Origin of the sequence: Coprococcus sp. AM14-16, assembly GCF_003434675.1 — a bacterium.
Lineage (GTDB): Bacteria > Bacillota > Clostridia > Lachnospirales > Lachnospiraceae > Coprococcus > Coprococcus aceti.
Genome location: NZ_QTLL01000002.1, coordinates 729,356 through 844,698, shown reverse-complemented (window position 1 = coordinate 844,698; position 115,343 = coordinate 729,356). Strand labels below are relative to the sequence as shown.

The following is a 115,343-nucleotide window of genomic DNA, read 5'->3' as shown; positions in this document are numbered from 1 at the left end:
CATCCCACTCTACTACCATTGCGCCCTTGATTCCCACGTCGTTCTCCTCTGCCTTCAGACAGTTGTTCTGGCATCCTGTGACACCGAACTTGAACTTGTGAGGAAGCTCCCTTGCGTAATATCTCGCATCAAGCTTCTTGGCTATGTCATAAGTGTCTATATTGCCGCTCGGACAGATCTGATTTCCCTGGCACGCTGTGACTGTTCTTACTCTTGGGCCACACACACCCGGCTTACAGCCTCCCTTTGCCAGTTCTTCCTTTACCTCTTCCACATCGTCAAGCTTAACAAATGGGATCTCAACACTCTGTCTCGATGTGAGATGTACATGTCCATCTCCGTATTTCTCGGCAACCTCTGCTATCTTCTTGAGATTCTCTGCGGTAAGATTTCCTCCCACCACCTGAAGTCTCAGAGAAAAGTTATTCTTCTGCTTCTGTCTCATGAATCCGCCCTTTTTCAGAGCCGCGTAATCTACTGCCATATGTAGTTCCTCCAAATCATTTGTGTATTAGTCGGCAAGGGCTTTCTGGAAATCTTCTATCAGATCCTCCACGTCCTCGATTCCGACACTAATACGAATCATATCATCATATACGTTGGCGTCAAGCTTCTCCTGCTCTGTGCTGTGCGCATTCAGTGTTGATTCAGGATGCACGATGAGCGTCTTTGTGTCTCCTATGTTCGACACTATCTGCGGTATTGTGAGCTTGTTCATCACCGCAAATGCCTTCTCCTTGCTGCCGACTCTGATGGTGATTATGGCACCATAACCACCGTGGAGCTGTTCATTTGCGATGTCATACCAAGGACTGGATTCAAGTCCCGGATAGTTGACCTTTACACCCTCCTGACTTTCCAGGAACTGAGCAAGGGCAAGTGCATTGTGTGAGCATCGCTCCATTCGAAGCCCCAATGTCTCCATGCCCAGCATATTGTAAAATGCCGTCTGCGGAGCTATGCAGGCTCCTGTATTTCTAAAAAGTCCGTTTCTGAGCTTTGCTATATAGGCGAACTTTCCGAACATCTTGTACTGCTGCAGAAGCGGATAACGCTCTGCGTCCCATTTGAAATTGCCGCTGTCGGTGATGACTCCGCTTATGGCATCGCTGTTGCCATTGATGTACTTGGATGTGGAATTGATGACTATATCCGCTCCAAGTGTCAGTGGTGTGACCAGATATGCAGTTGCCACTGTATTGTCTATTAGGAGCGGAAGCCTGTGTGAATGTGCCAGCTCCGAAAGTGCCTTTATATCCACCACATCCAGCTTCGGATTGCCGATTGTCTCAGCAAATATCACTCTGGTATTCTCATTTATCGCTGCTTCAACCGCTTCCTTATCCGATATCTCCACAAATGTCGTCTTGATCCCAAATGCCTCCAGATCGTGGAACAGATCTATCGTTCCACCGTAGAGTCCTGTGCTGGAGACTATCTCTCCGCCAGCTCCTACTATATTTAAGAGTGCATTTGTGAGTGCCGCCATTCCAGAAGAACACGCTACCGAACCCACTCCCTTTTCAAGATTCGTCATCCGCTCCTCAAATGCAACTATCGTCGGGTTATTGATCCTCGTATAAGAATACCCCGTCGCCTTGTTGTGGAAAAGCTTCTCATGCTGCTCCGCCGAAGGCTGATAGAATGCACTTGATTGATAGATCGGTGTAAGTGTGGCGCCTGTATTCTCATCACCAAGCTTTGCGCTGTGTAATAATGCTGTATTAAATCTCATGATCTTCTATGCCTCACTAAATAATAAATCCTATAATTCCTACGAACATGATAGGATTATAGCTCTTATACCCTACTATGTCAATAGGAATTATAAAATAAGCAATGCACATAATCGAAAAAAATGATCTGATGGGAGTTTACTCACATTCAGATCATCTTTTGAGGTTATGTATATGGCGCATGCCATTCCACGAGCCGCGTTAGCGGCGAGGGGATGGCATGGCTTATTTTAATTCGGATGGGCCTATTCTTATACGACATCTCTATCTTCTTAAACAACAGCAAATAAAAACGTATGGATCAGCCCCATTTCTCTGGCAGCTTCCCCATACGTTTTCACTCATTTCTTATTTGCAATTTTCTTATACAGCATCTTCCTCACATAGAAATAACATACTATCTGCATGGCGAGGGTTATGATCCAGGATGCCGGATATGAGATGAACAGAACCGCCAGGGATCTGTGTCTCGGGAAAATCCAGTATATCCACACGATTCTGGTTCCAACCGTTCCTATGATCGAGAGGAGCATCGGAACTCCGGAATGTCCCATCCCACGAAGCGCCCCTGGGAACAAGTCCATAAATCCGCACAGGAAATATGTGACCGTCGTATATAACAGTATCTCCATTCCGCATTTTATAACCGCATCGCTGCTCGTATATATGTGCAGCAGCTGCGGTCCAAAGAAATACGCTCCATTGCCCAGAACCATCATTGCCGCAAATGACAATATCAGGCAGTCGATCAGGACTCTCTCCATACGTTTCCATTTGCCGACACCGTAGTTCTGGCTCGTAAAACTCATGCACGCCTGCGTTACAGCATTCACCGTCACATACAGAAAGCCAAATATATTATTTGCCGCCGTGTAGCCCGCCATGGCAACCGAGCCAAATGAGTTGACTGACGACTGAAGCAGCACATTCGAAAAGTTGATGACCGTGCTCTGAATTCCTGCCGGAACTCCGACCGAAAAGATCTGCTTTACATATGCCCCCTTGATGGTAAGCTTTGAAAATCTAAGCTGATAGCTTGTCTCCGACATATACAGACAGCGGAGCACAAGCACGCAGGATATCAGCTGTGAGATAACAGTTCCGATTGCCACACCGGCAACTCCAAGCTTGAAAATGATCACAAAGCATAGGTTTAGACCTGTATTTGCAATTCCTGAAATAACCAGGAAAAGGAGCGGTCTCTTTGTATCTCCCACCGCTCTTAGTATGGCCGCGCCGTAATTGTACAGCATAAAAAACGGCATTCCCAGAAAGTAAATCCGCATATATAAAGAAGAAAGTCCGATGACGTCCCCAGGAGTATCCATAAGCTCAAGCGCCGGTTTTGCGCAAACCCACCCGACAAAGGCCATAATAATACCGCTGATCAGCGCTAACGTGATCGCGGTATGTACTGTCTCTGACATTTCTTTATCTTTTCCTGCGGCATAAAATCTTGCCGCAAGCACATTTGCCCCAAGAGATATCCCTATGAACAAATTGGTAAATACATTGATAAGTGCTGTGGTTGAACCGACCGCCGCCAGAGCCTGACTTCCACTGAATCTTCCGACAACGATGATATCCACTGCGTTGAACATCAGTTGCAAAATTCCTGACAACATAAGCGGTAACGAAAACGAGATCAGCTTGTCCATGATCGTCCCGTTGCACATATCAATTTCATATTTATTTTGTTTTACTGTAGAACTCATAATTTTCCTCAGACTCTTTCGACATAATATCATTTTCTTTATGTACATAAGGTTATACACTTTGCATGATTATGTCAACTTTTATGTCTATGTCGTTTATTTACACATAAAAAAGACAGGACTTTCTCGTCCTGCCTCTTTCACACAGCCTTTATCATTCTGCCTCGAATTTTATTCCCTCTTCCTTTGCAAATGTTTCTGCAAACGAACCGGCTTTGCCAACAATTGTCAAGGTATCTTCGCCAAAGAAGGCTACCTTATCTAGATTCTCTACCCCTGCTGGAAGATGAATCACTTCTAATGTATCCGAAAAATAAGCATCATCAAATTCTTTAAGATTGTAGCCCAGGTCTACATATTTTAAACTGTCATTGCTAAAAGGCCCGTTAATTATGGATATAACATCCTTTCCGTCTATCTGCTCCGGTATGACAACTATCGGATCACTTCCATTATATGCCTTTATGGATACACTATCACCATTATCTATATATTCAAAGTCTGACGCAGGTGTCTCTGCATGATTTCTCACATCGTCCACCGTGATCTCTGCACTGTCTGTTACGAATGCCTCACTGTTGTTATTCTCTTTACTCTCTGCAGACTTGTCTGACGAGTCCGTACCTCCACATCCCACAAGTCCCATAACAAATGCACCGCTCACGTCCATCCTCAGGACCGCGTTAGTGGCGAGGGGAGCATAACATGACAGAGGACACTCTTCGGTACAAAAGGAACGTCCCCACTAGATGTACCCACTAGATGTAGTTTCCATCGTGAACCTGAGCCGCATCGTATACAGACTCCTTGCGGATCTCGTCTGCTATCTCGTCTGCGTCAAGCTCGCCGTCAGCATTCCAGTCGCCGCTGTAGACCTCGGCGCCTTCTACCTTGATTCCTGCGATCTGCTGCTCGCTTGCGAAGAGAAGCACGATGATTCCGGCATGATGAAGATGCTTTAATACAGCATTTACATCCTCACGGATATCTGGAGCGTACAGGTATGTATGACGTCCATCGATGCTGAGCTTCTTCTCTACAGACTCAACGAAATCTCTTGTGACATTGCCTGATGCAAATGGAACTATGACAGCCTTCTGTCCCTTGATCGCTGCACGCACATTTCTGTCTATGCGTCCCTCATATAATCCGGTCTCCTCAGTGTGAACTTCCTCGACAACACCGCAGGCACTTGTCATGTCTGTTACACGGTCGATGAGTATGAGTTCTCCAAGAGTCTTATGCTTCTTGAACTCGTCTACCACGATCCTGTCGGCAAATGCGATCCTGCAGACTGCGATACCATTCTTTGCAAGAGTGTCCGCTGATTTCTGCTCACCTGTATTTACATCTATGGTGTAATCGATGTGTGTAACTGTACCAGGGATCATCTTTGTTCCGAGCTTCACAAAGAAGTTCTTGCCATTGTACAGCTCATCGTCATCCATCCAGAGGAGTGTTGCGGTGATCGAAGATGCAATCTTTGCGCCTGAATCAACTGTGAGCACACATCCTCTTGACACATCAACCTCACGGTCAAGCTGTATTGTTACAGGCTGTCCCTTCTGTGCTGACTCCACTGTGTCAAATCCCACATGGATGCTCTTGACCTTTGCAGTCTCGTTGCTTGGGAGTGTGTTGATCTCGTCTCCAACGTGGATCTCACCGTCCTCTATCTGACCCTGGAAACCTCTGAAGGTGTGGTCAGGACGGCACACTCTCTGAACAGGCATATAGAAGCCTGCCTCTGTGTTATCCTCCGCGATATCTATATCCTCAAGGTATGTGAGAAGTGCTGGTCCCTTATACCAAGGAATGTTCTCTGACTTCTTTGTCACGTTGTCACCTTCTGTAGCTGACACTGGGATGATCGTGATATTTGGCAGGCTGAGCTCGGATGACAGCTCATTTATCTGCTCAACTATCTCGTTGAAACGCTTCTCATCGTATCCGACAAGATCCATCTTATTTACTGCAAATACAAAGTATCTGATTCCCATCAGCGCGCAGATCCTTGCGTGTCTTCTGGTCTGCACCAGCACGCCCTGCTTTGCATCTATGAGGATGACTGCCAGGTCGGCAAATGATGCTCCAACCGCCATATTCCTTGTGTACTCCTCATGGCCCGGTGTATCTGCCACGATGAAGCTTCTCTTGTCCGTTGTAAAATATCTGTATGCAACGTCGATGGTGATACCCTGCTCACGCTCTGCCATCAGTCCGTCCAGAAGAAGTGAATAGTCGATGGCACCGCCACGGCTTCCTACCTTGGAATCAAGCTCCAGAGCCTTCTCCTGATCTGCATATAAAAGCTTTGAATCATATAATATATGTCCTATAAGTGTTGACTTTCCGTCATCTACACTTCCGCATGTTATAAATTTAAGTAATCCACTCATCTTAGAAGTATCCCTCCCTCTTTCTACGCTCCATGCTGCCTGCTGCCTCGTTGTCAATAACTCTGGTGGTTCTCTCTGAGGATACCGCACTGAGCGTCTCCTCGATAATCTCAGGGAGTGTGTCCGCTGTGGACTCCACGCCGCCTGTCAGCGGATAGCATCCGAGAGTTCTGAAACGAACACTCTTGTACTCTATCTTCTCACCAGGTCTGAGTTTCATTCTGTCATCATCGACCATGATGATATTTCCGTCACGATATACAACAGGTCTCTCCTTTGCAAAGTACAGTGATGGGATCTCTATGTTCTCACGCTCTATGTACTCCCATATATCAGCCTCTGTCCAGTTGGAAAGTGGGAATACTCTGACCTCCTCGCCCTTCTGGATCTTGGTGTTGAACAGCTTCCACATCTCCGGTCTCTGGTTCTTTGGATCCCAGGCATGCTGAGCATTTCTGAATGAGAGGATTCTCTCCTTCGCACGGGACTTCTCCTCGTCTCTACGTCCGCCGCCAAATGCTGCTGTGAAACCGTATTTGTCAAGAGCCTGCTTGAGCGCCTGTGTCTTCATGATATCTGTGTATGCTGAGCCGTGGTCAAATGGGTTGATGCCCTTCTTGACACCCTCCTCGTTGATGTACTCGATCATGTCCAGTCCATATTTCTTCGCTGTCTTGTCTCTGAACTCGATCATTTCCTTGAACTTCCATGTTGTATTTACATGTAAAAATGGAAATGGCGACTTCTCAGGATAGAATGCCTTGAGTGCCAGATGAAGCATTACCGAGCTGTCCTTTCCTATGGAGTAAAGCATAACAGGCTTCTCACACTCCGCAGCAACTTCGCGGATGATGTATATCGCCTCTGCCTCCAGTTCGTCAAGATGTGATAATGTACCCATATCTATACCAACCTTTCTTCTTTTATCTTTTAATATTTATTAGCTTCCTTCTTGTCTATCACTATCTGGTCTGTGGTGCCATCCATCTTTCGGATATTCCACAGAAGCAGATCTCCCTTGTTCTCCACCGACATCTGGCTTCCCATTCCGCCGATGTCAGCTCCGAGATATAATGAGATGGCGTCAAATGCACACTCCTTGATACAGGATGAGCACCCCCAGCAATCCTTAGGGTATTTCATGAATATCTGTCCATCCTCATCTCTCTTTATGAGGGAACCCGGGCAGACATTTGCACATTTGCCGCAGTTTTTGCAAAGCTCTTTATTTATCACTATGCTCATATACATCCCCCTTTCCTTGGAACATCAGCCCATTTGAAGTCGCCTCCGGCGAGGGGCTGACGCTGCATGCCATATTCCCTGCGGGAACCTGGCACAAATTAACCAGCTCTCTGTGTATCATCTTAAGTTCGCCGTCCACCATCTTTGAGTTGACAAATATCTCCCAGTCTTTACTCTTCTCCGGATAGTCCAGGTTCTCCGCAAAGCTGTGCCATCTCGTCTCCTTTCTGTCCTTCAGGTGTGCGATTACGGAGAGTGCAACTGTGAGTCTCTCCTTCACCTCATACACAAACATGAGCTCGTGCATGTCGTGGGCACTTATGTGCCATACAAGTTTCTGGAGCTGCTCTATCTTCTCCTTTGCCAGCTCAAGCTGTTTCTCGTTGAACTGGTAATGTGTGGATATTCCTCCGGCGTAGTTGTCCATGACCTTCTGCATGGCCTCCTCTATCGCCTCGTATGTGAACATCTTCTCATCGGTATCGAGGAAATGATCATATTCTTCTATCTTTCTGTCAAATGCAGCCTCCTCGTCAAGCTCAGGATCAAGGTATCCCTCGTCAAGCTGCTTTACCATGGCAATGGCTGCTATCTCTCCCTCAACCATCGCACCGGTCACATACTTCTGTGGACATCCGCCCGCCACATCTCCGGCTGCGAACAGTCCGCGTATTGTGGACTCTCTGTCGTTGTCCACCCAGTAACCGCTCGCCGTGTGGCCGCCGACTATATAAGGCTCTGTGCCCTCTATCTCCACATTCTGCTCACTCGGATTCTTGCCGGACTCAAGCCATTTGAGAGTCTGGCTCGGAGCCATGTTGAGGTATGCCCTCTTCAGTGAGTCATCCTGCTCTGGGGTGATGCCCTCGGTTCTCAGATAGCATGGACCTCTGCCTTCTATATTCTCTCTCACCGTTCCGTACACTCTCTGGGATGTGGTGAGTCCGTATTTGTTCTCGTATACCTCGCCGAGTGAGTTGACCTGCTTGGCGCCGACACCCTGGGCTATGGTTCCCGTAGGCGCTATTGTGTCCTTACATCTGAGTGCTATAAATCTCATCTCAAATGTGGTCATCTCCGCTCCGGCATTTATTCCCATTGCGTATCCCGCTCCGGTGTTGAACGGCGGGTACCACATCTTATGTCTCGAAAATCCCGGATTGTTCGGTCTGTAAAGTCCGGCCGCACCGCCCGTAGCACAGAGCACTTTTTTCGCTCTGATCTCATATGCTGTGTTATCCTCTATGGAGAATCCAAATGCTCCGAGGATCTGATTGTTTTTAACTATATAGTCCGTGATGTTGACTCTGTTCAGTATCTGACAGTTGTCAAGCTCCTCCACCGCCTTTGCAAGCAGTGGCTTCATGTTCTCGCCATTTATCTTGATATTTCTGTTGCCCCTTGCAACATACTCTCCATTCTCATCCTTGAGGATAACCAGCCCCAGCTTCTCCATCTTGTCTGTTACACGGTTCAGTCCCTGTGACATAGAAAGCAAAAGATCTTCTCTGACGATCCCGTCAGCGTCTGTCCTGCAGTAATCCACATAGTCCTCAGGCTTTCTGCCCTTCACTATGTATGCGTTGATGGCGTTCACTCCCGCCGCCAGACATCCACTTCTCTTTATATTTGCCTTCTCGGCGATGATGATGGAATAATCAGAATGCTCTCTGACAGTCAGCGCTGCATAGCAGCCCGCCGTACCACCACCGATTATCAAAATGTCCGTATGAAGTATTTTCCTGTTTGCAATACCCATATTTTCTCTCCAATCACTTTTATAATTAGATGTAGAATACATCGTTATCCTGCATTGCCTTGTTCTCCAGCAGATATGTCTGATTCTCATCAAATACATACAGCCTGTAGATGAGAACGTGGACCTGCTCACCCGGCTTTACGACATCCTTCTCCATGGATCTCTCGGCTACGATCTCCACACCGTTGACATCAACTGTGACGTCCAGATGGCTTCCGCGGAACAGCACATCCTTGACTATTCCCGATTCCGCCGCACTCTGGTACTGATCCAGCCTGCCGCTCTTGGATATCTTTACGAACTCCGGTCTGATGACCGCCCTGTCCGCTCCCGGCACCCTGTCAAAACCCTTGAGCTTCTCGTAGTCCTCCACAACAGTTGACCTTCCGATGAACTGTGCCACAAACGGTGTGGACGGCGTCTTGTATATCTCCATCGGCGATCCCATCTGCTCTATCTGTCCGTGGTTGGTGATGATGATATCATCCGCAACCTCCACAGCCTCATCCTGATCGTGAGTGACAAATATGCTCGTTATGCCAAGCTTTTCAACCATCTCCTTGAGCCAGGTTCTAAGCTCTGTTCTTACCTTTGCATCTATCGCGGCAAATGGCTCGTCCAGCAGCAACACCTGTGGATTCGGTGCCAGCGCCCTGGCAAATGCCACTCTCTGCCGTTGTCCGCCTGAGAGCTGATTCGGATATCTCTTCTCCATACCCGACAGCCCTGTAAGCTCCAGAAGCTCCATAACTCTCTTCTTGATCTCCTTCTTTGGAACCTTCATGAGTTCAAGTCCAAATGCCACATTGTCAAATACCGTCATATAACGGAACAATGCGTAATTCTGAAATACGAATCCGATTCCTCTCTTCGCAGCCGGTATATCATTTACACGCCTGCCGTCTATGTATATGTCACCGGAATTTGGATTTTCAAGTCCGGCTATCATTCGGAGAAGTGTCGTTTTTCCGCTTCCCGACGGACCCAGAAGCGCCACCAGCTTGCCCTTCTCCACACCAAAGCTGACATTGTTGGACGCCAGGAAATCTCCATATTTCTTATATATATTTTTCATCTCGACGTACATGTCGTCAGCCTCCTTTTTGTTCTCTTATTCTTCCGCACCTGATCTATCTTTCGAAACTCCTGCAAGCCATCCCATATGCAGAATATCTCACTTCGCCCTTATCGGATATCACCCTTCTCGGGTATCGCCCCCTCGCCTCCGCTCAGCGGCAGGTCGTCACGCGCATGAGAGTTATGAACTTCGTTCATAAGCGCGTTTCCTCTTCGCTCTGTACTCAAGCAGATTTCTCAGGAACAATATTATGACCGCTATGATCACCAGTATGGACGATACAGCAAATGCTGCTGTGATGGATTCCTCCGTTCCCGACATGTACAGCGCATCGATCTCTAGTGGAAGTGTAAATGTCCCGCCCCTTGTCTTGGACAGTGCATTTACCGCACCGAACTCGCCGAGTGCTCTGGCGGTACAGAGAATTATTCCGTATATGAGTCCCCATTTCATCTGGGGAAGTGTTATCCTTCTGAATATCGTGAAGCCCTTCGCCCCCATGAGCGCCGCTGCCTCCTCCTCATCCTTGCCCTGGGCGTTCAGCACCGGGATAAGCTCCCTCGACACAAATGGGAATGTCACGAATATGGTAGCAAGCACAACGCCCGGAACTGCAAATGTTATCCTGATGTTTGTCCCCAGCATATCATTGATCCATCTGATCGCCGGATACGTCCATCCGAGTCTTCCAAATGTCATGAGGTAGGCAAGACCTACGATGACAGGTGATATGGAAAACGGAATGTCTATCAATGTTGCCAGCACCTGCTTGCCTTTGAAGGAGAACTTCGTCAGCAACCATGCCGCACATATTCCGAAAAATGTGTTTACCACCACAGCTATGACTGTGGCAATAAGTGTGACTCCAAGCGCGCTTATCACGTACTCTGTCGTGATGGACTGCAGGTAGAACTTAAAGCCCTCCTTCAGCGCACTTGTTATCACCGATATAAGTGGAACCACCAGCATGAGCACTATGAAAAGCACCGTCACGGTTATCAGTATTATCTTTGTCCTGCGCTTGCCGCGCTGCAGCTTTTCCTGCTCGCTCATTTTCCGTGTCTCCTCCTTATTGAGCAGACGCATTAAAATGCGCTTCGCGCGGCGTCTGCGTGCTTCACAAGGATTCCTCCCGCTTAACGCGGGCCCCTCCTTATGAAAAGTTATAATAAATTTGTTCTTCTGGACTGTCTAAGCTGTACTATGTTGATCGCAAATAACAATACAAATGATATGACCAGCATCACCAGTGCTATCGCTGTTGCGCTGGCATAGTCTATGTAGCTGAGCTTCTGCATGATCACGTATGATATGACCTGTGTCTGCTCCTTCGCGCTGTTGCCTGATATGTAGATGACGCTTCCGTACTCTCCGATTCCTCTGGCAAATGCTAATCCGAATCCGGTCAGCAGTGCCGGTCTGAGCTCTGGAAGTATGACCATGAAGAATGTTCTTCTCGGTGTGGCTCCCAGCATGTAGGCCGCCTCCTCGTACTGGTTGTCCATCTTCTCAAGTATCGGCTGCACCGCCCTTATGACAAATGGTATCCCCACAAATACAAGGGCGATGGTAAGTCCGATCTTTGTGTATGCAACATCTATTCCAAGAGCCGCAAGCGGCTTTCCAAGGAATCCATCCTCACTGTAAAGTCTCGACAGTGTGATACCGGCAACCGCCGTTGGCAGACAGAATGGAAGCTCTATGAATCCGTCCAGTATCTTCTTGCCGGGAAAATCGTATTTGACCAGTGTCCACGCTATTATCAGGCCAAACACTGTATTGACTACCGCCGCTATGAACGAATAGCTGATGCTGGTCTTAAATGCATTCAGCACATTCTTCTTCAGAAGCAGATGCCAGAACTCACTCGGCGAAAGCTTCAGCGACGACACCAGAACCGATGCCAAAGGGATCAGAACTATCAACGACAGCATGGCAATGACTATTCCAAACGTCAGATGATATCCCGGGATAACTCTGGTCTTCTTTGCGTTATTAAGTTTATCCTTCTTGCCATTTTCCTCTGCTGCCATTTTGTCTTCCAATCCATTTTAATAATCGTAAATTTCATCAAACTTTGCTCCGTCGTCGAAGAAATCCTCATAGGCTTTGTCCCAGCCTCCGAAATCATCTATGGTCCACAGCTTGATGTCCAAATCAAACACATCCGCATACTCTGCGAGTATCTCCTCATTTGTCGGTCGGTATCCGCTCTCGGCCTCAAGCCTCTGAGCGTCATCGCTGTACAGGTACTTCAGATACTCTGTGCTGACCTCCTCTGTTCCATTGTGCTTTGCGTTGTCATCGACAACCGCCACACTCGGCTGAGCCAGTATACTCACCGACGGATTAACTATCTCGTAATCCTCCGGGTATTCCTTCAGGGTTGCTATCGCCTCATTCTCCCAGGCTATAAGCACATCACCCTTGCCATTCTCCACAAATGTGGTGGTTGAACCTCTGGCTCCTGAATCCATGACCGACACATTCTGATAAAGCTTCTTCATAAACCGCCATATATCAGCTTCATCGCTGTATGTAGTTCTGGCATAGGCAAGAGCCGCAAGGAAATTCCAGCAGGCCCCGCCGCTACTCTTCGGATCAGGTGTTATGACTTCCACATCGTCCTTCACCAGATCGTTCCAATCCTGTATGTTCTTGTCATTTCCCTTTCTAACCAGAAAGACGATTGTGGATGTGTACGGCGCCGAATCCTTGCTAAATTCGTCTATCCAGCCCTTATCTATCAGACCATTTTCCGATATGAGGTCAATGTCATGCTCAAGTGCCAGTGTGACAACATCCGCATTACAGCCCTCCACAACCGATCTCGCCTGTGAGCCGGAGCCTCCATGAGACTGGATGACCTTGATGTCCTGTCCGTACTGCTCTTTGTAATACTGTTCGAACATGTCATTGTATCGCTCATACAGCTCCCTCGTCGGGTCATACGAAACATTTGTAATTGTGGTAACATCGGCCTTCTTCCCGCCACAGCCGGCAGCACCTATCGCCAGCACCGCCACCATGGACAGAAGCAATACTCTTTTCCCAAGTCTCATATCTTTTCTCTTTCTCATAAATAGGTCAATTCATCCAATGAGCAATAATTGCTGCAACGATATTAACTTCTGCTATACAGTTTTGACATCATCCAAGGAGGGACATACGAAGTCGCCGGTCCTTAGGTGGCGCCTTAGGCGGCACCTTAGTACCGCTGCAGACTGAGTCGAGCGAAAGCGCTCCCGACTGGATATGTCAAATACTGTATACAGTTCACAACCTCTAGGCAATTATTGCGGTCTACAGGTTAAACAGTGATGTTGAGAGGTATCTCTCTCCTGTATCCGGGAAGAGAACCACGATGGTCTTGCCCTCGTACTCAGGTCTCTTTGCAAGCTCAGTTGCCGCATAGAGTGCAGCACCTGCAGATATTCCAACCAGCACACCGTCTGTCTTTGCTATTTTTCTTGATGTGTCAAATGCATCATCGTTCTGGATCCTGATGATCTCGTCCACGATGCTCAGATCCATGACGCCAGGTATAAATCCGGCGCCGATTCCCTGGATCTTGTGTGGGCCGGGTGCACCGCCTGAGAGAACCGGTGAATCAGCAGGCTCAACTGCTATCAGCTTGACATTTGGATTGTGCTCCTTGAGTCCGCTTCCTGTTCCTGTGGCTGTTCCGCCTGTTCCTACTGCTGATACAAATGCATCAACCTTTCCGTCTGTATCTCTCCAGATCTCCTCTGCCGTTGTCTTCTTGTGGATAGCAGGATTTGCCTTGTTCTCAAACTGTTGTGGGATGAATGCATTTCCATACTGCTCCTTGAGCTCATTTGCCTTGGCGATGGCTCCCTTCATTCCCTCTCTGCCAGGGGTTAACACAATCTCAGCACCGAGAGCCGACACGATCTTTCTACGCTCAACACTCATGGTGTCCGGCATGGTGAGTATCAGGTGAAGTCCCTTTGCTGCTGATACAAATGCAAGTCCGATTCCTGTATTGCCTGATGTAGGCTCGATGATGACTGTCTCCTGGTTGATGAGGCCATCCTTTATTCCCTGCTCGATCATGGCTGCTGCCACACGATCCTTAACTGAGCCAAGCGGGTTGAAATACTCAAGCTTTGCAACGATGTGTGCCTTGAGTCCAAGCTCCTTCTCATAATTTGTGAGCTCCAGAAGTGGAGTGTTTCCTATAAGTTCTGTTAACTGTGATGCTATCTTTGCCATGATTTTGTTTCCTTTCTTTTTTTACTTTTTTCAAGTCTCTATGTTCTTTCTTGATTCTTTACTATCTTTATATACTGTACATTATTTTCTATATAATTCTTAACAGGCCATCTGATAAATCTTTTCCTCTATCGCTCCTGCCAGTGCTGCATGGCCCTCCGGATTCATATGTTCCTGATCTGCCTCGCTGCTGTCCGCCACGGATGATGCCGCCAGGAATTCCACGCCAAACTCATCGGCTATCTTCCTGTACACATCTGTGAGTTTCCTTGACACCTCAACGGACTCCGGTGAGAACTCAGGATCAAATTCATCCTTCCACACCTGCTCGCCCAAATGTATCGGCGATACGAGAAGTATCCTGCTGTCCGCTGAATACTGTTTTGCCTGAATGAGCAGTCTCCGTATTCCCTTGCCTATCACATCCGGCGATGCCGAGAACACTGTCTTACAGTCATTTGTTCCAAGCATGATCACTATATTCTCCGGTTTGTGTGTCTCCAGCAGAGTAGGGAACAGCGACACGCCCTTTCTTCCCTGTCTCAGTGGATCCTCGAACACTGTTGTTCTTCCACAGAGACCTTCCTCTATGATCCTTATATCTTTATTTGCCAGCTTCTGCTGCAATATACTGGTCCATCTGATCCCCCAGGGAAATCTCTCACCATTTTCAGGATTGTATCCCCATGTATTGGAATCTCCAAAGCACAACACCTGTTGCATCTGTCCACCTCCCGTCTATTGAACCTCGTTCTGTCCAATGGATCTCATTGCCAATTCACATATATCCTATCTGATATGTAGTAATTATCTGTCAACATGTTGGAGTATACAACTTATTTCCTACTATGTCAATAGGGATTATGTGTTTTTATATACAAAAAGGCTGTCACCCGACTTAATCTATAAGTCAGGCGACAGCCTGTCCATATTTTTAAATTAACTTATTCACCTGATCACGGAGAAACGGAAGATATATACAGTGTACATGGCAACAAATGCCATATCTTTCTGTACCTTTTCATACAGTCCCCCCTATTTTAACTTACCCCCAATAGTTAATTACCCGATTTCGGATTAGTAGTCGATATATATACATCACACGCCGATCTGCTTACAGATATATAATATGTCTTGCCCGCAACACAATTATAACTCATATAAAAATCATATGTATTTGTTGTCAGATTATGCTTATTATCATCCTTTTCAACCAGCTTCTTTTTATTCTCATCATACAAATGTCCATATGGATCACTTGTTGAAATTGAATAAAAGTAGTATGTGCCCGTAGTTTTTGGAACAAATTTGTAAAATCCATTTTCTTCTGCAAAAAATGAGCTTTTATCTCCTATCTCGATCACATCCTCAGACATTTTTGCTGTGACTGAAACTGCCTTTCTGTCTACCTTTGCAGTTATCACGCCTCGCTTACCCATTCCTTTGGCCTTAAGTGTATATGATGTTCCTGGGACAAGATAAACATACCCATTTGTACCGCATTGTCTGTCATATTCATCATACCATTCTCCGATATCATCAACCGAATACTTGGCATTGTCAGGATTTACAGTAAGTTTTAATACATCTGATACAAAGTTTCTGCCAGTCTCAGACTTGTCAAATTTCTGGTTATGCAGATATGTGCTGTCATCTCCTATGGATATTACTACTTCGTATGTACCAGGGAACAGATCCATCGAATATGAACCATAATTTCTTGATGTAACACCACTCCACGCAAGATAAGGAGTTGCTTTATCATGATTGTAGAACATGATCGATACCCCGTTCAGGTTATTTCCATTTATATCCTTGACATACCCCTCAACCTTGATCGCCTTTTTAGCATTTATCTCACAGTTAACTGTGGTGCTGATCTTCGTATCGTTGTCATCCGTTATCTTTACCTTCAGGTTATATGTTCCCTCCTGATAAATTTTTCCTGTGACCCTTCCTGTTATATCAACACTCAAGCCATAGTCATCCCCGTCTATGCTATAAGTGTATTTCCCTGAACCGCCTGCGACAGATGTAGGCTTCACACTTACTGAATAATATTTATTATCCGTGCCTATCATGCCGTATTGAGGTATATAATACGCCGCGATCACCGACGAACTGCTGACATTCCATGTGATTATGTATGTAACTATATCCCCCAGCTCATCAACAGACTTAATTGTTGTTTTCGTTGTTCCTGTCTTTCTCACTGTTCCACTGAAACTGATCGCGTTACTTCCATTCGTTTTTCTTGCATATTTCACACCATCAGGGAGCTTGTCTACAGTAATTTTACATATTCCTCTTGCGCGATCCACTGTAAATTCTCTGCTGAATGACTCATTCTGTTCAAGTTCATAAGTCATATAAACCCTTCTATTTGAATGATCCTTGGAATAATATGTCTCAATACTTGACTTACCTGTGCCATACAGTCCATCTACATAGACACAGACTCTCACATAATCGCTTAATGAGCATCCTCTTCTCAGCGCTATGGTGTAGGTTTTATTGTCCTTTGTCGTCACGCCGTCCAATGGAATGGTATAGTTATATGTTCCATTCAGTACCGTGCTCGCCTTTACAACAAAACTGGAAGCCGGAAGTTTCTGACTTCCCGATAATGTAACCTGCACAGTTTGTGGGTCACTGACAGTTGCAGATGCTATGGTGTTCGCTTTCGTAACTGTGACTTTGTATGTCGCCTTCTTACCTGTGCCATCTGTAGCCTTTGCTGTTATCACTGCTGTTCCTGCAGCAACCGCATATACTTTTCCTTCAGAATTTACCATGGCTACCTTATCATTTGAAGAACTCCATGCACATTTCTTATTGGTTGCATCTGTCGGCTTTATAACTGGGCTGAGCTGCATCGTTTTGCCTACATACAGCCTTCCACTTATTTTGCTGAATTTTAATGATGTTATCGGTGCCTTTACTGTTACCTTGCAGACTGCTTTCTTTCCTGAACCGTCAGCAGCCACTGCTGTGATAGTCACTTTTCCGCCTTTTACCGCTGTGACCCTGCCTGTAGCACTTACCTTTGCGATCTTGGAATTGCTACTCTTCCAGATAACCTTCTTATTGCTGGTTGTGTTAGGTCCTACTGTCGCCTTTATCACTGCCGACCTGCCCTTCTTGATCGTCAACGCAGATTTGTTCACCTTGACTCTTGTGGCCGGCTGTCCGACTGTGACCTTCACCACCTTCTTGATCTTCGCATTTGACTTGAGAGAGATCGTGATATTTGCACTACCCTTTTTCACTGCTTTTATCTTGCCTGCAGAAGATACTGTCACGATCTTTTTATTGCTTGTTGAGAATTTCAGATTGCCTGAAGTCGTATTTGTCTTCAGTGTAAATGTTTTCCCCGCCTTGAGTGTAAGAGTATTACTTGGAAGATTCTTCACCGTGATACTCTTGACGGTTGATGTGGCCGCCGCATTTGCCGGAATGCTGACACCTGTAAATGTCAATGCAAATGCAAGGATCACCGCAATGACCGCCATAAACCTGTTCCCTTTTTTCATAAATTTCCTCCTTTTTTATGTAACATTACCTTTTAATACACCATATCATATATTATAAATTATATATTATGCTTGTCAATCTCGCACATGCTATTGAGCATTATTCATACCCACATAAAAAGACGTACGGGTATCCTCTTAATTTCCAGGATACTCTGTGGTTATATATACCATACTGCTGTTTCGTGTAACATTAATATAGTAGACTTTTCCTGCTTCACAGTTATATGACATATAGAAATCGTGGTCATTTCCTGTGCTGATATGCTCCTGCTTGTCATCATCATTAATTGTAAGCACTTCTCCATCTGCATCATAAAGATGTCCATATGGATTATTATCCGATCCAGAACTTGAATAGATATAGTATGCTGCCGTCATCTTTGGAACAAATCTATAGTATGTTCCCACTGATGCATTTATAGAGGTTCTATCACCAATCTCCTCATAGTCTGTCTTAATATCTGCTACAACATATGAAGTCTTGCGGTTTATCGTTGCGGTTATAGTTCCGGCTAAAGCAACCCCGCGACCTGTAAGTCTGTAAGTACCAGGCGCCAGATAAACGTATGCACCAGCTCCAACGCTGTTGCCATCCTCGTCATACCATGTGCCGATATTCTCTATATTATATCCGTTATTTTTTGATCTAACGGATATCTTTTTTACATCCGACGAATAATTTCTTCCCGAAATGTTTCCGGTAAACCGCTGTGAATATATGTATGTTGTGTCCGAACCCGAATATATCGCTATATCATATGTCCCAGGAACAATATCTACAGAATACGATCCATCTCTTTTTACATCAGAATAACAGTAATATGTATACTCTGTGGATTTGTCCCTATTCGTAAATATAATATATGCATTTGACAATACTTCTCCTGCCACATCCCTGATATATCCCGATACTGTAATTCCCTGTGCAACATTTATCACACAGTCTACAGTTGTGCTGACTCCGGCATTATCGGAATCCGTTATCCTGACTTTTATATTATAAGTACCAGCCTTATTGATGTAACCCTCCAATTTACCATTACTATAAATATCAAGACCATAAGTATTGCCAACTATATCATAGATATAATTTCCTGAGCCACCAGCTACAGAATTTATATCAGCAGCTACATGCACAGCCGCTCCACTTTCACCACGAGTGCGATAATACCTTGGGCTGTAATAAGCTGATATCACGGAGCTGTTGTATACACACCATGTTACGATAGTTGTCATTGTATTACCATACTCATCAACTGCTGTAATTGTCGTGACTGATGTGCCAGACTTGGTTATTTTCCCTGTGAAAGTAATACAGTTGGAACGCATTCCACCTATTGTATACCTCATTCCAGCCGGAACGTCCTTTACAGAAACCTTGAGGTAGCCACTGCCAGATAAATTAACGTCTGTATTCACATTCGCATTCTGCTCAATTGCTCTGGCTTCATAATATGTCTTATTATACTTTCCGTCAGAATAATATGTCTCCACCTTACCGGTTCCTGTTCCTGTAAGTCCACTTACGTACACACATATTCTGTCCGAAGATGAAAGCCTGTTCTCCTTGTTAAACCTGATCGTGTATTTTTTATTGTCTCCTGTAGACACACTTTCAATCGGAATGCTCTTGTTGTATATGCCGCCATTTAATGTGGTCTTTACTTTAACAGCAAAATTTGATGCTGTCAGCTTCTGTGCAGATGACAATGTAACATTTATTGTCTGCCTGTTATCCACCTGCGCCGAAGCAATCTTCACAGCATTTAGAACTGTCAGCTTATATTTTACTGTCTTTTTTGTTCCGTCTGTAGTTGTTGCTGTAATCACTGTGGTTCCAGCGCCAACAGCCACAACGAGTCCGGATGAACTTACCATAGCGACCTTATCATTCGAAGACTTCCAGGTACACTTCTTGTTTGTTGCATCTGCCGGTGCAATGACTGGGTTTAACTGTTCTGTTTTTCCCACATACATCTTACCGCTGCCCTTTTTGAACTTTATAGAAGTTACATACGCCTTGACTGATACCTTACAGCTCGCCTTCTTGCCGGAACCATCTGCAGCTACTGCTGTGATGACTGCCGAACCGCCTCCGGCTGCTGTTATCCGTCCTCTGGAATTAACCTTAGCAACCTTTATATTGCTGCTCTTCCATACGACCTTCTTATTGCTTGCCTTGCTTGTTCCAACAGAAGCCTTTACCACAGCACTTTTTCCTTTTACCAGCGTCAGCTTGCTTTTAGTAAGCTTTACACTCGTGACAGGCTGTCCTGCAGTTACCGTAATAACCTTCTTTACCTTAGGATCAGCCTTCAGCGACATTGTAATCTTAGCTGTCCCATTTTTTACATTTCCTGCTTTGATTACTCCCGCAGTTGTCACGGTTGCTATCCTTCTGTTGCTGGTTACGAATTTCAGCTCTTTCGCCGCCACATTTGTCTTAAGAGCAAATGACTTTCCCGCCTTGAGCGTAAGTGTGCCGGCTGGCAGATTGCTCACAGTGATGCTCTTTACAACCGTGTTTTTTACCGTAGCCGCCGTTGTAGCTGCCAGCGCAGTTCCCGGAACATTCACACCTGAAAATATCAGTGCAAATGCAAGAATGACCGCCACAACCTTCATGATTTTTCTGTACCCTTTCATAACACTCCTCCTGATTTAATAATAAAATCCGCTATACTTCATAAAATCAGTATAGCGGACTTTATTTTATTAATCTACAATCAAATACTATCAATGAGTTTTTCGCTGTCATCGCACATCCTGTACCCGACTCCCAGCTCGTTGATGATAAAGCTCTTCTTGCCCGGCTTCACTCCGAACTTCTTTCTTATATTCGCCATATTTACCTGAAGTCTCTTGGTGCTTCCCATGTCATTGTAGCCCCATACCTCTTTTACGATGAAACTGTATGTAAGCATCTTGCCCGGATGTCTGGACAGAAGATCGACTATGTTGTACTCAGTCTGAGTCAGCTTGATCTCCTCATCCCCTATGAACACTCGTCTGGCCTCATAGTCTATGAGCAAATCCCCAGTCTGGAATTTCCCTGTCGGCAGTTCACTGTCATGTGCTTGGTAAAGCACTGTGCGGAGTGCAGATCTGACCCTGGCAACCAGCTCCTCAGAGCCAAACGGCTTGGTCACATAATCATTTGCCCCCAGGTTGAGCGCCTCCACCTTATCCTTCTCATCAGATCTCGCCGAGAGCACTATGACCGGCGTGAAATCCGTCTTTCTTATCTCCGTGAGAAATGCTATTCCATCCTTATCTGGAAGTCCCAGATCAAGTATCACTATGTCAGGTCTGTGGGACGCATACATCATAAGACCGCTTCCGCAGGATGTGGCTATGATCGTCTGATAGCCATTTGCCTGCATTAAAGTATCCAGCAGATTATTGATATTCTGCTCATCTTCTATTATCAGGACTTTATATTTGTTATTGCTCATCCGTAACCTCCTCTATCTTCAATGTAAATCTGAATACTGCACCGCCTTCCACGGAATTGTATGCGCTTATATCTCCGCCATGTGCTTTTATGATAGTCGCACATACCGACAGACCTATTCCGGCATTCTTTCTCTGCCTGCAGTCCGCGGACACCTCATTGGAGCTGTCTCCTAAAAGACTGCCATCAAACAGGTGTTTCAACCTATCCTCCGGTATTCCATCGCCATCATCCTGGATCTCAAACACAACCCTGTCGCCATCGCATTTCACATTCAATGCCAGATTCTTCATTCCCTCCGCATGCTGTACTGCATTCTCGAGGATATTTATGATAACCTGTTCTATGAGAATGGCATCCATCGGTATGATGACCAGCTCATCGGGCAGATTGACTTCCACCTCCTGATCAGGATATCTCTTTGCAAATTTGATGAGCACAGAATCTATAAGTTCATCCAGTGCTATGGGCGTCTTTATAAGTTTGATATCACCATCCAGTCTGGTGATGGACAACAGATTCTCAACCATACGGTAAAGCCACTGGGAGTCCTGTTGTATTCCCCTGAGCATCTTCTCCCTCTGTTCATCCGTGAACTCCCTTCCGTTCTCTATGAGGGCCGAGCTCGCACCATATATAGTTGTGAGCGGAGTCCTGAAATCGTGGGATACCGCCCTGAGCAGGTTCGCTCTCATTTTCTCCATCTCACTCTCTTTCTTGAGCATTTCCTGATACTTTATCTTGCTTGTAAATCCACAGGTGATAAACGCTATGGCTATCATGATTATCGCCGATGTGATATTTTCAGGTATAAGGAAATCTATCTTGAAATACGGAAATGTAAATGCAAAATTCACTATTATCACACTGACTATAGATGCCAGTATTCCATATACATACCCGTCAGTAAACACCGATATCAAAAATACCGAAAACACCATAACGGCCGGTATCAATATGTCTGTAGTAAATGTTGTCTTTATTATCAGACACAGTCCAACCCCTATGGCTATCACAACCAGCATCAACAGCACATTTTTTATAACATCCTTACATTTACACTCCGTATTATTTATGCTTTTTTGTATATTTATTTTTTTCATATGTATCAATCCCTTTGGATTATTTTAAAGAAAGCGCCACCAGTACACCTCATGTCACAAACGACATAGATCTTACCAGCGGCGCCCGCTTTCACACATTCAAGTGAAGTATATCATGCCTATAGTTAAGATGCAGATAAAGAATATATCATAAGGAATCCACCCTTATGATATATTCTTCAACGCTTCCTCAAGGGTGTGCCATCCGAGGACCGCACACTTTACTCTGGCCGGCATATGCGCTATATCCTTAAGCGCAGACGCCTCCTCAAGCTGATCTATCTCTTCATCTGTAGCCTCTCCCTGTATCATCTTAAGAAAGAGCTGTCCAAGCTCCAGAGCCTCTTCCTTAGTCTTTCCTATGATCATTCCAAGCATTATATCTGCCGAAGCCTGCGATATGGCGCATCCGTCTCCCACAAATGATCCGTCCTCGATGACTCCGTTCTCAACCTTAAGCTTGAGCCAGATGTCATCACCGCAGTTGGGATTTACGCCCTCCAGCACAACATTTGCTGCAGGAAGATCATATTTGAATTCAGGTCTCATATTGTGCTCTGTAAGGATCTCATTATAAAAATTCCTGTTTTGAATATTATTCTGCATATCCCATTCTCCTTCTCACATTTGCGACACTCTCCACAAATGCATCAACTTCTTCATCCGTATTGTAGAACATAAAGCTCGCTCTTGTCGTATTGTACACGCCAAGGTGTACAAGCAGTGGCTGTGCGCAGTGATGTCCAGCCCTCACATCTATTCCATCCGCAGCCATGATCTCGCTGACATCATGCGGATGTACATTGTCTATGGTGAACGCCACTATTCCGGTGTGGTTCTCCGGCTTATCTGAACCGATGACATGTACGTGAGGAAGCTTTGCAAGTCCCTCCATGGCACGGGTCGTGAGCTCCAGCTCTCTCTTTTCTATATAGTCAAACCCAACCTCTTTGATGTAGCCTATAGCAGCCGCAAGTCCCGCAGCTCCTGCCGCATTGACTGTACCAGCCTCAAACTTGTGAGGCAATTCCGCATATACCGCACCATCTCTTGAAACCGAATCTATCATCTCTCCACCTGACATAAATGGAGGCATCGCGTCAAGCAGTTCCTGTCTTCCGTATAACACTCCTATTCCCATAGGTCCCATCAGCTTGTGGCCTGAAAATGCAAAGAAATCAGCGCCAAGCTCATGCACATCTATAGCCATATGCGGTGTACTCTGTGCGCCATCGACAACGACAACCGCGCCAAAGCTGTGCGCCCTGTCAGCCATCTTTCTGACCGGATTCACACATCCGAGGACATTTGACACATGTCCGACAGCAAGCAGCTTTGTGTGCTCGTTGATTCCCGCATTGATGGTCTCGTCAGTCAGCGTTCCATCCTTCTCGCAGTCGAGATATCTGAGAGTTGCACCTGTGACTCTGGCCGCCATCTGCCATGGAAGCATGTTGCTGTGGTGCTCCATGATCGTAACTGCTATCTCGTCACCAGCCTTAAGGTTATTCAGCGCGTAGCTGTATGCCACAAGGTTAAGGCTCTCTGTGGTATTCCTGGTGAAGATTATCTCCTTCTCAGAGTCAGCGTGAATGAAGTCCCTGACTACCTTTCTGGCACTCTCATACTTCTCTGTCGCCTCAAGGCTGAGCGGATAGAATCCTCTGAGTGGATTCGCATTGCTCTTCTCATAGAACTCTCTCTCAGCGTCTATGACCACCTGTGGCTTCTGCGCTGTGGCCGCATTGTCTATATAAGCTGTGTCATTGTTTCTCAACAGAGGAAAATCCTCTCTATAATTCCTGTCTGTCATATTCCATTACCTCCGCAAGCTGCTTCTCCACCAGCTTCTCTGTGTTCTCGTCCTGGATCTTGCGGTAGAGGACCTCCATCTTGCCCTTGGTCATCATGTCCTCGGCTGTCTCCATGTCTATTCCCCTTGACGCGAAGTAGAATAAAGTGTCCTCGTCAAGCTCACCGATGGTCGCTCCATGTGAGCCCTCCACGTTCTCCTCTGCACAGAGGATGAGTGGTATAGTCTTATTCACCACATCATCACCGAGCAGCAGTACATTCTCCGTCTCAGCGCCCTTCGAATCCGATGAACCTGTCTTGAAATCTATCGAACCTCTGAATATCTTCTCCGCAGCATCCTTAAGTGTTCCATCCACCTGTATGTTGCAGTTGGTCTTCTTGCCTATATGGTTAACCACAAGGTTGATATCTATGACCTGCTTCTTCTGGCCAAGGTAACCTATATCCATGTTGGTTGAAGCACGCTTACCAATGAGCTCAGTTCTCACGCCGTTGTACAGATTGCCCTTGCCGATAAATATCTGAAGCACATCTAGCTGCCCATTCTTCGCACACTCACTTCCCACGTCGTTGAGTATGGTCGTGTTCTCATCCTGCATAAATATCTGTACAAGACGTATGTGTGCGTCCTTCTCTATATTAAAACGCGTACGGAATGCCAGACTGCCGCCCTCCGCATTCTCGCCAAATGTCTCTATGACTGTCATGTCTGAACCTGCATCTGCCTGCACGTAAGCATAACCGCTGCTGCCATTTGCCCCGGTTCCATTTATCAGCACGTGCACTGTCTGACCTTTATTGGTCTCGTCCGCAACGAGTACACTTCCTGCTGCCCGCTGTGCGAAGAGTACGTCCGCATCTCTTCCTGCACCAGTCTCTATTCCATCGAAATCAGAAGCCTGCTTATCAGCTTCCTTGCCGCCATCTATCTTCACACTGCATCCCGCCATGTCCGGATTCCAGTTAAGTGCTGTGTCGTTCATGCGAAGCCAGTACCATGTCTTTGCCGGGAGCTTGTTGATCTTCATCTCGTTATTGTTCTCCATGTCACCGCACCTCCTTAACCTATGCTGCCCTTCATCTCAAGACGGATGAGGTTGTTCATCTCAAGAGCATACTCAAGCGGCAGCTCCTTCGATACATTGTCTGCAAATCCACTGACGATACATGCTCTCGCGTCTTCTTCACTCATTCCTCTGGACATCAGGTAGAACACAGCCTCGTCACTGATGCTTCCTATCTGTGCCTCATGTCCCACATTTACCTTCTTGGTTCTGATATCCATGGCCGGTATGGTGTCCGAACGTGATATCGAATCAAGCATAAGTGACTGGCAGGAAACTGCTGCCTTGGAGTTCTCAGCCTCCTTTGTCACTACAACTGATGAACGGAATGTGCTTATACCCCCATCCTTGGAGATAGACTTTGTGTTGATATATGAGCTTGTGTCAGGTGCCGCATGAACTACCTTCGCTCCTGTGTCAAGGTTCTGTCCCTTACCGGCAAATGTAACTCCGGTGAACTCCATCCTGGCGCCCTTGCCCTTGAGCACGCTCATCGGGTAAAGGTATGACACATGTGATCCAAATGAACCCGATACCCACTCGATGGTTCCACCCTCTTCAACTCGAGCTCTCTTGGTGTTCAAGTTGTACATGTTCTTGGACCAGTTCTCTATGGTTGAATATCTGAGCTTTGCGTTCTTGCCGACAAACAACTCCACACAGCCTGCGTGAAGGTTCGCCACATTGTACTTCGGTGCTGAACAGCCCTCTATAAAGTGGAGGTCTGCTCCCTCATCTACTATGATGAGTGTGTGCTCAAACTGACCCGCGCCCGCTGCATTAAGTCTGAAGTATGACTGAAGTGGGATCTCAACCTTTACTCCAGGTGGCACATATACAAATGAACCGCCTGACCACACAGCTCCGTGAAGTGCTGCAAATTTGTGATCATGAGGGGTGACAAGCTTCATGAAATGCTTCTGCACCATGTCTGCATACTCACCTGTGAGTGCACTCTCCATATCAGTGTACACAACGCCCATGTCCGCAACCTCCTGACGGACATTGTGATATACGAGCTCTGAGTCGTACTGTGCACCAACTCCCGCAAGGGATTTTCTCTCAGCCTGAGGGATTCCAAGTCTCTCAAATGTATCCTTGATATCCTCAGGAACTTCATCCCAGCTACCCTTCATCTTGGTATTTGGTCTTACGTAAGTAACTATATTGTCAATATCCAGTCCCTCGATGGATGGACCCCAGTCAGGCACCTGCATATTGTTGTATATCTGTAAAGACTCAAGTCTGAAATTCTGCATCCATGCCGGATCATGTTTCTCCTTTGAAAGCTGCTCAACTATCTCAGGTGTGAGACCAGCTTTAAGCTTATAGGCATCTTTGTCATCATACTTGAAGTCATATATATTTCTGTCTATGTCCTCTACATATGTCTTTTCCTTCATCTTTTATATCCTTTCATACTCTGCAAATCCAGACTCGTTGATTTTGTCCACAAGTGATGCGTCACCAGTCTCTATGATCTTACCCTCAACCATGACATGTGTGTAGTCAACGGTGAGCGACTCAAGGATCTTGGTGCTGTGTGTGATGATAAGCAGACTTCCCTTGCAGTTCTTCTGGTATTCCTCGATACCTGCTGATACTGTACGGACTGCATCAACGTCAAGTCCTGAATCTGTCTCGTCAAGGATTGCCAGTGATGGCTTGAGCATCAGAAGCTGAAGTATCTCTGCCTTCTTCTTCTCACCACCTGAAAATCCCACATTCAGGTCTCTCTCCGCATAAGATGGATCCATCTGAAGGATCTCCATGGTTCTCTCAAGCTCCTTCTTGAAATCCCAGAGACGGATTCTCTTGCCGGTCTTCTGCTCAAGGGCATTTCTTATAAATGAGCTGAGTGTCACACCAGGCACCTCTAGAGGATTCTGGAATGAGAGGAATATTCCTGCCTTTGCACGCTCATTGACAGCCTCTTCTGTGATGTTCTTACCATCAAACCATATCTCGCCCTCTCTGACTGTATATCTAGGATTGCCCATAAGTGCATATCCAAGGGTTGACTTTCCGGTTCCATTAGGTCCCATAAGTACATGTGTCTCACCCTTGCCGATCTCCAGGTTCACACCGTGAAGGATCTGTTTATCCTCAACATCAACATGTAAATTCTTAACTTCCAATAATTTTTTATCTGACATCAGTCTGCCTCCTTTTATACCAAGCCCGGCAATTGCTTTATCACTTCTATATCCGGCGATTCAATTGTCCCGCTTTAATTATCTTTTTGCTTGTATCAAATTACTCTGCTCATTCCACATTTCTGGCTATATCCGCCAGTGTCTTACCCTGGAAATAATCCTGTATCAACTCCGCCAGTCCCTGCCATATCGGCAAAGTGTAGCACTGTCCGGATCTGTCACAGGTCATTGCGCTATTCTTCATGCATGCCACCGGAGCAAGTCCACCTTCCGTGAGTTCAAGTATCTCCCACAGTGTATATTCCTCAGGGGCTTTTTTGAGTCTGTAGCCGCCACCATGTCCACTGGCTGCCTCTATCAGATTTGCCTTGGACAGCATGCGCATTATACTCTCCAGATACTTCTGGGACAGTTCCTCTTTCTGAACTATTTCTTTTAACGGAATGAATCTGCCGTCGTGGTTTATGGCAAGGTCTGCCATGACCCTCAGGGCATATTCTCCCTTTGAAGAAATCACCATATCTGTAAATCCTCCTTACATATGAGTGTGATCACATTCCAGCCGCAAATACACGGTCATTCCAGTCATCACCCTCATCCGCCATTTTTTTGGCGTAATAAGTCAATATCTGACTCGCAAAAATAGGATATTCCCATTTACCTACTATGTCAATAGGTTAATACACAAAAAATAATAGAAGGTATGCCAGCCTTCCATTATTTTCCATTATTTTGTCTATTTCAAGTATTTTATATGATTTATCTACACATCAGTCTACTCACGATATGTTATTATCATCCCGCCTTTTCCCATATAATAGCTGCACAGTCCGCTTGCAGGTACGACGCTCACATCCGTGTCAAGCCATTCAGCCTTGATAAGATGCCCCAGTTTCTCTGCTCCATCCTCATTCATACAGTGGCTTATGACCAGCTCTCCCCCTGCAAATCCCGTCTCACGGAGAGTGTCTATCAACTTGCCATATATCTTCTTCATACCTCTGAATTTGTGTCTGAGTTCAATTCGTCCACCAGGTGATGCTACACCTATTGCAGATATATTGAATCTATGAGCCGCATACCCCACAAACTTATTTAGCCTGCCCGCTTTTATCAGGTTGTCAAGACTCCCCAAGGCAAACATGACATTTGTGTTTCTCGCTATATTTTCTGCAGTCTTCGCTATGACATCAAACGAATCCCCATCATCCACACCGTCACTTACAGCCTGCATCAGACACCCAGGCATAGTTCCGGCACCACAAGTATTTATAACTGCAATATTCCTGCCGGGATTCTTCTCAAGCGCCATGTGTCTTGCAGCTATGGCACTGTTGTAACTTCCCGATAATGCAGCTGACAACGTAAATGCTATAACATTTTCCGCATCCCCCCACGCCTCGAGCCACGCATGGGGTGAAGGGCAGCTAGTTCTTCCGCCTGACCGGCAATTTGCAATATGTTCAAGCATCTTCTCTATATCTATACCCGGTTCGTCTATATAATCTGTGTTATCAACAGATATTACAAACGGAACCTCAGCATGATCTATATCTATATCTATTCCAGCCAGTCCATCCGGTCCATCCGGCACAAGCAGACTGCAGCCGGAATCCGAAACCAGTTTCCATCCATGATCATTTCTTTTCATCTCAACAACACCTCCATGCGCAATATGCATCACACAAGTATTATTAGATATTTTTTCTGTATTTATACATTTTAGACATTTTTTCTGGGAGCATAGATTTTACAAAAAAAGGTATGATCAAGCTGCACTCAACGCAACCTGATCATACCTTTTATTTATTATATAAATTATCAATTCTTAACCTTAACAACATCCTTCTTCCTGTACTTCTTCACCTCATACAGCTTCTCATCTGCCATAGTCATGGCATTCTGAAGGCCTTTCTTGTTATATTCTACGATCTGACAGTTTCCAAGCGATACACTCACTTTATAAGGCTTATCACAATGCTCATTAAACTTCTCAAATGAACTGTATACTTCCTCAGCAAATGCATCTGCAGCGTCAGAGTCCTTAAGGCCGAGTACAAGACAGCAATACTCGTCGCCGCCTATTCTGCCTACGATTCCATTATCGCCTACAGATTCAATCAGAATATCTCCTATAGTCTTAAGAGAGAAATCACCCTCATCATGTCCATATCTGTCATTGATAATCTTGAGACTGTTCATATCAGCGTAGAATACCGTAGCCGTCCTTTTCTGCTCCTCACATTCCTTGAGCAGCTGTAATGATCTGTCAAAGAAACCTCGTCTATTCATGATTCCTGTAAGGGGATCCTGTTTTGACAGATTGTCAAGCATAATGTTGTTTTTCTGCAGGATCGCCATACTCTCCTCAAGGCGCTTCATGATCTCCTCGTTCGTCTTGAGCAGATTGATCATCTTGACAGCAGCTGAGACCTGGTTTCCAAGAAACTCCCCATTCACCAGAACTCCTTCCGTGAGATCACACAGAAGAACTCCATAGAGTATTTCGTTGGAATACAGCGGCAAGAGTACATATATTCCAGCTCCTTCCACACCGAGGCTCTCAAAATCATAGAGATTTGATGATGACACCTTCTGGTTCACAGTGATCACACTGCTGACCTTCTCTTTAAGATCCTTAGTCTTGAGATATAACTGGTCAGGCAGTTCAAATGGCTCACCGATCAGATGTATTATTGGCTCTTTATATAAGAATATAAATGCATTCTCTATGTCCAGCCAGTCCATGGTGCCAAGGATCTCTCCATAACTCCTGTCATTGCCTCTGTCAAAACTCAGAACCTTCTGGATAAATGTCTTCATCTTGAACTGAGTCTTATTTCTCTCCTCCCACTGTTCCGAAAGCATATGGTTCATTGAGAGATATCCCTCAATGACATTCTTACTACGTTTTCTTGATCCGCCTTTTTTACAGAATGAATCTCTTCTGATAAACTCAGTAGGAAGTATCTTACTCTCAACCTGCTTGCCATCAATGAGCCTGACCATAAGATTTACAGCCTCTGAGCCAAGTTTTCCCGCGTCTGCACGCACAGTCGAGAGCGTCGGATATATCTGTGTAGCCCACTCAATATCATCGTAACCCATGACTGATATATCTCTTCCCGGCAGAATATCCCTCGCCTTAAGTTCTTCATAAAAACCAGATGCACAGGAATCATTCACACAGAACACTCCCTGCATGTCCGGATTTCTGTCCAGAATATCTCTGAAAACCTCTTTTGATTCCGATGTAAGATTGCCCTCCACATAAAGTCCCGGATCAAACTCTATTCCATGAGCCTCAAGCACCTCAATGTAGGTTCTCCTTCTCTCCTTTGCATCATAATTGGAGTCCGGACCGCCTATCATACCTATTCTTGTATAACCAAGTTCCTCAATCATGTAATTGAGTCCTTCTCTTATGCCTGCTCCATTGTCATATCTGACACAAATCTGATCCGGCTCATCTGCAGCCACTATCACACACGGCATCTGAAGATATCTTTTCATAAATTCTCTGATACGCTCCTTGGTTGCAAAGCAGCCAATACAACTCGATGCAACAATAACGCCGTCCAGATTCTCCTTTGTAACATAGGAGAACAGTGTCTGGTACTGATATTCATAATATATATCTGACGTTTCTGAGTATTCCCGGTCAAGGAACTTACCCGGAATAACAACTATATTGACATCAAGTGTCTTTGCTCTCTCTATAACCCCATGACAGAGCAGCCTCGTAAAATCATCCGTGATTCCGCCTACCAGAACACCTATCGTCTTTCTCTTCATAACTATCCCCCTTGACATTCTCTTCCAAAGGCGGGATCTTACTTGCTGACTGTGGATGCCACGATCTCCATATTGCCCTCAAATACTGGATTGCTGTATCCGTTTGGCAGGATAAAGTGATCACCCTTCTTTATAGCGTTTCCATCCACTGTTCCACTTCCAGAGGTTACAGACATGATAAGGAATGGCTTGTCGCCCACATTCAGCTCTGCCTTTCCCTCAACATCCAGCTTGTATACCGTGTAATACTTACAGCTTATAAGCTCACAAAGTTCATTTGCCTTATCTGCCCTGACACTTATAACGCTGTCCTCAACCGGCTTTGCAGGAACTGTTATAACATCTATGCTCTGCTTTACGTGCAGATCTCTAGGCTTCCCATTGCTCAGTCTGTCATAATCATAAACTCTGTATGTGATGTCACTGTTCTGCTGTGTCTCAAGAAGTGTGATTCCGCCTTTGATCGCGTGTACTGTACCGGGATCTATCTGGATGAAATCACCCTTCTTAACAGGGATTTCTCTGATAAATTCCTTCCATTTCTTACCTTCGATCATATCACATAATTCTTCCTTTGTCCTTGCATTATGACCGATTACAAGTGTTGAATCTTCCTTGCAGTCAAGAATATACCAGCACTCCATCTTACCAAATGAACCATTCTCATGTTCTGCTGCGTATGCATCGTCCGGATGCACCTGAATACTCAGATCATCTTTTGCATCGATTATCTTTATAAGCAGTGGGAATCTGACACCATCTATGCCGCCAAACAACTCTCTGTGGCTGTCCCATAAGTCGGCAAGCGTCTGACCTGCAAACTCGCCATTTTTCACTGTACAGTTGCCATTCTCATGTGCCGCAACTCCCCAGCACTCGCCTATATCATCGCCCTCAACATCATATCCGTATTCTTCTCTGAGCTTTGTACCGCCCCAGATATTGTGCGTAAACACGGGATTTAAAAAAAGTATTTCCTTGTTCATTGTCATTTTCCTCCTTTTGACGTACGGCAATTGTGTGCATATCCGTACGGTGTACACCTGTTACTGATTACACCATTCCCCAATTGCCTGTTCTATATAAGACGGTGAAGAAATCACATTTTTACATTGACCATGACTTCTTCACTCGTCATTTCCATGATAATGTATGCCACTGTTATTTTATTGCATCTGTTGCCTTTTTCCTACATATTACAGTCTTTTTTCTGCCTTTTTAGTTTTTATGATTGCCAAAGCTCTCAGAACCAAATTCAGCCCGGCTTACTGCCAGGCTGTCATAGTCTAAAAGTTTTGGCAATCACCTGCCATTACATTTCTTTTTAGAGGGGCCCCGAAGGCGGCGGGCACCGCCTTGGGAAATGAGAAAAAATTAATACAATTGCCGCGTATGAGTAGGGGCTCATAGCGATCTATAACTAACTATCTTCTACCGATCTCGGTATCAGAAGTTGTTACCACACTGTGTGACTTGATATAATCTACGATCTCATCAAGCTTTGTGAATGCAAGGCCAACATAGCTGTCAGCTGCACCGTAGTAAATGGCGATCTTTCCAGACGCGCTGTCGTGAATAGTAGCACATGGGAAGCATACATTAGGAACAAATCCACGCTCCTCGTACCACTCTTCTGGTGTGAGAAGGAAGTTCTCACAACGATACTTAACAATCGATGGGTTGTCGATATCAAGGATTGCTCCACCGATCGAGTATACATAACCGTTACATGTTCCCGCTACTCCATGGTAGAATAACAGCCATCCCTCAGAAGTCTCGATAGGGGCTGCACCGCCGCCAATCTTGAGTGACTCCCACCACTCGCTGCTCTTGCCCATGACATGTCTGTGCTTACCCCAGTAAACCATGTCTGGGCTCTCACTTACGAATATATCACCAAATGGTGTGTGTCCACTGTCACTTGGGCGTGACAGCATCACGAAATTACCGTTGATCTTTCTTGGGAAGAGAACTGCATTTCTGTTAAATGGAAGGAATGGGTTCTCGATTCTCACAAATGTCTTGAGATCCTTTGACTTTGCGATGCCTATCGCTGCACCGTAGAAATCCTGGCACCAGATTGCATAATATGTATCCTCTACCTTTACAAGTCTTGGATCATATGCGTATATAGGCATGAACTCTTCACCGTTCTCATCAACAAACTTGATCTTCTCCTCGCTGATATTCCAGTGGATAGCATCCTCGCTCTCTCCGAGGTAGATGTATGGAATTCCATTTACCTGCTCGCCTCTAAATACTCCGACAAATTTTCCCTCAAATGGAACTACCGCGCTGTTGAATATTCTTGCAACACCCTTTGCCGGGTTTCTTCCTATTATAGGATTCTCTGTATATCTCCAAATTGGAGCGTCATGATTGTCATTTGCCGGTCTGTCCTGCCATGGCACGTTTGGCACAGGCTCGCTGAACATTTTTACTTCTGACATAAGTACCTCTTTCTTCCGGCATCTTAGCCGGATTTTTTATTTTATTATCACGTTATATGGTATCTGCACAGGCAAAGGGCATACTAACCAACGTGCTGTTTCATCTGGCAGCCCATATATTATACTTTCTTACTTGTCTGCATTCTTAAGGAACTCAAGGTTCTTCCTGATCAGCTCACATCTCTGTGCTACACACTCAACGCTTCTTCCCGGATCAGGAGGTGTGTTGAATACATAATCGATGAGTCTGTCAACTGTTGTTGTTGCAACATGCATCCTTGTATCGCTTGATGCGTAGTAGATGAACACCTCGTTGTTCTCGTTTACGATGGCGCCATTTGTGAATACAACGTTTGATACATCGCCGACTCTCTCCTCGCCGCGAGGTCCGATAAGCATTCCTGATGGCTCAGCGATAACCTTTGAAGGATCGTTGAGATCTGTCACAAATGCATAAAGCACGTATCTGAGACCGGCTGCTGTATTTCTCACACCATGTGCGATGTGGATCCAGCCCTTGTCCGTCTTGATTGGTGGTGCGCCTGCACCGTTCTTTGCCTCTGTTATAGTGTGATACTTGCGAAGACTTGTCATCTTCTCCTCGTCTATAACTGCATGCTCTATGTCATCGCAGAGACCGAATCCGATTCCTCCGCCGCTTCCTGTTTCGATAAAATCATCCATTGGACGTGTGTAGAATGCATACTTGCCATCTACAAACTCAGGGTGAAGTACTACATTTCTCTGCTGTGGGGAACGAAGAGTCTTGAGGTTGTCAAGGCGCTCCCAGTGCTTTAAATCCTTTGTTCTCACGATACCCGCTGCTGCAACAGCTGCCGAGAGATCATTCACAGTTGTATCCTTGCTCTCTGAACAGAACACACCGTAGATCCATCCATCCTCGTGCTGTGTCAGTCTCATATCGTATACATTTGTCTCCTCCGGACATACATCATCCAGAAGGATTGGATAATCCCAGAAACGGAATCCATCGATACCGTTGTCACTCTCAGCTACGCCGAAGAATGACTTTCTGTCATTTCCCTCTATTCTTGCGACAAGATAGTACTTGCCGTTCAGGTAGATAGCACCTGAGTTCATAACTGCATTTACTCCGAGACGCTCAATGAAGTATGGGTTTGTCTCAGGGTTTAAGTCGTATCTCCATGTGAGAGGTATCATCTCTCTTGTGAGTACAGGGTACTCATATCTGTCATAGATTCCATTATAGAAATCTGTCTTCTTGTTTTTTCTCTCAAGAAGCTTGTTCAATTTGTCAAGCTCTACATAATATTTCTCATTCATCATTTATGCATTCTCCTTATAATTTGAAAGCAATTGAATGCTATTTATTTGCCGTCAGCGAGTCTGTTCATAATCTCAAGGCACATTCTGCCGTTGTGGTATGGACACTTCCATGGCTCAACTATAGGACGTCCGACTCTTGGTGATCCATCTGCATTCAGATCCCAGAACCACTCTGATCCCGGTCTCTTGTCTATGAAGTATTCCTTTATGTACTCCCACACCTTCTCAGCAGCCTCGTAATACTTCTTATCACCCGACTTTTGATAAGCATTTATAAATCCTACTATTGATTCTGCCTGAACCCACCATACTCTTACCGTGTATGGCACGCCCTTTTCACATTCTGTCAGAACTGAATGTCCATCGAAAGCAAGCTCATATATCTGCTCTGCAAGGATATCTGTTATCTTTGTGATCTTCTCTGTGTACTCTGCCTCTCCAAGCACCTCGGTCGCCCTGTCCAGAAGCCATGATGTCTCAATGTCATGTCCGTATGAGTACAGATCGATCAGAGTGTTATAATCCTTATCAAAGAACACTTCCTGTCTCTTAAGCTCCGGATTGTATACCTTATCAGCAAATACATCGAGCAGCCATTCCAGGCGCTCCTTTACCTTGGAATCCTTGGATACCTTATAAAGTTCTGTGTAAGCCTCAAGTGCATGGAGCAGTGTGTTCATTGTTCTCTCTGCGAGAACACCATTCTCAGAAAGCTTATCATTTGACTCCGGCTTGAACTCTCTTGTAAATGCCTCGAGATAGCCACCTTCGTCAGTACATTTCTCTTCTATTGTATGGAAAAGCTGCAGGGCCAGGTCCAAAGCTTCCGAATCACCGGAAGCTTCGTAATAGGCGGATAAGGCATATATACTAAATGCCTGATTGTAGGTGTGTTTTGTCGTATCTTTGGGTGAACCATCGTAATTCATGGACCAATATATTCCGCCATATTCCCTGTCTATACAATATTCTTTCAGAAATTCATATCCATGAGCAGCCTCATCTAGAAGCTTTGGGTCCTTGAGTGCCTTATACGCACTTGCGAAGAACCAGGTAATTCTACTGTTAAGAATACAACCCTTCTCAGCCTTTTTATCAAGGTTGAGGTCATAATCCATATACCCATAAAATCCGCCGTACTCATCATCCCTCAGGGCCTCCCAGAATGGGATGATAGCATCTATTAATTCTTTTTGAATTTCATTTCTCATATTCATGAACTCTCTTCTTCTAATAAATTATTAACCCTTTACAGCACCCTGTGTAATACCACTATAAATCTGTTTCTGACAGCAGATGAATACTATAAGTGCCGGAATGATCGAGATGATAACACCTGCACAGATCAGGTTGTACTGGCTTCCCATAGGTCCTACGAACTTGTAAAGTGAGATAGCCATTGTCTTGATCTCAGGACTTATAAGGTAAAGGTTTGCAGCGTAGTACTCGTTGTAGATTACAACGCCCTTCAGTATGCAGGCTGTAACGATAGCCGGCTTGAGCAGCGGAAGTATGATCTTCCAGTAGATGGTCCAGTATGATGCGCCATCCACGATAGCTGACTCGTCAAGTGATACTGATATATTCTCCATGAACTGAATGAAGATGTAGATTGAGATAACATCTGTACCACAGCTCATGATGATGTAGCCGTATAAGTGATCGATAAAATTAAGATCACCCATGATGTTGTAAACTGTAACCTGCATAGCAACGGCCGGAAGCAGTGATGCCACAAGGAAAAGTGTTCTGATAAAGCCATTTCCCGGGAACTTGAATCTGTTAAGCACATATGCAAGCTGTGTTCCTATTACAACTGATACTATGAGTACGCACACCATAACTATAACTGAGTTGATGAACGCACGTCCCATGTTGGCAGTTGTGAATGCCTTTACAAAGTTGCCGAAATTCAGGAAGCTCTCCGGAAGCTTCATAACTGAAGTAGCCTTATACTCATCTGTTGTCTTGAAGGCTGTTGTAACACATGATATAAGAGGTACAACCGCACACAGTGAGAATAATATGAGTACAAAGTACTTGAGGAAACCTCTTACATAATATCCAACGGTTCGTTTTTCTTTTATTGGTGCTATGCTTGGCACATCTGTCTTTCCTCTTGCCATGTTACTTGCCTCCCTTCGCAGAAGCAGCCATCTGCTTCATGTATTTCTTGGTATCCCTCTCCTGTTTCTTGCGAAGCTTCTTTGCCTTATAACTCTCATCATCTGAGCTTGAATCCTTGAAGATGTACTCAAAGAACAGCTTCTGAAGCGCAGCACATATAAGTATGATAAGGAGAAGTACAACGGCCATTGCTGAAGCGAGACCGACCTTCTGGCTTGTATGTGCTATCTTGTTCATGATGATGAAGTAAGTACCTGTTCCGTTTGCACCTGTTGTGATAACGAAAGGCTGCTCGAAAGCACTGAGTGATCCTGTTATTGCTAAAATTACATTTAATGTAACGATTGTCTTGATACTTGGCAGTATGATATATCTAAACTGCTGGAATTTATTTGCACCATCAAGCTCTGCCGCCTCATAAAGTTCTGCATCTACCGACATGATAGCTCCAATGAAGAGAACCATCATCTGTCCAAGGTATCTCCAGACCGAGGTTGAAACCAGTGTCCAGTTGTTGACACTCTGGTCTTTGAGCCAGTATGGAAGGTTGTCTAAGCTAAATCCACACAACTGAAGGATTGAGTCAAACACGAATCCTCTTGTGAAGAAGAATTTGAAAATGAAACCTACAGCGATACCGCTGATAAGGTAAGGGAAGAAAATAAATCCCTTGAAAAGGTTACCACCTTTTACTCTGAAACTCAGAAGAGTTGCAAGAAAAAGTGCAAGCACTAACTGTACAAGTGCTCCTACGATGTAATACAAACTGAGCTTTAATGCACCGAAACAGTCTTTTCTTGTGAACACATCGATATAATTTGCTAATCCTACGAATTCTCTCTTTTCTACAGGCGTCGTATATTTCATCTTGTAGAAACTAAATTTAACCATCTCTCCGAATGGTATATATGTAAATACTAATAGCAAAAGCAATGGGATAATTGCGAAGGCTGCGCATATTATAACCTGCTGCCCCTTCCTGCTTGATGCCCATTTACCAAAGCCGGATTGTTTTTTGTTAGCCATACTCATTCCACCGCCTTTTTTAATAAACCGGGGCGGGCAATCCCCCCCCGGTCTGTAGCTTATTCTTACTTGTTATAATAGAGTCTTTATTACTTCTCAGTAACTTCGATTCCTAATGACTCCTGAGCATCTGACCACTTCTGGTTCCACTCAGCCATGATATCATCGAATGACATGTCGCCGTTTGCAGCATGCTCGATGATGGCCTGGATCTTGTCATTACCACCATTGCTTACGTTAAGCTCTGACTCTGAGTTGAGCTGGTTGAGGTAATCCTCCTCGCCCTCAAGAGCTGCCTCGTCTGCAACGAAGTCAACACCATCGAATGAGATCTTTGACTCTGAACCAGGAACAAGTGCAAGTGAATCCTCGTTGTAAGCATATCCTGACTTCTCTGTCATCCACTTAACAAATACAAGAGCTGCCTGCTTCTCATCATCTGAAGCGTTTACGTTGATACCGTAGCAGTAATCTGCACCTGATGAAGCGTACTGCTTACCATTTACTGAGATAGGGAAAGGAATGTATCCGATATCGTCTGCGTTAGGTCCACCTGCTTCCATCTGTGGGTATGACCATGAACCAAGTACCATACATCCGATCTCGCCGTTGTTGAGCTTTCCCTTACTTGACTCCCAATCTGTTGTTGAGTAATCATCCTCTGTAAGTCCCTGTGATACTGCATCGTAAAGGATCTTATATACTGCATAAGCATGTGTATCGTCGCCATAGTTCTTGAATGGATCCTTTGTATGGGCTAACTTCTGGTTCTTGTATGTAGCATCGCCTGTTGCTGTGATCGAGATATAATCATCCCAAGCTCCCATTGTCCAGCCTGCTGCATAGTTTGTGTAAAGTGGAATACAATCCGGATTCTTATCCTTGATTGCCTTGAGAGCTGCGATGAACTCCTCTGGTGTCTTAGGTACATCTGTTACACCTGCATCAGCAAATACCTTCTTGTTGTATACGATACCCTGTGTTGTAGCTGTAAGAGGTACACCATATACCTGACCCTGATACAGCCATCTGTTTGAGTAATTTACAAGACTGCTCATTGTATCATAATCGCCAAATGACATGAAATATGTTGAAAGGTCTGCCATGTCAACTGCCGGGATACACATTACTGTCTCGTAGTTTCCTGACTGAAGATGTGTAAGAGCATCTTCTGCATAGTTTGTATCTGTGATAACATCAACCTTGATATTTGGGTACTCCTTGTTGAAGTCCTCAAGATACTGCTTCCAGTTCTTTCCGCCGTAATCATCTGAGTCCATATCAGTTCTGTTGTTGTAGAACTTGATCTCCGCTGAAAGATCTGTGAAGTCTGTTCCTAACTGGATGTCTGCATATGACTTGATTCCCTCAGCATCAGCTGTTGTGTCATCTGCTGAATCACTTCCTGCTGCCTCTGTGGCAGCCTTTGTTGCCTCTGTTGTGTCCTTGTTATCGCTGTCTGAGCCTCCACAACCTGCAAGTGATGCTGCCATAAGACCAGCCATTGCGATACATGCAATACGCTTTGATTTCATAGTTTTGTCCTCCTTAAAACCTTCTTTGTTTTTAACTTTATATTAAGTATACATTAATTTACTTTTTAGTCATCACTCAATTTTGTTTTTAATCACAGTATTTTGTACTTTTCGTTAATTTTACCATTATCATTATTTTTTTTCAATATCATATAGACATTTTATCTATATATTTTTATCTTTAATTAGTATTTTATTGTTTTTTTAGCTAATTAGCCACTAATTTATATCGCTTTTAGCTTGTGATGATTGTTTAATAATTGTATTATTATGGATAGGAGGTGGTTTGCATGTTAGCTAAAGAATTAATTTCCTGCACTGTACTGTCAGGTTACAATATTCAGAAAGATATTGAGAACGCAAGATTCCACAGTGCGTTCTTTACATATGAAGAATCAATGGCAAGCGATGGCCTGATTCATCTTCTGGCCAACGGCGATATTTCTTTTGCTTATTCATGCAGTTATACCTTCTCTTTCATTCCGTGTTACCATTTCTTCTATATATATGAAGGAACTCTTACAGTAACATCGGGCAGCAGCAAATCATCATATTCCAAGAATACAGCCGCGCTTTTTGAGACAGGATCAGAAATAACATACACCACGAACGGCAAGTGTCGTTTCTACGAGGCATTCATCCTCGGAGCTCCACTTCGCCTGTATCACGAGTTTCTCCCCGAATCCATATATTATAAAAAGGACTCTGCCGGAGCCTCTGTACTCTGGAGCCATCTTTCACTGATAAGCAGACTCCAGGGGGAGTTGTCTGCCACCGATATTTTCAGAATTTCCAAATGGTTTAATGATATCCTGACCGAATTATGTGTATTTATTGAAAACTCATCCAAGAAGATGGATTGTGTGCCTCCTTATCTTTTATCGATAAAGAATCAGATGGATACAAACTACGCCGAACCGATGTCGCTTGATGACCTCGAGGCAACTTACAGGATCAGCAGATACAGGATATGCAGAGAATTTTCATTTCACTTCGGTGAATCACCTATGCGCTATCTCAACAGTCGCAGGATCGATGCTGCCAAAAGGCTCCTTCTCACAACAGATCTGTCCGTCCACGAGGTCGGATCCCAGGTTGGAATCGAGAACACAAACCATTTTATAAATCTGTTCAAAAAAGACACCGGTACAACTCCGCTGTCTTTCAAGCAGGCTGCACCGGTGTCTATTTCCGATTTGCATTACAATTGATATGTAGTTTTATTATCGTTCCATTATCGTTCTATTCTGGCAACGCTATCCTTTACCACGATTCGTCCATCCACGACAAATATGCCATCAGTATATTTTTCGTTGGATATCTTTTTTATAATCTTATGCATGGTTCTCTCTGCCATCTCCTGCATATTGATCTCGTATGTGGTCACGCCTATATCGCAGCTTCCAGGATACATGTAATTATCAAACCCCACAACGGACACATCCTCAGGAACTCTGTAGCCCGCAGCATTGAGTATCTTTATGAGCGTAGCTGCCGCAAGATCGCAGTTGCACACAAACGCTGTAGGCATATTCTTTGGAAGTTTAAAACAGTTCTCCTCGTCAAACTGACCCGTCTTCACATCTCTGTCCGGAATAACCCAGTCTTCTCTGAACGGAATATCATGCTCCAACAAAGACTTTATATAGCCCAAATATCTGTCAGTTATACTGTTCGTTGAACCTATCGTGCCAACATATGCAATATCTCTATGTCCCATATCATACAGATAATTAGTCAGCATATAGCTTCCATAGAAACTGTTTGCTATAACCGTGTCTATCGGTCTCGAATTATCGTAGTAATCCACATACTCTATAGGAACCTTGGCTGTCTTCTCCAGCTTTTCCAGGTATTCCTTACCCATGGAACCTACAACAACTATTCCATCAACCTTGTCATCCTCCAAGAGCATAGGCATCTCAGCGTTCAATACACTATCTCTGGAAACAAACTCCAGCATAGTAAAGCAGCCTCTTGCCACCGCCTTTTTGTTAAGCACCTGATATAACTGCCAATAGAACGACGGATACTTTCCAAGGTATATCTCTTGAATGAGAACACCAATATTATACTTTTTCTTTGCCGTCTTCTTTCTGATCTCAGATGGTGACTGGTATCCCATCTCATCTGCCAACTGTTTGATCTGTGCTCTGAGTTCCTCGCTGACACCCTTCTGATCTGAAAGTGCCTTTGAGACCGTAACGGTACTCACGCCAACAATGGCAGCTATGTCTCCCAATTTTACTGATTTTGCCATAACTAGTCCTTCTCACTTTATTTTTTCACGTGGTTAAATAACTTAATTTTTATTTTATTTTTAAGTTAAACTATTGTCAAGTACAAAGTGATACAGTCTGCTCATATAATCTCCACGCATAGTTTCAATGAGCATTCCGGCATTCATGAGGAGATCTCCCCCATACACATTCTCCGTTCCGTCAAGTCTGTAACCAGCAGTCACGTCAAGCCCTAAAAGTTTTATCTTTCTACTGTGTACGTTAGGTCTTCCAAGCACCTGAACGTAAGTCACCAATGCCTCACTCTTATCCTTTGCAACAACCATCCAGCAATCATACAGTCCATTTTCCCTGTACGATGCAACCCTATAATAATCACCCTCCCTTACAAGATCATTATATTTATGATACATAGACACCTGCTCAGGGATCATCGCACGTTCTTCTTCACTTATTTTTGTGATATCGAGCTCATAGCCAAATGTTCCCGCCAGAGCCACATGTGCCCTGGTCATAAAAGGTGTACTCCTTCCAACTGTGTGATTAGGGCAATCCGACACATGGGCGCCCATGGTCGAAAGCGGATATATCAGTTCCGTTCCCTCCTGTATAGAAAGTCTCTCTATGGCATCCGTGTCATCGGAGCACCATATCTGCGGACTGTAGTAAAGCATGCCAGGGTCAAATCTTGCACCACCGCCCGAGCAGTTCTCAAGCAAAAGATCTGGGAAATCGTTAACAAGGCGCTCTTGCAGCTCATATACTCCAAGCACATACCTGTGAGCCAATTCTCCCTGCCTGTCTCCGGTGAATTCTACGCTGCCGATATCCGTGAGCTGTCTGTTCATATCCCACTTAACATACTCAATATTTGCGGATGATATCACGTTATGCACACATTCATACACGTAGTCTCTAACTTCTTTTCTCGAGAGATCAAGCACGTACTGATTTCGCGATAATGTAGCCGTTCTCTCCGGAACCGCAAACGCCCAGTCAGGATGCTTTCTGTAAAGTTCAGAATCAGGAGAAATCATTTCAGGCTCCATCCATATTCCAAATTTCAGCCCCAGCCTATTCACCTCATCAACAAGATGTTTCAAACCGCCCTTGATCTTGTTTTCATTTACAAACCAGTCTCCAAGACTTGTGGCGTCATCATTTCTATGTCCAAACCAGCCATCATCCATGACCAGCATCTCTATTCCATGTTCTGCCGCACTCTTCGCTATCGCAAGGAGCTTATCGGTATCAAAGTCAAAATATGTAGCCTCCCAGTTGTTGATGAGGACAGGTCTCTTCTGATGAAGATATCTGCTCCTTATCATGTGGCATCTGTAAAAATCATGAAGATTTCTAGTCATCTGTCCAAGTCCATCATGGCTGTATGTAAGCACAACCTCAGGCGCTGTAAACGTCTCTCCAGGCGTGAGCCACCACTCAAATCCCTCTGAATGTATGCCCATGACTGCGCGTATGGAATCAAACTGTGATTTCTCTATCTGTGCGATGAAGTTACCCGAGTACACAAAATGCATTCCATATACATCACCCGTAGTCTGATCTGTACCCTTTGTCATCCATGCCATAAACGGATGGTCCTGGTGGGATGACTCACCTCGGAGAGAGCTTACACTCTGCTTGCCATAAGCTATCGGGCGTCTCTCAATCTGTCTCTCCCTGGCCCATGAGCCATGAAGAGTGAGCATCTCAAAATCCTCGTCATCCATGTCTATACATGCAGAATATACCTTTGTGAGCCTGATATCCCTATCACCTGCATTTTTCACGCTCACACTTCTGGTTATAACATCCTCATCCTCAAACACAGAATATATCAGGTCAACATCAATGCCACATCCCCCATCCATCATATGGACAACGAGAGTCTGAACCTCCTCTTCTCCCGCAAATGATGCCGGAAGGCCACTAATCCCCGGCTTTCCATTTACAATATCGTAATCCACAAATTTCAGATCAACGGTTCTGCTGCCATTTGCGGTCTTTACCGCAATACAACTCTCCCTGTAGTCTCCTATTCCATTTCCGGAATACTCTGTCGGAAATGTGTCCATAAATGAACATCTCTCCCTGTTATTCTTGGACGGAACAAAAGGAGCCTCACACGTTCTCAAAAACTGATCACATTTCTGCGGACGGATCTTCTGTCCATAATATATATGTCCGACAAACCCCTCTTCATCGGCGATTCCGATACGATAACTCGTGTTTCTCGTATCAAGTTCAAATATTCTGTTTGCCTCATCATATCTTATGCTCATATGTATCTATAGTCTCCTCGTTTTATTTATGGGTATCACTCTCTGCTTATGTATTCAAGAAATTCAAGTGCAAGATCCATATTCTTGGCATTCTCGCCAAATCCCACTGCAGCATCCATTTCATACCAGCCGGTATCCTTCACCCAGGAATTATCACCGATCTTTATTCCGACAGGTATCTTCTCACCCGTTTCAATAACCGTTGCATACACAAACGAATCTTTATACTTTTCTTTCAGTTCATCAGTCAGCACCTTATCAAGATCCTGCATATATCCGAACTCTCCAAAACTCATGACAAGGTCTGTGTCGGCAAAGAACACGTCCACCGCATTCGCCATAAATTTGTTCTGTATAAGCTGTAGACTATCCTGACTCATGGCATCATTCGGATCAGTTGACACGCCGATTCCTGTACTTATACTGACATATTCCTTCTCCGCATCAAGACCATTTTCACTGAGGAATTCCTCATAATACGCCTTGTCATTCGCCGCGGATTCCTGTTGTGTAGTGTTGACCGCAAGGATGTTGAGTGCCGCAGATTCCGCCGTAAAATGTTTTACGACAAGGAATACAACTATGCCCACAACAACAAGTGCAAATAGAGCCTTCGGAGCATAATACTCCAGTATGTATTCCTTTTTCTGCTGTTTGTTCATAAGGCTGAGTTTCTGTTTCTCAGACATATGCTCATCCACATCCAAGACGCTCTCCGGCTCTCGTTTCTCTTTTTCACCGGTTTTCTCATCGATGATATGTCCAGCGATACTTTTTATATTTTTCTTTTCTATTTCTCTCTCTTTTTTTATTTCTTTTTCTATTTCTTTTTCTGGCATATAATCTCCTATACTACTCCTGTACGCGTTTGCCACACACTGCCGTTACTTTATATATTATAACATTTTTTAGTTAATTCTTAAACAGTTTTTAGTATTTTTAACTATATTTTACTTTGTGACATATAACAGCGTTCAGTTATCTCGTCCCCTGAAGCTCCTGATTCCCTGCCTTCTTTTTATACAAAAGGGACCTCAGCATCAAGGCCGAGATCCCCCTTGTTCAGCGCATTGGCTGGAAAGTGCATTTACATGTTTAATTTTGTAGTATATGGAAGGAATGTTTTTCTTTTTCGGCAGTAAATTCTGCCATATTTTGTGTTTGTTTATTTAGCAAGCTCCTGCACACATGCTTTCATCTCATCTATCTTTGACATGGCATTTTTTAGGCTGATTTCATTCACGCCAAAGTAGAATTTGATCTTTGGTTCATTTCCAGAAGGCCTAACCGCGAACCACGCATTATTTTCCAGCTCATAGTACAGCACGTTTGATTTTGGAAGACCCATGTGCTCCTCTTCGCCATCAAGCGGCTTGCGGATTCCGCTCACATAATCCCTCATGCCGGTAACTTTGATACCTGCAAAGTTCGTAAGTGGATGGTTCCTGAAGTTCTCCATCATCTCCTTAATCTGTGCTGCACCATCTACACCCTTTAGAGTTATCCCAAACGCACCTTCAAAGTAATAGCCATATTTGTGATAAACCTCTTCCATGGCATTACAGATGGTTTCTCCCTGCAGCTTATAAAATGCTGCTATTTCACATAAAATGACAACGGCTGCGCAAGCGTCCTTGTCACGAGTGTAGTCTCCTACTAAACATCCAAAGCTCTCCTCCATTCCGAAGATGAACTTGTATGTGTTGTTCTTCTCAAAGAGAAGGATCTGCTCACCTATGTACTTGAATCCGGTGAGTGTCTCTATATATTTCAGATTGTAATTCTCTGCTATCGCCTTTGTAAGATTGGTGCTGACTACTGTATTACAGATAGCACCATTTTCCGGCAGTTTGCCGACTGCCTTCTGTTCACGGCAGACATACTCTGCGATCAAGGCTCCTGTCATATTGGCATTAAAGCGGACATATGGATATGCAGGATCATCTGCAAATTCCGTGTCTTTCCAAATTCCCGTACTGTCCTTGACGTATATTCCAAGTCTGTCTGCATCAGGATCTGTGGCCATGATAACGTCCGCATCCACCTTCTTTGCCAAGTCTATTCCCATGGCAAATGCTGATGTTTCCTCTGGATTTGGTGACTTGACTGTGCTGAAGTCTCCGTCAGGAACAGTCTGCTCCTCTACAACATATACGTGCTTGAAGCCAAGTCTCTTTAGCACTTCCCTTACAGGTACATTTCCTGTTCCGTGAAGTGGTGTGTATACTATCTTGATATCGTCTGCAACCTTCGGAATTATATCGCCGTGGATGGTCTGTTTTATGAGTGCCTGATAGTAATTCTCATCAACACTCGTAGGAACCATACAGAACAGGCCGTCTGCGATAGCCTTGTCCTTATCCATGGTCTTGACATCCTCGTATCTCTCAACATTCGCCACATGTTTCAGGATATCCTGATCCTGAGGAGATACGATCTGACTGCCGTCCTCCCAGTACACCTTGTAGCCGTTGTACTCAGGTGGATTGTGGCTTGCTGTTACCACGATTCCGGCTATACATCCAAGCTCTCTCACTGCAAATGAAAGCTCCGGTGTAGGGCGGAGTGCATCAAACACATAAGTCTTTATGCCATTTGCATTGAGGCACAGAGCTGATGCCTCTGTGAACTCTGCTGACATATTTCGGCAGTCATGTGCTATAACAACACCTCTCCCCGCAGCATCCGCGCCGACCTCAAGTATGTAATCTGCAAGTCCCTGTGTTGCCTTTGTAACTGTATATATATTCATTCTGTTGGTTCCAGCACCCATGATTCCGCGCATTCCGCCGGTCCCAAATTTCAGATTCTTGTAGAATCTGTCCTGGATCTCTTTGTCATCATCTGCGATACTTCTAAGTTCTTCCTTGGTCTTCTCATCAAAGCAGTCTGACTCAAGCCAGAACTTGTATTCGTCCATGTAACCCATCTTTTTTACCTCCACCTTGTAATTATTTTTAGTCGCTACCGCGATCTTCTAGCCTATTTTCTGCTGACATTTATTTGCCAGCCATTCCGTTTCTTACCAGTTATCCCGTTTTACGAGAACATCGCCTTCACATTTACCGCAAGCTCGTCAAGCTGCTCTGCCGCATCCTCCTGAGAGCTTCCCTTTACCCCGAGGTAGAACTTAATCTTCGGCTCTGTGCCTGAAGGTCTCACAAGGAACCATGCGCCATCCGCAAGCTGATAATATATCATGTTGGACTTTGGAAGCACCGCCGCCTCGGACTTGCCTGTCGCTGCGTCTGTCTCTGTTCCAAGCTTGTAGTCGTAGATTTTCTCCACGCTGTAAGTTCCGACCTTCTGCACCGGATTATCTCTCAGCGTCTGTATCATAGACTGTATCTTTGCAGCACCCTCGCGTCCATCAAACTTCATGGTCTGAACCTTCTCTTTGTAGTAACCATATTCCTGCCACAATTCAACCATTCTGTCCCACAGAGTCATGCCACGGTTCTTGTAGTATGCCGCAGCCTCACAGAGAAGCATCAGCGTTCCAACCGAGTCCTTGTCCCTTGCATATGTACCAGGCAGACATCCAAATGTATCTTCAAGCCCGAACACATAATTGTGTTCACCTGTCTGCTCATAAGCCCTCATTCTCGATGCTATATTCTTAAATCCGATCAGGTTGTTGCAGTCACAGAAGGTGTTGTACTTCTTACATATCTCCTTGACCATATTGGTGATAACAACCGTAGTTACAATCGCCGGATTCTCAGGCAGTCTTCCGCTCTGGGATCTCTGCATCAGCACGTAATCACAGAGGATCGCACCGAACATATTGCCCGTAAATTCTTTATACTCATTATTCTTGCTGTCATATCCATACATTCCAAGCCTATCCGCATCAGGATCTGTGACAAGAATCAGCTCTCCGCCGACCTTCTTCGCCAGCTCAAGACTCAGGGCATACGCCTCTGCGCCCTCAGGATTTGGGGACTTTACAGTTGGGAAATTACCATCTTGAACAGCCTGTTCCTCAACGACATGTACATCCTTGAAACCAAGTTCGCTGAGAACTCTTGTAACAGGCTTAAGGCCTGTTCCGTGAAGCGGAGAATATACGATCTTCAGATCTCCCGCCTTCTGAATCTCCTCCGGATTCATGACAAGCTTGTGAAGCTCTCCTATATATGCGTCATCGATCTCCTGACCGATCACATTCAACAGTCCTGCATCTATTGCAGCGTCCTTGTCCATAGTCTTAACCATGGAGAAATCTTCTATATTGTTGACCTCTGCAATAATCTCCTTATCCTGAGGAGATACGATCTGGGCTCCATCATCCCAGTAAACCTTATATCCGTTGTATTCCTTTGGATTGTGGCTTGCCGTTATATTCACGCCGATATTGCAGTGCAGATGTCTCACTGCAAATGAAAGCTCCGGTGTCGGGCGGAGCGCATCAAACAGATACACCTTCACGCCATTTGCACACAGGCAGAGAGCAGTTTCAAGCGCATACAGCGAAGCATTGTTTCTGTTGTCAAATGCTATAGCTGCCGACGGCTCTGATATTCCGATCTTCGCCAGGTAGTTAGCAATTCCCTGTGTTGCCATGCGAACCGTGTAAATGTTCATGCGGTTCGTTCCCGCTCCCATCACGCCTCGAAGTCCACCTGTTCCAAACTCAAGGTTTGTGTAAAATCTATCTTCAATCTCCGCTTCATTATCCTTTATGTTTACGAGCTCCTGCTTCGTAACATCATCTACCTGATCGCTGCCAAGCCACATCTCGTATCTCTGCTTTGCGTCCATCTTCTACCCCTTTCCTGACCTCACAGGCCACACAGATTTTTCCTTTTTATCTATCCACAATTTATCTTCCGTTCATTTTATTAGGCTATTTTTAGCTAATTTATTGTTATTTGTATAATATATTAAGCAGTTTTTAAATTCAATATTTAATCTTGCAATTTATATCACTTTGTTGCGCAGATGTATATTGCAGCCGTTTTATTATGGTGGTATTAACTAAAAGAATTATATTTTCTGCAATTGACTTGTAATATAACCGACCTTTTTTATTCCTTTACAGAGGCCATTTGTGATCTGCTCAAGATCAACCTGAGCGTTGTAGCCGGATTTGTGTACAGCAAGATCACGGAGGCACAGAAGGATCAGAAGGAGCTCGTAGTCCAGGTGGCATCCAGGGATCTGAAGAGCCGAATGCCGGAGTATGAACTGATCAGGATCATCGGTATACTGATCGATAATGCGCTTGAATCGACCGCCCCATTTGGCACTGCATATCTGTACCTGGACAGCAGGCAGAACCAGATAGAAATAAGAACAAGAAACAAGGGTTCCGTCAAAACCAACGAATTCCGCCAGAATATGTTCTCACCGGGATATACCACCAAAACCGGAGACAGACATGGCCAAGGTTACGGTCTCTACAACCTGAAAAAACTGACCGACAAGTACAATGGTAAAATATATCTCGACACGGTAAATACCGACCAGGGAGACTACATACAGTTCGACGTCATCGTATAAGGACAGCAAAGCGCCGTCCGGTCACCAGACCAGACGGCGCTTTTTTGTATTTGCTATATATTATACTTATGCTACTCTGCCAGCTTGTTGAGCTTCTCAACAAGTGCTGTCTGGAGAGCTTCAAGCTTTGCATCTGCGTCATCAAGGCTTGTTCCCTTGATTCCGTAGTACAGCTTAATCTTTGGCTCTGTTCCTGATGGACGTACACATGCCCATGCGCCATCCTCAAGGTCGTAGTAGAGAACGTTGGACTGTGGAAGTCCTGACTCTGTGACCTCTCCGGTGGCAAGATCTGTGATCGTGTTCTTCTCGTAATCACGAACCTTGAGAACTTTGAGTGTATCGATCTGAGTAAGTGACTCAGCTCTGAGTGAGGACATGATCTTGCGGATCTTCTCTGCTCCTGTAACACCCTTGAGCGTTATTGTGTAGAGGCCTTCCTTGTAATATCCGTACTTCTCATAGAGATCAAGCATGTGATCCCACAGAGTGATTCCCTGGCTCTTGCAGTATGCAGCAGCCTCGCAGAGACACATAACTGCAACCGGAGCATCCTTGTCTCTTGCGTATGTTCCAACGAGACATCCGTAGCTCTCCTCCATACCCATTACGAAATTGTATGAATTATTCTGCTCGAAGAACTTGATCTGCTCACCGATGAACTTGAAGCCTGTTAGAACCTCGATGAGGTTGACATTGTAATCTGCAGCCAGTGGATCAGCCATATTTGTGGTTACAATAGTCTTGACCATGGCCGGATTCTTTGGCATGAGACCGCATTTTGTTCTCTCTCTGAACTGGTATTCAGCGATTATAAGTCCTGACATATTTCCTGTAAATGGCATATACTTGCCTGTCTTTGTATCGAGTGCGTATATTCCAAGACGGTCTGCATCAGGATCTGTAGCGAGAACTATGTCCGCATTCTTCTCCTTTGCCAGCTTGAGGGCAAGCTCAAATGCCTTTGGATCCTCTGGGTTTGGATACTCAAGCGTTGTGAACTCAGGGTCTGGAAGCTCCTGCTCAGGAACAATGTATACGTTTTTGAAACCAAGCTCGGACAGAACTCTCTTTACAGGTACAAGACCGGTTCCGTGGAACGGTGTGTATACGATCTTGATGTTCTCTGACTGCTCCTTGATGATCTCAGGATGAATGATCTGCTTCTTTAGTTCCTCCATATACGCGTCATCTATCTCGGCACCTATGATAGTGAGAAGGCCCTTGTCAAGTGCCTCCTGCTTATCCATGGTCTTTACTGTATGGAAATCTGTTACAGCCTTAACCTCTGCGATGATCTCTCTGTCCTTTGGAGCTGTGATCTGCGCGCCATCCTCCCAGTATACCTTGTAACCGTTGTACTCTGGTGGATTGTGGCTGGCTGTTATAACTATACCTGCTGTACATCCAAGCTTTCTGACTGCATATGAAAGCTCAGGTGTAGGTCTGAGTGACTCAAAGAGATATGACTTGATTCCATTTGCACACAGGCAGAGAGCTGCTTCTGCTGCAAACTCTGGAGAATACTTTCTTGAATCGTATGCTATTGCCACGCCCTTGTCCTGCGCATTCTGCTTCACAATGAAGTTTGCAAGACCCTGTGTAGCCTTGCGGACGGTGTAGAAGTTCATTCTGTTGGTTCCCGCGCCTATCACACCTCTGAGTCCACCAGTTCCAAATACAAGATCACGATAGAATCTGTCCTCGATCTCAGCCTCATCATCAGCTATGGCTGCAAGCTCCTTCCTGGTGTCCTCATCAAAATAATCATCTGTCATCCAAAAATCATATGTGTCTCTGTAACTCATCTTTCTACTTCTCCTTCTTTTTTCTCATTTAGTATGCCCTTTTATGAACGTTCTGCTGTTTGAGCAATCACTGCTCAGCGCTTCCTATTTTCTCAGGAATTCTAGTGGATCTCCCTCAGCCAGAAAATGTGTCATGAGGTATGCTCCTCTGAGCGACACCTGTTCCTCTGACAGGATTCTTCTGACCTCACCTCGGTCTGCGAGTATGACCTGTATGTCCTCTGTGCTCTCCTTGCTGTCGAGATTTGGTGTTCCTGTAACTGTTCCAAATACAGCACTGCTCATCTCATCCGTAAATCCCGGGCCCATATAGAATGGCCTTCTGTAGAGTTCTTCTCCGCCCTCATATACATCAAGGGTAAGCCCCGTCTCTTCCTTCATCTCCCTGACTGCTGCCTGCGCCGGAGTCTCATCTCCATCCACCAGTCCTGCAGGAAGTTCATATATATATGTATCGAGTGGGTATCTGTACTGCCTTATGAGCACCAGCTTCGGCTCATCTTCCAGCTTAACTCCATATATAACTATTCCTTCCGGTTTTATATCGTGGGTCTTTATCTTGATGTCGTTCTCTTTATTCCTTGAAGCAAAGTAATAATTGAAGTCTTTTCCAGCCGTGTCAACCGCATCTATATGATAGAGGTTGAGGAACGGATTGTCTGTGAGTTTTTGTACACCTTTGTATTTCTCTTTCACTTCATCACATCCCTTCTGTGTATTTTAATGTATTCAGCCGACCATACATTCGCAAAACCGCACGGTTCCCGTGCTCTTTCGCTGCTGCGCTGAATATTTACCTTTATTCAAAATTAGCATAGTTTTTACAATATATCAAATTCTTTTTTAAGTAATTTTATCATTTTTTAGCTATTTTTAATGCTTTTTAGTATATTTGCGTCATTTTGCCATATTTTTCTATGTGATTCCTGGTTTTGATGCAGCTATGTGCCTCCTGATTCTGAATATTTTTTACTCAAAAAATCCGGGCACTTTGATCTGCCCGGATTCCAAAAATGTTATGCAATTTATACTCTACTGATTCTCTGTCGATACCAGTTGATATTCTGCATCTCTCAGCCTGCAATAATAAAATGTCTGTCCAGCCTCTTCTGTGTAAGTTTCAAATACTCCCGTCACTATCACCTGGCTCTGATCCGCCGGGTAATCATCTGGATATACGGCATCTCCACCGAGTTCAAATTCAAGTCCCTGACTGCAACATGCCAGAGCATCGGCTATAAGGCAGTAATTATAATATTTGTCTGTTATTGGATAATAGGATGCATAATACTTTCCCTCTATTCTTATCGTCTTGCCCTCATATTCCTCAGATTTTGACATCATCTGATATACCGTCGCATATACAAGATCGCTTCCCATAAGTGTGAGATCCACATCCACACCCTCAGACTTGTATTGCGCTATAACTGAGCTGTCTCCATTCACGACCTGTCCATATGTTGGTTCTGATGTCGCCTCAGTTACAGATGCGGATTCTGTCTCTGTCGTGGTTTGCATCTCTGTTGTGATCGTCGTCTCTGTTGTGATCGTCGTCTCTGTTGTGGCTCCCGCCGACGACTTGCTTTCCACATCACCATCGCCTGTTTTCTGATTAAGCACCTTATCCACTGCATTCTGTGTGTTCAAACGACTGCCCGCAGTCTGAGATGCTCCACCACAGCCTGTGACAGTCAGCAACATACTCAGCACCAATATTGACATAATCAATCGCTTAAATCTGTGTCTGCATCCATGCATTCTTCTATTTCTATTCATATACATATTCTTATCTCCTCATCACTTTCCCTGCTATACTGTTAAATGCAAATATAACCATATCACACGCAACTATCGTAGATCCTACCGGTGTTGAAAATAATATGGATACCAGCATGCCGGTCAAAGTTCCCACAACTGACAATACAGCCGAATATAATACCACTGACCTGAAACTATACATAACTCTCATTGCCGAAAGTGCAGGGAATACCAGAAGCGCCGTGATGAGCAGGGAGCCCACCAGATTCATTGCAAGCACTATTATCACAGCGATTATCACCGCCAGCGCCAGATTATATGCCCCTGCATTTTTCCCGATTGCCCTGGTAAAACTCTCGTCAAATGTGACTGCAAATATCCTGTTGTAGAACAAACAGAAAAACGCTATTACACATATTGACATAACTATACACAGCCACACTTCTCCCATTGTCAATGTCAGTATGGATGTTGAACCAAACAACGTTGAGCACACATCGCCAGATACATTTGCCGACGTGGAAAATACATTCATTATCAGATAACCTACGGCTAAAGCACCGACAGACATCATGGCTATCGCGGCATCTCCCTTAAGCTTCACATTTTGTCCCGACATAAGTATGAGAATTGCAGCAGCCACAGTCACCGGCATCACTATGATCGTGTTGTTTGTCAGTTTCAGAACAGATCCTACCGCCATTGCTCCAAATGCAACATGCGAAAGTCCATCGCCGATAAATGAAAATCTTTTCAAAACCAATGTTGCACCGAAAAGTGACGAACACAATGCTATAAGAATACCAACCACAAGAGCATACTTAACAAATGGATACTGCATATAGTAAATTAACTTATCAACAAGCTGCACTCTGTCCACCACCTTTCTCATATTCTACCGAAATGATGTTCCAATATCTGCTGTTCTTATATTCCTCTCTGCTGCCCCAGAACGAGCCCCCATGATTCATATGAAGCACATGTCTGGCGCAATCTATTGCCCTCAGATCATGTGATATCATGATCACTGCCACACCATTTTCATTTAACTGCTGTATCATCTGATAGAACTGTGCCGTTGCGACAGGATCAAGGCCAGTTACCGGTTCATCAAGCAGAAGAAGGTTCTCAGTTGCACACAGGGCTCTCGCCAGAAGGACGCGCTGCTGCTGTCCTCCCGACAAATGCCTGTAACATTTCCTGCGTATATCCCACATTCCAAGTCGTTCAAGCTGAGATTGCGCAAGCTGCTTTTCCTTTCTGCCATAAAAAGGACGTGCTCCGCACTTAGGCAGCGTTCCCGACAAAGCCACCTCCCATACAGTCGCAGGGAAATCCTTCTGCACAGGTGTCTGCTGCGGCAGATAGCCTATATCACGCGATGTCAGATCATCGCCAAACTTTATCTCTCCTGAAACCGGTTTCAACAGGCCAAGCAGAGTTTTTACCAAGGTACTCTTTCCCGCTCCGTTCTCTCCAACTATACAGAGATAGTCTCCCTTGTCTATACTGAAATTAAGGCCTGACGCAACTGCTCTTCCGTCGTACCCGACTGCCAGGTCTTTACATGTTATATATGACATTTGTTTTCTCCTATAAATCTAAATTTGTTTTATTGTTCAGCAATTAATTCAATGCCTGAGAAAGTACGTTCAAGTTATCTTCCATCACGTTCAGATACGTCTCACCATCAGCTACAGTCTTTGCAGTCACAGACTGCATGGAATTCATCGTCAGGATCTCCTGATTTTTCGAATCTGTTGTCTTCTTTATCGACTCTGCTATACTGTGATCTGCACCCTCTATCGTCAGAATAACCGGAAGCTTTAACTCATCCACCTTCTGCGCAAGGAATGTTATCGTCTCAAAACTTGCCTCCGACTCAGCACTGCATCCCACAAATGCAGCATAGTAAGTAAGGCCATAATCATCCGCCATATATCGGAAAGGGAATCTGTCGCCAAACAGAATTGCCTGACGTTTTCCCTTAGAAACTGTTAGTTCGTACCTTCCATCAAGATCATTGAGTTCATCAACGTACTTGCCTGCATTCTCCATGTAATCAGATTTATTATCTGGATCAAGTGCCTGGATATTATCCGCCAACACATTCGTCAATGCCACTGCGTTCTTGAGTGAAAGCCATACATGTTCATCATACTCCGGGCCTTCCTCTCCTTCCTCTTCTTCCTCTGCCTGCATGCCTGGAACTACCTCTTCCTCTTTGACTGCAGTTCCCAAAGCGTCAAGCATATTTACAACCTTCATATCCTTATTAGTCGCTTCTTTCAGGGCACTATCCACCCAGCCATCAGACTCACCGCCAACATACACAAACATATCTGCGTCAGCTATCTTTGCTATATCCTCTGCAGTTGGTTGATAACTGTGAAGATCCATCCCCTGATCGAGCAGCATAGTAAGCTGAAACTTGTCGGAATCACCGCCTATAATATTGCGGATCCAGTCATACTGAGGAAAAGTCGTACATACAATGCTGTACGCCGCAGCACTTGCCGCATTTTCAGGCACACTGCCCCCTTTCTGATCAGAATCTGCTGCCATCATTGATGCTCCGCAGCCACAAAATGCTGAAACAGTAAGTACCGATGCCATAACAAGGCCAAATATTCTATTTTTCATAATGATCAATAAACCTCCGAATTGATTGATAAAATTGACAGGCATATTTTGATGCCTATAATTGGGTAAATTTAATAAACTGCCTCTAGATCAAAAAACATCAATAATAAGTATTCGCCCTTATCTTTAGATGTATTTCCAGACGCAATTCTCAGCCAATATCCGTACTTTAAATCAATTCAGCAATTCCACCTTCAGGGAAACGAGCGTATCGGTACAATACTCGTGGGTATACACCAATACAACTCCAAGTGTGAACACACTTAAGAACGCCAGGAACACTGGCGTAGTTGACATTGTCTTTATATTTGAAAGGAACTGTGCAGCCTGCTGCAAATGCATACATATAGGACATTCCTGCCCCGTACAGTCATGCTCCACATTGCACGCAATATAGCCATAAGAGAAAAGTACTCCCGATATAAAGAACACTATAAGAATCCATGACATTATTCTCTTTTTACTCATTCTGCACACCTCATTTTCATTGTAGGAATTTGGGGATATATAGTTTTCGTTGTGACCGTAACGATACAATCCCATCTGTAACAATCACGTTTAGTTTAGACTACAGCGACTCCACAACGCCTCTGACAATCTTTGCAAATACCACATATCGACGATCTGTCACAGTCGATCATAAATCCATACCTCTCCTGAACTCCTTTAGCTATGTGATTCATGGTATCGCGGTCAATATGTATGACTCTTCCGCACTTAACACACTGCATATGAAGGTGTTCGTGACAACTATGATCAGCCTTTTCCATTCTATACATACTTGAACCACCATCAGCACTCTGATACTTTATCAATTTGTCCTGGGTAACCATGCGGTCAAGATTGCGATATACAGTTGTTGTATTCGCATCTATGCCATTCTCATCCAAATACACACTTACATCAGCCGCGCAAAACCCTCTGTCCTGCCTCTCTGCAGCAAATGCCTCTATAGCCTGACTTATTCTCGTTTTATACTCCCTCGCCATAATATTCCTCTTTTTCGAATTTGCAAGTCATTTGCATTTTACTGTATCATAAATGGCTTTTAACTTTATGTCAACACTTTTTTATCACTTTTCCAGCACTACTATCTTGTTTGATATATTGCTGACAAATGGTATTTTGCCAATGACTTTATATACCGGTATGAACTCAGCCATTCCTTCTACAAGACTGTGCTGTTCTATGTATCTGTATTTCGGTATGATCTCCGCCAGCTTCTTTCCATTTGGCACGCCCCAGGAAAACCTGGCATGGCTTCCATGGATGGATTTCTCCTTGATATGCTTTGCCATGAACGGAGCCATAGTCTCTACGAGCACCGTAGCATGAGTAAATTTCCTGTCTATTATGTCGAATATTTTCTTCACATCAGCTTCTGTGAGATACATCGTAAGCCCCTCTATGATGACCAGCACAGGTTCACCTGCATACTCTACCAGGTCTGCCCATTTGCCGTCCATGGCGGATTCTGCTATCTGGTACACCGGTCCGTCCTCCTGCAGGAACTTTGCCCTTACAGTCATGGTCTCCGGGAGATCAATGTTGTACCAGCCTTTATATTTACCCTCATTTCTATAGCAACGGGTGTCAAGACCACAGGCGATATTCACAACCACAGCACCCTTGTGCTTCTTCAGGAATTCTGATACAAGCTTATCAAGCACTATGGTTCTCGCTATAACTCCGCTTCCCATCGCCAGATCCTTGTCCGCCAGTGAAAAGTCATAATCCAGACTGTCCACTATCTCTATAGCCTTGCCGTCATATATGACATGATCCGACTTTCTCGATTCCTTCGCCCTGGCATAGAGTGTCTGGAGCATCGTCTCCGGGACTCCCGTTATGTCTACCTTTGATCTGCGTACTGTATCGTTCTGTGTGCTAACCATTTTCTCATTTCCTCCTGCTTTTTAATTGTGCAAACGCATGAGGCGTTTGCGTGCTTCACAACATGTCGTCAAGCGCAGCTTGATGACCTGCGCGCACATCAGTGCGCTTCCTCTGTCGGAATCCTCCCACTTACGTGGGCCCCTCCTTATATGGAGCAAACGCATGAGAGGCGCTGCGCGCGGCGTTTGCGTGCTTCACAACATGTCGTCAAGCGCAGCTTGATGACCTGCGCGCACATCAGTGCGCTTCCTCTGCCGGAATCCTCCCACTTACGTGGGCCCCTCCTTATGAAATATAACATTTGTCATGTTTTGTTATGTTCGTAAAAATAAGAGGTTCATCATCGATGAACCTCTTTCTTTAAACTCTCTATCAACTTTTCTGTACCGCCAGTGGCATGAATGCCGATCTTTTCTGTCAGATACATTTTCTTCTCCACATCTACATCCTCGTCCAGTATCGCCATGGCTCCTTCAAGCCGAATCTTCGCCAGCACGCGAACCAAAGTCTCATCCGGCTCGCATCCAAGCTGTGACCTGTAATATGCCGCAAATGAATGTCTCATGAACTCCTCAACCCTCTGGTGATAATTCTCATAGCAGCTGCCGTCAGCGCCATGCATGATGATCATTGCCTCTTCCCTGTGTGCCAGAAGAAATTGCATCATGATCCTGTCTGCATCTACGCCCGTGCCGGGGTTCTCAATCTCCCCCTTCATAAGTTTTCCAAGCATGACCTCGTATTGATTCACAAGCGGTTCGAGTATCGCCTTGAACAGAGCCTCCTTACTCTCAAATGAAAAGTAGAAGGCTCCGGTGGTAACTCCCGCACTATTGCATATCATTCTAAGACTTGCCCTCTGGTAACCATTTTTAAGGAATTCCTCTTTACCTGCTTTTTTCAGTTTTTCTATCGTTTCACTGCGCTTGTCGTTTTCCATAACATATGTTATGTTAGCACAAGCTAACTAGTCTGGCAACATATTTTTTATATGTAATGCCTTTCTTTACGCCCTGGCTTTTTTCCAGCTATCCACTAACTGACAGAGCTGTAACCATTGTTCCTGACTTATACAAATCCTTACTTTTCCTACTATCCCCCAACTGACAGAGCTGTATTCTACTGCTTCTGCAGATACTTCACCGGAACTGCTTTCGTAAGCCACACGCCATTCTTCGAAAGATAGAACTTATATCCATCCCTGTACATCTCTCCAGATCTTACAATATACAAAACCGGTTTTCCATGTCGCTGTCCCACCTTAAATGCTGTGTCTCTGTCATTTGACAAGTGGACATACAGACGGCTCTTAGGCAGAAGTCCCTCTGTTTCTATATCCTGTACATACTTTTCACCCGTGCCGTGCCACAATTCTTCCGGCGGACTCACCTCGTCCAGCTCGACATCAACAGGTATAGAATGTCCCTGATTTGCTCTTATAAGAGTCTTGTCTTCGTTGAATGAATACCTCTGTTTCTTGTCAGCACGGACAATCTCTTCCAACATATCCATATCGATCGAGTGTTGTTCTCCAATACCAGACAACAGCTCGTCAACATTTGCCCAGCCATGCTCATCCAGACTGATTCCGATACTTTCTGGTCTGTGTCGAAGAATCAGACTCATAAAACGGCTGAGCTTATTTAAATATTTTTCATCGTATTCCACGCTCTTCTCCTCCAGTCAACTACAATCATCAAGATTCATTTGAGCCTTTTATTTGGATTATTTTTTCATAAATCACTTTACGATATCTGACAAACGTCAGCGCTTTTATAGACGTCTTCATCGTGAGCCAACGCTACATGCAAAATTCTTTCAGTAACTTTAACGTATTCTTTCGTTAAGGTATTTCCCTACCGTCTCAAGCCCTCCAATCGGCACGCAAAACTTCTGGTCATGGTTCTTACATGCCTCATAGGTTTCCTCCAGATCAAACCAGCTCACGCCGTCCAGTTCTTCCTTCTGGATCGTCAGGTCTGCTATGTCCACCGGTTTCTGGTACACGAACACAAATGCCACCTCATTATCCCTGAACATTTTGCCGTGAAATTCCTTCTCATACTGTATTCTGAATGTTCCCGCAAAATCGAGGTCTTCTTTTTTTGCATTTATTCCCAGCTCCTCACCCAGTTCTCTGAGTGCCGACTCCATCGGTTCATCACCTGCCTGTATATGTCCGGCAGAGGAAGTGTCATACCTTCCAGGAAATGAATCCTTATCCATCGACCTCTTCTGCAGAAGGACCTTATACCTGCCATTCTCTTTCTTCGCTATCCAGATATGGGCAGTCCTGTGGCATATGCCTTTTGCATGTGCCTCGCTCCTCTCCACTGTGTCTCCGGTAGGGTTGCCCTGTTCGTCGCATATATCAAAAAGTTCCATTATTTTGTACCGTCCTTCTATTCCTACACCACCAGCCGCGCCTTCGCCCTGCCGGTTCTGTCCTTTTCCACCACGATCTGCTTGTCAATCTTCTCCTTGAGTTCAGTCACGTGCGATATTATTCCCACCAGCTTTCGTCCCTCGGTCACGCTGACCAGCGCTTTGTATGCCTGTGGCAGAGTCTTTTCTGTGTCCAGTGAGCCAAAGCCCTCATCCACAAACATCGTATCTATCTGTATGCCGCCAGCCGAAGCCTGCACCTCATCAGAGAGTCCAAGGGCAAGGGAGAGTGATGCCATAAATGACTCGCCCCCAGAAAGAGACTTAACGTCTCGTCTGCTGCCGTTGTAATGATCCACAACACAGAGGTCAAGGCCGATCTGGCTTCGCCTGTCACTGCTGTCCGTCACACGCCCCAGTTCATACTGACCGTCTGACATCTTCAGGAATCTCAGATTTGCACGCTGAATTATCCTGTCAAAATACGACATCTGTATATACGCCTCAAGGTTTATCTTGTTCTTGCCGGATACATTTCCTGAGGCAGTGTCATAGAGCGACTTCACGCTTACATATTTCTTTTCTTTTGCCAAAAGCTCATCGGACTTTCTGCTTATATTCGCCATCGCCGTTTCATTTGCACGGATGCGGCTGTTTCCATCCTGCATGAGAAGTCTGATCCTTCCCAGCTCATCTCTTGCTGCGTTTTTATCTTCCTCAAGCCTGGCAAGTTCGAGCTTTTCTGCTGACTCCAGCGTGTCTGTCAGAGCCTTTATCTGCCCCTCCAGCGTCTTAATATCCTGGATCACAGCATTATATCTCTTCTCAGCGGCGTCAAATGAATTCTGCAGTTTCTTTGCTCTGCCAAGAATCTCGTTCATCTTCGTTTCCGCCTCACTCCGATTCCTGAATCTGAGCCCCGCGGCCAGTTCTGTCGCCTGTTCTCTGTCTGAGACAATCTTTGCCGTGAGCGCCGATATATTTCTCTCAAGCTCCGCCAGCTTCACCTGCATCCCGGCAAATGCTTCTTCCTCCTGAGGAAGTTTTGCAGCAAGCTCATCCCTTCTGCTGACCCTTTTGCGTTCAGCCTCGATCTGTCTGTCAGTCTTCGCAATCTTCTCATTATAGTACCCAATATTCTTCTCAACCTTTTCCGGCAGACCGTCTATATCCTCCGGATCGTCAAATTTCCTTCCAGCCTGCTCAATAATGCTGTTTCTGATCTCCATGACACTGGCAAGCTTTACCTTTGCATCCGTAGCACTGGCATTTGCCCTGTCGCGTGCTCTGTCCGCATCCTTCTTCGCACCATCTAACTGCGCATCTGTCGGAGCCTCCTTTGGCAGCGATGCAAGGAGTTTGTGCTCCGTCGCACCGCACACAGGGCACGCCTGTCCCTCCTTCAGATCCTTTGCAAGGATTCCCGCCTGGGCATTCCTGTAGAGCGTGCTCATATGCTCATACAAATCCTGTTTTCTGGTATACATATCATTATCAAACAGATACTGCTTCTGTGCTTTGTCCACCGCCTGTTTTCTTCTGCTGTATTCCATGAGCAGTCTGCTTATGTCATTCAGATAGTCAACAGCGTCAGCCATCTTCTCCCTCGATGCCGTGATTGCAACTATTTTCTCCCCCGCATCCGCAAGCTGTGTCTGCTCCTGCCTCAGCTTTTCTATGCTCTTCTGTTTGTCTGTCACAAGCATTCTGCCCTTCTCTGCCTGTTCATTTTGCCTTTGCAGGAGCTGTTCCTCGTCTACAATATTTTTTCGCTTCTCGTCCAGTTTCTCATAATTTGGAAGCTCGTTATTTATAACTGCTGCCTGCCTTTGGAGCTCTTCCGTTTCTGGGCGCGCTTCCTTTGTCCTGTTTAACTCTGCCTCAGCAGCAGTTCTGTCATTCTGTACATTTGCAAGCTCCAAATGTGTCTTTTCAAGCTGCACTCTGGCTTTCTCTGTCTGCTGTGCCTTGCCTATCAGCGTGTCAAGTTCCCCGACCCGGGTCTCAAGTGTACTGATCTGCTTCTCATATGAATCCGTTCTTGCCTTCTCCGTTACAATAAGCTTTCCGATGAGTGTGATCACCTCATCAATTGGCATCTGGCCGTCCTTTGCTTTCTGGACACCGATCCCCAGCGGGTCATCCTCTCCGCAGACTATCCCGGATATATACTGCTCTATACTCTTCTTCATATCGTCGCGTTCACTCTGAAGCCTTCTCGTCTCATCCTGAAGACGCTTCTGCAGAACAAAATACCTTGATGTGTGAAAAAGCTTGCTGAATATCTTCTGTCTGTCCCCGGACTCCGCCACCAACAGTTCCTTGAACTCACCCTGAGCAAGCATGGATATCTGCGAAAACTGCTCTCTGTCCACACCCAACAATTCCTGAAGATATGAATTTACCTTCGTTCTGTTGGCAATGACCAAGTCATCCGGCAGATACAGTTCTGCAGCCGCATCCTGCAGGGTAGTTCCCTCACCTTTTTTCTTACGTCTCTCATAGGAAGGATTTCTTTTAACTCTGTAAGTCTTCCCCATATGATCAAATGTCAGTTCAACGTAGGTATCTGTGTCCACATCGGCATACGTTGATCTCATCATCCTCGCATCACGGCTCGCTCCGCTCGGCTCATCATACAGCGCATAACAGATGGCATCGAATATCGTGGTCTTTCCCGCACCTGTATCCCCAGTCACAAGATACAAGCCTTCAGCCCCAAGCTGGGCCATGTCAAGCATCTGGACTCCCGCATATGGTCCAAATGCCGACATCGTAAGATTTATGGGTCTCATCACCAGGCCTCCTTCCATATAACGTCTATAATATCCTGAACAAAACTCCTCTGTTCATCGCTCATTTCCTGGTTGTTCTGCTTCTCATACAACTCTTCAAACAGATCTATAGGCTTTTTCCCTTCAAGCACAGCGCCATCGTCTATCGTCTGCGTCACACGGGTTCTGGTGTTGTCGTATCCAAGCTTCATCACATTTGGATAGACCGTTCTGAGTTTTCCCAAAGCATCCGGCACGTCATCCTCGTCCGTGAGAACCACATACAGATAATCATCCACAGCCGTCCCCTCATAGTTTCGCCTGTCCATCAGCTCGTCAAATGTTCCCTTTACCTCGCGCAGCTCATGCATCGGAACAAGCGGAACAGTCCTTATCTCTATTTTCTTGTTCTCAGGGATGTCAACAACCGTCACCGATTTGGTGTGGTTAGCCTCCGAAAGTGAATACTTAAGCGGTGTTCCACAGTATCTGACAGTCTCCCTGCCCACCTTCTGCGGCCCATGTATATGCCCCAGCGCCACATAGTCAAATGAGTCAAATACCGACACATCCACATTGTCCAGACCGCCCACATTCTCCTCCGACTCCGAGCGCACAGCCCCGGTCACGAACTGGTGGGCCACAAGGATATTTGTAACCTTCTCATCAACATCCATGTACTCCACCGCAACACGGCAGGCATCCGTGTAATCATTTATATCATCCGCCTCATCAGGGAACACCGATCTGACCATTGCCGGCTTCACAAATGGCAGCATGTATATGTTCACCATCTGTCCTTTTCCATCCTCCAGCTTATATGGTCTGACCAACCCATCTCCCATCATGGCTATCTGTGCCGAATCATATACCGGCGATATATGGATTCCACTGAGATCAATCAGACTTGATGCAAATGCCAGCTTGGCCGCCGAATCATGGTTGCCGCTGATGATATATACTTGCAGCTTTCTCTTTGCAAGCGAAGTCAGAAATCTGTCCAGCAGTTTCACCGCCTCCTCGCTCGGCACAGACTTATCATATACATCCCCGGCTATGATGACTCCATCCGGCTGCTCATCATCGATGATGCACAGTATTTCTTTTAATATATACTCCTGATCCTCCAGCATGGAAAATTCATTTACACGCTTTCCTATGTGAAGATCAGATAAATGGATCAAACGCATATGTACTTCCCCTTTAAACAAAACATTCGTTGAAATAATTATAACATCACCGACAATATATCCCAATTATGTTTATCTTAATTTCGGCAATTTCGTTTTCTCCGCTACATGAAATACCATATTCGTCATATACTATGTAATATAGCACTTGTTTTCATCGGAGAATCCTTAATGCAAATAAAATCCAAACTCAACCTTTTCCGCTTCATCTTCATATCGATCCTCGGCGTCCTGCTCCACTTCACATACGAATGGTCGGGCGACAATCCTGCTGTCGGCCTGTTCTCAGCCGTGAACGAGTCGACCTGGGAGCACCTGAAACTCATATTCTTTCCCATGCTCCTCCTGACTCTGACCGAATCTCTTTGGGCGCATATACAAGAAAAGCCCCTGCCGGAAAATTTTCTTCCGGCAAGGACTATCGGTATCCTATCAGGTATGGCATTCATTGTTGTCGTGTTTTACACACTAAACGGTGTACTGGGCAGGAATTATGAAATTCTGAACATCGCACTTTATTTCGCCGGGGTTATATATGCACTGCGAACCGAGAACAGATCAAAATCCAGACAAATGTGCATAAACGACTACGTTTCCATGACTATCCTGGCAATTCTCGCGGTTGCATTCTTTGCATTTACCAACTATCCGCCTGAACTGGGGATATTTGCGGATCCTACAACAGATTAACCACACACATCAAAAGCACCACCTGCATTACAAGTATAAGTGGCACTCCAACCGAGAAATAATTCTTCCTTATCTTATGCCTGAACACCACCATTCCAAGCAGAGCACCGATACTTCCCCCGGCAAATGCCATTCCAAGCAAGACAGCTATAGGTATCCTGTATCCGCCCTTGACCGCTCTGTATTTGTCAATTCCGAACATGACAAATGTTACAGCACTCACTGCCGCAACGAACCACAATGTCCATCTGTATTCCACAAACACATCCCAGAATGCAAAGCTCCATTTGCCCATAGGTCTGAGCTTCCAAGTCATGAACACCGCAAGCTCTATTACACACACGCACACTGTGAACACTCTCAGCATCATATTCGTCTTGGATGCAGTCCTGTCACACAACGCAAATGCTATTATCATGCCAGGGGCACCACCGGCAATGGCTATGATCCCCAGCAGAACACTGAGCGCCTTATGGCTTGTTCTCCTGCGTCTCGCAGCCGTCACTCCATCAAGGACAGCTCCCAGTATATTTATACATATCAGATATATGATCAACTTATCCATTATATATACCCACCTTGTCTACTGACATTGTATACATAGTTCCACTCTCCTATATACTTCTACTGATCTGCGATGAGCACCTGCGGCTGAACCTTTCTGATGTTCCCCGCTCTGATAAATGCTACCACAGAGAATAACACGCTCATAAATACCAATGGTATAACCAGTGATATCACGCTTGTACTTAAATTAAAACTGTATATTCCAAATGATTCAAATCCTGCCTTGAAGAATGGCTTGCTGACGATAAGTGCAAGAACTATACCAAGCAGCGAACCCACAACTGCCGTCACGATAAAGCGGACCGCAAGCTGGCATCTGAGTCTGAAGGATGTAAATCCAAGTGCCTTGTATATTCCGATATCCTTCTGCTCACGCATGAGAACCTTGCCACACACGATTATGACCGTGACTATCACGAATACAGCCCCCAACATATATGTGAGCAATGTGAGTCCCTGTATTGCAATGTTGACTGTACCCGCCACTCCTTCAAAATCATCCTTTGCTGAATGTATTGAATACGTGATGCCCTGATTATCGCCATATCTCTTATCTATCTCCTGGATTATCGCATCACATTCATCAGTATTGTCAAGATCATAACATATTCCTTTGCCGCTCCATTCCTCTTCATCTGAACTGCTTTTGGCAGCTCCACTGACACCAGACTCACTTACGGTCTCTTCATGGGCAAACTTACTATATGCAGCCTTACTAATTGCAAAGTTCTTGCCCATATCATTTGCCGAATCATATATGCCGGAGATAACCATCTTCCTTGCCACGCCGCCGCGCTTGACTGTGACTGTGTCACCTACGTTCATGTGAAATCCATCAGCCACATACTGGGTTATCAGCACTTCATTGTCATATGTGCAGGTTCTTCCCTTTCTTATCGTGTTGATCATATCAGGGTCCTCCACTATATAACAATACATCTGCACATCATCGAACAGAAGGTACTCGCTGGACATTTGATATTTTCTATACGCTGTGTGTTCTGATATAACATTCTCTATATCCTTCTGCGTATCCTCATCGACAAACGAAGCAGTCAGGTCATACTTCGTGACTGAAAACATATCCACCAGCATATTCTGTGAATTAAACCAGCGCATCATATCATTCATAAGTATCATGAACATGGCAAGTATAGCAGTCACTATGATGGCTGCGGCATACTGTTTCTTCTCAGATATAAACTGTCTGTATGCAAGACTCACACCAAGTTTCTTGCCTGAGACCGGAAGCTTCAGAACGCTTGAGAAATGCACACTGTCCCGTCCACCTCTTATCGCCTTTATAGGTGTGGCCTCGGATATTCTCCTTGTCTTCAACATGATAAATGCTGCTACCAGAAGCAGTATCGCCAATATGACACACAGCACAAGTCCTACATTAATATCAAACGGAACTTCAAGTCCTGAAGAAGATCTTGTGGCACCATTTATAATTTTTAGTATCGGAATGGCCAGTGGTATTCCAGCAAACAGTCCAGTCGCCACAGTGCACATATACCCGGCAAGCAACGCCAGCTTCACCGATGCATTTGTCATTCCGACCGCTTTGAGTATTCCTATGTTAACAAAATCCATCTCTATGCTGCTGCCGATGTTGTGTCCTAGAACTATCATAGCCGCCACCAGAAGCAGCACAACAAATATAAGCAGCACCGCGGAGAATACCTTTGTCATAAGAAGCATGTAATTTCCCGCCTGCTCCTTTGATAAAGTTATCCAGCAATATGACGCGAAATCACTCACATTATTCAGTTCTCTCTCAAACTCCATCTCCGTAAGGTCCAGGCCCGGCTTTTTATCTATTATGATAAGCTTTGACAATTCAAAGGATCTCTTGTCATCTTCCAGTCCGCTTCTATTATCTTCCGCAGCCTTTGCCTTGAGATCCGCAAAATCCTCATCTGAGATCAATATCGTCTTTATTCCCATGACCGAAGATCCCATATATGGATCCTCGAAAAATGACGCAACTTTGAAGGTATAAGAACCGTTATCATTGCCCAGCTCGACTGTATCACCAATCTTGCAGTCATACATACCTATGAAACTGAACGGCACACTTACCTCACCTTTTTCAAGCCGGCGATCTGTCATTTTGTTATCCACATCATACTGATCATATGTGAGCACGCTGTCTGTATCATTCAAAACGAAGCTGCTGTTTCCGCCTTTTCCATTGCAGTCCTTAAGCAGCAGATACACAACATCTGCTGCTTTCACTTCCTGCACCGCATCACATTTGCCAATGTTCTTTATTATCTTGTCTGCACTTGTTCCATAGGCATCCAGCCTGTTCTCCCCATAAAGTGCGGCAAGCATACCTCCATAACCAACCTCTTCCATAGCTTCCGAATCATGCCTTATGGAATTCGTGTAGTAAGAAAGCACTGAACAGAATGCCAGAGAAATGATAAGCATGAGCACGAACACACTTATATGCACGCCCTTGTTTCTTCTCATATTTCCTCGAAGCACCATCATGATATATCTCATTCTTTACCTCCTACCACTGCATGGAACCAAGCCATGCATCTATCTGGCTCTCACGTCTCTTGCGGTCTTCTTCAATATATTGTGACAGTTTCAGCTCACCTATGATTCTTCCATCCTCTATGTAGATGATCCTGTTCGCCCTGATGGCAGCTCTCACATCGTGGGTAACCATGAGTATGCTCTGTCCCTCCACGTTGAGCTCGGTTAGAAGATCCAGCACATCCTGGGTATTTCTGCGGTTTAATGCGCCTGTCGGTTCATCTGCGAAAAGGATACCCGGACTGTTGATGACCGCTCTGGCAATAGCTCCCCTCTGTGCCTCTCCGCCAGACACCTGTGCAGGAAGTCTGTCAGCAGCACTTTCTATATTCATATTCTTTATGAGTTCATCAGCCCTGTTCTCAGTCTCTTTTGTGCTCGTATTCTTATTCATATAACCCGGCACAAGTATGTTCTCTCTAATGCTGAGGTTACTAACAAGATGTATCTGCTGAAACACAAATCCAAACTCATACACCCTGAGTTCTGCCATGCGCTTCTCATTATATTCTGTTATATCCTCGCCATCATATATGACCTTTCCCGAAGTCGGTCTGTCCATCCCGGACAGACTGTAAAGCAGTGTGGATTTTCCCGAGCCTGACGCTCCCATGATGACTGTAAAATCTCCCTTATAGATATCCAGATCCATGTTGTTGAGCACATGATTCTGCATGCCCTCACTGGAAAAGCTTTTGCAAAGGTCTCTTGCCTGAAGTATTATATCTGCCATTTTTCTCTCCTTTTTATGGTTGTAGCACGGTGGGGCGTTCAGACATCCTCTACGGATCTTCACTTCGCCACCGTGCTACAACCATACCACCCTATTTATTAACAAGTCCTTAACAAACTTTTCTTGCTGCAAAATATAACACTGCTTCCAGGCCATCGGAATGATTTACAAGTTCCACATATCCGCCCATTCTCTCCATGAGATAGCGGACAATAAACAGTCCCAGGCCCGCTCCAGGCTCATCACCGGAGTTTTCCCCTCGATAAAACTTCTCATATATGAACGGCATATCCTTATCCGGGATTCCTGTTCCTTGATCCTTTATCGACAATCGATATACTGCATCCGAACCACTTACATGCACATTTTTTGGAAGTTCTTCTGGATCTATATATCCAGTGGTAATACTTATCTCCGTGTCTCTGGCATACTTAGAGGCATTTGACAGTATATTTTCTATCACCTGAACCACTCTTCCCGAATCTGAATGCTCAAGCACTGCCTCGGTTATATCTCCATTCACCACGATATCCATTCCGAGACCTATATCTGACAGGACCTGTTCCAGCAGAGGTTTTATCTCAACCTCATCACTGTTCACCACCAGTCTGTCCAGATCATGCAAGGAATGAATAAACATGTCATTCGTTATGGACGTCACCTCATCACATTTCTTCATGATGACCGACGCATACCTCTCCCTGCGCTCCTGGGTGGCATCCATATTCATGACCAATGCCTCCGCATATCCTCTTATGGATGCGATCGGAGTCTTTATATCATGTGACAGCGTGGCTATAACTGTCTTGTTGTTCTCTATCGCTTCCTGCTCTCTACGCCTTGCATGCACTATCTCCGTTCTCATATGGTCAAATGCCCACGTGAAGCTTCCGAACATATTTACCCGTCTGTACTTAAGTTCGGTGTCCATATCCCCTGCTGCCAGATGTGATGCATAATCCTCCAGCTCGTCAAATGGCCTGAGAACACACACGTATATGTACAGGAATAATACAATCACAACACACAAGACAACGATATACATGATCACTATATTCCTAAGTCCTGACTTGCCGGTATCTATCTTTTGTTCCCTGAGTTCATTCATTACAGCGTCAAGCTTTTCGTCAGCATCTGTGGATCCCGAATCATACAGTTGTTTCACTTCATTCAGTTCCACTATATACTGCCCATATTCATCATCTTTTATCCGCCGTGTCTCGTCCTGCTTCTCCCTGTAGAACAGCCAACCAAAAACTATGGTTATAGCGCACATGAACACGATCAGCATTTTTATTATATTGCTTCTTACTGAATGTCGCTTCATATAAACTCCCTATAGCTGCCAAGTGGACATCCACCTTACAAGCTCATATTATTCTCACTGTCTTTGTCTATTCACTATCTCCCAGCACATATCCCGTTCCCCATACCGTACGGATAAGCTGCGGATGTGAAGGATCTGTCTCAAGCTTTTCCCTGAGCCACCTTACATGCACCGCAACCGTGGATGGCTCCACATCGCTGTACAACCCCCACACGGCACTCATGATCTGTTCCTTGGTCAATACCCTGCCTCTGTTCTCCGCCATGTATACAAGCAGGTCAAATTCCTTCGGCTTCATATCCACATTACTTTTGTTTCTGTTCACAGTCCGTGCGTGCCTGTTGATCTCTATCTCGTTCCCGTCTGTGTTCAGGGTCAACATCTCAGACTTATTGTCATCAACACCATAAGTTCTCCTGAGTATCGAACGGATACGAGACATAAGCTCTTTCAGTGAATACGGCTTTGCGATATAGTCATCTCCACCCATATCAAGGCCATTCACCTTGTCATCCTCACTCGTCCTTGCACTTGCAAATATGATTGGCACCTGCGAAGTATGCCTGAGTTCTTTACAGAATGAGAAACCTGTACCATCGGGAAGATTGATATCCAGAAGTATGAGATCACATTTGTTATCTGTCAGCACTTCATATGCATCGTCTATGCTGGCTGCGTACAGAAAAGCATAGCCGTTGTCCTCCAGCATATCCTGTATCAGCATAGACAGATCAGCGTCATCATCCACTATAAGTATTGTTCTCTTGTCTGTATGCTTTTCTGTCATCCTATACCCTCCAATATCTTCACTGTAGACAATTCATATTATATGACTCTAAACTGCCCACATATCGTCTGTAATATCATCCACAAGCAGTGCATACAGCCAACTATTTTTCTTTATTCACCAGCATGTCATATGTAACACCATATTTCTCCGCTATGTCACTGGCATATGATCTGCCAGCGGGTGGCGCTATCTCGATCTTGTAAGATCTTTGTGAGCCCTCGTTGTGTACGATCAGCGAATATACCTTGCCCTCTGTACGCCCTTCATTCATCTCATCCACATCAAAGCCCAGCTTATGCATATGGGTGTTGTATATCGTTCTCGTTCCCTTTGTCAGAATAGCTCTCACGGAATCCCTGGCTATATAATAGCCCTCCTCAAATGATGTGGTTGAAAATGTCTCATTGAGAAGTATGAGACTGCGATCATTCGCACCGTCAAATATCTCCCTGAATCTCTTGCACTCCTCACCAAGTCTTCCAAGATCCAGGGTCTTGTCTTCGTCAGCAGGGAAATGCGTGAATACGCAGTCCACAGGAGCAAATTCAAATTCATCACCCGGGATATATATACCGCCCTGAGCCAGTACAAAAAGCTGTCCTATCGTCTGGGTTATAGTCGTCTTGCCGCCTCTGTTGGCACCTGTGAGGATATACACTCTGTGCTCGCTGTCAAAGTCCAGATCATTGGTCACTATGTGCTCCGACTCCTCCGTATCAAATGCTGCAAGCTTGATATTATATACGCCACGAGCCTTCATATAATATCTGCTCTTGGAATTGGCTTCCTTAGATGTACCTGCGTCCGGCTGATATGCAGAGTTCACAACCCTTGCCTTGGAAAATACCGCACCTCTGCTTTGCAATTTTTCTATATACTCAGCCCATCTTATATAGTATGTAAGCTCCGGTATGAGATCCGTCATGTCAGTTATGGTAATCGACACATACTTATTTAACGTCTCCCTCATTCTCTTTACAATTCTTGTTATGAGCTTAGTGACTACCCTGTCTGTATACCTCGTAATGTCTTTAGATTTGTCAGAATCAGGGATTCCCACCATACCTGCCGCCAGATTATTTGCGCCCCCGGTTACGACTCTTCCCTGCAGCTCCTGCTGAAATTTTGACAGTGCTTCATTTACCGCATCTAACGGCTGGAATTTATAGTCGTTCTTTGCCTCAATGTTATCATTTATTTTGTCTCTGGACATAAGATGTCCGTAGAAATTACTCAGCACGCCGCCCCTTGTAAACTGCTTGCTGTTGACTGATATCAAGCCGACACCATCTGCCTCATATCTGTTATTCAGATTGATTCCTATGGTTATACTCCTAACCTCACCGCTCACCTTCTTAAGTTCTGCTATATCCTTCTTAAGTTCACTAAAACCATTATCTTCATATATGTTCTGAACATACGCCTTAAGGCCTGTAAATCCCTCAGAATGCAGATTCCTATCTTTCAGGCTGGAATATAATGAATCCACACACTCTATATAATCTCCAATTTCATCAAGTCTGTGCATAAGATCCCATATACCTGAGTTCTCATCATAGTCACGCTTAAAGCTGCCATAGTCCTTGAGAAAGCTTATCTTCCCAAGGATCTCCATCATATCGTCCCGAAGCTGCTTATTCCCTATGACATCGTCAAACACGCCACATCTGTAATTTGTAACAGACGGCCCTGCATATATCCGTGACATAACGCCCATTATATAATTTTGCTCGGACTCATTTGCAGACAACTGCCTGCATATCATGTCCAATCCCAGATCATGCATGGTCACAGGGCTCAGTGTTTTAAACGAATACTTCCCTTCCGGAACCAAAAGGCTGTATTTTCCTGTTGCTTTTTCTCCCATATCTATACCTTTCAATTCATAATGTCAGAAACCTCTCTGACTAACTCACACTATCCGGCTTCTATCTGCCTGCCATCTGTCTCAATTCTACTTGCCAATTACCTTCATATACGCCGCGACCATCTCCACTACGCCGTCCACGCCGAGCTTCGCCTCATCAAGGCACAGGTCATAATGTCCTGAATATCCCCAGTTCTCTCCTGAGTAATAGTCATGATAGCTTCTTCGCTTGGCATCAGTCTCCTCCACAATACTCTTTGCCTTTGATTCTGATATGCCATGCTTGTCCATTATCCTCTTTATTCTGCTGTCTTTATCTCCGCACAGGAATATTCTCACTGCATCGTTCCTGTTCTTGAATGCAAAGTCCGAGGCTCTTCCCACTACAACGCCATCCTGTCCGTCAAGCAATCTCTCAAGTACCTCCTCCGGGGTCTTTCTTCTCTTCACGACAAAGTCATCTGACACCGACTGCATCATAGAATCTATAGCCTTCTCTCCAAAGAAAAACGGATATTTGTCATACACACCCTTCTCCTTTGCCAGCCTTATTATCTCTTTCTTTGTGTAACAGGCTATACCATATTTTGAGGCAAGTCTTGCTGCCACCTCATCGCCGTCACATCCACACTCTCTGCCTATTGTAATTATCATTCTGTGCACCTCCGCTCATCATTCTTATATAATAGAAATGTCTCATCTCTATAACTCATCAAACAATACACCACCATTATATTACAATATAGCTGCAGCTGCATCCTATAACTTGCAATATCTACCTCTTTAGAATCCCCGTTCCATACATACGAAATGCTTATCAAAAAGATCACACTCTCCAACCGTTTCAAAACCAATCTTGGCGTATGTCGAAAGCGCCACCACATGTCCCTCTCTGACAAGTATATGAACGCCCTTCATGCCTCTGCTTTTCAGGACATCACAGGCATAGTTCATCATAGTCTTCGCAATTCCCTGGCCCTGCATATCCTTCCTGACGCACAGCCTTGAAAGTTCTCCCGATGGAGCCAGATCTGCTCTCCAGCACGTAAGTGCCTCAACAGCATCGTCGTGATCTATGGATATTGTGGCTACAATCTCTTCTTTGTCATTCTTCATAACAAACAGATCCTCGTTCTTCAGGTCAAATGCTATGGTATTCTCGTCAGGATAATTCTCGCTCCACTCACACGGTCCGCCTATCATGGCGTGATAGAGCGAGAGCAGTTCTTCTTTGTCTTTTGGTGTTGCATTTATTATCTTCATATGTCATCTATGTCCTTTCCACAATATAACTGTTGACTTTTCCTGTAGCTTGTTTTATTTTTATTTCATTAAGAAATGGGTTTTCTACTGGGTAGGGTTTATACCTGACAAGGCTTGCTCGTTTCTTTTTTTATTTCTAAAACATCGTACAGATACATTTTCCCAGAAGCGGCATGTCTGATCAATAATCTTGCACTAAACACATTGTACCGCTCAACCTCACCACTTTCATCGTAAACCGGTAACGCAAATCTGGCATCATATCTATACCATCCATTTTTAGCATTACGGCTATGTTTTTCTGTGGTGTCCTGATCTCTTTTGTATCATCCTTGTCAATAAGCTCCATATATCTGAGCATATGCCTTCTCACCTGATCATCCGACCTGCGATAACATTCAATGAGATACTTCTCCTCGGCACTGTAATCGACGCTGCTGTTCTCATCCCCATCTTCTCCAAGCAGATCTGCCAATGACATATCAAGCGCCCTGCTGATAACAACCAGCTTGTCCGCCTGCGGATTGATCTTCTTCTTTTTCCAGTCATTTATCGTGCTGGTGGAAATCCCCGTTCTTCTCGAAAGCTCTGACTGGCTCATACTCAGATCATAAAGCTTGAAAATTATGAAGTACATCCGCCTAGCTACTCGATAGCTGTGGCTGTCGCTGATACCAGACTTACTATAATCGGAAAATGGATGGATTCGAGAAGGTATACGAGCTCAACAAAGCCATACATCTCCAAGTATGCCTGAATGACATAGAGATCACAGAAGGAGAGTGGGAAGAAACTAAGAGATAGCCTCCAGAAAAAGCATTGCCTCAATCGCCGGTGTCTTTGAAGCATATTCGGCATTTTCTATGCCATTGGTAAGCAACAGCCGTTCCCAAAGCTTAGGATAATTGGAGAAATCAAATGTATTGTCATCCAATATCACGTATTCATCTATCTCAGGATGCTCCGCCAGATAGCTCTGGATACCCTCACCTCTGCCAACCCAGACATCGGTTGTCTTTCCAGACAGGCTTAGTCCAAATTTGCCCAGCATAGATACAAGATATGAGAAGTCATCCCCGTCTTCTCTCATAAGCTTCCAATCAGAAGTCAGAACGATTGCTGCATCGCCAAACTGTTTTAGCGCCTTTTTCAGCAGCCTCACTCTGGACTCGTCTATCCCGGTTCTTCCACTCGGCGCTCCCACAACTGTCGTCCGGGTATTCAATACACCATCTATGTCCAGAAACAATGCAAAACTCATCACTTACCCCCTAGAACATTTTCTCTATCCACTCTTTTTCCTTAAATCCAGTCAATACAAAATCTTTATCAACGACAAGCGGTCTCTTCACCAACATGCCATTTGTCGCAAGAAGCTGCAACTGCTCATCCTCGCTCATGTCCGGAAGCTTGTCCTTCAGTTTCATCTCCTTATACAGCATGCCACTCGTATTGAAGAATCTCTTGAGCGGAAGTCCGCTCTTCTCATACCATTTCTTCAGTTCCTCATATGTGGGATTGTCATTCACAATGTGGCGCTCCGTGTATTCGATCTTATTCTCGTCCAGCCATTTCTTCGCCTTCTGGCAGGTTGAACACTTTGGGTAACATATAAATTCCATCGTCTTTTCTCCTTTTCTATTTGGCTTATTGCTGCAAGCCTCAATTTCATCATATCAAGTTGAACATCTTCTTCATTTACTCCGAAGACCTCAAAACTATCTGCTTGTGGCATATCGATATCCAAAAGTGTTAAATTTTGAATCATCTACAATGAGTATTTTTTGTTTCTTGTCCTTCTTATTTCTCTTTAGTGATTATTGATCAATAAATTGGGCCTCCTCCCTCCCAAGTTTTATATTTCTTATGGTTTTCTTCAGCAACTTCATATCAACTGGTTTTGAAATATGAGCATTCATTCCAGCAGCGAGAGAGTGCTGCATATCCTCTGAAAATGCATTGGCAGTCATGGCAATAATCGGGATCGTCTTTGCCTGTTCATGTGATTTTCTTTACACAATAACTCCATATAATTACCGGAATCAGACAAAGCCGAAAAAAAAGAAAGAAGATTAGAAACCGTAATAATTCTATTCAATTTTTCTTCCTGATTCACTTCACTCTGCATGTACGGTCACCTCACTTTTCTTTTTTTTAGATATAAACCAATAAAATATAACACAAAATGCTAAAGCAAACACAACACCAAAAACATTTTGAATCACTCTAAGACTAACCGCTCCTTGTAGTCCATAAATCTCTGCAGCAATGGCTAAAGCACCAAATGTGTTAAATACTGCCTGCCAGCCATATTGTGCTGAAAATCCTACACCGATTCCACCAAGAATTCCTATATATGCATATATTGACGAAGGAAGCAGAAAATATAATACTGTAAAACATATAACACCTGCAATATTTCCGACAATCCTTTTACGGACTCTGTAGTGCATATCTTCCATAAACGGCAAAATCACGGACATGGCCGCAATACCAGCCCACATTGCACGTGGCATATTACAAAGTTCTGCAATGCAAAGAACAATCGGTACGCATAAAATCTGACATATCTGCCATTTTGTTCTGGAAGAAGTGATATCAAATTCTTGTATCAGATCTTTCAGATTTCTTTTATAAGTTCTGTTTTTATGATTTCGATAAAATACGAAGCAGGTAATTGCTGCACCTAAAGCCATTCCGACTAATCGCATCTGATAGCTTTTTCCCGTAACATCATAACCATATAACAGCAGATACCCAAGAACCAATGTAGATTGATTAAACATGAATGGATTATGGCATCCGAACAGAATCAACACAGCCAGTGCCGCAATATTTAACAGCATTCCCAATACCGGTGAAAACTGATTTGCTAAATGCGGACATACAGTCATAATTACAAAGAACAAAGCCAAAAGCATCGTAGATTGTCCGGTGCGGATCCCCAGATCCGCATTTCTAAACACCATGAGACATAATAAGACTACTACACCTACAATGCTGTTCTCATTTCCAAATAGGATGCTGAAAATACTAACAAAGAAAAAACAAAATGCCATTGTAACAGCTATCTTCACCAGATATACCCACATATGATATAATTTTTCTTTTAGTGTTTCACTCTTTTTCAACAGGTTTTTAGAACCTGCCTGATTTAACTGCAACTCCTGATAAAATGTCATATGAATTCTCCCATCTTCTAATTTATCTTAAAACTATATAATCTCATCTTTCTGCTTTGGCAGCTCTATAACAAATCTGCATCCACCATATTCACGGTTTTCTGCTTTGATTGTTCCTCCGGCACTATCTACAATCCGTTTTACAAGTGCAAGACCTAGGCCATTTCCTTCTGCTTTATGAGATCCATCTACCTGATAGAACTTGTCAAATATTCTGGATTTTACATCATCCTCTATTCCTGGTCCTTCATCTTCCAGAATGAACTTAACAGAATCCTGTTCTTGTTTCAGAAACATCATAATTGTCCCCTTTGAAGGGCTGAACTTAATCGCATTATCCAAAAGATTTAACCAGATATGCATAAAAAGTCCTTCATTCCCAGTATATTTAACTTCCTCCAATTCTACCTGAAAACCAATTTCTTTTTCTGTCCATTTTGTTTCCAATGAAAGAAATGCCTGGCGGATCTGTTCATCCAGACGATATTCTGTTTTTTTCATTGGTATATTCTGATTCTCTAACTTGGATAACAGCAAAATATTACCAACCAATCCGGAAAGTCTTTGGGTGTTAAATAAGATTTTTTCTACATATTCCTCTTGATCCGGAGACAGTTCTTCTCCCTGAAGCAGCATTGTATATCCTTCAATGGCATTAATCGGGGTCTTAAACTCATGAGAAACATTAGATACAAAATCCATCTGCAACACCTCTGTTGCACGAAGTTCTTTTGTCATAACGTTAAAACTTTGATAAGATTCTCCAACTTCTGCTATACGGCTGTTCGTTTCCAAATGCTGTTCAAAATCTCCCTGAGAAACTTCCTTCATTGCTTTACTAAGTCTGGTAATTGGTTCCAGTAACTTTGCATTAATAAAGGAAGTGATCAGCCCGGCAATCAATGTATTGAAAATCAAAAGCCAGCCAAGCACAGGTATGCTGCCCGGCAGATTAAAAAAATGATTCAAAAAAGCAAATAATAAAGCAGATATGACTGTTGAAAATACAAGTGCCAGCCAGATTGCACCAGTCAGACAGGATCGGATCCGCAATCCTTTTTCTTTCTTTTGTTCCATTATTTTTTCACCACCTTGTATCCAATTCCACGCATTGTTACGATTTCAAAATCAGGGTTATCTTTAAAACGCTCTCTGATTCTTCCTATATGTACCTCTATCGTATGTGTGTCTGCCTCCGTCTCGTATCCCCATACTTCATCCATCAACTGTTGTTTTGTAAATGTTCTGCCTGGCGAAGCTGCAAGCTTATATAAAAGCAGGAATTCTTTTTTAGGCAAAACAAGACTTTCCTTATCAGTTGTAACCGTCATTGCATCATAATCAAACTCTGTTGAACCGATCACAATTTTGTGTTCATTCAGTATCTGTGCACGGCGAAGCAGTGCTCCGACTCTTAAAACCATTTCATTCACATTTACCGGTTTTACCATATAATCGTCACTTCCCGAAAGAAATCCCTGGCGCATATCATCAAAGGAACCTTTCGCAGTGATCATAAGTACCGGTATCTGATATCCTGCTGAACGGAGTTCCGACACCAGTTCATAACCATCCATAACCGGCATCATAATATCGGAAATGATCAGATCAATATACTCTTTATCCAATATTTCTAATGCCAGTGCTCCATCCGATGCACTTTTGACCTGATATCCATTCTTCTCAAGCACTTTTTGGAATAGCTGGCTTAATTCTTTATCATCTTCTACAATTAATATTTGAAACATGATCTTCTTCCTCCTTTATCAGAACAGGATTCTATTTCTGTTTTTCGCATAATCGGCAGACCCAAATGGATTCCTATTATTCGCAACTGAATTTGTCATGATAGAAAAATCTGAAACGTTCTCTGCAATCTCCTCCCATGTATTATACATCATATCATTACAGATAATATATGGCGTGTGGATCTTCACACGATTTTTTGCATTTTTCATCAATTCTCCCAACTGATACCACACTACTGGTTCTTTGGAACCTGTGTGAATAGGATTTGACACTAATGTAATCTTTTCTGTCTCAAAAGTTTCGTCCGTATAACCGGTCTCGCAGATTCTTTCCTTATACAATACAAAGTCAATCTCAATTTAACCTCAACAAAATTTATTTTTCATCCATGCAAAATCTTCTTTGTACAACAGACTGTTAGATATAGCAAAAACGGCCTTTCAAAAACAGTTAACTTCTAAATCAACTGTTTTTTGAAAGGTCGTTTCATCAGATTCTTATAGCAATCCAGCAAATAATCTCATAAATAATTGTCCCAGTCGCAAATATGCACTTCGTCCGACTTCAATAGCATTATTTAAAAACTGTACGGTTGCACCTTCTGCCACACGGGTTTCATAATGTTTGATAAAGTTCTCCACAACAGCACGAAGTCTGTCAGGGTCGCCAATAATAACTTCCATTTGGGCAATTGCTTTCTGACTTTCTTCTACTTGATGTTCATTTGCTCCCTCAAGTTCACACTGAGCATAGTATTCTTCAATCTGTCTTGCGGTCTATTTAGCTTGTTTCTTGACTACTCAGGAAAAATATTTCTACCCTCGCCCCACCTGTATTTTCAGAATTTGAAAGTTTAATACCTCCACCATATTTTTCAGCCACAGTTTTTGCAAAAAATAGCCCCATCCCATAATGGGCTTCGCCATTTCTACTTGTGTCATCCATAAAAAACTGCTCTGTGCCATGCAATAATGCTTCTTTTGTAAATCCTGATCCGCTATCCTCCACAATGAATGTCAGCCGGTCATCCTGCTCCTTTGCATCAATATAAATGATTCCATTTTCTTTTGTATGCTCCACTGCATTCTGAATCACATTCATTACGGCTCGAAACATTGGATCATAAGCAATCGTTACTTTTTTATCACTTTGTCCCGCCTTCCAATCTATTTTCTGGTGATAGATTTCTACCAGTCCGAGTGCCTGTTCCTTTATATCTGCGAAAAAATCTTCTAACCTCACCGTTGTATAGGTAACATCACTGCAATTCCATGATTTTGTGACATCTATCAACTGTTTTACATAACTTTGTATCTGTGTTGTGCCGTTCAAAACATAAGTGATATTATTCTTCTGTTCTGTGGTCAGTTCAGTCTCTGAAAGTAGTTCTGCATTTCCCCGTACAATCGTAAGAGGTGTTTTAATATCATGCGCCAAAGCAGACATCTGTTGTTTCTTTTCCTGCTCTGTTTTCCACTGCTTTTCTAAAGATTCTCGCAATGCATCTCGCATATCATCGATTGCCGATAAACAGTCATCAAACTCTTTGATACCGGAACAGGATGTCTCATATTCCAGATTTTGATCCTTTATTTGTCTGATTGCGTCTAATACAGGCTGCATCTGCTTTTTGATTCTTTTTCCAAAACGTATGGACGGAATGATGATAATCGCTACCGCTCCAATCACTGACATAATACTCATCACATTCTGTGGTTCTATAAAATGCTCCCTCAAAAAAGCTGAATGATATTGAGGTGTCAGGCGATATTGCAATACAACATATTCATTTTCCCTTACAATTACTTTATAAAAATATTTCCCGGATGCGTTTCCGTACTTTGCAACATTCCATGCTATCTGTTCGTATTGTTCTGACAGATCTCCACCTATTTTCTCTCCATTCTCTGAAAAGATTACATAATCACAAAGTGCAGGAATCATCTCAGCAGTTACTTTATCCGCACGTAAAATCGTATCATATGCTTCATTAATCTTTTGCTCTGCATAATTCGCCGGATAGATACAGCCCACACTAATCAAAAGGGACAGCAGCAGCCAAGCAACAATCACCAAACCTACTAATGATCCAAGCATGACCAGTACATATCTCATAAAAATCCAGCTGAGTGCATTGCTTCTCTTTACTCTTCCCATTTATATCCAATCCCCCAGACTGTTTTTATCGGTGTATAATCATAATCCGCAAATTTTGCTCTTATATTTTTGATATGCGTGATAACGGTACTGTCATTACTCTCACTGTCAAAACCAAAGACCTCTTCTAAAATCTGTTCTTTCGAGAAAACCTGTCCCCTGTTTTTAGCCAGGAATTCACAAATTTCGTACTCCGCTTTCGTAAGAGGAAGTTCCTTATCATCAACCAATAGTTTCTTTTGAGATATTTGAATACAGACCCTCCCCAAAACCATCCGGACAGAATGTTCCCTGTGCTCTCTTCTAAGATGTGCATGAATCCTTGCCCGAAGTTCCATCACTCCAAATGGCTTTGAAATATAATCATCTGCTCCCAACGAAAGTCCGTTCACCAGACTTTTTTCCTCCGTTTTTGCGGTAAGAAACAAAATCGGACAATCCACAAGTGCCCTGATTCTTTTGCATAATTCAAAGCCGTCCATTCCAGGCATCATAATGTCAAGTAAAATCAGGTCATAACGATGTAATTCTTCCATATTAAGTTTCAGCGGATTACTTACTTTGGTAACCAGATGTCCATCCTTATTCAAAATGCTTTCTATCATTTCCAGAATTGCCGGTTCATCATCAACTGCCAGTATGTTTGCCATAGTTTCCCTCGATTCTATTCCGATATTCTGTTTCCTTCCCAGTGGTTTACCCACCAAAAATAGTATACCATACTAATCCCTGTAAATATTAAGCAACCTGGTATGAATGACAACCATTCACCTACACTAGTTTCTCCCAATACAGATTGCAGATAAGTATATGGTACTCTACCCGTCCAGCAGACAAATACATATTTCCACACATAATCTCCAAGTCCGGTAAGCATCAATGCACTAATTAGTCCTGATATAATCCCTGCTCCAATGGATACCCCTTTTCCAAACTGAAAAGCCAGAATCAGCTGAAACAGATAAAGTGGAACACTGCTTCCCCACAGCAGCAATGCTGCAAATATACATCCTTTCATGATTTCGATATCGCTTGATGCGATTCTTCCAAATCCAATTCCGAATATGATTGCTGTCAATAGGATAGAGCACAGACACAAAACCAGTAGCATCAACAGTTTCGATAAAAATGCTGCAGGTTTATCCGGTAAAGACAACAGATTTTGAAAATCACCTGCATTTTGTTCCTGTTCCATCACACTTGCTGTAAAAATTCCAATAAGTACCGGAAGTCCTGCTCCTATTGCCTGATAAAATGCAATCACTTTCATATTTTCATTCCATGGTGAAAAAAAGTAATATATTAAAAATATAACGCTGGTTATAATCGGAATCAGTAAGTGTGCCAGAATCACAGATGTTCCTTTCATCTTTCGCAAGTCTGCATTAAGAGATCTTCCAATCATCTTATTTCACCTCTCTTCTCTCAAACCATTTCAAAAACAGAACCGTTACAAAAACAAACCAGATGATTGAGAGACACATTCCCGGAACAATGACTCCCATATCCAAAAGAGGATTCCCTGCTTCTGCGGCAAGTCCATTTGGTAAAACATGAAGCAACGGGCACATCATTCGCATAGGGATTGCAGAGACAAGTACATACCAGATTCTGGTTTGTGATATTACCACACCGCTGACGGTAATAAATAGGCAGACGAACAGGTTTACAATCATTCCAAATCGTTCACTTAAAAATAAAGCTACCGGAATCTCCCATAACTCAGAAACCGTCAGAAACAATACTGCAATCAACGCTCCTCCAACTGGAACATGTGTCGTTAGAAGAAAGCCTCCAAGCGTTGCTCCTGCAAACACAATCACATTAGAAAACAAAATCATGTACCCAATATAAATAATTTTCCCCAGCAACAATTTTCTTCTGTCTGTGGGAATAGTCATCAAATGATAGTATTTTATCTTTTTCTCCTGCGCCACAGAAAGATAACAAAATAGAGCAATCATCCCCGGCAGCAAAAGTGTATACCACCAGTTCCAAACACTTTCTGCATAAGCATTTGTCATCCCAAGAGTAAATATAAATGCCATGACAAATGTAAGAAGAGGAAATCCCCAGATAAACTTTTTTCGCATGGTTCTTTTGGCTTTTTGATGTTCTGCTTTTATAATATTAACCATGGATTTCACCTGCTTTCTGGTTTTTTCTTACCACATTCATAAACAAATCTTCAAGATTATCTCCCTGCTTTAATGCTCCTTCGTATCCTAAGATTCCACCTGAAATAATCCCGACTTTATCTGCAAGTAACTGTACCTCTGAGAGAATATGACTGGAGAGAATTACAGTGATTCCCTGTTCCGGAAAAGACCGGATCAGCTCTCGTAATTCCTCGATGCCTATTGGATCTAATCCATTCGTAGGTTCATCCAATATCAAAAGTTCCGGTTCTCCAAGCAATGCCATTGCAATGCCTAGTCTTTGCTTCATCCCCAAAGAAAACTGTCCTGCTTTCTTCTTTCCGGTGTTTGTAAGTGATACAATCTGCAAGACCTCATCAATTCTGTTTTCATCTGTACTAAGCAATAATTGTCTTACCTTCAAATTCTCTCTGGCGGAAAGATTTTCATAAATAGGCGGATTCTCAATTAGCGCTCCTATTTTTGATAAATCTTTCCTATCCCAAAGTTTTCCATCAAAGTAAATCTTTCCTGCAGTGGGTTTCATCATACCGGTCAACATTTTCAATGTGGTAGATTTTCCCGCACCATTCGGTCCAAGCAGTCCATAAATCTGTCCCTTTTCGATATTAAGCGAAACATTATTTACCGCTTTCTGTTTTCTAAAATATTTACATAGATTTTGTGTCTGCAACATCATTTCCATCTTTACTATCCTTCCTTCTATATTTCATTTCTCACTGAAATATAATCTATCAGGGAAAAATAAAGATTTGATGAAGATTTATTCCCGTATGGAATAAACCAACAATTGAATATCATTATCAGGACTCGGCTTTCCACTGAAATCAGCAAAGCTGTTACAAATACGAAGTCCTAATTTACAGAATATCTCCGTGATTTCATCCAAACTATATAACCTTATAGGATTTCCTTCTTTCATTTCAGGCTTATAAAGTGCTTCTCCATACATATAGTCTACCTGCCCATATATCAGCGTTTTTCTATCCTTCTCCCATTCAAAAGCAGATAATGTAAGTCCCTTTTCTCCTGCATCCCATAACTTGCAACGGGTAGAAATAAGAGTGTTCCACTCTCTGCCACAATCCTTACACTTCCACCAAGCCTTACGATTGGCAAAGACCGTAACCTGAGTTGGAAGTAACGGATAATTTCTGTCCGACCACTCGGCTGCTATATCCGGCAGAAGTGTTGCAAGGTCATTAAATCCTCCCAACAAAATACTTTTCTGTCAGATAAGTTCCGCGTTTGAGACGCTCGTCATCCATAACCCAGCCTTTGATGGTATAGTCCTTTGCAATTTGATTGACCCATTTACGGAACTGCACCGCACGCTCAGAATTTACCTTAAATCCTACTGCAATGATCATCTCTAAGGAATAGTGATTTGTGCTGTAGCTTTTTCCGTCGGCGGCAGTTATTCGAAATTTTCGAATAACTGAATCCTCTTGTAACTCACTGTCCTCAAAGATTTTCTTAATATGATAATTTATAGTGTTAGTGCCGACATCGTACAATGTTGCCATCATCTTCTGTGTCAGCCATATATTCTCATCCTCATAGCGCATCTCAATACTGTCCTGCTGATCGCCGACAGAGGCAACATAGGTTAAGTATTCTGCTGCACTGGAACGGATGGTTATCTCATCTTTTTTCTTTGCCAAATCTAGTCCCCCTTTTATTTCCCGTACTTTTATTTCCATTATCCAACAAACAGTCACATGTTGTTTTCCGCAAATACTCCATATTTACATAAACATGATAATCTCCATCACCACTACCTGCTCCTATTCTCTCACAGGTTCTATCTTCATTCAAAACATCGGATTAACAAATTAAATTTCATATAGATATAATTTGCTATCTTCAGAATGTCTAACAATCAATGATGCGTGAAGTACATTGTATCTCTATCTCCCCCACTTCATCATATCATAATTAAGCCATTTGTTTAGTATAGAGAACCCACTTTGAAAAGTCTCCGAACATTTATGTTTTTCATCAACACAGAAACTAGGATGATATTCTTCATTTTTTAAAAGTTTCAAATTACTTCCATAGAATAACTTATTATAAATATCAATAATTTCTTCATCGTTACAATCTCCTACAAACTCTTCATTCAGTGATCTTGACAAATCACTAAATAAATGCCATGTATCTATCAAAGTTCGACAATTTTGTGATATTTCTACATTATTTATTGCCTCGGTAATTTTAGATAGATCAAAAACCGTTATTCCTTTTTCAAAAATAATCTGTTCCTTATTCGCAAATATATTTGCTTCTTCGACACTCAAAAAAAATAACAGCCGTTGATTAAAAAGTAAGAAACCATCTTCATCATTGCTATACCATATCAAAAAATAAGTTAATCCATTATAAATGATTTTTGTCAAATAATATTTCGTCATAACTTTGCTCCTATTTGGGGGTATTAGTAAAGGCTCTGTCGCCATATTTTTTTCAAGTTACTATTCCATATATCGATTTATCCTTCTTTTTCGGAAAAATGTTCCTAATCATTCCAAATCCTCTTTTGTTGGCAGTCTGAGGATTTCTCTTCCATCTGTGCATTTGCGCGGAACCTCCGATATTCCAAGTTCCCTCAATCTCTTCTGAAGTGCCACCTCAAAGGCTTCATCAAATCCATATTCTTCCCCTATTAACAATACGTCATCTGAAGATATATCTATGGAACATAGATATTCGCCAAATCTCTTCTCCATAGAGGCTGCCTTATTAAGAATCGCCAAATATAAGGGTACGATGAGAACTCCAATCACAAGATAAAGCGTTATGCCCACCGCCGGATTCCCGATAATATATCTTTTGAACCAACAGTCCGGCATTGAAAAAATACCATATAAAATGAATGAAAGTCCCACCAAAGAGTAAGTTACCAGCATCACCCAAAGCATTGGCAAACAGAAAACTCTTTTAATTTCCTTTGCTTTCTTCAACCTGCAAAGTTCTTTCTTATCTATCTCAATCATATTTTCTTGCATTATGTTACTTCCTTCCATTTTATTTATTTCGTGGTTTAATACATTCAGATAATTTGTTCATCTTCTTAGTTCCTTGCATCCAACAAACTTTATTTGGATACTATACTAAGGAGTAATAATTTTTATTTACCACTTTTAATCCTGACCCAATATTTCCGTCATATCATCCATTATAACATCCTTAAATTTCTTATTTTGCAAAATACAATTCTCTAGAACATCATTTAAATCAGCATACCACCCAATCAACTCAAATGATTCTGCTAACGGATACCCCGTTTGTTCACAGTGCATTATCATAACATCGTATCGTCCTACTCGTCCATCATCTAAGATTACTTTATTGTTCTCATCCATAGGTTCTCTACACATTCTATAATAGGTATCTTTATACTTGAACTCTATCCCCATATATTTAGGCCTTTCCAAATTATCTGAAGGAATAGATTTTCCACTTTCGTACTCGTAAATAAAATCTTCTAAACAACTATATTCATTTATTCTCATGACAATCCAAATCTCCTTTTTATTTTTTTGACAAGCTTCTCCTCTTCAGCAGATAACGGAATACCACTATCGCTATGATCCAAATTAAGATGTTTATGTGGCATCAATCCATGGTGCGGATGTAATAAATCTATACTAACCGCTTGTTTATGGTCATCACCATAAAATGTAAGATGTTTTAATTTCCCATCCTGCACTACAGCATATATTCGATTAGCTGTATGCGAAAATTCTGGAGCCTTAACAGACCCCTTATCTCTAACGATAACCTTCACCCCATCAATTTCACCTAATAATCAATATAAATATCGATTATAACATTCTTGATTTCACCGTATATTGAATCACTTCTATACATCCTTCTTAGCTCCTAAAATCAGTGCAATCAGTTGATTTTTTTCTTCTGCCGATAGCTCATTACCCTTTCTGGCAATAGCTGTTGCTATAGAATTATATGCTGACTCACTTTTCTCATCTTCATCTAAAAGATATTCTGTTTCAACATGAAGTGCCTTCGCTATATTTACAACAATATCCATTCTTGGTCTCTGTGAACTATGCAAATATCTTGATATTGAACTTTCAGTTATTCCTGATAACTGTGATAATTGCTTCTGATTAATGTTTCTCTCATTCATTAATTGGCTAACTTTTTCTCTCCATGTCATATTTCATTTACCTTCCTTCTTGAACTTAATCTCAATATACACCACATCAATTTCATTGTCAATATATTAAATTGCATTTTTGCAATTATTTTATATTTTCATTTTTCATACCACTTAACCATAATGTATCCACAACTATACCCTTTAACAATAGTGTTTCTACAACCTCCCCCCCCATATCAAAAGTGTAGTCACAGCGTTCCGTAGCTTCTGTATCCGTAACAATCAAGTAGTAGCCTAATTCCGGTACTTTGAATTGTTTTCTCTGATCTCTCGTTTTTCTATTACCTGTTCTGTCTTTTTTCGCCATACTCAATCCTCCTCTTTATGAGGTAATAAGCCTGTTCCCTTAGACACTTCTATAAGGGCATCTTTGAAGATGTCCAATGCCTTAAGCATAGGAATTGCACCATATTTTCCAATCAAATAATTCTTTTCATAGTTTTCATCCTTACGGATACGAGAACCATCCTCATCCACAAAGTCAGCCAATGAGTAAAGTGTGGATACACCTCTTTCATCCTTTTCCACAAACCAAATTTCGTCACGGCACAACAACTGGTTCGATATCTGCCATGTATCATGGGTTGTAAATACAATCTGAGCGTGGTTGGTGTTGATTTCCGGATTCAAGAATGTAAGCAAGAAATTTCTTACAAGTAACGGATGCAAACGGGCATTTAATCCATCAATGAAAAACACGCTGCCCTTCTCCAACACCTCGGACAATTAAAATTCTTGCCTGTCTGCTGGTCTGTGAAAATCTTTTCCAGCTCCAAACCATTCTGCTCGCAGTATGCTGTAATCTCCTTGATACCTCTGTCTAAATGCTGCTCTCTTGTACTTGTTCTGTGATAACCATATCTCTTCATTATTATTTGCTCCTTTCCTAGTCTTAAAATGCTTACATAAAAAATGAGACCTCCCATAATGGAAAGTCTCTACTTTTTGGCACTGATTTTATGCCCTTATTATTCAGTTTCTAAATGTACACTTTTTGACACAGCCTCAACCCCTTGGAGCAGTGTCACTATTTTTAAATTTTGAACCTATTCAAATTAAGTTAACAGTTCAACTTCATTCCTACCAATTTATGTAATTTCTTGTAAATCTTATAAGCAGTTCTATAGTCCTCCGAGATTAGGCATTGAATAACATTATCAGCATCTAGAATATATACTTCTATTCTATCAATACCAGAATTAAATGCTTTTTTTATCCTGTGATTTCCATTAATCACAAATGGTTGAACAAACATATCACTCACCAAAACAATGATAGGGTTATCTTCCTTGCTCTTTCGTAAAGTATCATTCATTTTTATATACTTTATATCCATATCCGATTCAACTCGACAACACTCACAAATTGCTTGCGTGTCTACACTTTGTGATTCTATAGAATTCTGTACTATAAACTCATAAACTCGATTTATATTATATTCTAAACAATCCGAATTCCAGACTTCTTCATTTAATACTAAATCTGTTTGTTCCGATTCATCTAATAAAAATTGCATATCACATAAAGCTTGTACTAGTTTCAATATTTTCCGTTTCTTGAAAAAAGGAAGCTTTTGTTTATGTATTGCTGACACAATATCATTTTTATATTGTTTTTTTCTTTCTATATCATTAACATAATTTTCATGCTCATAACACATTGTTAATAAATATCTCTGCATACCAATCTCCACAAACTAAATCAGCTTAAAATGCCTCAACGCATCCTTAATATACTCCACCTTTTCCTGTGGACACTGCTTCACCTCTGGATTCTCTTTCTTGGACTTATTATAATTCTCGCCCATATCCATTCCACACATCCGCTTAACCTGTGCAATGTAAGAAGTATGCACATTCACACCATACTTGTTCTTCACATATTCCTTAATCTTCGAATAAGTAGCCTTTTCCTCTGACGTGTAGTTACCCTCTTCATCAGGCTTCATAATAACCTCAAATTTGGGTGTATCAGTTTTTAGGGACAATTTAACTACCGTCTCCACATGCCCACTATGACAAAACTGATCCACGACCGCCACCTTCTTCGCCTCATACCCCTTCTCCTGAAGTATCTTCACATCTCTCGCCAGGGTTGCCGGGTCGCAGCTCACGTAGACGATACGCTCCGGTGCCATATGGACCAGAGTATCCAGAAGAACCTGATCACAGCCCTTTCGTGGCGGGTCTACGACCACGACGTCCGCGTGGGAGCCGTCGCCGCCCTTCTTGTATATGTCGGGAACGACTTCCTCTGCCTTACCGACAAAGAACTCGGCATTTGTGATCCCGTTGATCTCGGCGTTGTGTCTTGCATCATCTATAGCCTGTGGAACGATCTCCACTCCGTATACCTTCTTTGCCTTCTGCGCGAGGAACAAGGATATGGTTCCTATTCCGCAGTACATGTCCCACACGGTCTCGTCACCGGACAGGTCCGCATACTCCAAAGCCTTGTTGTACAGGACATTTGTCTGGACAGGATTTACCTGATAGAAGGACAATGGGGATATCTGATATTTGATGTCACCGATATAGTCCGTGATGTATGACTGTCCCCAGAGGGTTATGCACTTATCACCGAGTATACGGTTCGTATTCTCCATGTTGACATTCAGGCAAATGGATGTCATGCCGTCTATCTTAACCAGTTCATCTATCAAAATCTCACTGTGCGGAAGCTTGTTGCCATTTGTCACCAGACACACCATGATCTCCTTGGTGGTAAATCCAACTCTGATAAGGATATGTCTGACCAGACCTCTTCCAGTCTCCTCGTCGTAGGTCGATATGTGATTGTCCTCAATGAAGCTTCTGACGATAGCAACTATTTTGTCATTCACTGGCGCACCGATGGCACAGCTCTCTGTGTCTATGATGTCGTGGCTTCTTCCTGCGTAGAATCCGATGACCACATTGCCGTTCTTGTCCCTACCGACAGGGAACTGTGCTTTATTCCTGTAGTGAAATGGATCATCCATGCCGTAGGCTGGCTTTTCCATGATGGCTTCCACGTTCTCCATCTTGCCGATCCTCTGCAGACAGTTCTTCACCTTGTTCCACTTGTATTCGAGCTGCTGCTCATAGGAAACCTGCTGCATGGTGCATCCACCGCATCGTTTCGCCTTGTCGCACACCGGCTCCACACGGTATGGCGATGGTGTGATGAGCTTCATCAATCTTCCGTAGGCTATGTTCTTCTTCACCTTGACGATCTTCACCTCCGCCAGATCGCCCACCACGGCATCCTTGACAAATACAGTCATGCCCTGAACGTGTCCAATGCCCTCTCCGTCATTGCCCATGTCCTCGATGAGCACCTGATAATCCTCATTTTTGACAAGTGTGACTTCACCAGTATTTGCCGCATCCGTTCCGGATGTTCTAACAACTGAACTTGCACTATTCACTGCCTCCATGGTATTTTTTCTCTGCATACCATTTACTCGTCTATTGTTCTTAGGTCTCCTATTGTTCCTAATATCTGACATATACTATCTCTCTTCCTATTGCCGTTATTAATTATCCGACGTCTTTCGGATGTTGGACTGGAGAGCTCTGTTGAAGCCCAGCCAGCCATTGTTGTCCTTTGCCGCATCCAGCTCCTGGATAAATGTCTGGATCTTGGCGTCTGTGTTGTCCGCCATGGACAGTGCCAGAGCCTCGATGAGTGCCGGCTTCTTTGGTGAGCCGTACTCAAGCTCCCCGTGGTGAGCCAGTATGCAGTGCTCCAGCTCATTTGCCGCCTTGGCAGGGAAATTGTCTATGGTATTGATCTTATCGCGGATCATCATCGTTCCCATGACTATGTGTCCCAGAAGCTGACCTGCGTCTGTGTAGTCGTTCTCAGGGAACTTGGAGATCTCGTAGACCTTGCCAATGTCGTGGAGAAGTGCCGCTGTGATCAGCAGATCTCTGTTGAGCACCGGATAATATGTAGTGTAGTAGTCGCACATCTTGGCAACTGCCAGCGAGTGCTCCAAGAGGCCTCCTATGTATCCATGGTGTATAGATTTTGCCGCTGAATGATTCTTGAATTCCTTGACAAATGCAGGATCCTCGGCGAAGAATTTCTTCAGAAGCACCTTGTAATAATCCTTGTCGAGTGATTCCACGAGAGCCATAAGATCCTTGTACATCTGCTCTATATCTTTCTTGGTACACGGCATATAATCAGCCTCTGAGTATTCTCCCTCATCTGCAATACGAATCTTCTTGATATTGAGCTGAAGCTCATTGTTAAATGATGTGACCTGACCATCCACCTTGATAAAGTTCTTTGACTCAAAGTGTCCTATCGCATTGCTCAGCTCCCAGACCTTTCCGGCTATACTTCCTGTCTTATCCACAAGCTCCAGGTTGTAATATGTCTTTCCTGATTTTGTAGTTCCTGTCTGCTTGTTCTTGCAGAGATAGACATTTGATATCATGTCGCCTTCATTGAAATCTGTTATAAATACCATTTTTCTTTCCTCTTTCTATGCTTAATTATTAATATGTTATTTACATTTTAATCATATATAAGAATACAATAGGCGGTTGTGAAAATCCAGTATTTACTGAACATTTCCACAACCGCCTATATTACCATATCCCCCCACATCACATCTTATCATACTCATGAAGCTTATCTGAAGCAGCCTTCCCATTCTTCCGTGATTCTTCCCTGTCAAGCTTTCTCACTCCAAACAGCCCCTTGATGACAAATGCTATTCCCACGCAAAGTGTTCCAAGAATAAGTGTAAGCTCAAGTCCTGACATATATCTCAGTGAAACATTCAATGATATTATGATGCATACAAAGAATGCTATACAAAGTCCTGTGAACACAAGTCCTGTTCCCATGTTCGGCTTAACCAAAAGTGCGATAAATGCGATGACCAGCAGGACAATAAAGATTCCTCCAATATTCACACCACCACCTATACGAAACAGTGAACTTAAAAGTCCCCAGTCGGACACGACGACATTCTTAAGAAACATCACACCGCCTGCTATCATCAATACTATCCCCAACAAAAACTGCAATAACTCTTTCATCCGCTTTTTCTCCTCTTCCTTTTGTAATACGTAACTCTCTTTGTCTTAAGTCATATATCGCTTTATTTTTCCCAGATCAAACTGTATTTTATAATATCAGCTTTGTGTTTCTCCCGCAACCACAGCCGCTGAATTAATCAGGGAAAATGTGCCTATTTCTACACCTGCAATATGTTGACGCTCTATAATTATAAGGGGTATAATCAATTATGTATGTGTAGAATTAGAGACTTTATGTATATTTAATTATGCTTTTCATGCACTTATCGAGTTAAACACTGATCCTATTCATCATATGATCACAAGATTCATGCCCGTGCATATGAATTTTACAAATCTGCATTTGTATGAACATATTTATATAAACGAATTTACATAAGCACTATAAAATAAAAAGTTAAATAATAAGGAACACAGAAAATGAATCTAAGAACATTAAGAGTTATAGAATACAACAAAATAGTTGAGATGCTGACAACATTTGCCTCATCACCCATGGCGAAGAGGAAGTGTCAGCGCATAAAGCCCCGCAAGGATCTCGCCATGATCGAGACGCTCCAGCAGGAGACAAGGGATGCTCTTCGTCGTCTGAACACCCAGGGCAATCTATCATTTGCAGGACTTAAAGATATCGGGGCATCTCTAAAGAGACTTGAGGTTGAGGGAATCCTCACCACCGCAGAACTGCTTGATGTGGCAAGCATGCTGGACCTCGCACTCACCGCCAAAAGATATGGTGAGAACGAAGGCACAAGCATGACAGATACGAGAAGACGCAGCAAGGAGCAGATCGAGGAAGAGAAAGCTTCCAACAAGATGCTCGGGCTCAGCATGAACCCGGATGGCACCACATGTCCGGACAGCCTGCGCACGAGATTTCTGGAGCTCATGCCTCTGGAGCATCTGTCTAGGGAGATCCACAGATGCATAATTTCCGAGAACGAATTTGCCGATGACGCTTCATCAGGGCTCAAGGCCGTGCGAAGGAACAAGCGTCTGACAAATGAAAAGCTGCACAACCAGCTTGCAAAGCTTGTCAGCGATACCAGCAAGCAGACCATGTTCCAGGATAACCTGGTAACCATGAGAAACGGCAGATACTGTATCCCTGTCAAGGCCGAGTACAAGAACCATTTTCCTGGTATGATACACGACCAGTCGTCGACCGGAGCAACAGTGTTTATCGAGCCTATGGCCATCGTGAACCTGAACAACGAGCTGAAGGAGCTTGACAATCAGGAGCTTGCCGAGATTGAGAAGATACTTGAATCTCTGTCAGCGCAGACCGCAGCGGAGATCGAATACATAAAATACGACTTCGACACTCTGGCTGAACTGGATTTCATCTTTGCAAGAGCTTCATTTGCAAGAAGCTACAAGGGAACCGAACCGGTATTCAACACCGATGGGATCGTCGATATAAAGCAGGGAAGACATCCGCTGCTGGAGAAGCACACCGTCGTACCTGTGGACATCAAACTGGGTGAGGACTACAACCTCCTCATCGTGACCGGTCCTAACACCGGTGGTAAGACGGTATCACTTAAGACTCTGGGACTCTTCTCACTCATGGGACAGTCCGGACTTCATATTCCGGCACTTGACGGTTCAAGACTGAATGTATTTGACGACGTATTTGCCGATATCGGAGATGAGCAGAGTATAGAGCAGAATCTGTCCACATTCTCATCCCACATGAGCAACATCGTGTACATACTGGATCATGTCACCCCCGGCAGTCTGGTTCTCTTCGACGAGCTGGGCGGCGGTACGGACCCTATAGAGGGTGCAGCACTTGCCATCGCCATCCTGTCACATCTGAACGACATGGGTGTCAGATGTATGGCAACCACACACTACAGTGAGCTCAAGACATTTGCCATGAGCACACCGGGTGTCGAAAATGCAAGCTGCGAATTTGACGTGGCAACACTCCAGCCGACATATAAACTGATGATCGGTATTCCTGGAAAGTCAAATGCTTTCGCCATAGCGAAGAAGCTTGGAATCGACGATAGCATCATCGAGAGCGCCAAGGCCAATATCGACAGCGATACAGTTGACTTTGAGACCCTGATTGCGGATCTTGAGAGAAGCAAGAGGGAGATTGAACAGGACAAAGCCGACATTGCAAGACTCAAGGAGGATGCAAAGCAGCTTCAGGAACGTGCACAGATGAAGGATACAGAGCTCTCAGACAAAAAATCCGAGATTCTGGCAAAGGCGCGCCAGGAGGCATCCGAGATCATAGAGGAGGCGAAGGCTGAGGCCGATGCCGCTATAAGAAAATACAACAAATGGACCACTAACCCGTCAAAGGCCGATGCCAAGGCGATGGAGGCCGAGAGACAGAAACTCCGCGCGAAGATCAACGACCTCGGCAGGATGAACGAGGAAAAGCGCAAGACTGTAAAGTCAGACCACAAGGCATCCGACTTCAAAGTTGGCGATACCGTACATGTTATCAGCATGGATTCCGAGGGAACCATCATGGCACTGGCTGACTCCAAGGGTAAGCTGAAGGTCCAGATGGGTATAATCAGCGCGGCTCTTCCACCTACTGATCTTCTGCTGGTTGAGCATGAGAAGAAGAAACCGCAGAAGGCCACAGTCACAGGTGGCAAGAGCATGAACAGGATGATGAATATCAAGCCTGAGATAAATGTACTCGGTATGACGGTCGACGAAGCCACATCACTTGTGGATAGATTCCTTGATGATGCCCTTATGGCACATCTGCACAGAGTCACCATCATCCACGGAAAGGGCACCGGTGCTCTTCGAAAGGGAATACATCAGTTCCTGAAATCACAGCCACATGTCAAATCCTTCAGACTTGGCGAATTCGGAGAGGGCGATGCGGGAGTTACCATAGTGGAACTCTAAAATAATGCTTCAGCAATGAAGTCGGTGTACGCCTTCGGATTTATTACAAACTATATTATTATAAATTTACTGGGAGGGTTATATATATGAGCAAAAATAATATTCTCATCGTTGACGACGACGAGAACATCGCAGAGCTTATATCACTCTACCTCAACAAAGAGTGTTATGAGACCGAGATAGCCGCAAGCGGAACGGAAGCTCTACAGTTATTTGAGGAATATTCACCTGATCTGGTTCTCCTGGATGTCATGCTTCCGGGAATGGACGGCTACCAGGTGTGTACAGAGATAAGAAAGACATCGAACACGCCTATCATCATGCTCTCTGCCAAGGGTGAGGTATTTGACAAGGTGCTGGGGCTTAAGATCGGTGCAGATGATTATATCGTCAAGCCATTTGACTCCAATGAGCTGGTGGCAAGGGTCGGCGCCCTTCTCAGAAGGTCAGCCATGACTGAGAATGCACAGAAGCAGCCACAGAGCGCAGCTTACGATGTCACAAGTGCGGACCATGTAGGTACATTTGTGGAGTATGACGGGCTGGTCGTAAATATCTCCAACTACACAGTAACCTTTGAGGGACACAATCTCGAGATGCCGCCAAAGGAGCTGGAGATCCTCTACTTCCTCGCCAGCAGACCTAATCAGGTATTCACCAGGGAGCAGCTTCTGGACAAGCTGTGGGGATACGAGTATGTGGGCGACACTAGAACCGTGGATGTACATATCAAGAGACTTCGTGAGAAGCTGAACAACAACCATAACTGGAGCATTGCCACTGTATGGGGCATAGGCTACAAGTTTGAATGGAGATCATAATGAAGAAAACAGCATTTGACAAGATCGTGGTCGGATTCGTAGTGCTGGTTGTGATCATATTTGCACTGCTCATGGTGTACAGTATATCAACAGCACAGAATTCTGTTCTCTCAGAGCGCAAATCCACCATGAAAAACGAGATCACAATGCTTGCCGACGGCGCCATGACTGATTACAGCAACGGAACCATTGACAGCAAGGAATTATACAAGGAGCTTCAACATGCGGCGGATACCCTGGACATGGGAATCTGGCTCACCGATGAACGCAGCAACATTATTTTCAGGTCGGGAAGCTCTTCAGGAAGCAGTGAATCCGGTGGATCTTCCAAGGATTCAGATTCACACAGCAGCACAAATGACAACCTCAAGAATTATGTGGAACCGGATGAATTGTTTGCATCATTCTGCTTCGAGAATACATTTGGCGGCTATTTCTCGGAGGACACTCTGGTGATCGGCCAGCCTCTCTACTCGTGGAACAATTACATGGGAACTATCATCCTGACATCACCTATGACATTCAAGCAGGATATAAAGAGCAGGATGCTTTCAACGACATTTGTGCCATTCCTGATTCTCATGCTGATAGCCATGATCGCGCTTATGCTCATGTCAAACAGCCTGCTCAAGCCTATACGTGAGATCATCAAGACGTCCAAGTCATACGCCCAGGGTAACTTCAATGCCAGGGTAAATGTGACCGCGAAGAACGAATTCGGCGAACTTGCGAGATACATGGAGGAGATGGCAGATGAGCTGAGCCGTTCAAATGAGTACAGGAAGTCATTTATATCAAATATATCCCATGACTTCAGATCGCCACTCACATCCATCAAGGGTTACATAGAGGCCATGCTGGACGGCACTATTCCACTGGAAAAGCATGAGAAGTACCTCGGCATAGTGTTAAATGAGGCACAGAGACTGACCAAGCTGACACAGGGACTTCTGGAGCTGAACAACTTCGATTCATTTGACCTGCAGCTTGACAAATCCAACTTCGATATCAGGGATATCATCACACCGACCATCAACACATTTGAGAAAAGGTGCAAGGACAGGGGAATTTTCCTGGACAGCGTATTCCTCACCGACAACACAGTGGTATACGCCGACAGGACCAAGATACAGCAGGTTATATACAATCTGGTTGACAACGCCATAAAGTTCACACCTGAGGGACGCCAAATCAGAGTTCAGGTGACCGAGAAGGACAACAAGATATTTACAAGTGTCAAGGATGAGGGTGTAGGAATTCCAAAGGATGCCCAGAAGAAGGTATTTGAGAGATTCTACAAGACGGATCCGAGCCGCGGCAAGGACAAGACCGGAACCGGACTGGGACTGGCCATAACCAAGGAGATCATCAAGGCTCACGGCGAGCAGATCACCCTTACATCCGAGGAGGGCGAGGGAAGCGAATTTATCTTCTCTCTTCCTAAGGAGAAGGATATGCAGGTGCCTATCAAGCCTGTGCATGTCGAGCACACTGAACACCACTCCGATACAGACATATCATCGTCTGGCGTGAAGAGCAATGGCAAATTCAGGATCAAGGACTCATAACATATCGCAGAATATTAAAGCCGGGGTATTACCCCAGAGAATGTCTCTGTTGTAATACCCCGGCTCTATTTATTTCACTTTACATTTCCTACCATCTATCCACACATTTTTCACCTGTGAAACATCTATCGGCTTAGTGAAGTTCAACTCCATTCTCTGTATGCTGTCGCCATCACCGGTCTTGCCGATTCCATATACTACATCTTTCAATTCTTTATTGTCTGTCATCTCAAGTATTATATTCTCCAGCGAGTCATCATCGACCGCCGCATTTTCAGCAATGTCAATGGTTATGCCCTTTGTATTTATTGTACATTTTTCAATGCCATCTATGCCGGATATATCCACACTATGTCCCTGCATATCATCCTGAACCTTAAACTGTAAGGTCCAAGGGCCATCCACCTCGTCTGCTACATAGGTGACCGCGCCATCACTTGATTTATTTTTGTTGAACAGGGTAATGCTGTTACATCTCATGGTGATGACATCCCCCACCTTGTATACATTTTTCTTTTTTAACTTGTATACAATATCAGATATTGTCTGCTTGTTCGTGAGCGAGATTCCATCGCCAGGAGCCGTGCTGCCCGCATATTCACTGACGATATTCGCACCGCCTTCTATTATCTGCATCTGAGCATCAAAGCTCTCATATTTTTCTGTGTCAAAGTCATCGTATGTGATCACCATCGCAATGTTGACCTGATCTCCATCCACTGCTACCTTCTTCAGATCAAAGCTTACTTTTGCATCGGACTCGGTTATCACCTTTACACTGCCCTTATACTCGTTATTTATGTAGCTCTCGTCCACATATTTTGATGGAATAACACTTCCTGTCTCCCTGCTCAGACTGTCAAAAAACCATGCCAGCGAGCCGTTCTCTGCCGCATATGTCAGTCCGCCTCCCGACAGGATCAGAACAGCCGCCACTGCCGCTGCCGCCGTCCTCCATCCATGATTTCTTCCGGTTTTCCTCGCCTTCACCTTGTGCCTGAGCCTCTTCACACAGGCATCCTTCTCTTCATCCGACATATCCATGGTCTCAATATCCACATTTACATCGTTCATAACGTCATATACATTTCTGTCTTTTCCGTTTTTTATGATCATTCACCGCCTTTACACTTGTTTCAATCGACTTCTTGCTCTGGACATTCTGCTGTAGATAGATGATGAAGATACCCCATAATCTTCCGCTATCTCATCTACATCCTGATCATCCCAGTAGTACCTCAGAATGATGTCCCTGTCTTCATCCGACAGACCACTCAGCAGCTTTTCCATGCTGTCCGATATCTCCTCATTGAGTATCTCCAGCAGGTTGTCATTTGCAAGCTTGTTCTCATAGTCTGCTATGTCTTCCTCCGAACATCTTCTGCTGTATCTTCTCAGATAATCTATGGATCTGAATCTTGCAATTGCCGTTATCCAGCTTCTGAACGAGCCTTTGCTCTCGTCAAATCTGTCTATATTGTTCCATACATCCAGAAACACATCGTCCATGCACTCTTCAATTTCCTCCGGCATGCCCGAAAGATTCTTGTACACAGCGGCTTTCACCTGCCCGCCATATTCCTGAACCACAAACTCCAGAGCTTTCTCATTATGCCGTTTCAGCTTCGATATATAATTGTTCCTGGTTACTATATCATTCACCTCCCCGTGTGTTTCTAATATATATTCCGATCAAAATCTGTGTTTTCTTGCAGTAAAAGCAATTTTTTTTATAAAAAAGCTGCCAGTTTTTTGAATTATACTGACAGCCATCTCTTTAATTATTATATTTGTTATTCATTTCCTTTACAGCCTCACCGATCTGGGCTCTGAGCTCTGTGGGATAAATGGCCTCCACCGAGGTTCCATACTGCATCGCCCAGTGCGCCATCGCCTGACGGCTGCACACAAGCCGCACGTAAGTTACATCATCCTCAGTCTCCCTGAAGCCTTCGTACTGTCTGGCTATATTTTCATCGACCACATCAAAGTTTCTTCCAAACCAATCCACCACATCCGATATGGCAGCCTTTCTGACACGCATCACTATGGTCACCGGCTCATCGGCAAACATATAGATATGCTCAGCCATATGCTTTGGAAGGTTGAGTCCATGCTCCATTCCCTTTACCTCTGTGCGGTTCTTCACAGGCCTGTCAACTATCTGGACCTGTGTCATCTTATCCACTCTGTAATTCGACAGATTGTCATACTTGTCGTAATTGCAGATGAGGTAATACTTTCCGTCATTCGCCACCATCTGATACGGATTGACTACGTACGGCTCCTCCCGCCTCGGATGAAGCTTCTTGTCCTCACCATAATTATTGTACACAAATGATATCTGCTTCTTCTCAGATATGGCATCGTCTATCATTCCCACGTTGAACAGTGTCTGCTTGTTGCTGGTGTGCTCGAGACCCGGAAGACTGCTCACATGCGTCATCTTGTTTGTAAAATATATATTTGACAGACCTGCTATCTTGTCTATGAGCTGGCTCGCCTGACCAGCCGGTATGGTCTTTGAGAACAGGATACTGTCTATCATCATTCGAAGCTCTGCATCGTCAAACTCATGATTATAATACCAGTTTGATGTAAGTGTCTCCTTTGTGCCATCCTTCTTTTCTCGCTCAGTCTCGGTGTACTCAATGTCATAGCCATAATCCACCAGACAGTTGAGATTTGCCTTTACGGATTTTCTGTCCACAGTTATATCATAATCCTCTTTGAGCTTCGCAATGATATCCTTCTGATCCATGGTGTGGTCACAGTCCGTATATTTCTTCAGTATATCCAGAATGCATATGTTCAGCATCTTTTTTCCACTTGTAGGATACGCCATGTATATTCCCCCTCTATCACTACATGTCCCAACTAAGGCGATGTAGATTTCCTGCTTCCTCTAGACCTGGGAAATCATTCTGTCTGAGTGCTTCATACAGCACTATTGCCACAGAGTTGCCCAGATTCAGTGAACGAATGTCCGGGAACATTGGAATCCTGATAGATGTATCCTTATAATCAACCAGGATCTCCTCAGGTATACCCGCGCTCTCCTTGCCGAACATGATGTATGCGTCATCCTCAAACTTCACATCTGTATACTTCTTCCTGGCTTTGGTTGTCGCCATGTATATCTTTGCTCCGGGATTCTTTGCAAGGAAATCCTCGAAATTCACATATGTTGTCACATCCAGCTTGTCCCAGTAATCAAGCCCGGCACGCTTCAGCTGTTTCTCATTTATCTGGAAGCCCAGCGGCTCTATGAGATGCAGTCTTGCGCCTGCTGCCACACATGTTCTTCCTATGTTGCCTGTATTGGCCGGGATCTCCGGCTCATGTAATACTATATTTAGCATACTACTCCTCCTATAAAAACCTTGGCGGTGTAAGAAATCTCCTCTCGTCGTCGTGCACTACAACCCTATCGCTTTTTTCCGTAAGATGGCCTATGACTGAAGCCTCATATCCTGCCTCATAGAGCTTATCAGCCAGCAATTTTCCATCCGGAACTACGAAGAGTGCAGAACCACAACCATCTATCATATACGGATTATCCCCGGTGTGCTCACATATCTCTATTGTCTCCTGAAGTATCGGTATATTGTCATGACATACCTCAAGCCCGCACTTCAGCGCATCTCCCATCTCCCAGAGAGCTGCAAATACGCCGCCCCTCGATATGTCGTGTGAATATATACAGCCATGATCTAATGCTATGTCAACCTGGCCGCCAAGCAGTATAAGCTGCTCGAGCTGCTCCACAGGTCTCAGATAGCTCTCCGAATACCTCTCAAAAAGCTCCTTCTGAGTATCATAATAGATCTTCAGGGTTCCACCAACACCAGTCTGTCCACACATAACAATGTCCATACCGGCCAGTCGTTTTGATCCACACAGGTCTAAATCATCATATCCTGCATGTTCCTGACCTACAGATATTCCCATCATTGTCAAACATATAACCGGTTCGGCAACAGCACTGTTCACCTCAGTATGTCCCGTCACTATGTCAACGCCGTACTCCGCACATATGCCCGCAAGCTTTCTGAGCAGTTTCTTCATGCGTCGTTCATCGTCATCAGGCATAACTATGGTATCTACTGCCGCCCATGGCATATATCCGCCAATCCTTATACTGTTGTAAAGTCTCGCTATATCAAGTCTGAGTCCCATATACCCGCTGTCACAGCACACACCAGCCGCAACATTCACGCTTTTAGCTGCGCCGGTGTCTCCGCTACCCCCATCACGCAACAAGAGCCGGGCATAGTCATCTCCTATTCCGGCTCTCGTCACATCGTCGTGGACAGTACGTGGCAGACTCTTAAGTATCGATCGCACCGTCTGGTGCTCTCCAAACTTTCCTCTCATATCTACTCTCCAATTCGACCTGTTTTCCTATTAGAATGCTGAAACTAAAAGTGTAACAACCATTGCGATACACAGAACCACAACAATTATTCTGGATACCAGTGTCTTACCTTTCTTGCTGCTAAGATCTATCATCTTTCCACACTCCTTATCAAAGTATCTTGCTCTACAAAATTAACTTAATAATAACAAAATATAAACCGTAGTTCAACAGCAATTATTTTTACAATCCCTGCCCCTTAAGGTAGTTGATAAACTGCTGTGCAGTACGTCCGCTTATGCCGCCATGTGCAAGCTCCCACTTGTTTGCCTCTGCGCAGAGCTCCTTCTCGTCCATGGTGATGTGCTCCTTCTCAGCAAGTCCCTTGACAATCTCAAAGTATTCCTTCTGTGAAGGTGCGCTGTAGCTGATCGTGACTCCGAATCTGTTGACCAGTGACAGCTTCTCCTGAATGGTATCACTTCTGTGAATACCATTGTTATTCTCCATATCATTCCTGTCGTTCCATGTCTCCTTGATGAGATGACGACGGTTGGATGTGGCATATATGAGCACATTGTCAGGTCTGATCTCAAGTCCACCCTCGATGACAGCCTTGAGGTACTTGTACTCTATCTCAAATTCCTCAAATGAAAGATCATCCATGTATATGATAAATCTGTAATTTCTGTTCTTGATAAGCGATATGACCTGCGACAGATCCTGGAACTGATGCTTGTATATCTCTATCATACGAAGTCCTCTGTCATAGTACTCGTTGATGATCGCCTTGATCGTGGTTGACTTTCCTGTTCCACTGTCACCAAAGAGAAGTGCATTGTTCGCCTTGCGGCCCTCCACAAATGCCTCAGTGTTGTCCACGATCTTCTTCTTCTGGATCTCATATCCGATGAGATCATCCAGCATGACATCCTCTGTGTTATTTATAGGTACAAACTCCAGATCTCCATGCTCACGGGTGATCCTGAACGCTTTGTTGAGACCGAACATACCAACACCATATGCCTTGTAGAATGATGTCACTATATCAAATATCTGGTCCTCGTTCTCAGCCTCCTCTATCGCATTGCTGACAGCCTGAACCTTCTCGCTGACATTCTTATTGTACATTCTCTCCTTCTTGCCAATAGACTTGTAATTGTTGATAGTTGAGAAACAATCTATTCCAAGTGCGCTCTCTATCTCTGAGAAATCAAAGTCGAACAGCTTCTTGAATATCCTGAAATCATTCTTGGCGAAATAATTGACTGTTCCGTCATTTGCTCCTACCTTCTCACTTGTTATACTGAATGAGTTCTCATTGGTGATGAGTATAAATGCCAGATAGTTGTGCCACAGATTCTTATCGAATCCATAACTGGTAGCAAGATCCAGAAGTCTCTTGATCTGATCATATATGCGGGCACACAGCTCCGCATTCTCACACCTCTTGAGATCAAAATCCTCAAATATTCCAGACAGCTTCATAAGTATACTGTCCTCTCCAAGATCTCTGTATAAAACCAATTTCGCTATGTCTCTGTACATGTGTATATCCTTCTTTCTGAACGGCTATATGTATCACCACACAGATGATGCCATATATGAGCCGTTATTTCTTTCTCTTCTTGTAGTTTTTATTTCTGCTACTGTTTCTGACTGTATTGTTTCTTTCTATGTTATTTCTTTCTGAGCTATTTCTTCCCGTATTGTTTCTGCTTGTGTTGTTTTTCCCAGAATTGCCGCTTCCGGCTGTACTGCCCGGTGCATTTGACTCATTCGTCCCGGTCTGCCCGGCGTCCACCTTGCTGACATCAGACGCACATTCCTCATCCAGCCTTCCATTCCATCGCCCCTCGGGGATGTTGCATGCCAGATTATATTTCCTCCACGATATGCCCTTGTCTCTGAGTCTCTTAACCACATATTCTTCAGACATCGCATACAGGACGGAGAAAAGCGGTACAAATATGAGCATACCCAGAATGCCCAACATATCACCTCCAAGCATGACCGCCACAAGTACCCATATAGATGGAAGTCCCACCGAACCGCCAACAACATGAGGATATATGAAGTTTCCCTCTATCTGCTGCAACACGACAAATATGATCAGAAACACTATGGCACGCTTCGGATCCTCTACCAGGATCATAATCGTTCCGGCAAAACATCCGACAAATGCTCCAACGACCGGGATCAGTGCAAATACTGCTATGATGATGCTGACCGTAAGCGCATACGGAATACGGAATATGGTCATCGTAATGAAAAACATAAGTCCAAGTATGCACGCCTCAAGGCACTGACCTGAGATGAACTTGGAGAAGGTCTTATCCGCAAGAACACAAGTCTGAATGAATCGGTCCGCCTTTTCTTCCCTGAACACCGCATACAATACACCCTTTACCTGCTTCTCCAGAGTCTCCTTCTGAGCCAGTATGTAGCACGCAAAGAACAGTCCCACCAGAACATCGACCACGGCGCCTACCACACTGCTGGCAATGGAGAACGTGGAAGACAATACACTGCTGCCGCCGTTCTTCACAATACCAACCACATTTGATATAAGTGCATCCCAATTAATATTGATACTCTTTATCTTATCCACTATCTCCGGCTGGTCCTTCATCAGCTTGATTGCCTTCCTCTGTATATCATCCATGGCCGATGGCAGCTTCTCTGCAAACATAGTTATAGTCTTGGACATCTCAGGTATGATCATAGTTATTGCAAACGTGAGAACAGCTATTATGCACAGAAACGACAGTATGAGGCACACTGGTCTCCTGAACCTGTACAGTCTGCTGTCTTTATTCTTAAACAATACCTTTTCAAGTCCCTTCATAGGTACATTCACCACAAATGCTATGGCAAATCCTATGACAAATGGCATGAGTATATTGATGAGCCAGCTGAACATACTGGACACCTTATCAAAATTAAACAGTACATATGCAAACAGCACCACACCGCACAATATAATCACGGTCCTCACTGTATCCCTCTTATTCCAGTTCATGAAGTCCTCCTAATAATCCACATTATTATTCTATGTAGTCATCAATTACATATCTATTCATCCAGATGTATATCTCCAAATGCCTCGGACAGGGAATATGTCAGATTCTTCTTGGGCTTGTACACATCGATGACCGGGGCCATGATCCTGAAAAAATTCTCCTCATTCTTTGAGAGCTTGAACACCTCAGCGGTATTCCTGGCATCCCACAGGGCATCATGCTCTGCCCCCTGAAAGTTTTCTCCCAGATAAAACACAGCGTCCGACAGTGATATCCTTCTTGACGTTCCTATGAGCTTGGCATATTCCTTCTGAAAATCCTTCCACCTTGATATGATACTTTCCAGCCCGGGGTGCGTGTATTCCTTCAGCCTGGCCTCCTTGCGGAGCTGTCTCAGGTCATTCTCACTCCATGCGTATATCACATCGGCATCAGCACACCACTCTATAAAGCTCCCCATGGCAAAAGCATATGAAGGAGCATCCTCCACCATATCATCTGTTATTCCTGTGAGCTTTATTATACGCGAAGCCATGGTTCCATATGCCGGCTTCACATAACTCTTAAACGAATCTATCTCATTATAATCTTCATCCAGTTTAACCGCACCGATCTCTATGATCTCGCTCTTACATATTTTCTTTTCCTTCTTATACTCTGAATCTATCATATTCATTTCAAAGTCCACAAATACGTATATCATACACTGTATTTCCCCTTACATTGCCGATTTAATCATTGTAACACTGTGACCGGAAAACTGTAAACAAGCATATTAGGTATTTGTCAGCATTTCCGCAAATATTTGAGTATATTTTTGTCCTATTATGAGTTAAAATTTCTGTGACGACATAATATGCACTTATACGGCAGCATACGACACGAAAGGAATATACATATGAAAAATATAATCTTTGATATTGGCATGGTCCTCGTAGACTTCCACTGGAAAAGCACCATGGAGAAGCTTGGCATACCAGCGGACGTGATAGATACTCTTGATCACAACATGATAAACCACCCTATGTGGAATCATTTTGACCTGGACGATATGCCTGAGCCAGAGCTCATCAAACGTTTCAAGGAACTCAGCCCGGAATGCAGCAGCTACATAGACCTGTTCATGAACAATCTCGATGAAGTGGTGGATATGTTCCCGGGAGCCGACATGTGGCTCAAGGATCTCAAGTCCAGAGGTTACAACATCTACCTCCTGTCCAACTACCCAAGAAGACTGTTTGCACTCCACACGCCTAGATTCCACTTCCTGCCTTACACGGACGGAAGAGTGGTCTCCTATGAATACCACGTGACCAAGCCAGACGCCGCCATCTATGAGCATCTCTGCAACAAATATAACCTTGTCCCTGAGGAATCCATTTTTCTTGATGACAGGCAGGCGAATCTCGATGCCGCCGCAAAGCTTGGTTTCCACACTCTTCTGGTCACAGATCCTATAGGAGTGAGGGGCGCACTTGACGACATACTCACACGCGAATAAGGAGATGCCCGATGAAAACAGATACAACTCAAAGCAGACACAGTGGTCTGCTGTGGCGTTCCATATTCTTTCCGCTGGCCTTTATTTATATGGAGCTCCTGTTTCACATTGCAATTTATGGATCTGCAGGCAGCAGCATACTACATCCCCTGACATTTGCGCTGGCATGCGGACTTACCCTGTCAGCACTGACCTCCTTCTGGCACAGATATGCAAATGCAGCCATAGCCTACCTGCTGTGGAGTATATTTACGATCTACTATATTGCACAATTTGTATACTATAAGATATTCAGAACATTTTTGAGTCTGGTGTCCATCGGCGGTGCCCAGGATGCTATGAACTTCAGGACTGTGCTTTTTTCAGCATTGCGATCCAACTGGTATATCATAGTGCTGTTCCTGCTGCCACTTATATGTCTTATCATCATGAACAGGTTCTGGTTTTCATTTGGCAGATGCCGCATCGGGCAGAAGCCTGGTGTGCTCAGGGCAGTGCTGGTGCAGCTGGGTATCTCCGCAGCTGCATGGGTACTTGCCATCTGTATTCTGGCAGTGCACGGGACTGCGGCCTACACTCCATATGCGCTGTTCCACGGACGCTATGTACTTGAACTGTCCATGAACAAGCTTGGAGTCATGGTCACCACGGGAAGAGACTGTGTGACCATGGTGACTCAGAACAGCCAGAGCAAGACATTTGAGCTTGCAGATATTGGAGATAATCAGTCAGATGAACAGACTGCCGCATCAGATATCAATGCCGCATCTGCGGACGAGACAGATTTTTCATCAGCTTCTCAGACCGGCGGCTCAGATCAGGCGGCAGGATCAACCCAGGCCGACGAGCCTGTATATGTTCCGCAGGTCGATGAAAGCATAGATTTCCAAAGTCTGTACAATCAGACAGATGACGAGGAGCTTAAAAGCCTGACGGCATATTTCTCGGGGGTACAGCCAACTTACACGGACGAATACACCGGCATGTTCGAGGGGTACAATGTGGTATTTGTCACCGCTGAAAGTCTCAGTACATATGGAATATCCAGGGAGGCCACACCGACACTGTACAAGATTTATCACGAAGGCTTTGAATTTACTAACTTCTACAACCCACTGTGGTATCACAGCACCATAGACGGCGAATATACCAACTGCCTCAGCCAGTATCCGGCATCCTCCAAATGGAGCTTTGAGGCATCCGCGGACACCTATCAGCCATACGCCCTCGGCAATATGTTGAACGCACAGGGCTACAAGAGCTACGGCTACCACGACTTTGATGCCACATACTACGACAGAACAAGAACCCATCCGAATATGGGCTACACCACCTTCAAGGCCATCGGCGCAGGATTGGATATTCCTGACCACGTTATGTATTCCGATCTCGAATGTATGGAGGCTGTGTATGGGGATTTCATTCAGGATGACAAATTTAACATGTATTTTATGAGTTTCTCCGGCCATCTGCCTTACAATTACGACAATCAGTATATATGTATGATTAACAGGGAGGGAGCCGAGAATGTCCTCTCCGGAAAAGGGTACTCAGATGAGGCCATAGCCTATGTTGCAGCCCAGATGGAGCTTGACAAGGCTCTGGAATTCCTGATGGATAAGCTGGAAGAGACTGGCAAGCTGGACAACACTCTGTTCATCGTGGCACCTGACCACTATCCTTACGGACTCAGCGACGGCACCTACAACGAGCTTGCGGGCAAGGACATAGAGAATGATGACTTTGAGCTTCACCACAACCAGTTTGGTATATGGAGCTCATCCATGGAGAAGCCAGTAGTTGTCGACAAGCTCTGCTCCAGTGTGGACATACTTCCAACTGTGTTAAACCTTCTCGGAGCCGACTTTGACTCAAGACTTCTGGCTGGCCGCAACATTTTATCCGACTCCGATGAGCTTGTGATCTTCGCGGATCAAAGCTTTATGACCGACAAGGTCAGGTACGATGCCAGCACGGGGGAGACCTCTTACTTCGTCCCTGAGTCACAGATCCCTGATGGATACGTGGATCAGATGATCGAGGAAGTTGAAAACCGGCTGTATATATCGGACGAGATGATAAACACGGACTATTTTTCATTTGTATATAACAGATAGATGGCCGAGACAATCCCCGCCAGCACATCGGCGGCGGCCTGAACGGAAGCCACTCCATCTATGCCATACATGCGCGGCAGTATGAATACCAATGGTATAAAACATACTCCCTGCCGCAGGGAGGATATGAGGGTGGCTTTTCCATATGCTCCAAGAGCCTGATAATACATTCCAGTCACCAGACACACCGCAGCAAATGGCATGGACACGGCATGCGCCCGGAGCGACAGCGCCGCAAGCTGCAGAGACTGCTTGCCACCGTCCATCAGGAATACCCCGGCCACCTCGGATGCCCACACCCAGGTCGCAGCACCCATAGCGCACATGAATATCACCGCAGTTATCATGGTAAATCTCAGCGACCTTTTCACTCTGGATTCAAGTCCTGCACCATAGGCAAACCCGCACACCGGGGCAAATCCCTGCCCATAGCCCACCAGCACCGCAAATATGACTGCAAATATCTTATTTGCAACTGTGACGCCCGCCATGGCTCCATCTCCGTACTGCCTACAGCTTCTGCTTATCATGACCGCCGCAAGGCACATGAGCCCCTGTCTCAGGAAGGATGGCAGCCCTGTTCTCACTATACGCACCCCATATCTGAAGCTCCACACATCAGACACATGAAGCCTTACCACGCTGCACCTTGACCTGACACATATATACATTATGGCAAGACTTATCCCCTGTCCGGCAAGGGTCGCTATGCCTGCACCAGCTATTCCAAGTCCAAGCACTCTCACCAATATATAGTCAAATAACGCATTTGACAGTCCTCCTGCCAGAATACCCAGCAGGGCAAGATACGGCTGCCCCTCAGCCCGCAGGGCATTGTTCAGAACATAGGCACCGCACATGACCGGAGCCGCGAGCATGATATATATTCCATACTGCCCAGCAGGAGCAAGACTTGTGTCCGTGGCCCCCAGAAGTCTTACCACATCCTCCCTGAACACGGCAAATATAACCGCCATGACCGCGCCCGACAGTATTCCTCCCGCCAGTGCCGTGGCAAGCGTCTGCTCCGCCTCACGCTTCTTCTGCTTACCGAGGAGTCTCGCTATCTCACTTCCAGCTCCCATGCCCCAGGTGTAACCCACAGCCTGTATCAATGCCATGACAGAGAACATGATCCCCACTGCGGCCACACTGCTTTCTCCAAGATCTGAGACAAAATAAGTGTCCACAATATTGTAGGAGGTTGCCACCAGCATGGTGAATATTGTAGATACCGAAAGTGACAGTATGAGAGAAGGCACAGGAGTCTCAGCCATTTTGCTGTGATTCTCCTGTGCCTTCTTCTGTGTATCCACACTCTCAGGAATGTCCATTCCCGAAAGTATCAATATGTCATATATTCCATTATCGGGTCTGCTGTGTAACCGCCGTCTGTTGCTGCGCCTGTCCATGTGTGTAGTCCCTGCTTTCTTCCTTACTCTCACGCAGGAATTTCTTAACCTGCTGCAATTTCTCCTTTGCATCGTACACACCCAGCTCATACATGGCCTCGATCATCTCCGGCTTCTTCTCAAGCCTTGATATCTCTATAGTCTCACTCGGTCTGATTATCAACGTATCACCCTCCTTTTCAAGCTCCTCCAGCTTGTCCAGGGTCTTGTTGTAATACATGTGTCTCATGTGACATCTTTTAACGAACTCAGGGTACTCCCTGTACCTTCCGGCCTCCAGCCTGAGCATCTTGTCCGGGCCCTTGCGGTATCCCTCCGGTCTTGTCAGAACTACTATATTTCTCCTGTAGCCCATCCTTCTGAATGCAAATATCGGTATGCTGTCGGATACACCTCCATCCAGCAGCTTCATTCCATCGACCTCTACAATATTGGACACCAGTGGGAGGGATGCCGAAGCCCTCACCTTATTCACATCCTCAGGCTTTCTCATGTCCGTGCACTCCAGATACTCCGCCTCCCCTGTATCCAGATTAGAACATCCCACATAGAGCTTCGTAGGATTTGCAAGGAATGCATCGTAGTCAAGTGGATCCAGTTTCTCCGGGATATCGTGGTAGCAGAACTGCTCACCGCAGATATCTCCTGTAGTTATGAGGGAGTACAGGCTCATGTAGTGCTTGTTGTTCCTGTACTTCATATTGTAACGCATGTTGCGCCCTCTCTGTCTCGCCACATAGGAGAGTCCATGTATGGCTCCCGCCGACACCCCTATGACACCGTCGACCTCTATATCATTGTCCATGAACACATCCAGGACTCCGGCGGTATATATGCCTCTCTGGCCGCCGCCCTCAAGTACCAAACCTGTCTTTGCCATATCGATCACCTTTCATCCAAATATTTATATGTCCGTCTTTGTCTGAAAAATCCTCAGACTCCTGTCAAGAATCCCATTCATATGAGCTATAGCAGTTCCATAATTCGTCATCGGGATACTCTGGTGCTCCGCCCTTCCCTGACGACTCTTCATCTCGCGTTCATTCAGCATACAGCCTCCGCAGTGTATCACCAGATCATATCCTGTCAGATTCTCCGGGAATTCCATTCCGCTGACAAATGTAAATTCAGGCTCAAGTCCTGTGTATCTGCGTATCCATCCCGGCAGCTTCACAGTTCCTATATCATCACACTGTCTGTGATGGGTGCAGCCCTCAGCTATGAGTATCCTTGGAGGTCTGCTGTCCGCATCTGTACGCTGGCCTTCATCCCTCAGCCTGTCCAGGACATATGCGCCATTTACCGCCGCATCAAGCTGCCCTTTAAATCTTGCCATCAGTATTGAGAATGACGTCAGATATATGTCATACGGCACGATCTTCATAACCTTTGCAAATGCCTGGGAGTCAGTGACCACCAGAGATACCTTCCCCTCCAGCCGTCTCAGAGTATCCTCAAGCTCCGTGTCCCTGCACACCACAGCCGTAGCTCCGGTATCAAGAACATCCCTTATGACCTGCTGCTGCGGAAGTATCAGCCTGCCCTTCGGAGCTGCAGAATCTATCGGTATGACCAGCACCACCATGTCTCCAGGCTGTATCAGATCTCCGACCAGTCTCCTGGTCATGGTGTCTGTCACCGTGAGCTTTCCTATCAATTCCTTCAGCTCCTCTATTCCCTGTCTGCGCTCTGCGCTGACCCATATGGAATTCTCCGCTGAATTCTGAACCATTGTATCATCTTTAACGAGATCACTCTTATTGTACGCAATTATATAATTTATATTCTTCTCTTTGAAAAGCTCTGTGAGCTCCCTGTCCGCCGCCGAAAGGCCAACCGAACCATCAACTACGAGCACAGCGACATCTATCTTCGCAAGCACCTGCCTGGTCTTCGACACCCTGAGTTCACCCAGCTCGCCGGTATCGTCTATTCCCGGTGTATCTATGATGACCACCGGTCCAAGCGGAAGCAGCTCCATGGACTTGTACACCGGATCCGTGGTGGTTCCCGCCACATCCGACACAACAGCAAGGCTCTGCCCCGTCACTGCATTTACCAGACTGGACTTGCCTGCGTTCCTGCATCCAAAGAAACCTATATGCACTCTGTTTGCCGACGGCGTATCGTTTAAACTCATTTTGCTCCTCCACAATGTGTTAGAATCTAAAATCTCTGTCTCCGTGCTTTATCCTGTCAAGTCTCTCGACCACTATCTGTCTGACTTTCTCATTCGGAATATTCTTCAGCTCATTCTGTATGAGTCTCCTGCCTATCTCCGCGGTCTCCGGTGAAGCATAATCCACCAGATATTCCTCCAGCGTCATGAGTGCGTTCGGATGACAGCAGTTCTGTATCTGTCCGCTCTTGCACAGGCTCATGAACCTGTCGCCGGTTCTGCCCTCTCTGTAACATGCCGTACAGAATGATGGTATATAGCCCTTGGTCATCAGCCAGTTCACAACCTGATCCAGAGTTCTCGTGTCGCTGACATCGAACTGCTCCGACTTCTCATCCTCTGGCTCCGGCTCATAGTAACCCCCCACACTGGTCTTGGAACCACCACTTATCTGCGACACTCCAAGCCTTATGATCTCGTCCCTGACCTTTGGATTCTCCCTTGTGGAGATTATCATTCCTGTATAAGGAACGGCGATTCTGATACATGCTGCGATCTTGCAGAATACATCGTCGCTTATTCCGTTGTCAAATGCCTCAGGATCTATGTCGTCAGCCTTCTTGACTCTTGGCACACTGATGGTGTGCGGACCAACTCCATGAACAGCCTCAAGGTGCTCCGCATGCATCAGCAGCCCCGCAAATTCGTACCTATACTTGTCCAGACCAAAGAGCACTCCCAGACCCACATCGTCTATACCACCTTCCATAGCACGGTCCATAGCCTCTGTGTGATATGCATAGTCATGCTTCGGTCCATATGGATGAAGCTTCTCATACGCTTCCTTATCGTAGGTCTCCTGGAAGAGGATGTACGTTCCAATTCCTGCCTCGTGCAGCTTCCTGTAGTTCTCCACTGTGGTCGCCGCTATATTTACATTTACACGCCTTATTGCACCGTTCTTGTGCTTGATGCTGTATATCGTGTCTATACACTCCAGGATGTACTCGATAGGATTCATCTGAGGATCCTCACCGGCCTCAATGGCCAGTCTCTTGTGACCCATATCCTGCAGTGCTATGACCTCCCGTCTCACCTCTTCCTGGGTGAGCTTCTTTCTGGCTATATGCTTATTCTTGATGTGATACGGACAATACACACACCCATTTACACAGTAGTTGGACAGATACAGCGGCGCGAACATAACTATTCTGTTGCCGTAGAAGTCCTTCTTGATCTGCTCCGCCAGATCATATATCTCATTTATCTTGTCCGGCATCTCACACGCAAGAAGCACGGATGCCTCCCTGTGGGTAAGCCCCTTCCTGAGCTTTGCCTTCTCTATGATACTGTCGATAAGCTCCACATTGTCCTTGTTCTGATCCGCATAGTCCAGCGTCTCACGGATCTCGCCATCATCTATGAAGTCCTCTGCCTTCATGGATCTCACATCATACATTTTTTGTCAGCCTTCTTTCTTGTATACTGTATGCCCTTCCAATCTTATACACACAATATTATTCAGTGGTCTCCGCCTCTGTTGTCTCCTCACTGTCAGCATCCCCGGAATCGACCGGCGTACTCATGCTGTCTATTTCATCCGGCATACGGACATAGTCCACATACCAGCCATCGTCGCACTTCAACATACATTCCTGAACGTGTACCGTGACCTCGCCGCCATCCTTGCCTGTCACTATCCAGTCGGCTTCCACACTTCTGTACTGGGACACGCCCTTAACTCCGTTGTCCGCAAATTGCTGCTGCACATCCTCTATATTGCTCACCGCCTGTATATCGGTGACCTTGCACTCGATCGTATCTATATCCCCAACCTGCTCATCTGTATACGCTCTGAACTTGTTTATATATATGTCCTGTATGTCACTCACCGACAAAACCTTTGACGAATCCTCAAACTTCTTCACGTATCCCGGGGCTATCATGTCAGCCATCTCTCCGCCATCGCCAAATGCGTATATGCGGGCGGTCTCCTTTGCCAGCTTGTCCGCCTGATATGAAAATCTGTAATAGATCACATAAAATACCGCAAATACTACCACGATCGCCACTGCCAGAACTATTATAAGCTTCTTGAGGAATCCGCTTTTTTCATTACTGTTTCTCTCTTTACTCTGTCCCATATCTCTACTTCCCAATCCTTGTTTTTGTGGTTAAATACCCTTTTATATTGTATTCACCTGATTTGATATAGTCAACACCAAGCTTCCGTAACCCCCGAACGGGCAGATCATCAACATGACCTGCCCGTTCAGAATAATTATCCATATATCGTTACCAACAATTCATTGTCTCCATCGTATCAAGCTTCCTCTGGATCTTGTCAACGACCATATCCCTGATCTCTGTGGTCGTCTTATCCGCTATAACCTCATATGGGATCGGCTCCAGAAATGCAAGCTGTGTCGTCACACGCCTCAGTGACCATCCTTCAAATGGCTTGAAGGAATCATACAGCACGACTGGAACGATAGGACACTTCGCCTTCTTGGCGATCTTGAAGCTTCCCGGCATGAACTCCTTGAGCTCATTGTGACTGTGATCGTATCCTCCCTCCGGGAATAAAATATATCTCCTTCCCGCCTTGATCTCCGTGGATACATCGTTTATAACCTGTACCTGCTGCTTTATGTCTTCCTTGTCAAGTCTCTGTGCCTTCACAAGATCCGTAAGCTGATCTGCTATGAACAGCTTCGACCTCTTGGCATCCATGACATACGTAATCGGTTTGTCATGGGAAACTATAACTCCCAGTACATCATACTTACCCTGATGATTGGCATACATGATATATCCACCCTCCTTAGGAAGGTTCTCCATACCCGTGGCAACCGTCTTGATAAAAGCACGACGTCTCACATGATTGCACATAACCTGTGCCATCTGATAACATATATCCTCACCATATTTTTCCGGGTGTCTAGCATAATACGACATCTTTGGCACATAGTACATGATCAGAAACAAGCACGAAACTATTACCCAAATAAATCTTAACATAAATACCTCTAACCAAATACCTTTAACTCAAAAATGTGTGCATATACATGCACACGTCCTCTTTTTCATAAACTCTTATATACATAGTTCACTGTATATACAGTTCACCATATACTATCTAGTAATTTTCTCAGTAAAGGCAAAAGTTGTCAAGTAACATTTTATCTATTGTGTCTGCACATAAAAAGGCAACGCCACATCGGTTTCATCGTCCCGCTGCTGGCACTGCCTTTTATAA

107 protein-coding genes and 4 pseudogenes (1 of these 111 cut by a window edge) are annotated in these 115,343 nt (G+C 44.3%); 8 read left to right on the top strand and 103 right to left on the bottom strand.

Annotation, left to right across the window (positions count from 1 at the left end; all coding sequences use genetic code 11):
• The 33 genes from DW159_RS09785 to DW159_RS09625 all read right to left on the bottom strand — a co-directional run.
• On the bottom strand, window positions 1–484 hold the 5' portion of the coding sequence (locus tag DW159_RS09785; protein WP_004851725.1) for a 4Fe-4S binding protein. 377 nt of this gene lie to the left of the window's left edge; 484 of the gene's 861 nt are visible here — the first part of the coding sequence; the start codon lies at window positions 482–484; its stop codon lies off the left edge, out of view.
• Window positions 485–511: 27 nt separating this feature from the next.
• Window positions 512–1,735: an O-acetylhomoserine aminocarboxypropyltransferase/cysteine synthase family protein gene (locus DW159_RS09780; protein ID WP_117550367.1), complete on the bottom strand. Its 1,224-nt coding sequence runs from the start codon at window positions 1,733–1,735 to the stop codon at window positions 512–514.
• 342 nt (window positions 1,736–2,077) lie between these two features.
• Entirely contained in the window at window positions 2,078–3,451 is a 1,374-nt protein-coding gene (locus DW159_RS09775) for an MATE family efflux transporter (RefSeq protein ID WP_117550365.1), read from the bottom strand.
• A gap of 154 nt (window positions 3,452–3,605) precedes the next feature.
• Window positions 3,606–4,115, bottom strand: coding sequence for a hypothetical protein (locus DW159_RS09770; RefSeq protein WP_147323113.1), 510 nt, complete (start codon window positions 4,113–4,115; stop codon window positions 3,606–3,608).
• Window positions 4,116–4,209: 94 nt separating this feature from the next.
• Window positions 4,210–5,850: a sulfate adenylyltransferase subunit 1 gene (locus DW159_RS09765; RefSeq protein ID WP_117550361.1), complete on the bottom strand. Its 1,641-nt coding sequence runs from the start codon at window positions 5,848–5,850 to the stop codon at window positions 4,210–4,212.
• 1 nt (window position 5,851) lies between these two features.
• Window positions 5,852–6,751 (bottom strand): sulfate adenylyltransferase subunit CysD, encoded by a 900-nt coding sequence (gene cysD, locus DW159_RS09760; protein WP_117550360.1) that lies wholly within the window; start codon window positions 6,749–6,751, stop codon window positions 5,852–5,854.
• A 29-nt stretch (window positions 6,752–6,780) separates the two neighbouring features.
• A complete protein-coding gene (locus DW159_RS09755) occupies window positions 6,781–7,095 on the bottom strand; it encodes a 4Fe-4S dicluster domain-containing protein (RefSeq protein ID WP_004851736.1) in 315 nt (104 codons plus the stop codon).
• Window positions 7,076–8,854, bottom strand: coding sequence for an adenylyl-sulfate reductase subunit alpha (locus DW159_RS09750; protein ID WP_117550358.1), 1,779 nt, complete (start codon window positions 8,852–8,854; stop codon window positions 7,076–7,078). Before DW159_RS09750 ends, DW159_RS09755 begins: the two co-directional genes overlap by 20 nt.
• 25 nt (window positions 8,855–8,879) lie before the next feature.
• On the bottom strand, window positions 8,880–9,941 hold the full coding sequence (locus tag DW159_RS09745) for an ABC transporter ATP-binding protein (protein WP_117550356.1): 1,062 nt from the start codon (window positions 9,939–9,941) through the stop codon (window positions 8,880–8,882).
• Window positions 9,942–10,112: 171 nt separating this feature from the next.
• Window positions 10,113–10,985, bottom strand: a complete 873-nt coding sequence (locus DW159_RS09740; RefSeq protein ID WP_004851742.1) for a sulfate ABC transporter permease — start codon at window positions 10,983–10,985, stop codon at window positions 10,113–10,115.
• Window positions 10,986–11,095: 110 nt separating this feature from the next.
• Window positions 11,096–11,965, bottom strand: a complete 870-nt coding sequence (gene cysT / locus DW159_RS09735) for a sulfate ABC transporter permease subunit CysT (protein WP_117550354.1) — start codon at window positions 11,963–11,965, stop codon at window positions 11,096–11,098.
• 18 nt (window positions 11,966–11,983) lie between these two features.
• On the bottom strand, window positions 11,984–12,994 hold the full coding sequence (locus tag DW159_RS09730) for a sulfate ABC transporter substrate-binding protein (protein WP_117550589.1): 1,011 nt from the start codon (window positions 12,992–12,994) through the stop codon (window positions 11,984–11,986).
• Between the two features lie 241 nt (window positions 12,995–13,235).
• The gene (gene cysK / locus DW159_RS09725; RefSeq protein ID WP_117550352.1) at window positions 13,236–14,168 is read right to left on the bottom strand and encodes a cysteine synthase A; all 933 of its coding nucleotides are present in this window, start codon (window positions 14,166–14,168) and stop codon (window positions 13,236–13,238) included.
• Window positions 14,169–14,267: 99 nt separating this feature from the next.
• A complete protein-coding gene (locus tag DW159_RS09720; RefSeq protein ID WP_055145420.1) occupies window positions 14,268–14,891 on the bottom strand; it encodes a GDSL-type esterase/lipase family protein in 624 nt (207 codons plus the stop codon).
• Window positions 14,892–15,226: 335 nt separating this feature from the next.
• Complete coding sequence (locus DW159_RS09715; RefSeq protein WP_117550350.1) at window positions 15,227–17,701, bottom strand: Ig-like domain-containing protein; 2,475 nt, start codon at window positions 17,699–17,701, stop codon at window positions 15,227–15,229.
• 138 nt (window positions 17,702–17,839) lie between these two features.
• Window positions 17,840–20,350 (bottom strand): Ig-like domain-containing protein, encoded by a 2,511-nt coding sequence (locus tag DW159_RS09710; RefSeq protein WP_117550348.1) that lies wholly within the window; start codon window positions 20,348–20,350, stop codon window positions 17,840–17,842.
• 80 nt (window positions 20,351–20,430) lie between these two features.
• The gene (locus tag DW159_RS09705) at window positions 20,431–21,159 is read right to left on the bottom strand and encodes a response regulator transcription factor (RefSeq protein ID WP_117550346.1); all 729 of its coding nucleotides are present in this window, start codon (window positions 21,157–21,159) and stop codon (window positions 20,431–20,433) included.
• Window positions 21,149–22,261 (bottom strand): sensor histidine kinase, encoded by a 1,113-nt coding sequence (locus DW159_RS09700; RefSeq protein WP_330410615.1) that lies wholly within the window; start codon window positions 22,259–22,261, stop codon window positions 21,149–21,151. Before DW159_RS09700 ends, DW159_RS09705 begins: the two co-directional genes overlap by 11 nt.
• A 165-nt stretch (window positions 22,262–22,426) precedes the next feature.
• Window positions 22,427–22,867 carry a Fe-S cluster assembly sulfur transfer protein SufU gene (sufU, locus tag DW159_RS09695; RefSeq protein ID WP_117550344.1) on the bottom strand — a complete coding sequence of 147 codons (441 nt, stop codon included), beginning with the start codon at window positions 22,865–22,867 and terminating at the stop codon, window positions 22,427–22,429.
• Complete coding sequence (locus tag DW159_RS09690) at window positions 22,857–24,074, bottom strand: aminotransferase class V-fold PLP-dependent enzyme (RefSeq protein WP_117550342.1); 1,218 nt, start codon at window positions 24,072–24,074, stop codon at window positions 22,857–22,859. Before DW159_RS09690 ends, sufU begins: the two co-directional genes overlap by 11 nt.
• On the bottom strand, window positions 24,055–25,122 hold the full coding sequence (locus DW159_RS09685; protein ID WP_117550340.1) for a SufB/SufD family protein: 1,068 nt from the start codon (window positions 25,120–25,122) through the stop codon (window positions 24,055–24,057). Before DW159_RS09685 ends, DW159_RS09690 begins: the two co-directional genes overlap by 20 nt.
• 14 nt (window positions 25,123–25,136) lie before the next feature.
• Complete coding sequence (gene sufB / locus DW159_RS09680) at window positions 25,137–26,543, bottom strand: Fe-S cluster assembly protein SufB (RefSeq protein WP_004851766.1); 1,407 nt, start codon at window positions 26,541–26,543, stop codon at window positions 25,137–25,139.
• 3 nt (window positions 26,544–26,546) lie between these two features.
• Window positions 26,547–27,296, bottom strand: a complete 750-nt coding sequence (sufC, locus tag DW159_RS09675) for a Fe-S cluster assembly ATPase SufC (protein ID WP_004851768.1) — start codon at window positions 27,294–27,296, stop codon at window positions 26,547–26,549.
• A 109-nt stretch (window positions 27,297–27,405) separates the two neighbouring features.
• Window positions 27,406–27,816 carry an RrF2 family transcriptional regulator gene (locus DW159_RS09670; RefSeq protein ID WP_015534709.1) on the bottom strand — a complete coding sequence of 137 codons (411 nt, stop codon included), beginning with the start codon at window positions 27,814–27,816 and terminating at the stop codon, window positions 27,406–27,408.
• 255 nt (window positions 27,817–28,071) lie between these two features.
• Window positions 28,072–28,947 carry a DegV family protein gene (locus DW159_RS09665; RefSeq protein ID WP_242992664.1) on the bottom strand — a complete coding sequence of 292 codons (876 nt, stop codon included), beginning with the start codon at window positions 28,945–28,947 and terminating at the stop codon, window positions 28,072–28,074.
• 170 nt (window positions 28,948–29,117) lie between these two features.
• The gene (locus tag DW159_RS09660; RefSeq protein WP_242992663.1) at window positions 29,118–31,091 is read right to left on the bottom strand and encodes a GGDEF domain-containing protein; all 1,974 of its coding nucleotides are present in this window, start codon (window positions 31,089–31,091) and stop codon (window positions 29,118–29,120) included.
• A gap of 38 nt (window positions 31,092–31,129) precedes the next feature.
• On the bottom strand, window positions 31,130–32,077 hold the full coding sequence (locus tag DW159_RS09655; RefSeq protein WP_242992662.1) for a type I phosphomannose isomerase catalytic subunit: 948 nt from the start codon (window positions 32,075–32,077) through the stop codon (window positions 31,130–31,132).
• A 438-nt stretch (window positions 32,078–32,515) separates the two neighbouring features.
• Window positions 32,516–33,541, bottom strand: coding sequence for a glycoside hydrolase family 130 protein (locus DW159_RS09650; RefSeq protein WP_117550332.1), 1,026 nt, complete (start codon window positions 33,539–33,541; stop codon window positions 32,516–32,518).
• 129 nt (window positions 33,542–33,670) lie between these two features.
• On the bottom strand, window positions 33,671–34,849 hold the full coding sequence (locus tag DW159_RS09645; protein ID WP_117550330.1) for a glycoside hydrolase family 130 protein: 1,179 nt from the start codon (window positions 34,847–34,849) through the stop codon (window positions 33,671–33,673).
• Between the two features lie 41 nt (window positions 34,850–34,890).
• Window positions 34,891–36,066 carry an AGE family epimerase/isomerase gene (locus DW159_RS09640; RefSeq protein WP_117550328.1) on the bottom strand — a complete coding sequence of 392 codons (1,176 nt, stop codon included), beginning with the start codon at window positions 36,064–36,066 and terminating at the stop codon, window positions 34,891–34,893.
• A 24-nt stretch (window positions 36,067–36,090) separates the two neighbouring features.
• Window positions 36,091–36,975, bottom strand: a complete 885-nt coding sequence (locus tag DW159_RS09635) for a carbohydrate ABC transporter permease (RefSeq protein WP_187115864.1) — start codon at window positions 36,973–36,975, stop codon at window positions 36,091–36,093.
• Window position 36,976: 1 nt separating this feature from the next.
• Window positions 36,977–38,008, bottom strand: coding sequence for a carbohydrate ABC transporter permease (locus DW159_RS09630; protein WP_117550327.1), 1,032 nt, complete (start codon window positions 38,006–38,008; stop codon window positions 36,977–36,979).
• An 83-nt stretch (window positions 38,009–38,091) separates the two neighbouring features.
• Window positions 38,092–39,537, bottom strand: a complete 1,446-nt coding sequence (locus tag DW159_RS09625) for an ABC transporter substrate-binding protein (protein WP_117550325.1) — start codon at window positions 39,535–39,537, stop codon at window positions 38,092–38,094.
• Between the two features lie 290 nt (window positions 39,538–39,827).
• Between DW159_RS09625 and DW159_RS09620 the strand changes: the two genes are divergently transcribed.
• Window positions 39,828–40,748: a helix-turn-helix transcriptional regulator gene (locus DW159_RS09620; RefSeq protein ID WP_117550323.1), complete on the top strand. Its 921-nt coding sequence runs from the start codon at window positions 39,828–39,830 to the stop codon at window positions 40,746–40,748.
• 23 nt (window positions 40,749–40,771) lie between these two features.
• On the opposite strand, the gene DW159_RS09615 is transcribed toward DW159_RS09620, so the two are convergent.
• The 5 genes from DW159_RS09615 to DW159_RS09595 all read right to left on the bottom strand — a co-directional run bounded on the left by DW159_RS09615 (window position 40,772) and on the right by DW159_RS09595 (window position 48,823).
• Entirely contained in the window at window positions 40,772–41,797 is a 1,026-nt protein-coding gene (locus tag DW159_RS09615; protein WP_117550321.1) for a LacI family DNA-binding transcriptional regulator, read from the bottom strand.
• 60 nt (window positions 41,798–41,857) lie between these two features.
• Window positions 41,858–44,059 (bottom strand): alpha-galactosidase, encoded by a 2,202-nt coding sequence (locus DW159_RS09610; RefSeq protein WP_117550319.1) that lies wholly within the window; start codon window positions 44,057–44,059, stop codon window positions 41,858–41,860.
• 35 nt (window positions 44,060–44,094) lie between these two features.
• Window positions 44,095–44,898 (bottom strand): hypothetical protein, encoded by an 804-nt coding sequence (locus DW159_RS09605; protein WP_117550317.1) that lies wholly within the window; start codon window positions 44,896–44,898, stop codon window positions 44,095–44,097.
• 326 nt (window positions 44,899–45,224) lie between these two features.
• Complete coding sequence (locus tag DW159_RS09600) at window positions 45,225–46,988, bottom strand: phospho-sugar mutase (RefSeq protein WP_117550315.1); 1,764 nt, start codon at window positions 46,986–46,988, stop codon at window positions 45,225–45,227.
• A gap of 110 nt (window positions 46,989–47,098) precedes the next feature.
• Window positions 47,099–48,823, bottom strand: a complete 1,725-nt coding sequence (locus tag DW159_RS09595) for a phospho-sugar mutase (protein WP_117550313.1) — start codon at window positions 48,821–48,823, stop codon at window positions 47,099–47,101.
• 240 nt (window positions 48,824–49,063) lie between these two features.
• Between DW159_RS09595 and DW159_RS09590 the strand changes: the two genes are divergently transcribed.
• Window positions 49,064–49,564, top strand: a complete 501-nt coding sequence (locus DW159_RS09590; protein ID WP_242992661.1) for an ATP-binding protein — start codon at window positions 49,064–49,066, stop codon at window positions 49,562–49,564.
• Window positions 49,565–49,635: 71 nt separating this feature from the next.
• Here the strand turns inward: DW159_RS09590 and DW159_RS09585 are convergent, their stop codons facing one another.
• The 14 genes from DW159_RS09585 to DW159_RS09520 form a co-directional block, all read right to left on the bottom strand.
• Window positions 49,636–51,372, bottom strand: a complete 1,737-nt coding sequence (locus DW159_RS09585; protein ID WP_117550309.1) for a phospho-sugar mutase — start codon at window positions 51,370–51,372, stop codon at window positions 49,636–49,638.
• An 84-nt stretch (window positions 51,373–51,456) separates the two neighbouring features.
• Entirely contained in the window at window positions 51,457–52,068 is a 612-nt protein-coding gene (locus DW159_RS09580; protein ID WP_117550306.1) for an NUDIX hydrolase, read from the bottom strand.
• A gap of 336 nt (window positions 52,069–52,404) precedes the next feature.
• The gene (locus tag DW159_RS09575) at window positions 52,405–53,148 is read right to left on the bottom strand and encodes a hypothetical protein (RefSeq protein ID WP_242992660.1); all 744 of its coding nucleotides are present in this window, start codon (window positions 53,146–53,148) and stop codon (window positions 52,405–52,407) included.
• 10 nt (window positions 53,149–53,158) lie between these two features.
• The gene (locus tag DW159_RS09570; RefSeq protein WP_117550305.1) at window positions 53,159–54,022 is read right to left on the bottom strand and encodes a metal ABC transporter permease; all 864 of its coding nucleotides are present in this window, start codon (window positions 54,020–54,022) and stop codon (window positions 53,159–53,161) included.
• Window positions 53,988–54,713, bottom strand: coding sequence for a metal ABC transporter ATP-binding protein (locus tag DW159_RS09565; protein WP_117550303.1), 726 nt, complete (start codon window positions 54,711–54,713; stop codon window positions 53,988–53,990). The genes DW159_RS09570 and DW159_RS09565 overlap by 35 nt, the downstream gene beginning before the upstream one ends.
• Before the next feature lie 43 nt (window positions 54,714–54,756).
• Window positions 54,757–55,773, bottom strand: coding sequence for a metal ABC transporter substrate-binding protein (locus DW159_RS09560; protein WP_117550301.1), 1,017 nt, complete (start codon window positions 55,771–55,773; stop codon window positions 54,757–54,759).
• Window positions 55,774–55,947: 174 nt separating this feature from the next.
• Complete coding sequence (locus DW159_RS09555; protein ID WP_117550299.1) at window positions 55,948–56,241, bottom strand: hypothetical protein; 294 nt, start codon at window positions 56,239–56,241, stop codon at window positions 55,948–55,950.
• Window positions 56,242–56,336: 95 nt separating this feature from the next.
• Window positions 56,337–56,762: a Fur family transcriptional regulator gene (locus DW159_RS09550; RefSeq protein WP_015534691.1), complete on the bottom strand. Its 426-nt coding sequence runs from the start codon at window positions 56,760–56,762 to the stop codon at window positions 56,337–56,339.
• 84 nt (window positions 56,763–56,846) lie between these two features.
• A complete protein-coding gene (locus DW159_RS09545; protein WP_117550297.1) occupies window positions 56,847–57,668 on the bottom strand; it encodes a class I SAM-dependent methyltransferase in 822 nt (273 codons plus the stop codon).
• A gap of 341 nt (window positions 57,669–58,009) precedes the next feature.
• Window positions 58,010–58,609, bottom strand: a complete 600-nt coding sequence (locus tag DW159_RS09540) for a TetR/AcrR family transcriptional regulator (protein WP_117550295.1) — start codon at window positions 58,607–58,609, stop codon at window positions 58,010–58,012.
• Between the two features lie 179 nt (window positions 58,610–58,788).
• Window positions 58,789–59,337 (bottom strand): RNA 2'-phosphotransferase, encoded by a 549-nt coding sequence (locus tag DW159_RS09535; RefSeq protein ID WP_117550293.1) that lies wholly within the window; start codon window positions 59,335–59,337, stop codon window positions 58,789–58,791.
• Window positions 59,338–59,496: 159 nt separating this feature from the next.
• Window positions 59,497–60,054: an NUDIX hydrolase gene (locus DW159_RS09530; RefSeq protein ID WP_117550292.1), complete on the bottom strand. Its 558-nt coding sequence runs from the start codon at window positions 60,052–60,054 to the stop codon at window positions 59,497–59,499.
• A 23-nt stretch (window positions 60,055–60,077) separates the two neighbouring features.
• Window positions 60,078–62,849, bottom strand: coding sequence for an AAA family ATPase (locus DW159_RS09525; protein WP_117550289.1), 2,772 nt, complete (start codon window positions 62,847–62,849; stop codon window positions 60,078–60,080).
• The gene (locus tag DW159_RS09520; protein WP_117550288.1) at window positions 62,849–64,018 is read right to left on the bottom strand and encodes an exonuclease SbcCD subunit D; all 1,170 of its coding nucleotides are present in this window, start codon (window positions 64,016–64,018) and stop codon (window positions 62,849–62,851) included. The genes DW159_RS09525 and DW159_RS09520 overlap by 1 nt, the downstream gene beginning before the upstream one ends.
• Before the next feature lie 171 nt (window positions 64,019–64,189).
• On the opposite strand from DW159_RS09520, the gene DW159_RS09515 reads away from it, so the two are divergent.
• Window positions 64,190–64,708 carry a DUF6512 family protein gene (locus DW159_RS09515; protein ID WP_117550286.1) on the top strand — a complete coding sequence of 173 codons (519 nt, stop codon included), beginning with the start codon at window positions 64,190–64,192 and terminating at the stop codon, window positions 64,706–64,708.
• Here the strand turns inward: DW159_RS09515 and DW159_RS09510 are convergent.
• From DW159_RS09510 to DW159_RS09325, 37 genes and pseudogenes are all read right to left on the bottom strand, one after another.
• The gene (locus tag DW159_RS09510; protein WP_117550284.1) at window positions 64,695–65,273 is read right to left on the bottom strand and encodes a DUF1294 domain-containing protein; all 579 of its coding nucleotides are present in this window, start codon (window positions 65,271–65,273) and stop codon (window positions 64,695–64,697) included. The genes DW159_RS09515 and DW159_RS09510 overlap by 14 nt on opposite strands.
• Window positions 65,274–65,332: 59 nt before the next feature.
• Window positions 65,333–67,789 (bottom strand): ABC transporter permease, encoded by a 2,457-nt coding sequence (locus DW159_RS09505; RefSeq protein WP_117550282.1) that lies wholly within the window; start codon window positions 67,787–67,789, stop codon window positions 65,333–65,335.
• A 10-nt stretch (window positions 67,790–67,799) separates the two neighbouring features.
• Window positions 67,800–68,561, bottom strand: coding sequence for an ABC transporter ATP-binding protein (locus tag DW159_RS09500; RefSeq protein ID WP_117550280.1), 762 nt, complete (start codon window positions 68,559–68,561; stop codon window positions 67,800–67,802).
• 109 nt (window positions 68,562–68,670) lie between these two features.
• The gene (locus DW159_RS09495) at window positions 68,671–69,888 is read right to left on the bottom strand and encodes a sensor histidine kinase (protein ID WP_117550278.1); all 1,218 of its coding nucleotides are present in this window, start codon (window positions 69,886–69,888) and stop codon (window positions 68,671–68,673) included.
• A gap of 67 nt (window positions 69,889–69,955) precedes the next feature.
• On the bottom strand, window positions 69,956–70,675 hold the full coding sequence (locus DW159_RS09490; protein ID WP_015534677.1) for a response regulator transcription factor: 720 nt from the start codon (window positions 70,673–70,675) through the stop codon (window positions 69,956–69,958).
• A gap of 103 nt (window positions 70,676–70,778) precedes the next feature.
• Window positions 70,779–72,545 carry a MutS-related protein gene (locus DW159_RS09485; protein ID WP_117550276.1) on the bottom strand — a complete coding sequence of 589 codons (1,767 nt, stop codon included), beginning with the start codon at window positions 72,543–72,545 and terminating at the stop codon, window positions 70,779–70,781.
• Window positions 72,546–72,632: 87 nt separating this feature from the next.
• Window positions 72,633–73,199, bottom strand: a complete 567-nt coding sequence (locus DW159_RS09480; RefSeq protein WP_117550274.1) for a cytidylate kinase-like family protein — start codon at window positions 73,197–73,199, stop codon at window positions 72,633–72,635.
• A gap of 129 nt (window positions 73,200–73,328) precedes the next feature.
• Window positions 73,329–73,808: a GNAT family N-acetyltransferase gene (locus tag DW159_RS09475; protein WP_004851846.1), complete on the bottom strand. Its 480-nt coding sequence runs from the start codon at window positions 73,806–73,808 to the stop codon at window positions 73,329–73,331.
• 181 nt (window positions 73,809–73,989) lie between these two features.
• Window positions 73,990–74,445 carry a helix-turn-helix domain-containing protein gene (locus DW159_RS09470; RefSeq protein ID WP_242992659.1) on the bottom strand — a complete coding sequence of 152 codons (456 nt, stop codon included), beginning with the start codon at window positions 74,443–74,445 and terminating at the stop codon, window positions 73,990–73,992.
• A gap of 156 nt (window positions 74,446–74,601) precedes the next feature.
• Window positions 74,602–75,069: an HAD domain-containing protein gene (locus DW159_RS09465; RefSeq protein WP_117550272.1), complete on the bottom strand. Its 468-nt coding sequence runs from the start codon at window positions 75,067–75,069 to the stop codon at window positions 74,602–74,604.
• 10 nt (window positions 75,070–75,079) lie between these two features.
• Entirely contained in the window at window positions 75,080–75,430 is a 351-nt protein-coding gene (locus DW159_RS09460) for an arsenate reductase family protein (RefSeq protein WP_117550270.1), read from the bottom strand.
• Window positions 75,431–75,625: 195 nt separating this feature from the next.
• Window positions 75,626–75,820: pseudogene (locus DW159_RS14210) on the bottom strand (response regulator); the annotation flags it as partial.
• Window positions 75,816–75,936 (bottom strand): annotated as a pseudogene (locus DW159_RS09450) (CDP-alcohol phosphatidyltransferase family protein); the annotation flags it as partial. The pseudogenes DW159_RS09450 and DW159_RS14210, both read right to left, overlap by 5 nt.
• Window positions 75,926–76,990 (bottom strand): FUSC family protein, encoded by a 1,065-nt coding sequence (locus DW159_RS09445; RefSeq protein WP_117550268.1) that lies wholly within the window; start codon window positions 76,988–76,990, stop codon window positions 75,926–75,928. The gene DW159_RS09445 and the pseudogene DW159_RS09450, both read right to left, overlap by 11 nt.
• 33 nt (window positions 76,991–77,023) lie before the next feature.
• The gene (locus DW159_RS09440; protein WP_117550266.1) at window positions 77,024–78,067 is read right to left on the bottom strand and encodes a HAMP domain-containing sensor histidine kinase; all 1,044 of its coding nucleotides are present in this window, start codon (window positions 78,065–78,067) and stop codon (window positions 77,024–77,026) included.
• Entirely contained in the window at window positions 78,067–78,738 is a 672-nt protein-coding gene (locus DW159_RS09435) for a response regulator transcription factor (RefSeq protein WP_117550264.1), read from the bottom strand. The genes DW159_RS09440 and DW159_RS09435 overlap by 1 nt, the downstream gene beginning before the upstream one ends.
• Before the next feature lie 24 nt (window positions 78,739–78,762).
• Window positions 78,763–79,074: pseudogene (locus tag DW159_RS09430) on the bottom strand (phospholipase D family protein); the annotation flags it as partial.
• A 162-nt stretch (window positions 79,075–79,236) separates the two neighbouring features.
• Window positions 79,237–79,422: a hypothetical protein gene (locus DW159_RS13895; RefSeq protein ID WP_242992658.1), complete on the bottom strand. Its 186-nt coding sequence runs from the start codon at window positions 79,420–79,422 to the stop codon at window positions 79,237–79,239.
• A 97-nt stretch (window positions 79,423–79,519) separates the two neighbouring features.
• The gene (locus tag DW159_RS09420) at window positions 79,520–80,896 is read right to left on the bottom strand and encodes a sensor histidine kinase (protein WP_117550262.1); all 1,377 of its coding nucleotides are present in this window, start codon (window positions 80,894–80,896) and stop codon (window positions 79,520–79,522) included.
• Window positions 80,884–81,546, bottom strand: a complete 663-nt coding sequence (locus DW159_RS09415) for a response regulator transcription factor (protein WP_117550260.1) — start codon at window positions 81,544–81,546, stop codon at window positions 80,884–80,886. Before DW159_RS09415 ends, DW159_RS09420 begins: the two co-directional genes overlap by 13 nt.
• A 14-nt stretch (window positions 81,547–81,560) precedes the next feature.
• Window positions 81,561–82,301 (bottom strand): lantibiotic immunity ABC transporter MutG family permease subunit, encoded by a 741-nt coding sequence (locus tag DW159_RS09410; RefSeq protein WP_117550258.1) that lies wholly within the window; start codon window positions 82,299–82,301, stop codon window positions 81,561–81,563.
• A 1-nt stretch (window position 82,302) separates the two neighbouring features.
• Window positions 82,303–83,034 (bottom strand): lantibiotic immunity ABC transporter MutE/EpiE family permease subunit, encoded by a 732-nt coding sequence (locus DW159_RS09405; RefSeq protein WP_055182538.1) that lies wholly within the window; start codon window positions 83,032–83,034, stop codon window positions 82,303–82,305.
• Window positions 83,027–83,740: a lantibiotic protection ABC transporter ATP-binding protein gene (locus DW159_RS09400; RefSeq protein ID WP_117550256.1), complete on the bottom strand. Its 714-nt coding sequence runs from the start codon at window positions 83,738–83,740 to the stop codon at window positions 83,027–83,029. The genes DW159_RS09405 and DW159_RS09400 overlap by 8 nt, the downstream gene beginning before the upstream one ends.
• Before the next feature lie 78 nt (window positions 83,741–83,818).
• Window positions 83,819–84,271, bottom strand: a complete 453-nt coding sequence (locus tag DW159_RS13890) for a zinc-ribbon domain-containing protein (RefSeq protein WP_242992657.1) — start codon at window positions 84,269–84,271, stop codon at window positions 83,819–83,821.
• 1 nt (window position 84,272) lies between these two features.
• Window positions 84,273–84,719: pseudogene (locus DW159_RS09385) on the bottom strand (virulence RhuM family protein); the annotation flags it as partial.
• Window positions 84,720–84,965: 246 nt separating this feature from the next.
• Window positions 84,966–85,469 carry a hypothetical protein gene (locus DW159_RS09380; RefSeq protein WP_117550254.1) on the bottom strand — a complete coding sequence of 168 codons (504 nt, stop codon included), beginning with the start codon at window positions 85,467–85,469 and terminating at the stop codon, window positions 84,966–84,968.
• 108 nt (window positions 85,470–85,577) lie between these two features.
• Window positions 85,578–86,063 carry a hypothetical protein gene (locus DW159_RS09375; RefSeq protein WP_117550252.1) on the bottom strand — a complete coding sequence of 162 codons (486 nt, stop codon included), beginning with the start codon at window positions 86,061–86,063 and terminating at the stop codon, window positions 85,578–85,580.
• 135 nt (window positions 86,064–86,198) lie between these two features.
• Window positions 86,199–86,570 carry a hypothetical protein gene (locus DW159_RS09370; protein WP_117550250.1) on the bottom strand — a complete coding sequence of 124 codons (372 nt, stop codon included), beginning with the start codon at window positions 86,568–86,570 and terminating at the stop codon, window positions 86,199–86,201.
• Window positions 86,567–86,845 carry a hypothetical protein gene (locus tag DW159_RS09365; protein WP_187115863.1) on the bottom strand — a complete coding sequence of 93 codons (279 nt, stop codon included), beginning with the start codon at window positions 86,843–86,845 and terminating at the stop codon, window positions 86,567–86,569. Before DW159_RS09365 ends, DW159_RS09370 begins: the two co-directional genes overlap by 4 nt.
• A 75-nt stretch (window positions 86,846–86,920) precedes the next feature.
• Window positions 86,921–87,238 carry a helix-turn-helix domain-containing protein gene (locus tag DW159_RS09360; RefSeq protein ID WP_117550248.1) on the bottom strand — a complete coding sequence of 106 codons (318 nt, stop codon included), beginning with the start codon at window positions 87,236–87,238 and terminating at the stop codon, window positions 86,921–86,923.
• A gap of 85 nt (window positions 87,239–87,323) precedes the next feature.
• A complete protein-coding gene (locus DW159_RS13885) occupies window positions 87,324–87,548 on the bottom strand; it encodes a hypothetical protein (protein ID WP_117550246.1) in 225 nt (74 codons plus the stop codon).
• Between the two features lie 2 nt (window positions 87,549–87,550).
• Window positions 87,551–87,940 (bottom strand): AAA family ATPase, encoded by a 390-nt coding sequence (locus DW159_RS09350; RefSeq protein ID WP_330410610.1) that lies wholly within the window; start codon window positions 87,938–87,940, stop codon window positions 87,551–87,553.
• Window positions 87,919–88,110 (bottom strand): recombinase family protein, encoded by a 192-nt coding sequence (locus DW159_RS09345; RefSeq protein WP_117550581.1) that lies wholly within the window; start codon window positions 88,108–88,110, stop codon window positions 87,919–87,921. The genes DW159_RS09350 and DW159_RS09345 overlap by 22 nt, the downstream gene beginning before the upstream one ends.
• Before the next feature lie 191 nt (window positions 88,111–88,301).
• Window positions 88,302–88,922: a hypothetical protein gene (locus DW159_RS09340; RefSeq protein WP_117550244.1), complete on the bottom strand. Its 621-nt coding sequence runs from the start codon at window positions 88,920–88,922 to the stop codon at window positions 88,302–88,304.
• Window positions 88,923–88,937: 15 nt separating this feature from the next.
• Window positions 88,938–90,731: a 23S rRNA (uracil(1939)-C(5))-methyltransferase RlmD gene (gene rlmD, locus DW159_RS09335; RefSeq protein WP_242992656.1), complete on the bottom strand. Its 1,794-nt coding sequence runs from the start codon at window positions 90,729–90,731 to the stop codon at window positions 88,938–88,940.
• 27 nt (window positions 90,732–90,758) lie between these two features.
• Entirely contained in the window at window positions 90,759–91,703 is a 945-nt protein-coding gene (locus DW159_RS09330) for a 3'-5' exoribonuclease YhaM family protein (protein ID WP_022216953.1), read from the bottom strand.
• 139 nt (window positions 91,704–91,842) lie between these two features.
• A complete protein-coding gene (locus tag DW159_RS09325) occupies window positions 91,843–92,280 on the bottom strand; it encodes a hypothetical protein (protein ID WP_022216954.1) in 438 nt (145 codons plus the stop codon).
• Window positions 92,281–92,700: 420 nt separating this feature from the next.
• On the opposite strand from DW159_RS09325, the gene DW159_RS09320 reads away from it, so the two are divergent.
• From DW159_RS09320 to DW159_RS09310, 3 genes are all read left to right on the top strand, one after another.
• Window positions 92,701–95,166: an endonuclease MutS2 gene (locus DW159_RS09320; RefSeq protein WP_117550242.1), complete on the top strand. Its 2,466-nt coding sequence runs from the start codon at window positions 92,701–92,703 to the stop codon at window positions 95,164–95,166.
• Window positions 95,167–95,252: 86 nt separating this feature from the next.
• The gene (locus DW159_RS09315; protein WP_117550240.1) at window positions 95,253–95,987 is read left to right on the top strand and encodes a response regulator transcription factor; all 735 of its coding nucleotides are present in this window, start codon (window positions 95,253–95,255) and stop codon (window positions 95,985–95,987) included.
• Window positions 95,987–97,555: a HAMP domain-containing sensor histidine kinase gene (locus DW159_RS09310; protein WP_242992655.1), complete on the top strand. Its 1,569-nt coding sequence runs from the start codon at window positions 95,987–95,989 to the stop codon at window positions 97,553–97,555. Before DW159_RS09315 ends, DW159_RS09310 begins: the two co-directional genes overlap by 1 nt.
• Before the next feature lie 69 nt (window positions 97,556–97,624).
• Here the strand turns inward: DW159_RS09310 and DW159_RS09305 are convergent, their stop codons facing one another.
• The 8 genes from DW159_RS09305 to DW159_RS09270 form a co-directional block, all read right to left on the bottom strand.
• Entirely contained in the window at window positions 97,625–98,671 is a 1,047-nt protein-coding gene (locus tag DW159_RS09305; RefSeq protein WP_117550236.1) for a hypothetical protein, read from the bottom strand.
• Window positions 98,672–98,680: 9 nt separating this feature from the next.
• Window positions 98,681–99,217 (bottom strand): sigma-70 family RNA polymerase sigma factor, encoded by a 537-nt coding sequence (locus tag DW159_RS09300; RefSeq protein WP_158547598.1) that lies wholly within the window; start codon window positions 99,215–99,217, stop codon window positions 98,681–98,683.
• Window positions 99,218–99,332: 115 nt separating this feature from the next.
• Window positions 99,333–100,400 (bottom strand): WYL domain-containing protein, encoded by a 1,068-nt coding sequence (locus DW159_RS09295; protein WP_117550232.1) that lies wholly within the window; start codon window positions 100,398–100,400, stop codon window positions 99,333–99,335.
• Window positions 100,401–100,419: 19 nt separating this feature from the next.
• Window positions 100,420–100,917: a tRNA (uridine(34)/cytosine(34)/5-carboxymethylaminomethyluridine(34)-2'-O)-methyltransferase TrmL gene (gene trmL / locus DW159_RS09290; RefSeq protein ID WP_022216959.1), complete on the bottom strand. Its 498-nt coding sequence runs from the start codon at window positions 100,915–100,917 to the stop codon at window positions 100,420–100,422.
• A 10-nt stretch (window positions 100,918–100,927) separates the two neighbouring features.
• The gene (locus DW159_RS09285) at window positions 100,928–101,932 is read right to left on the bottom strand and encodes an AIR synthase family protein (protein ID WP_117550230.1); all 1,005 of its coding nucleotides are present in this window, start codon (window positions 101,930–101,932) and stop codon (window positions 100,928–100,930) included.
• 223 nt (window positions 101,933–102,155) lie between these two features.
• On the bottom strand, window positions 102,156–103,460 hold the full coding sequence (locus tag DW159_RS09280) for an ATP-binding protein (RefSeq protein ID WP_015534651.1): 1,305 nt from the start codon (window positions 103,458–103,460) through the stop codon (window positions 102,156–102,158).
• 64 nt (window positions 103,461–103,524) lie between these two features.
• The gene (locus tag DW159_RS09275; RefSeq protein ID WP_117550228.1) at window positions 103,525–104,934 is read right to left on the bottom strand and encodes an AI-2E family transporter; all 1,410 of its coding nucleotides are present in this window, start codon (window positions 104,932–104,934) and stop codon (window positions 103,525–103,527) included.
• A gap of 53 nt (window positions 104,935–104,987) precedes the next feature.
• Window positions 104,988–105,638 (bottom strand): 3'-5' exonuclease, encoded by a 651-nt coding sequence (locus DW159_RS09270; protein ID WP_117550226.1) that lies wholly within the window; start codon window positions 105,636–105,638, stop codon window positions 104,988–104,990.
• Between the two features lie 195 nt (window positions 105,639–105,833).
• Between DW159_RS09270 and DW159_RS09265 the strand changes: the two genes are divergently transcribed.
• Both DW159_RS09265 and DW159_RS09260 read left to right on the top strand, forming a co-directional pair.
• On the top strand, window positions 105,834–106,436 hold the full coding sequence (locus DW159_RS09265; RefSeq protein ID WP_117550224.1) for an HAD family hydrolase: 603 nt from the start codon (window positions 105,834–105,836) through the stop codon (window positions 106,434–106,436).
• Between the two features lie 11 nt (window positions 106,437–106,447).
• Entirely contained in the window at window positions 106,448–108,553 is a 2,106-nt protein-coding gene (locus DW159_RS09260) for an LTA synthase family protein (RefSeq protein WP_117550222.1), read from the top strand.
• Here DW159_RS09260 and DW159_RS09255 read toward each other — a convergent pair.
• The 6 genes from DW159_RS09255 to DW159_RS09230 all read right to left on the bottom strand — a co-directional run bounded on the left by DW159_RS09255 (window position 108,526) and on the right by DW159_RS09230 (window position 115,105).
• Window positions 108,526–109,965, bottom strand: a complete 1,440-nt coding sequence (locus DW159_RS09255) for an MATE family efflux transporter (protein WP_117550220.1) — start codon at window positions 109,963–109,965, stop codon at window positions 108,526–108,528. The two genes, DW159_RS09260 and DW159_RS09255, sit on opposite strands and share 28 nt — an antisense overlap.
• Window positions 109,919–110,845, bottom strand: coding sequence for a patatin-like phospholipase family protein (locus tag DW159_RS09250; protein WP_055224048.1), 927 nt, complete (start codon window positions 110,843–110,845; stop codon window positions 109,919–109,921). The genes DW159_RS09255 and DW159_RS09250 overlap by 47 nt, the downstream gene beginning before the upstream one ends.
• Before the next feature lie 24 nt (window positions 110,846–110,869).
• On the bottom strand, window positions 110,870–112,105 hold the full coding sequence (hydF, locus tag DW159_RS09245) for a [FeFe] hydrogenase H-cluster maturation GTPase HydF (protein WP_117550218.1): 1,236 nt from the start codon (window positions 112,103–112,105) through the stop codon (window positions 110,870–110,872).
• 19 nt (window positions 112,106–112,124) lie between these two features.
• Entirely contained in the window at window positions 112,125–113,543 is a 1,419-nt protein-coding gene (gene hydG / locus DW159_RS09240; protein WP_117550216.1) for a [FeFe] hydrogenase H-cluster radical SAM maturase HydG, read from the bottom strand.
• A 58-nt stretch (window positions 113,544–113,601) separates the two neighbouring features.
• Window positions 113,602–114,228, bottom strand: a complete 627-nt coding sequence (locus tag DW159_RS09235) for a hypothetical protein (RefSeq protein WP_022216967.1) — start codon at window positions 114,226–114,228, stop codon at window positions 113,602–113,604.
• 151 nt (window positions 114,229–114,379) lie between these two features.
• Window positions 114,380–115,105: a lysophospholipid acyltransferase family protein gene (locus DW159_RS09230; protein WP_022216968.1), complete on the bottom strand. Its 726-nt coding sequence runs from the start codon at window positions 115,103–115,105 to the stop codon at window positions 114,380–114,382.
• Between the last annotated feature and the right edge of the window lie 238 nt (window positions 115,106–115,343).

What these genes read in the sequence shown, in the direction of transcription:
- DW159_RS09370 (WP_117550250.1), bottom strand. Translation starts at nt 86,570, where the DNA reads ATGAGAATAAATGAATATAGTTGTTTAGAAGATTTTATTTACGAGTAC.
- hydG (WP_117550216.1), bottom strand. Translation starts at nt 113,543, where the DNA reads ATGTATGATGTGAGATCCATGAAGGCAGAGGACTTCATAGATGATGGC.
- DW159_RS09585 (WP_117550309.1), bottom strand. Translation starts at nt 51,372, where the DNA reads ATGAGTTACAGAGACACATATGATTTTTGGATGACAGATGATTATTTT.
- DW159_RS09635 (WP_187115864.1), bottom strand. Translation starts at nt 36,975, where the DNA reads ATGGCAAGAGGAAAGACAGATGTGCCAAGCATAGCACCAATAAAAGAA.
- DW159_RS09730 (WP_117550589.1), bottom strand. Translation starts at nt 12,994, where the DNA reads ATGAGACTTGGGAAAAGAGTATTGCTTCTGTCCATGGTGGCGGTGCTG.
- DW159_RS09230 (WP_022216968.1), bottom strand. Translation starts at nt 115,105, where the DNA reads ATGTTAAGATTTATTTGGGTAATAGTTTCGTGCTTGTTTCTGATCATG.
- DW159_RS09485 (WP_117550276.1), bottom strand. Translation starts at nt 72,545, where the DNA reads ATGGGAGAAAAAGCAACAGGAAAATACAGCCTTTTGGTTCCGGAAGGG.
- DW159_RS09415 (WP_117550260.1), bottom strand. Translation starts at nt 81,546, where the DNA reads ATGGCAAACATACTGGCAGTTGATGATGAACCGGCAATTCTGGAAATG.
- DW159_RS09495 (WP_117550278.1), bottom strand. Translation starts at nt 69,888, where the DNA reads ATGAAGCGACATTCAGTAAGAAGCAATATAATAAAAATGCTGATCGTG.
- DW159_RS09700 (WP_330410615.1), bottom strand. Translation starts at nt 22,261, where the DNA reads ATGAAAAAAATAAATATACAAAAAAGCATAAATAATACGGAGTGTAAA.
- DW159_RS09605 (WP_117550317.1), bottom strand. Translation starts at nt 44,898, where the DNA reads ATGCCAGAAAAAGAAATAGAAAAAGAAATAAAAAAAGAGAGAGAAATA.
- DW159_RS09750 (WP_117550358.1), bottom strand. Translation starts at nt 8,854, where the DNA reads ATGGGTATTGCAAACAGGAAAATACTTCATACGGACATTTTGATAATC.
- DW159_RS09420 (WP_117550262.1), bottom strand. Translation starts at nt 80,896, where the DNA reads ATGGGAAGAGTAAAGAGAAGCAATGCACTCAGCTGGATTTTTATGAGA.
- sufC (WP_004851768.1), bottom strand. Translation starts at nt 27,296, where the DNA reads ATGTCAGATAAAAAATTATTGGAAGTTAAGAATTTACATGTTGATGTT.
- trmL (WP_022216959.1), bottom strand. Translation starts at nt 100,917, where the DNA reads ATGCTAAATATAGTATTACATGAGCCGGAGATCCCGGCCAATACAGGC.
- DW159_RS09715 (WP_117550350.1), bottom strand. Translation starts at nt 17,701, where the DNA reads ATGAAAAAAGGGAACAGGTTTATGGCGGTCATTGCGGTGATCCTTGCA.
- DW159_RS09270 (WP_117550226.1), bottom strand. Translation starts at nt 105,638, where the DNA reads ATGATATACGTATTTGTGGACTTTGAAATGAATATGATAGATTCAGAG.
- DW159_RS09255 (WP_117550220.1), bottom strand. Translation starts at nt 109,965, where the DNA reads ATGGACAGGCGCAGCAACAGACGGCGGTTACACAGCAGACCCGATAAT.
- DW159_RS09550 (WP_015534691.1), bottom strand. Translation starts at nt 56,762, where the DNA reads ATGGCGAGGGAGTATAAAACGAGAATAAGTCAGGCTATAGAGGCATTT.
- sufB (WP_004851766.1), bottom strand. Translation starts at nt 26,543, where the DNA reads ATGAAGGAAAAGACATATGTAGAGGACATAGACAGAAATATATATGAC.
- DW159_RS09410 (WP_117550258.1), bottom strand. Translation starts at nt 82,301, where the DNA reads ATGATTGGAAGATCTCTTAATGCAGACTTGCGAAAGATGAAAGGAACA.
- DW159_RS09380 (WP_117550254.1), bottom strand. Translation starts at nt 85,469, where the DNA reads ATGACGAAATATTATTTGACAAAAATCATTTATAATGGATTAACTTAT.
- DW159_RS09505 (WP_117550282.1), bottom strand. Translation starts at nt 67,789, where the DNA reads ATGAGATATATCATGATGGTGCTTCGAGGAAATATGAGAAGAAACAAG.
- rlmD (WP_242992656.1), bottom strand. Translation starts at nt 90,731, where the DNA reads ATGTCAGATATTAGGAACAATAGGAGACCTAAGAACAATAGACGAGTA.
- DW159_RS13895 (WP_242992658.1), bottom strand. Translation starts at nt 79,422, where the DNA reads ATGGAAGTTATTATTGGCGACCCTGACAGACTTCGTGCTGTTGTGGAG.
- DW159_RS09600 (WP_117550315.1), bottom strand. Translation starts at nt 46,988, where the DNA reads ATGGGTTACATGGACGAATACAAGTTCTGGCTTGAGTCAGACTGCTTT.
- DW159_RS09285 (WP_117550230.1), bottom strand. Translation starts at nt 101,932, where the DNA reads ATGAGAGGAAAGTTTGGAGAGCACCAGACGGTGCGATCGATACTTAAG.
- DW159_RS09360 (WP_117550248.1), bottom strand. Translation starts at nt 87,238, where the DNA reads ATGACATGGAGAGAAAAAGTTAGCCAATTAATGAATGAGAGAAACATT.
- DW159_RS09305 (WP_117550236.1), bottom strand. Translation starts at nt 98,671, where the DNA reads ATGATCATAAAAAACGGAAAAGACAGAAATGTATATGACGTTATGAAC.
- DW159_RS09460 (WP_117550270.1), bottom strand. Translation starts at nt 75,430, where the DNA reads ATGGAATTTATATGTTACCCAAAGTGTTCAACCTGCCAGAAGGCGAAG.
- DW159_RS09610 (WP_117550319.1), bottom strand. Translation starts at nt 44,059, where the DNA reads ATGAGCATAAGATATGATGAGGCAAACAGAATATTTGAACTTGATACG.
- hydF (WP_117550218.1), bottom strand. Translation starts at nt 112,105, where the DNA reads ATGAGTTTAAACGATACGCCGTCGGCAAACAGAGTGCATATAGGTTTC.
- DW159_RS09275 (WP_117550228.1), bottom strand. Translation starts at nt 104,934, where the DNA reads ATGAACTGGAATAAGAGGGATACAGTGAGGACCGTGATTATATTGTGC.
- DW159_RS09685 (WP_117550340.1), bottom strand. Translation starts at nt 25,122, where the DNA reads ATGGAGAACAATAACGAGATGAAGATCAACAAGCTCCCGGCAAAGACA.
- DW159_RS09525 (WP_117550289.1), bottom strand. Translation starts at nt 62,849, where the DNA reads ATGAGACCCATAAATCTTACGATGTCGGCATTTGGACCATATGCGGGA.
- DW159_RS09520 (WP_117550288.1), bottom strand. Translation starts at nt 64,018, where the DNA reads ATGCGTTTGATCCATTTATCTGATCTTCACATAGGAAAGCGTGTAAAT.
- DW159_RS09480 (WP_117550274.1), bottom strand. Translation starts at nt 73,199, where the DNA reads ATGATAATTACAATAGGCAGAGAGTGTGGATGTGACGGCGATGAGGTG.
- cysD (WP_117550360.1), bottom strand. Translation starts at nt 6,751, where the DNA reads ATGGGTACATTATCACATCTTGACGAACTGGAGGCAGAGGCGATATAC.
- DW159_RS09315 (WP_117550240.1), top strand. Translation starts at nt 95,253, where the DNA reads ATGAGCAAAAATAATATTCTCATCGTTGACGACGACGAGAACATCGCA.
- DW159_RS09325 (WP_022216954.1), bottom strand. Translation starts at nt 92,280, where the DNA reads ATGAAAGAGTTATTGCAGTTTTTGTTGGGGATAGTATTGATGATAGCA.
- DW159_RS09665 (WP_242992664.1), bottom strand. Translation starts at nt 28,947, where the DNA reads ATGAAAAGAAATGATCATGGATGGAAACTGGTTTCGGATTCCGGCTGC.
- DW159_RS09755 (WP_004851736.1), bottom strand. Translation starts at nt 7,095, where the DNA reads ATGAGCATAGTGATAAATAAAGAGCTTTGCAAAAACTGCGGCAAATGT.
- DW159_RS09435 (WP_117550264.1), bottom strand. Translation starts at nt 78,738, where the DNA reads ATGTTTCAAATATTAATTGTAGAAGATGATAAAGAATTAAGCCAGCTA.
- DW159_RS09400 (WP_117550256.1), bottom strand. Translation starts at nt 83,740, where the DNA reads ATGGAAATGATGTTGCAGACACAAAATCTATGTAAATATTTTAGAAAA.
- DW159_RS09280 (WP_015534651.1), bottom strand. Translation starts at nt 103,460, where the DNA reads ATGTACAGAGACATAGCGAAATTGGTTTTATACAGAGATCTTGGAGAG.
- DW159_RS09490 (WP_015534677.1), bottom strand. Translation starts at nt 70,675, where the DNA reads ATGACAGAAAAGCATACAGACAAGAGAACAATACTTATAGTGGATGAT.
- cysK (WP_117550352.1), bottom strand. Translation starts at nt 14,168, where the DNA reads ATGGCAAAGATAGCATCACAGTTAACAGAACTTATAGGAAACACTCCA.
- DW159_RS09745 (WP_117550356.1), bottom strand. Translation starts at nt 9,941, where the DNA reads ATGTACGTCGAGATGAAAAATATATATAAGAAATATGGAGATTTCCTG.
- DW159_RS09405 (WP_055182538.1), bottom strand. Translation starts at nt 83,034, where the DNA reads ATGGTTAATATTATAAAAGCAGAACATCAAAAAGCCAAAAGAACCATG.
- DW159_RS09445 (WP_117550268.1), bottom strand. Translation starts at nt 76,990, where the DNA reads ATGACATTTTATCAGGAGTTGCAGTTAAATCAGGCAGGTTCTAAAAAC.
- DW159_RS09530 (WP_117550292.1), bottom strand. Translation starts at nt 60,054, where the DNA reads ATGGAACTTTTTGATATATGCGACGAACAGGGCAACCCTACCGGAGAC.
- DW159_RS09655 (WP_242992662.1), bottom strand. Translation starts at nt 32,077, where the DNA reads ATGAACAAGGAAATACTTTTTTTAAATCCCGTGTTTACGCACAATATC.
- DW159_RS09475 (WP_004851846.1), bottom strand. Translation starts at nt 73,808, where the DNA reads ATGAAGATAATAAATGCAACACCAAAAGACAAAGAAGAACTGCTCTCG.
- DW159_RS13885 (WP_117550246.1), bottom strand. Translation starts at nt 87,548, where the DNA reads ATGGCGAAAAAAGACAGAACAGGTAATAGAAAAACGAGAGATCAGAGA.
- DW159_RS09345 (WP_117550581.1), bottom strand. Translation starts at nt 88,110, where the DNA reads ATGAAGAGATATGGTTATCACAGAACAAGTACAAGAGAGCAGCATTTA.
- DW159_RS09235 (WP_022216967.1), bottom strand. Translation starts at nt 114,228, where the DNA reads ATGGGACAGAGTAAAGAGAGAAACAGTAATGAAAAAAGCGGATTCCTC.
- DW159_RS09340 (WP_117550244.1), bottom strand. Translation starts at nt 88,922, where the DNA reads ATGCAGAGATATTTATTAACAATGTGTTATGAGCATGAAAATTATGTT.
- DW159_RS09265 (WP_117550224.1), top strand. Translation starts at nt 105,834, where the DNA reads ATGAAAAATATAATCTTTGATATTGGCATGGTCCTCGTAGACTTCCAC.
- DW159_RS09620 (WP_117550323.1), top strand. Translation starts at nt 39,828, where the DNA reads ATGTTAGCTAAAGAATTAATTTCCTGCACTGTACTGTCAGGTTACAAT.
- DW159_RS09465 (WP_117550272.1), bottom strand. Translation starts at nt 75,069, where the DNA reads ATGAGTTTTGCATTGTTTCTGGACATAGATGGTGTATTGAATACCCGG.
- DW159_RS09295 (WP_117550232.1), bottom strand. Translation starts at nt 100,400, where the DNA reads ATGGCGTATCCTACAAGTGGAAAAAAGATGCTGAACATATGCATTCTG.
- DW159_RS09645 (WP_117550330.1), bottom strand. Translation starts at nt 34,849, where the DNA reads ATGATGAATGAGAAATATTATGTAGAGCTTGACAAATTGAACAAGCTT.
- DW159_RS09570 (WP_117550305.1), bottom strand. Translation starts at nt 54,022, where the DNA reads ATGAGAAAGGTGGTGGACAGAGTGCAGCTTGTTGATAAGTTAATTTAC.
- sufU (WP_117550344.1), bottom strand. Translation starts at nt 22,867, where the DNA reads ATGCAGAATAATATTCAAAACAGGAATTTTTATAATGAGATCCTTACA.
- DW159_RS09500 (WP_117550280.1), bottom strand. Translation starts at nt 68,561, where the DNA reads ATGGCAGATATAATACTTCAGGCAAGAGACCTTTGCAAAAGCTTTTCC.
- DW159_RS09555 (WP_117550299.1), bottom strand. Translation starts at nt 56,241, where the DNA reads ATGAGTAAAAAGAGAATAATGTCATGGATTCTTATAGTGTTCTTTATA.
- DW159_RS09780 (WP_117550367.1), bottom strand. Translation starts at nt 1,735, where the DNA reads ATGAGATTTAATACAGCATTATTACACAGCGCAAAGCTTGGTGATGAG.
- DW159_RS09720 (WP_055145420.1), bottom strand. Translation starts at nt 14,891, where the DNA reads ATGCAACAGGTGTTGTGCTTTGGAGATTCCAATACATGGGGATACAAT.
- DW159_RS09630 (WP_117550327.1), bottom strand. Translation starts at nt 38,008, where the DNA reads ATGAGTATGGCTAACAAAAAACAATCCGGCTTTGGTAAATGGGCATCA.
- cysT (WP_117550354.1), bottom strand. Translation starts at nt 11,965, where the DNA reads ATGGCAGCAGAGGAAAATGGCAAGAAGGATAAACTTAATAACGCAAAG.
- DW159_RS09670 (WP_015534709.1), bottom strand. Translation starts at nt 27,816, where the DNA reads ATGGTGATTTCTTCAAAGGGAGAATATGCCCTGAGGGTCATGGCAGAC.
- DW159_RS09775 (WP_117550365.1), bottom strand. Translation starts at nt 3,451, where the DNA reads ATGAGTTCTACAGTAAAACAAAATAAATATGAAATTGATATGTGCAAC.
- DW159_RS09540 (WP_117550295.1), bottom strand. Translation starts at nt 58,609, where the DNA reads ATGGAAAACGACAAGCGCAGTGAAACGATAGAAAAACTGAAAAAAGCA.
- DW159_RS09625 (WP_117550325.1), bottom strand. Translation starts at nt 39,537, where the DNA reads ATGAAATCAAAGCGTATTGCATGTATCGCAATGGCTGGTCTTATGGCA.
- DW159_RS09740 (WP_004851742.1), bottom strand. Translation starts at nt 10,985, where the DNA reads ATGAGCGAGCAGGAAAAGCTGCAGCGCGGCAAGCGCAGGACAAAGATA.
- DW159_RS09440 (WP_117550266.1), bottom strand. Translation starts at nt 78,067, where the DNA reads ATGGAACAAAAGAAAGAAAAAGGATTGCGGATCCGATCCTGTCTGACT.
- DW159_RS09330 (WP_022216953.1), bottom strand. Translation starts at nt 91,703, where the DNA reads ATGGTATTTATAACAGATTTCAATGAAGGCGACATGATATCAAATGTC.
- DW159_RS09710 (WP_117550348.1), bottom strand. Translation starts at nt 20,350, where the DNA reads ATGAAAGGGTACAGAAAAATCATGAAGGTTGTGGCGGTCATTCTTGCA.
- DW159_RS09260 (WP_117550222.1), top strand. Translation starts at nt 106,448, where the DNA reads ATGAAAACAGATACAACTCAAAGCAGACACAGTGGTCTGCTGTGGCGT.
- DW159_RS09565 (WP_117550303.1), bottom strand. Translation starts at nt 54,713, where the DNA reads ATGTCATATATAACATGTAAAGACCTGGCAGTCGGGTACGACGGAAGA.
- DW159_RS09560 (WP_117550301.1), bottom strand. Translation starts at nt 55,773, where the DNA reads ATGAAAAATAGAATATTTGGCCTTGTTATGGCATCGGTACTTACTGTT.
- DW159_RS09510 (WP_117550284.1), bottom strand. Translation starts at nt 65,273, where the DNA reads ATGGATAAGTTGATCATATATCTGATATGTATAAATATACTGGGAGCT.
- DW159_RS09375 (WP_117550252.1), bottom strand. Translation starts at nt 86,063, where the DNA reads ATGCAAGAAAATATGATTGAGATAGATAAGAAAGAACTTTGCAGGTTG.
- DW159_RS09320 (WP_117550242.1), top strand. Translation starts at nt 92,701, where the DNA reads ATGAATCTAAGAACATTAAGAGTTATAGAATACAACAAAATAGTTGAG.
- DW159_RS09310 (WP_242992655.1), top strand. Translation starts at nt 95,987, where the DNA reads ATGAAGAAAACAGCATTTGACAAGATCGTGGTCGGATTCGTAGTGCTG.
- DW159_RS09690 (WP_117550342.1), bottom strand. Translation starts at nt 24,074, where the DNA reads ATGACAGACAGGAATTATAGAGAGGATTTTCCTCTGTTGAGAAACAAT.
- DW159_RS09545 (WP_117550297.1), bottom strand. Translation starts at nt 57,668, where the DNA reads ATGGTTAGCACACAGAACGATACAGTACGCAGATCAAAGGTAGACATA.
- DW159_RS09250 (WP_055224048.1), bottom strand. Translation starts at nt 110,845, where the DNA reads ATGGCAAAGACAGGTTTGGTACTTGAGGGCGGCGGCCAGAGAGGCATA.
- DW159_RS09575 (WP_242992660.1), bottom strand. Translation starts at nt 53,148, where the DNA reads ATGAATAGAAATAGAAGAATGCATGGATGCAGACACAGATTTAAGCGA.
- DW159_RS09470 (WP_242992659.1), bottom strand. Translation starts at nt 74,445, where the DNA reads ATGTACTTCATAATTTTCAAGCTTTATGATCTGAGTATGAGCCAGTCA.
- DW159_RS09660 (WP_242992663.1), bottom strand. Translation starts at nt 31,091, where the DNA reads ATGAAGAGAAAGACGATAGGTGTTCTGGTAGGCGGAATCACGGATGAT.
- DW159_RS09515 (WP_117550286.1), top strand. Translation starts at nt 64,190, where the DNA reads ATGCAAATAAAATCCAAACTCAACCTTTTCCGCTTCATCTTCATATCG.
- DW159_RS09650 (WP_117550332.1), bottom strand. Translation starts at nt 33,541, where the DNA reads ATGTCAGAAGTAAAAATGTTCAGCGAGCCTGTGCCAAACGTGCCATGG.
- DW159_RS09640 (WP_117550328.1), bottom strand. Translation starts at nt 36,066, where the DNA reads ATGAATATGAGAAATGAAATTCAAAAAGAATTAATAGATGCTATCATC.
- DW159_RS09615 (WP_117550321.1), bottom strand. Translation starts at nt 41,797, where the DNA reads ATGGCAAAATCAGTAAAATTGGGAGACATAGCTGCCATTGTTGGCGTG.
- DW159_RS09595 (WP_117550313.1), bottom strand. Translation starts at nt 48,823, where the DNA reads ATGGACGCAAAGCAGAGATACGAGATGTGGCTTGGCAGCGATCAGGTA.
- DW159_RS09765 (WP_117550361.1), bottom strand. Translation starts at nt 5,850, where the DNA reads ATGAGTGGATTACTTAAATTTATAACATGCGGAAGTGTAGATGACGGA.
- DW159_RS09705 (WP_117550346.1), bottom strand. Translation starts at nt 21,159, where the DNA reads ATGAGCAATAACAAATATAAAGTCCTGATAATAGAAGATGAGCAGAAT.